Origin of the sequence: Lysinibacillus sp. K60 (assembly GCF_019731275.1) — a bacterium.
Classification (GTDB): Bacteria; Bacillota; Bacilli; order Bacillales_A; family Planococcaceae; genus Lysinibacillus; species Lysinibacillus capsici.
Map to the genome: position 1 here is coordinate 460,674 of NZ_JAASJR010000002.1, position 115,343 is coordinate 576,016.

Here is a 115,343-nt window from a genome sequence, read left to right on the forward strand (position 1 = left end):
CGCTTCGCCTTAGAATACTTACAGAGGAGAGTGACTATGCCAGCAAAATCAATCATGATTCAAGGAACAGCTTCCGATGTTGGAAAAAGTATGATTTGTACTGCACTATGTCGTATATTTTCAGATGATGGACTGAAGGTAGTCCCATTTAAATCACAAAATATGGCTCTTAATTCATTTGTTACAAAGGATGGCGGTGAAATCGGCCGCGCACAAGGGGTACAGGCAGAGGCAGCTCGTGTTGTTGCAACGACGGATATGAACCCTATCTTGCTGAAACCGAAGCAAGATATGATGTCAGAGGTTATCGTTCATGGTAAGCATTTTTTAAATATGGATGCCAAAAGCTACCGCAATAATTTTGTGCAAGAAGCGATGCCAATTGTAGAAAAATCAGTACGCACGCTACAACATACATATGATGTCATTGTCCTAGAGGGCGCTGGTAGCCCAGCAGAAATTAACTTAAAGGATCGCGATATTGCTAATATGCGAATGGCTCACTTAGCAGATGCAGCGGTAGTCCTTGTTGCTGATATTGATCGTGGCGGGGTCTTTGCCTCGATTGTTGGTACACTGGCATTGTTAGATGAGGAAGAACGAGCACGTGTGAAGGGATTAATTATCAATAAGTTTAGAGGCATGCGTGAATTACTGGATGATGGTTTGGCATGGGTGGAGCGCGAAACGGGTATTCCGGTACTTGGTGTGATTCCTTATGTCGATGTCAATATTGAAGCAGAGGATTCACTTGCATTATCGTCACTACGTTTTAAAAAACCAAAGCTAGGCGAATTTGCTGTAGATGTAGCCATGATTCGTTTACCACGTATTTCAAACTTCACCGATATTGATCCATTTTTCGATGAGCCAGAGGTGGGTGTCCGTTTAATTGGTCATGTCAATGAACTAGGTACACCAGATTTACTCATTCTGCCAGGAACGAAAAGTACAATGGATGATTTAGCTTGGCTAAAAGCACAGGGTTTCGATCAAGCCATCACACATTTACGTGCGTGCGGTACTAAAATTATTGGCATTTGTGGCGGTTTCCAAATGCTTGGTGAAACATTACTTGATCCAGAAGCAGTGGAGGGGAATGGTGAATCTGCAGATGGTCTTGGGCTATTACCGATGGAAACCACTTTTGTAGGCAATAAAAAAACGGTGCAAATGACAGGCGTAAGAGGGCAGGACACATTGACAGGCTATGAAATCCATCTAGGGCGTACGAAAATTTTACGTGATGCGGTATCACCGTTTTTACTGTTAGAGGATGGAAGAGAAGATGGTGCGGTTAGTCAAGATGAGCAAGTGATTGGCACGTATTTCCACGGCTTGTTCCATAATCGTACCTTTACCCGTCAACTCGTCAATGAAATACGAGTGAAAAAAGGGCTAACAGCTTTACCAAGTGATGTGAAAAGTGACGCGGAACGAAGAGAAGATGCCTATAATATGTTAGCCGACCACGTTCGAGCAAATCTTGATATGAAAAAAATATATGAAATATTATCTTTAGAGGTATCTATATGACGAGAAAAGGACCGTTAGCCATTAACTATGAGGCATTATGGCAGGAAGGCATGAAGGACTGGCATGGCAATATGCCTGAACGAATGGTGAATGATCAGCTAGAGGAGCAATTTTGGGCGCAATCCGTGGCACGTAAAAAAGTGGGACAAACAGATCCTTATGCTGCATTGATTTTTCAGGAGCTTCAAAAAAAGATTGAACCTCAGCATTCTGTATTAGAAATTGGTCCGGGGTGGGGCAATTATACATTTCCATTAGCTGATAAAGTAAGCAAGCTCACATGTGTGGATAGCTCTGAAAGCATTTTGCATTACTTACAACAATGTATGCCGCAGGAGAAGCACGTTTCCTATATTCATGCAAAGTGGGAAAGTTTAGAGCAAGATGAGATTGAACCACATGATATCGTCTTGGGCGTGAATTGTTTTTACCGAATGTATGAAATTAAAGCAGCTTTATATCACATGAATCGGCTGGCGAGGAAACGTGCCATCATTGGGATGACGACAGGGCCCATTCAGCCACACTATGAACAGTTATATGAAAAGTATGGTTATGACATTAAATTTCCCCGCAGAGATTATATCGAGTTTTTGAATCTCCTCTATGAAATGGATATCTACGCGGATTGTCAGATTATCCCGCTCGAACGTGTCTACGAATATGAAAGCTATGAGCAGCTTGTGACAACGCAGAGTAAAAAAATATTAACGACGAATTTCCAGCGAGCCCATGTAGAGGAATCACTACTACCTTTTATCGAAGAAAAGGATGGACGTTATTATTATCGTCATGATTTCCATGCGGCGCTTGTTTCATGGCAACCAAAATAATCAAGAAACCTTTGGAGAAACTGTACACCAAAGGTTTTTCTTATGGGAATGGATAAGGTACAATAAAACGATATAAAGAAGAAGTGAGGTGGCATATGTTGCAGCTACATTTTCTAGGGACAGGCGCAGGCATGCCTTCAAAAGAACGAAATACAAGTGCTCTGATGGTAAAGCTATTAGATGAAGTGAGTGAAATGTGGCTATTTGACTGTGGGGAGGCGACACAGCATCAAATCCTTCATACGTCGTTAAAGCCACGGAAAGTAACGAAAATTTTTATTACACATTTACATGGAGATCATATTTTTGGACTTCCAGGCTTTTTAAGCTCGCGTTCCTTTCAAGGTGGGGATGAGCCGCTAACGATCTTCGGGCCATCTGGCTTACAGCAGTGGATTGAACAAACATTGGCCCTATCAAAAACCCATTTAACATATCCTTTACGCTTTGTAGAGGTACAAGAAGGCATTATTTTTGAGGATGCTCATTTTACAATTCATGCTAAGGAATTACGCCATGTTGTACCTTGCTATGGGTATCGTATTGAACAAAAGGATTTACCAGGTGAATTATTAATTGACAAAGCACAGGCACTTGGTGTTCCAAAGGGACCTTTATTAGGGCAATTAAAAGATGGCCACGATATTGTACTTGAAAATGGTGATGTGGTACATGCGAAAGACGTGGTGGCACCAGCCAAAAAGGGCTTTACATTGTCGGTCTTAGGCGATACAAAATATTGTGAAGAAGCAATCCAATTATCAATGGGTGCTGATATCATTGTGCATGAAGCAACTTTTGATGGTACAACAACAGATTTAGCAGCAAGCTACGGTCATGCAACAAATGTGGAGGCTGCAAAAGTCGCACAGCAAGCTGGTGCACACTATTTATTATTAAATCATTTAAGCGCACGTTTTCTTCCATACGACTTACCTCAATTTTTAGCTGAAGCACAGGGGATTTTTCCGAATACATTCCTAACAGCTGATCAAGCCGTTTATACATGGCAACACAATAAATTATTCTGATATAATTATTAAATGGAAAACATCTATTAGGGGAGATTCCTTTAATAGATGTTTTTAGTTTATAGTCCTAAAGATGTGGAGATAATTTTGTTTAAATATTACTGTTTAATCATGAGAATTATGCTTTTTTGCATGCTTCTACTAGTACAAAATAGTTAGTTTTATCCTCCATGCTTATCTATTTCGAAATTTTTACAAATTAATGACAATTTGAACTTCTTCAAAACTTATTATTTTATATTTAATAAATTGTTAATGAAATATATGGAAGTGATATTGTATGATGAAGTGGAAATAATCGTAATTTTTAGGGGGATCTCATCATGAGAAAGTCAATGAAATGGAAAATGCTTCTGGAGATTATGGGCATTGTGGTGTTCATTATAGCGGCATTTTCTATTTATGTTTATCAAGCTACATATAAAAGTGAAAAAAGCAATGGAGAAGCAATCGCCAACTCCATAGTCATGGGATTGGAAGGAGCGATTCAATCTAGAGAAAAAGCAGAAGAAATTATGGAAAAAGAAATGATTGCCGAATCTGTAATGGCTTCTTACATCATTGACAAAGGTGCTACATATGAGGATTTAAAGGCCATTGCTGAGCGTGGTGGCATCGATGAGATTTGGAGTACAGATGATAAAGGGAATACAACGGTGACATCAGTAGCTCCAACTGTTGATTTTAACTTTGGCGCTGATCCAAACGGACAAGCTGCCGAATATATGCAACTCTTAGATGGAAGAGCGAAAGAAATTGTCCAAAAAGCACAAATTCGCGATGTCGATGATCAATTTTTCAAATTTGTCGGGGTAGGTAGCTGGAATCCAGCAACTCCACAAATTGTACAGGTGGCTCGCCATGGACAGCAGCTACTAGATTTAGAAGCAAGTATCGGCAGTGAATCCTATATCGATCAACTGGACAACTATTTATCCTCAACCGTATTATTCGCCGCTATTGTAGATGAAAAAGGTCAAACCATTGCCGCTACAGCAAAACAAAATTTAGCGGATATTGGTTTTGAGCCAGCCCAATTTTCAGCACAAAAGTCAACTGAATTTTCAGGGCGCTACGATGGTACTCGTGTCACGCAATATGTAAAGCCATTATCAAACGGTACATACTTAGCTATTATTGTATCCAATGCTATTCTCTCACAAATTTTGGTAGGCACAATTGTAGCTTCATTGATTGTTGTCTGTGTGATTTTCTTCACTACGGGCCTGTCTATTTCGAAGCAAGTATCGCGTATTTTAAGTGTGCGCAATTCCTTAGAGGAAATTAGTAAAGGTGAAGCAGATTTAACCAAGCGTATTCCAATCCTTGCAAAAGATGAGATTGGCCAATTAGTGACATCATTTAATGGGATGATGGATAATTTCCAACAAATTATGTGTGAAATCAAGCAAGGGGCCAATCAAATAAAAGAAGCTACCTATACCATTCAAGAAAATGCTCATGAAACACTTGAATCAGCCGCAATTATCCAAGGCGAATCTAGTCAGGTAGCGCAGGCCTCCTTTGCACAACAGAATAATACGGCAGACAGTGCGCATTCAATGGAGGAATTGGCACGCAGCATTCAATATATTTCGGAATCCATAGCAGAAATTTCTAGTATTTCGCGTAATACCGAGGAAAACGCAGATAATGGATTACAAATTATGCAGTCCTTACAAAAGCAACTGGTGACTATTCATGAGAAAACGAATTTTGCGGTGATTGGAACTCAGGAGCTTAAAAAACTATCTACAATGATTGGGGAATTTACCAATGTGATTACAGGAATTTCTGATCAAACGAATTTACTGGCATTAAATGCATCTATTGAAGCGGCGCGTGCTGGTGAAGCGGGTAAAGGCTTTGCCGTTGTAGCTGAAGAAGTTCGTAAATTAGCTGAAGATTCTAAGAGTGCGGCGGATAGAATCACCCAGGTGGTGATGAATGTCCAAAAGGAAACAGCCAATATTGTAGCAACCATCCAAGCGACAGCAGATGTCTTACATGCAGGACGTGCAATCGTACAAGAAGCACAGCAATCGTTTGAAGGAATTCATAATAATGTACAGGTCTTAGCAACACAAGTGGATTTAGTATCAAGCTCCACTGAGGAAATTGCTGCTAGTACAGAGGAAGTAACAGCTACCATGGAAGATGTTTCGCTCTTGGCTAAGCAGACATCGCAAAGTGTTGATGCCGTTGCTCAAAAGGCTAAACATCAAGCGGAAAATATGGAGAGCATGACCGCATTTATCGACCAATTGAATACAACAGCGGAAAACCTCCAACTATCAGCAGGCAAATATAAAGTATAAAAGGAAAAATATAGTACGATAAATCACTAGATTCCCGTATAATTGAAAAAAGGGGTGTGGTTTAAATGAATCAACAAAAGATGCCGCCAGCATTATTGCGATTAATCGTCATTTTTCCAAATGTGCTGAGCTATTTACTATTATTTGGTCTAATTATTTTTGTCATGACAAATTATGAAACATTAAAAGCAACAAATAATTTAACTGTGTGGATTATTTTTATTGTCGTGTTAGCACCCGCTGCTGCCTACACGACTTTCAGCATCGTAAAGAAAATCCGTGCAGGACATATGTAAGGATATTAACGACTTCCTATTCAACATAGTAGGAGGTCGTTTTACTTAAAAGAGAATAAAAAACATATAGAAAGAAAAACTATCGTAAACAGTGATGAAATGAAGAGGTGTGTATATCATATGGATCCAACAAATTGTGATTTTTCACCAATGAAAGAAACTTTAAAAGATGAGCTTCTCGAAGTGATCATGTCCTTACAACAGAGTGTGCAGGAAATGGATACAGATGCAAATTGTCTCCTCGGTAATTTTGAGAAAATTAAAGAGAAGTTTATGACAATTGAAATGAAAGCTGCAACGTTCTATTTAAATTGTTATCTTTCTCCGTTTACTGAAAAGTATCCAGAGCTATCACACAGTGTGCAAAATATGTCTTTGAGAAGGCATGGTGGTTTAATTGTTATTCAAAGACAGGATTCTTTAGAGAATCTAATTCAGCCTGGTATTCATATTGGTGCGGATTTAACCCATTCTTTATTAGAATCGATTTTCTTCCCTGGTAATCCACTTCATGATGGAGCGGTACTTGTCTATCAAAATCAAATTGAGTCAGCTGCCAATGTACTGCCATTGTCAGAGCGGTATACAGGGGAAAAGAAATTAGGAACAAGACATCGTGCAGCGCTGGGATTGAGTGAGCTAAGTGATGCACTTGTAATGGTTGTATCAGAAGAAACGGGTAGAATTTCTTTTGCTCTTAAGGGCAATTTATATCCTGTTACAACACCTGGCATCATATAGGGAGTCCCCCTATGTTAGAAAAATATCTCGAATTCAAGATATTTTTCTTGCGGAAGTATCACTTGCATGGTAAAGTGATAACTGAAGGGAGGGTGAAGTCATGAGAAATCATACACTAGGCACCTTAACATGGATTCGGATGATGCGCTTTACAGCGCAAAGTAATCAGTTATCGAATGAATTTTTAAAACGTTTCGACTTAACGACAGCACAATTTGATGTGTTAATCCAGATCAAAACATATGCCCCGATTACACAGTCTCAATTAGCAGAAAAAGTAACTGTAACACAAGGTGGCATGTCCCGCATGCTTGCCCGACTGGAAAAAGAGGGACTAATCGAGCGTAAACAAAATTGGAAGACGAAAACCATCTCATTGACATCAAAAGGGGAGCAAATGATTGATGCAGCAACACCTAGTCAACTTCACTTCCAGTCTTCATTTTTTGAAGAAGTATTAACAGCTGAGGAAATTAAATCTTTATATATTGCGATGACAAAGCTTGAAAAACATAGCCGAGAAAAAAAATTGCCGCCTGTGTAATTTTTTTTGTAAAATCACTTGCCTAGTCAAGTGAAAATAATGAGGAGGAACAATTAATGAACAAATTAAGCGGACACCATCATGTATCTATGTTAACGAAAAATGGTAAACAGAATAATCACTTCTACACTACCATTTTAGGGTTACGACGTGTGAAAAAAACGGTGAATCAAGACTCCCCTTCCATGTATCACTTATTTTATGGAGACTTAACAGGAGCAGCAGGTACAGAATTAACATTTTTTGAAATGCCTGTTGCAGGGCGTACAGTGCGAGGGACGAATGCTATTACTCGTATAGGCTTACTTGTACCTAGCTCCGAAAGCCTACTATATTGGAAAGAACGCTTTCAACAGCTAGAAGTAGAACATAGCGATATCACTACTTATGCAGGCAAAGAGGCTTTGTTTTTTGAAGATCATGAAGGTTTACGGATGGTATTGTTAAACCATCAAGGACAAGAAACGCCTGCTCAATGGCAACCATGGGATGGAAATGATATACCGGAGGAACATCGTATTTTAGGCATGGGAACGATTGAAATCACTGTGCGATCTTTACAAAGAACGGTCAATTTATTACAAGATTTATTTCACTATACAGTTATGGCAGAAAAGGACAAAGAAACGGTCCTACAATCAATAGAAGGGGAAGTGCATGGCGAGATTGTTGTCAAAGAAGTAGAAGGACCAAGCGAAAAACCTGGTAAAGGCAGTATTCACCATCTTGCGTTACGTGTAGCAACCGTTGAAGAATTACAGCAATGGGATACCAAGATTAAGGAGCTAGGATTGGAGAGTACTGGTGTGGTTGATCGTTATTATTTCCAAAGTCTTTATTTTAGAGATCGTAACGGTATTTTATTTGAAATGGCGACAGATGGGCCAGGGTTTACGGTAGATTCAGCAGTCGAAGAACTTGGCAAAGAATTAGACCTCCCACCATTTTTAGAAGAGAGACGTTCAGAAATTGAAGCTATTTTAGAACCGCTAGAATAAGGAGAGATAACACATGATGGAAAAATATCGTATTGATCAAGCACAAGGACTCGAATTCGGACTGTACTCTTTAGGTGATCATATCCCTAATCCACTAACGGGCGAGCGTATTTCTGCCCAACAACGCCTAAAAGAGCTTGTTGAAGCAAGTCAATTAGCAGAGCAAGCAGGAATTGATGTATTCGGCATAGGTGAAAGTCATCAGTCTTATTTTACAACACAGGCACATACGGTCGTGTTAGGTGCTATTGCACAAGCCACTTCGACTATTAAATTGTCTAGCTCCGCAACCGTATTAAGTGTTTCAGACCCTGTACGAGTATATGAGGATTTTGCCACAATTGATTTATTATCAGATGGTCGAGCAGAAATTGTAGCGGGACGTGGTTCACGTGTCGGTGCCTATCACTTACTAGGTGTAGATTTACAAGATTATGAAGAAATCTTTGAGGAAAAATTAGAGCTTCTTATGAAAATCAATGATGAGGAGCTAGTGACGTGGGAAGGGCAATTCAGAGCACCTCTCCATCATGCACAAATTTTACCGCAGCCAAAAAACGGCTCGTTGCCAATATGGCGTGCGGTGGGTGGACCACCTGCCAGCGCCATTAAAGCAGGATATATGGGCATTCCGATGATGCTTACAACATTAGGTGGACCTGCTATCAACTTTAAACCATCTGTGGATGCCTATCGCGAAGCGGCAGAGCGCAAAGGCTTTGATCCAAATGAATTACCTATTGCCACAACAAGCTTGTTTTATGTAGCAGACACAACAAAAGAGGCATTGCAGGGCATGTATCCACATTTAAACGGTGGTTTCCAAGCTATTCGTGGTGGGGGCTATCCAAAGCAACAATTTGCACAAGCGCCTGATACACGTGATGCTTTAATGGTGGGCAGTAAAGAGCAAATTATTGAAAAACTACTTTATCAATACGAACTATATGGCATGCAACGCTTTATGGCACAAATCGATTTTGGTGGCGTACCTTTCGAAAAATTGATGAAAAATATTGAAATCATCGGTAATGATATAATTCCAGCGATAAAAAAACACACAGCAAAATAAGGAGTGGCTCATTATGAAAATTGTCGCACTTGCGGGTTCTATTGTCGGCTCAAAAACAAGAACAGCTACGCAAAAAATTGTCGAGATGTTACAAGAAAAATACCCAGAAAATGAAGTAATCTTACTAGATCTTGCTGACTATCAACTAGTTTTTAGTGATGGACGTAATTACTTTGACTATGAAGGCGATACAAAATATGTGACAGAAACCCTGATGGCTGCAGATGCAATCGTTATTGGGACGCCAACATTCCAAGCATCTATACCAGCTACATTAAAAAATATCTTTGACCTTTTACCTGTCAATGCCTTCCGCGATAAAGTTGTCAGTGTCATTGTAACAGCGGGTACCTCCAAGCATTATTTAATGGTGGAACAGCAACTAAAGCCGATCCTTGCTTATATGAAAGCGCACATCGTTCCGGCCTATGTATTTATAGAAGAAAAGGATTTTTTACGTAAAGAAATTGTCAATGATGATGTCCTTTTTCGTTTAGAACGGTTAGCGGAGGATACCGTGATGGTTACAGATGCTTTTGCAGAAATTCGAGCCAAAAAAGATGCTGAATATGATTTTTAAAGATTAATAGAAGAAACGCTGTGAAGTAGTCTGACACAGCGTTTCTTTTTGTGTCAAGGCTAGCTATTTGACCATTTAAACCATCGTGCATGACCATCTGGTCGCGCCATTGTACGAATGGATTTTATAGTGCCTTGATCTATAAAATCTTGATGAAGTTTTGTATCAAATAAATTGTTATAGCAATGATAGAGAGGTCGCTCCATGCTAATTTCTTTTAATTGCTCTATTAATGTATGACGTAATTCAATTGGTATTTGATTTGCGACATGTGTATGGTATATCACTAACATTGCCTCTTGCTCTATTGTTCGACGGAGCTCTTTAATCAGTTGAATTGCATCTCCTTTCACCAATTGAATATCTAATTGATTGATGATGGGAAGAGCCTGATTGAATAACATTCTACGTTCATGATGTTCAGGCCAAATTAACGCTTGAAGCCATTGACTTTCTTCTTTATTTCCAAGATCAATCGGGTTTAGATCGATCCCTATTCTTTGACAAACAACAGGAGGTTCAGAAAGTGAGGTAGGCAAAGTTTCACCACGATTTTCCGAGAATAACATACTATCGTTTTTCGTATTAGTAATAACTAATTGCTGATTGTAGCAATAATTGTAGTGATCCATGCCAAGCTGAAGCCCAGCACTTGCGCCAATTTCAATAAAAGCTAATGGTTGTTGATGTTTGGCATAGATTTCAGTCATCATTGGGTAAAGATACGCACAGCGTCGAATTTCATTTGTTTGTACCAGCTTTTCTTGAAACAATGTCGTTAATTCATTTGTATGTGATAGTACAAATGCTTTAAAAATAGGGAACACCTCCTGTATTGGATGTGGGAAAGGTGCGAAAGATGCATAATAATTTGTCAAAGGATCATTAGATGTTGATAACAGATAATGAACTGCTGCCAACAATAAATTGGGCGCAGGCTGACCCTGTGGGATCAAGGAGGCAATGTCTAACAAATCTTCGTCATTGGCAATTTTATTTGCTAAATGTTCGTACAGCGGGCTTGAGCCTTGACATTCCTGTTGAGCAAACATCAGAAATTGACGACTTAATCTAATGTGCGGCATATGATTCTCTCCTTTTAAATACATAATCTAGTTCATCATCAGTCTATTCTTATTGTATAATTTAGTAAATTATATATATTTAATGAATTTAATTAAGAATATTAATCAATGAGGTGAGATTTTTGGAATATAAATGGTTACAATCTTTTATCGTCGCTGCCCAAACCAGTAATTTTCGTACAGCAGCGGAACAACTTCATTTATCTCAACCAAGTATTACGGTTCATATTCAGCAGTTAGAAGAATTTCTGCATGTACAATTATTTAAGCGCGAAAAAAATCGTGTGCAATTAACAGACACTGGAAGGCTCTTTCAAATAGAGGCACAGCAAATGGTTAGACAGTGGGAACAAAGCATTGAACGTATTCGATTAGCAAGTAAAGGTATTCAAGAAAAGGTCATTATTGCTATGACCCCGTTAATGGTTGAAACGATTCTGCCTCATGTTATCTATCAATTTATCAATGACAACCCTTCACTTGAGATATCGATTTTAGTAGAGGATTCAGCTAAAATAGAGGATTTAGTCAATCAGGATCAAGCTCATATTGGTATTTCATTATTACCAACACGTTATCGACATTGGCATCAAGAGCTGCTGATTGATAGTCCATTAGAGTTAGTAATTCCCTTAGATGCCTATGATGATGAAACAGGCACTTATATTGATTATGAGGAGTTATTTCAAGCGTATACTTTATTTACGAACCACCATCCAACGATTTGGGGAGAGCTAGTACGTAAATTAAGAGAAAAATATGTTTTAACGAAGCAAGTATCCATTTCTCAGTCCTATGTGGTGAAAAGGCTAATAAAGGATGGTTTAGGGATGTCGTTTTTACCTCGTATGATTGTAAGGAAAGAGCGCATGGAGGGGAGATTTAATATAGTTCCTTTTGAAGAGTTCCCATTACCAAGTGTACCAGTTTACTTCTTTTATAAGGAATCTACACAAGTCCCAGATGGGTTATTAGATTTATTACAAACAAGAAATTATTTATAATTCAGATGATGGTCAAAAATGAAGGGGGAATCTAATATCAACTTTTTAAAAGTATACTTAGAACAAATGCAGATGATTTATTACAAAACCATACTGGTAATTGTACAATGTTAAATGAATGAAAAACATTGGTGTTTACTTGGATATTGAACAAATCATTATTGAACTTAATACACTATAGTAAAACAAGCGCTAATATTGTTCCTTCAAAACCTTAACGGAGGAGGAGTAGGGAAAATGGTTATTGAAAATACGGTTTTAAAGTTGCTTAAGTATAGTGCGCCAAAACCGAAATTAGAAATTACATGGGAAAATGGAAAGACTAGTATATGTGAAATTGATACATTTTACGATTCCGATAATGGATTGGAACTAGACGATGTAAATTATAAAGAGTATCATGTGGCACTAGTTATAGATGTGTCTAATAATTATCAGTATGTTGAAATTGACACAGGAGAAAATAAACCTAAACTTATAAAGTTAGTGGATACAAGAGAAATAATTTTTAAAAGTGATAAATTTTCTTGCAACCAGAAGAGAATAAATATAATTACAAAGCTCAGATACTCAAATTGAAGTGCTCGAAGTAATAAAAATAGTATTAAGCGGCTTCAGACCTGAATTTTAGGGGACTCAAGTCGTTTAATCATTTCTGATAACGGTGATGATTATAAAAATGACATCAATTGCTTGTTTAAAGCTTCATAGTAATAATACTTATGTAAATAATACTTTTCAACTTCAACGTACCCCAAAATCCTTCAATCAGTCCGTTTTCAATACATCGACCAACACAAGACATTCTTTGTGTTATATTGGCTTTGTTTACGATTCGTTTAAATTCCTTCGAGGTATATTGAAAACCTCGATCACTATGTATTTTTGACAACTCGCCTGGCTGTAATGATTCATTTGCATTTTTTATTGTGTTGAAAACGAGGGAATTATTATTCGAATGACCCAATACATAACTTACAATTAAACCATCTTATAAATCGATAATTGTGCTTAAATAAGCTTTCTTTCAGTTTCCATACTTACACTCTGTGACATCTGTACACCATTTGTCATTTTGCTTTTCTGATGTAAATGCCCGATTCAATGAATACTCTGCCACATGATGAGCTGGTGATACGATAAGGCTTACGATTACGCCGAATAACAGATTTCAATCCGCTCAGTTGCATTAAACGATAGATACGTTTCTTGTTAACTATCCCTGGATTACTTTCTTTTCGCAGACGTTTGATTGCCAACGTTGTACGTCGATGGCCGTAAATATCCTCTACTTGTGGTAAAGAAGATGAATATCCTTTAAAATGGCTTCATTTTCAACTTCTCTTGTAGAATGCTTGCGACTCAACCTCTTCTAGAAATTCTAATAAACCTCCAAAACCATCTAGAGTATGTTTAACACTAAAGCTCTTACGATAGAGCTGACTTTTATCCAAAAGGCTTGAACCTTTAGAAACATCTAGACCAACGACTGGATTCTTATCGAAATCTCCTCCTCTAAGAAAATACTAAATTAGTCGGTAACCCCTAAAGCTGCTTGTAATATCATAAGTTCGTTTGTTAAACGGGATCAAGTCCCGCGGGCCAGACGTTTTACCCCGACTACCGTAATAATAAAACCTATAAGAAAATAGCCAGCCAGAAAAATCTAGCTAACCTTATATTACGATAGGGCCATTTAATTGAGGAAGGATATGGTAAAATGATATTAGCCCAACATACAAGGTGAAATAATATCGACAAGTAGGGGATGTTATTCATAATACCTTAAATATAAGGAGATCTAGATGGATAAGAGAATAAAAGAATTAATTGATTATACAAAAGAAAAATACTGCTTACACGCTTATTATTTACACACATTTGATATCAACCGAAGTACAACAATTTTCAAAGATACCGTTTATAGTCTAAGCATGGAATGGTTTCCAAATCATATTAAAAATTGGGATGATGAAACCTATAATCCAGAAGGTACAGCTTGTATTGAGATAGACATCCATTCAAGAAAGACTAAACATGTGATTTTTAGTGAGGGTATATCAATTGTTGATGGTATGACATTTGATTTGAATAACAGGCATGAAATCATCATGTGGATTGAAAAGGAAACTGGGTTGAATTACGGAAGACAGTTTGAGTTATGGAAGGAAGAAGAAAGTGAGCTTCATTTCAAGGAATTTATAGATGGGGTTGCAGTTTCTCCGTCTGGTCATATTACATTAAAACTGGATAAAGAAGGTAGGCTCACCTTATTTTCCGTATATGGACAGTTTCAATCAGATAAATTTGTAAAACAAGAAAAAAATTTTACTTTCCCTTGAACAAGTAGAAAAGTTAGCTAAGGAACAATTGAAGTTAGTTGAGTTTCCAGTCATTGAACAAAAAAAGCTCGTTCCTGCATTTGCAATCGAGGAGATTTATATTAAGAATAATTGTTTTTCTACCTTACCTTTTGAAATCTTTGTAGATGATAAATTTTCTTTGCAAATGGATAAAGTGATAGAATGGGATGATAATATTCAAAAAACTTTCCAAGGTAAAATACTATCACTCATTGAAAATGTCACACCTGATCAAGCGTTTCAGAGGGAACCACATCCAGATTTGCGACCAATCACAGAGGAAGAAATTAAAAAGTGTGTCAGTAACATTAAAAAATTTTTAAGTCAAGAATACACGAATGATTCGGGGAAATGGGCATTAAAGTCGCTATATCGAGATAAGGGATACATCCATGCAATATTAAAAGCAAAGGAACAGAAAGAGCGTGTATTTAAAAGAAAAGTGAAGCTGTTCATCGACGCAGAGACTTATAAAGTATTAAATTACATGGATAATAAGCCGTTTTTAAAAATGTATATGGAACTAGATGAAGCAGAGGAAATAAAGATTTCAAAAGAGGATGCATTTGAGAAATTAAAAGACTTCATTGAATTGACACCATATTATGTATATGATTTTGAGCAGGGTTACTATATATTATGCGGAAAGTTAGATTGTCAATATGCAGTAAAGGCGAATAATGGAGAAGTTGTTAAACTAAATGAAATGTAATGTAAATAATATTGCTTCATTTAAAATATTGAGACTGCACACTATTCTTTTCTAATTCAACAATCGGGTGCATATCTTTTCTTTGAACTGAACCCCGAATAGTGGACACTTAAAAAAAGTGGACCGATTCGAGGTTCAGTTCATTGTGAGTACCTGGTCATTTTTTGTTTCTACAAAATTCACTTACCAAACACAAATTTCATCCAATTCCTCTATTGAATATGGACGCTTGGTTTTATTTTTAATTATGTATAATGAGTTGGTTTTTTCTTGTTATCTAAATAACGCTCTCTAGAATGTTGTGTGAAGTCATTAAACAATTTTGAAAGTGAAGTAGAGTCAAGACTAGATTGTATAACCTCAAATAATTGTGGGTCATATGAAATAATTTTATCTTTATATGAACCTAAAATAATGATTTTCAGTAATCCGATATCACCCAGACGTTTATAATGCTCACTTGTAATAATGATTTCTTGTTCTGGGTGCAATTTTAACCATCTTCTTACGCGGAATTTATTCATATTTACCTCTCCTATACTTTAAAAGTTAAACATTATTTGATAGAAATTTGGTGTTTCTCATTAAGTAGGGTTGTACCGTTTACTTTAACAACAATATTTAGACATAGTAATCCACCAATTTTTACTTTTACTTTAGATATGGTTCCATTAGCTTCTGTAATTTCACCTTTCAATTTTACAAAGGGGTAGACTTGTTTGAACATATTGTCCCTATTTTTTTTATCTATTACCTCATTATTAATATAAAGAACTTCTTCTGTCATTGCATTTACAATTCGAATGATATGCCCTTTATACTCTAACTGCCATACTTTAAATACTTTTTTTCTAAATCCTCGGTTGTGTTTTTCCATTCTTCTTTTAGTTCTTCACGAAAATTTTTAAACAAGTTATTTCCTTCAAAAAAATTAATGATTAATTAATAGGGTAGCGTCCATCTATTTAATATTATGAATTAATGTAATTTTATAGGAAATACTTATAATTGTATATACAAAAAATAGACAGCTGTGTTAGTTTTCTGTTTATCTATCTAAATCCATGTACAACAAAATAGCTTCAAGGAACAAAAATACTTAAATTGTCACCAAATAAGAAATATGCGCGTTACCTTAATCGATAATGAGTTTTTTTAATATAATATAACTATTGCTTTGTCAACAAATGTTTAAGTACAAATTGTTAATTTAAGATTTTTGAATCATTAGTAATGAGTTTTTTTCTTTTGGTTTAAAAGTACAAATAATACTGTCAGAGAAACTATCATTAATTGTTACATCACAACTGGAAATGGGATCGAGTAGTTTTTGTAAGCTTACGATAAATTGTTGATCAGTAGTGTTAGAATACATATCTTTTTGTATGAAATTAATTATTTCTGCTTTAGTATCTTCGTCAGTTGCAATACGACCAACTGTTTCGTGATTATTTTGGATTAATATTCTTTCAATTTCTTCTTGAGTATGATCCCTTTCTGCTGCTTCTTTAGTCATTTCATCACTCCTTAAGAATGTGTATACCTAATAACACCTAATATTGTATTGGTAAATAATTGAAGTGTAGAGAGGTATCCGATTTTGAGGTACGCTAGTCAAGGGCTAAAAACCAAGTTAGAGGAATTACTTATTTGCCATATGAACAAATGACCAGATGTTCATTAATTTGAGCCTGAGAATTTTTAATATATATAATGAGTTGGCTTTTTTTATTACTTAAATACTGTTCTCTCATTTTTTGAGTGTAATCCTCTACTACTTTTGAGTCACTGCGTATGAAGCAATATTGATAGAATGAATGTCAATCGTTTTCCAAATGAAAATAAGAGGTGGAGTAGGTTCTATTGCTATCTAACTAGCTAAATGGGCTGGGTTAACGGTTATAGGTAAAGCTTCGAGAATAGAGTCATGTATTTTGGCAACGGGAGCTAGGTGCAGACTATATTATAATTCATTATGAGAAATTTGCTTCAAAGCTTAATAGAATAGGTTTTGAAGCAGTCGATTATATTATGTGTTTGAAATCGACAAAAGAAAATTGGACTAATATGGCAGAGGCTATCGCTCTACAAGGAACAATTTGTTCTAGTGTGTAAACTAATGAACCACTTGATTTGACAATATTAAATAATAAAGCTAACAATAGAGCCACATCAAATCTCTTTGAAAGTTTTTAATGCAGATGGTTAAGGGTAAATAGAGGATAGAACTGGTTCTTCTGTAGCTAACGAAGCCGTATACTTCCACAAGGAGAAATGTATATAGGAACTTCTATTGGTTCCCAACGTTTTAAAATGAAAGAGAACGTGTAGGAAACTTGAGATATAAGTGTGTGAAAAAAGTATGGAGACGGGTGTTAGTTAAAGAAACTGATATTGTTAAGGGCGATATAGAATCCCTACTAAAGTAATTATAGTGTAGTTTTCTTCAATGTAAATGATGGGAGAGATGGGAATGGAAAATGAATGGGACAAAGCTATAGATTCTCTTTCAAAAATAAACGTTTTTTCAAATCCAAATAACGAGCCGGTAACCATAAGTGGTGAAGCTGATGATTTGAAGTGTATAGGTGTTGGGACAGATGCGGCTGTTTTTCAAGCTCTTTCCGCTCCAGCGTATGCATTTAAAGTATTTGCCAAAGACAAAGTACACAAAGTAAAAATTGAAGCAAATGTTTATGAAATATTAGGAGATTCACCTTTCTTTTCAACATGCTTTGCTTCATATGACGAATACCTTGTTTTAAGTTACGAAGAAGGAAAAACGCTCTTTGATTGCATTCTCCAAGGTATTCACATTCCAAAACAGGTTATAAATGAAGTGGAGGATGCAAGAGAATATGTTCGGAAGAAGGGCCTTAACCCTCGTGATATTCATTTAAAAAATATTTTGCTCCAAAATGGAAGGGCGAAAATAATTGATGTCTCTGAGTACACACTTCAGGGTAATGATTATCGATGGGAGCATTTAAAAAAAGGATACGAGCAATATTATCATGTAATAGATGGGAACTCTGTGCCGTTTTGGTTAGTAGAAACAATTCGAAAATGGTATAACCAGCGTGGAAAGAATACTTCATATGAAGAGTTTACAAAAAATATTTTAAAATTTTTGTTAAAAAATAATTGAACTTACAGGAGCTACCTTTTACGAGATGATTTCATATTGGTCAGTTTAATAGAATTAAAGAAAACAGACAACAAAATTTCATTGACTGTTTTAAAAATTACTTATTCACTTATAATAGTAGGTTTATCAAATGAAACAATATCAATAATATGGTCTAAACAAACAATCTGATAATGGAATAGCTCCTTGTAGGAACAGATATGGAGAGCTATAGTTCCTTTACTTATGAAATCTAAATAAGTTGATTTTGTAAAAAGACGTACTGAGTTACCCAAGAAATCATCTTCTTGATTTACAAAATGAAATGATTCGTCAAAAACAGTATAGGCTACATATGAATCGAATTCTATATGTATGACCGGTAATGTCTTATCAATTTCAATAGGATGGACATCATTTATAGTATATTCCTCAAAACTTATATCATCACTTTCGGAGCTAACGGAAGCTCTAGAAATAGAAACTCGCAAAGAGTTTGTCCCTGGCTCTACTATATTAGCTAAAAACAAATAACCTTTCCATTGCATTAAATCTTCATAGTTCATACAAATCACCCTTCCACATTATCACTAGAGATTATGGTCATTTTATAGTTAGAATTTCAAAATGTCAATTTGGGATTGGTTGAATTAGAATAAAAATTTATTGTTTTTCAATAAAAAATAATTGACTTAGAATATATTTTGGATTTATGATTGTTACGGTAAGTTGTAGTAAGATGCAGTGGAGGAATTAAACCTTTTTACATTGAATGGAGGAAATAGGTTATGAAAAAATATATTTTTGCATCAATGCCAATCATATTAGGCGTACTTAGTTTTTTAATCTTTATGGTGAAAGGGAGTAATGTAGCACCTGATGGTACATTAGAAGAACCATTCTTTCTTATTCCAATAGGATTTTTATTGTTATTTATTGGATTTATATGTGTAGTAGGGGTAGCATTAATTTCGATTAATAAAAAGACACAATACGTTAAGTAATAGATAAAACAACCAGGTCAACATAAGAGACCTGGTTGTTTTTAATATTTATTTTACTCAAAGAAAATATTATTTTTTTAAATTATACTGCTCTCCCCAATCTCTCATAAGTTTTATGATTGGTTCAAGTGTTCGACCGAATTCAGTTAGTGAATATTCTACTTTGGGCGGTACTTCTTTAAAGATTTCTCTATGGATTATTCCATCCTTCTCTAATTCACGGAGTTGTAACGTTAACATTCTTTGAGTAATATCGGGCATTAAACGTCTAAATTCATTGAAACGCTTCGTTCCTGACATAAGATGATATAAAATAACGCCTTTCCATTTACCACCAATTACTGCAAGTGTTGCTTCAACGGGACACCCATAGGCATCAGGACAAGCTGAATAAGGGTTAATTTGATTGCTATCTGTCATTAAAATTCCTCCAGATTATTTATTTAGTATAAAAATTGATACTATACAACAAAAATGTGCGTACTTACATAAAATATATCATCATATTATTATAGCTGACATAAGGAAATAAAATATAAAGGCAAAAGGAGCAATTTTAATTATGGAAAAAATGAAAGCTGTAGGTTTACATCACTACTTACCTGTTGATCATCCAGAGAGTTTAGTAGATTTACAAATTGTAAAGCCAAGTGTCAAAGATAGGGATTTATTAATTAAGGTAAAGGCCGTTTCAGTAAATCCTGTAGATTATAAAGTAAGATCACCCAAAGAAAAGTTTGAGGACATTCCTAAGATTTTAGGATGGGATGTGGCAGGCATTGTTGAAGAGGTTGGTCCATTATGTACATTGTTTAAACCAGGTGATGAGGTATATTATGCAGGCGATATAACACGCCAAGGTTGTAATAGTGAATTTCACCTTGTTGATGAAAGAATTGTTGGTCATAAGCCGAAATCTTTAAACTTTGCAGAAGCTGCTGCATTGCCATTGACTTCAATCACTGCATATGAGTCCATATTTGACAGAATGAAAGTTAGTAGTTTTTCAAACGAAAATAACAATAAAACAATATTAATTATTGGTGCAGCGGGGGGAGTAGGTTCTGTCGCAATCCAACTAGCTAAATGGGCTGGGCTAACGGTTATCGCTACAGCTTCTAGGCAAGAATCACGCGATTGGGCAACTGACCTAGGGGCAGACTATATAATAAATCACTATGAGGAATTTATTCCACAGCTTAAAAAAATCGGTTTTGAAGCAGTAGATTATATTTTATGTTTGAATTCGACACAAGCATATTGGACTAAAATGGCAGAGGCTATCGCTCCACAAGGAACAATTTGTTCTATAGTAGAAACAGACGAGCCTATTAATTTGACATTACTTAAAAATAAAAGCGCTACATTTGTGTGGGAGTTTATGTTTACACGATCTATGTATCAGACTGAAGATTTGATTGAACAACATAAATTATTAAATAGAATAGCTATTTTAGTTGATAGCAATATTATAAAAACTACAATTTCTAAAATCTTATATCCAATTAATGCAGAAAATCTGAGAAAGGCACACTCAATTCTTGAAAGCGGAAAGACCATTGGGAAAATAGTACTTGAAGGTTTTGAATGATAAGTTTGTGACTGCCTTTTTTTCAGGGCAGTCATTTTCGTTTAATGGCTGTACATTAATTTTATAAGAAAAACTTATGTTAAAGATTAATAATATTTTATGAAAGTTATTTTGCTTAACGCTACAGTTTTCATGAAGTTTATGGAATTGTGGTATGATTATTTTTAGAGAGTAGGGGGGCAATAAACATGGTATTTTCTCTTTTTAAAAAAAAGAAGGAGCCACAGCAGCTAAAAAATAGAGTGGAGTTTTGTATCACTAATTTATCACTTGGTGCGGCAGATGCGTACGATGTATTAGTAGAGCGGGATGATATTGAGATAGAGGAATCTGGTTGTACATCCCATTGTGAAATCTGTGAGCAGGGTATTTTTGCAATAGTAAATGGAGAAGTCGTGACAGCAGATGACGTGGAGACATTGGTACAGGCTATTGATGAAGAATTAAAACAAAATCCATTATTCTAATGAAAAAAAACAGCTTGCTGGATCACAAGCTGTTTTTTGATGGAAATGAATTTACCAACCACGAACGTATTGTACAGGAGGTTGCACGTCTTCTCTTAGCTCTTTTGCTGCATGTAGTGCCCAGTAAGGATCTCGTAATAAAACACGCGCTAAGAATATTAAATCTGCACGATTATTTTGGAGTATCTCTTCGGCTTGAATGGCTGTTGTAATAAGACCAACAGCACCAGTAGGAATATCGGCCCCATGCTTAATTGCTTCTGCATGTGGTACCTGATAGCCTGGAAAGACATTGATGGCTGCTGGTACAACGCCCCCTGTTGATACATCAACTAAATCAACACCTTGAGATTTCATCCAGCGGCTAAAAACAATAAAGTCATCCATTGTTGTACCATCTTCCGCATAATCTTCCGCAGAGACACGTACCAATAAAGGTCCGTTCCATACACTGCGAACAGCATCGATGACTTGACGTAGAATGCGATATCGATTTTCCTGTGAGCCCCCATATTGGTCTTGACGTTTATTCGTAGCAGGTGATAAAAACTCGCTAATTAAATAGCCATGTGCGCCATGAATTTCTAGTACATCAAAGCCAGCCTTTGCGGCACGAACAGCTGCTTGTTTAAATGCCTCGATGACATAGAGAATGTCCTCTTCCGTCATTTCTGTTGGCGTTTTATAGTCTGAGCTAAAGGCAATAGCTGATGGAGCAAAAATTTCGCCATCTACTGTTGCTTTGCGACCAGCATGTGCAAGCTGGATGCCTGTTTTAGCGCCGTACGCTTTCATCCCTTCAACTAATTGACTTAATCCTTCAATATGTGCATCATCCCAAATCCCTAAATCCTTATTTGAGATACGACCTTCTGGCACAACACCAGTAGCTTCTAAAATGATTAAGCCTACTTGACCAGCTGCACGTGTTGCATAATGGACGAAATGAAAGGGTGTTACCATGCCATCGTCTTGTGCTGAGTACATGCACATAGGGGCCATCACAACACGGTTTTTTAAGGTGATAGATTGCAATGTATAGGGTTCGAATAATTTACTCAAAATAAAGCCTCCTAATTCCTAGTGATACACTCTATTTTGCACATAATGCTACCCATTTGCAAGTGAACGAGATCGTGCCTCGGCTTCTTTAATGCAGGCTTCGATGGCTTCATTAAATTGATATTGCTCTAATGCCTGTATACCTGCCTCCGTCGTGCCCCCTGGACTCGTCACCTTTTTGCGTAAGACATCGGGTTCATCTAATGACTGCTTGAGCATCTCAGCTGTCCCCGCAAGTGTTTGAGTCATCAGTAAGCGCACTGTATCTTTCGATAAGCCTACCTTCGTCCCTACTCGTTCAAAAGCTTCCATTAAATAATAGATATAAGCAGGGCCACTACCTGAAAGGGCTGTGACAGCATGTAACTGATCCTCATCGACTTCAATAACGGAGCCAACAGCCTCTAATAACTGGAGGAAAAGGAGACGCTGGTCTGCAGACACCTCGTTATTGAATGCAATGCCACTTGCTGACATACCGATTGTAGCGGAAGTATTCGGCATCACCCTTGCTACTGGGCGACTTCCTAAAAATTCTGTAATCGTATTAATCGCAATGCCTGCTAAAATAGATAGTACAGCAGTGCTCGCTGTAAGTTTAGGCTTTAAATCACACATAGCAGCAATAGCATCTTTCGGCTTCATCGCTAAGATAATCAGATCTGCCTGTTGAAAAATCGCATGATCAAATACACAATGGACACCATATGTTTCATGTAAGAAATGTAATCGTTCTTTGTCAGAGCGATTGGTGACATAAATTTCCTGTGGTGTGAACACCTTTTGTTTAATCCAGCCTTGCATCAATGCTTCCGCCATTGAGCCTGCACCGATAAATAAAATTTTTTTCATGAACAAAACCTCCAGTTCAAAATAAAAAAGCGCTCTCGTCCTTATCTAGAAGGACGAAAACGCTCTCGTTTCCGCGGTACCACCTTTGTTTGCCAATTGTTGGCACAACTCTTAGCCCTCTTATCGCAAGGGAAACGGTTATGTTTGCATAACTGCTCAGAAGTAGGTTCGGTAATGGGAGTGGGTGATGTTACTCTCAGCAAATGTAACACTCTCTAACACCTTCACCAGTTACGTACTCGTCTTCTTCAACGCACATAAATAATTAGATTATTCAAAATTATAGTGAGGAATAGGCAACCTGTCAACAGGAGGATGACGAAAACAGAAAAAACTTGTAAAATAGAATGAATCAGTATTCACAAGTGCGTGAAAAGGGGGAGACAACTTTGTCTATATACAAAATAGAAATACCAACACCCTATGCAGTAGGAGATGTCAATGCATTTATTGTAAAAGGCGATGCACTTAGCATTTTTGATGTTGGCCCAAAAACAATGGAAGCCTATGATGCTTTAAAATGGGGGATTCGAGCAGCAGGCTTTGACATGCAAGATATTGAACAGGTTGTGTTAACCCATCATCATCCAGATCATGCGGGATGGGTCGATGCTTTTCCACATGCAGAAATTTTAGGGCATGCCTATAATGACAAATGGCTTCGTCATGATGAAGACTTTTTACGCTATCATGAACAATTTTACAGTGAACGTTTATTGGAGCATGGGGTACCACAAGAATATATTGCAAAAAGTGTCCATGTTCGTCGTGAATTGGAGCTTGTAGGGGAACGGCCATTAACGCAAATTTTGGCAGATGGAGATGAAGTGCCTGGGCATCCAGGATTAAAGGCAATCGAAACATTAGGTCACGCACAAAGTCATTTCATTTTTTGGGATGAAAAAACTCATCATGTGATTGGTGGAGATTTATTGCTTGAAAAAATAACGCCCAATCCATTAATAGAGCCACCATTGGATCGTACCGTAGGACGTACAAAATCTTTATTACAATATAATGCATCCCTTGAAATTCTACGTCAATTACCTGTCAAAATGATGCATACAGGGCATGGAGCAGAGCTAGAGGATATTCCGTTGTTAATTGATAAACGATTAGAGCGACAGCACCAGCAATCAATGAAGGTTTTTGAATTATTAGGCGATGATCAATTAACAGTTGTCCAAGTAACAAAACGCTTGTATCCGGCTATCTTCCAGCATCAGCTTGGTTTAACTTTATCTAAAACACTTGGTCATTTAGATTATCTAGAGGCCAATGGGTATATTACGTCAACGAAGACAGAAGCAGGTATCTATTTATTTCAAAGGAAGTAGGTTTATACATGAAACATCCTAACAAAACAATCTTTGTGACAGGAGCTACAAGTGGGGTTGGCTTAAAAATAACTGAATTACTAGTAGCTCAAGGGCATACCGTTTATGCCACAGGTCGCAATGCCATTGCACTAAAGGTGCTAGAGCGTTTAGGTGCTCAAGTGATCCAAGCGGATTTAACCAATCTACATACACTTGATGATGTTTGTGCGCAGCTACCACCGATTGATGTAGCGATTCTTTCAGCAGGTGTAGGGAAGTTTGCTGTAGCCCCTGCTTTACAGGATGAGGATATTGCGCAAATGATCGAATTAAATGTTAGTGTACCGATTTATCTTGCCAAACGATTAGCCTCTAAGATGATAGAGCGCAAACAGGGCCATTTAATATTCATTGGTTCTCAGGCTGGGAAGGTGGCCACACCAAAAGCGAGTGTCTATGCTGCGACAAAACATGCTATTGTCGGTTTTACCAATGGATTGCGTATGGAATTGGCTCCGTACAATGTAAAAGTGACAGCCATCCATCCTGGTCCCATTGATACACCATTTTTAGATAAAGCCAATGAAACAAGTGGCTACCGAGAATCCTTAGGGCGCTTTTTATTGTCAGCGGAGGAAGTAGCTCAAGAGACAGTGAAAACGATTGATCGTCCTGTTCGTGAAATTAATCTACCTAGAATTATGGGATTATCGAGTAAATTGTATGCATTAGCCCCAGCGACCATAGAATGGTTGGGCAAATCATTTTTTCATAAGAAATAACAATATTTGAAACTGTAAACATGCTTCACGTGCATGTCTACGGTTTTTTCATATTTACATATATTTATAGCTATAGTAGTAAAGAGGAAGAGTTGAAAAGGAGACTTAGATGTATACAATTGGTCAAGTTGCAAAATTTTTAGGAGTTTCTAGAGATACCTTAAAATTTTATGAAGAAAAAGGATTAGTAAAGCCCCAGCAAAATAGTGAGAATGGGTATAGAACATACAATCATTTTGATATATATGATATCACAACAATCAATTTTTATAGAGAAATTGATTTTGAAATCAAAAAGATTCAGGAATTGAGAAAAGGCAAGAGTATAGATGACATCCAATCAATGTTAGGAGAAAAGGAACAAGAAGTATTAGAGGAGATAGCTTATAAAAAGCTCCAGCTTGTAAAAGAGGGTGGGAAAAACATCAAAAGGCCACGAATGTTGTGAAATTAACGTTTCGTGGCTGAATATTAGCTATATAGCTTTATATGTAGGAAACGCAAACACTTGATACATCTATATTTACGCGAATATGGCTTACCATTCAGTGTGCATGAAATCGTGTATATTTCGTGACATTGTAACTCCGTATTTTTCTAGCACTACCCCAATTAGATTATGTACTTGTCCCACCAGATGAAGTGCCACGACCTCAAGATCCTCTACATCGTCTATCATTGCTCCTGCGCTTGATCTACTTGAGGGAGCTGGTTGAATTACACATAGAATTATTTTTACACCAAAACGTTCAGGCTGTCCTAATGTCCCATAATAAGATCTCCTTTTTAACTCCAGAGACATTGCATAAATATTTGATCCTCTATGTGTTTCTTTACAATCAAAAGGATATAGATTTTAATAAAGTACTAAGTATGCCACTATATTTAATAAACTTCGAAGTCCCAGCATATTACCCACATGTTCGATTTTTTGCTATTTCGACGTAAATGTAGTTTGAAATAAAGAATGTTTATACATACTGCAGTCAGTAACACAGCTAAAAAACGCTGTGAACTCATTTCATGAACTATTTTATTCCTTATTCATATACAAATTATTTATTACTTCATTAATATCTTTAACTAAATTTTCATTAATACTATAGGTTGTATGTGTATCACTGGCATCCATTATTACACCAGAATCATTATTAATCCAAAGATAAAATGTTTTCTTACCTAGTTTAACTTTATAGTTAGGACTAGCCATATCTTTGATACCTTGGTTTTTACTTGCACTATTAAAAGCAGTTGAAAAAAGTTCTATATCTTCTAATTCTGTAATTTTCTTCATGGAATCCTTTTTAATTTCAGAAAAATTTACAGATTCATAAATTTTAATAGTTTCATTTTTATTGCTTGAACATCCACTAATTAACGATATTGATAGTATAGTAATAAAATATAAGATTAAATATTTCTTCATTTTACGCCTCCTATGGATGAAAACAAATAAACAACAAAATTTATTCGAAATATGATTTTATTAAGTGAAAACAAGGTCATCATTATACTGATGACCTTGTTTTTAAATTTTAAAGAAGAAATTAATTAATTAATTTTGTATTACTAATTGATAAATTAAGTCCATCGATATCTATATAATATAAGTTACTCTTTTCATCAAAATAATAATTTATAGGTATGTCGATATAATTATTTGTCAATTTATTTACCTTTGGTATTGCCTGGATTTTAGCTTCTGGAATATCAAATTTAACTTCAGCTTTTTCTGTTATTTCAAAACCTTCAATTGTTAGAATGCTTTTAACAGCAACATCAAGGAATTCATTTTCGGAAAAATTATCTAAATTTATCTTTCCGTTATTTCTACTAATTATACTTAATTCATTTAAGCCATTATTTTTTGATAAATATACGATATATTTTTCTCCTTTTTGTAAAGCAGTATATTCCTCTACATGAAGATATTCATTTTGTGCAGTAATAGCTGCTGACTCATTAAATTTAATATTTGAACCTAAATCTAAATCATTTTTATAGTACTCAAGTACTTCAACTTCTCTTGTTGCATAATAATTGAAGGAGAGTTTTCTTCATAAACTACTGTACTATTACTCTAGATAATTCATCTTTCACTTGAACTAATGCAATTACATCAGCAATATCAACTATTTCATCGTATTCAAAAACCTCATGGCTACCTTGTAATGGAATATCTATTGGTTTATTACTAGAATTTATATAATTAAATCCCACTATAAAGAACACAGAAAAGAATAAAATTATACTTAGAGTTTTTAATTTTTTCATTCTTATTTACCCCATTTCTGCTGTAAACTAAGTCTATCATATAGTTGTATAGAATAATCCGTTTTAACACCTTGTACCATAATAGAAAGTGTTGATTCTCCCGGCGGGTGAGCCATACTCAAAGCATGCCCCATTTCATGTGTAGCTGTAGCAGTTCGCTTAGTATCTGTATCTAAAAGAGTAGTTTTATATTGATAAACCATTGCTTTTACCCAAGTATCAGATAAAGTTGCAGAAGTTGCAGATGTACCAGTCCATGTCTTGTAGGGATACATAACCCCTAAATCCCCAGATAACGGTGCGTTAATAGAATTAAAATGTGTTACTACTTGTGCAGTAGAGCCATATTGATTTGACCCGCTAGAATATGTATAAGAAGCTTTCGAGGAAGCTCCGTTCCACTGGCTAGCTGCAGTAGTTGCTATTGAAGATGAGCCAGAGCCAACACCCCAAGTTAAGTGCCCCGATACAAATCCGCCACTCCATTCCGCTGCTTGCGTGTGGCTTGATAGATTTAATACACTAAAAGCCACTAAAAGAAAAAATAAAATACTAATATTTTTTAATTTTGACATAAAATACCTCCCGTTCCTTTTTTTAATATTAAAACTATGATTTCTTTATGGCAACCATATATAAGTTATCTTTAATTTACTCACTACTTCGATTATTGTGTTTCTAGCGTACTGAAAGTATTGCATTGAAAATATTTCCTGTTTTATGAAAACTACTTTTGTGTTCTGATATTGTATTGATTTTTATCTATCCCAAGATTAGGCTATCCGACTTGGCTATTTGATATCGTACGCTGTCTATCGGCTTGGTCATCCACCTTTGCCTTTGCGCTACTTTTTCCAAGAATCTATCCTGAGCAACGTTTTATACACTTTGTCAAACAAAAATTCAAAAACAAATTGTCACTTTCAGTAATTGTTTTAATCGTGATGATACAAACAGCTATCTTTCTCATGATTTTGTTTCATATCATGAATAATTATGAAGAAACCTCTATTTTTACGCTGTCTTCATGGGGCATGCTCAGTTTTTATTTTGTTAAAACGCTTTTGTCAGGACCATTAGGCGAGGAGTTAGGATGGAGGGGTTTTGCACTGCTGGAGCTTCAAAAGAAGTATTCGCCATTAATAGCTTCTATTATCATAGGCTTTTGGTGGGGAATGTGGCATTTACCGATATGGCTTACAACAGGGTTTATGGGAATAGATTTGGTCAAATATAGCTTCTTCTTTATGCTATCGATTATAGCTACGACCATCATCATGACAGTATTTTATACGATCAATCAGAATTTAATGATTCCTATTATTATTCATCAGCTCTTTAATTTTTTTATCGGTTCCATCAACGGAAACCTAATTGATTTAATCATGTATAATGCCATTTTATATTCGGCGGTGGCCGTTCTACTTATTTTGATTAATCCTAAAAAAGTATTGTATAAGATAAATCAGCCAAGTAACTAGAAAGAATCCAGTTTGTATAATGGATTCTTTTTTTCGTCCGTTGCTAAATTTATATAGTATACATTTATATAGATAGTAAAAAAACATTTTTTCGAGTGAATTGCCATGGATTTCTTGTCAACCTTATACAAGGAACGACTTACTTTTGACAATAAAAATAAAAGTCTATGAATTTATAAAAATACACTTGTATTTATTTTTATAACATGATACTATTCGTGTATAAACTTTTAAATGAATGTATAAAAATACATATCGATAGAGCAATGGAGGCGCATTTTTAATGGCAAATAAAAAAGTAGTATTAGCTTATTCAGGTGGACTTGATACTTCGGTAGCAATTCCATGGTTAAAAGAACAAGGTTGGGACGTAATTGCAGTATGTCTTGACGTTGGCGAAGGGAAAGATCTTGAATTCGTAAAAAATAAAGCTCTTCAAGTAGGAGCGATTGAATCTTATATGGTGGATGCGAAAGACGAATTTGCTGAAGGGTATGCACTAATTTCTTTACAAGCACATACTTGGTATGAGCAAAAGTATCCATTAGTATCAGCGCTTTCCCGCCCACTTATCTCGAAAAAACTAGTAGAGATTGCGAATCAAGTAGGCGCAGATGCTGTTGCGCACGGTTGCACAGGTAAAGGGAATGACCAAGTTCGTTTTGAAGTATCGATAAAAGCATTAAATCCAGACTTAGAGGTATTAGCACCAGTACGTGAGTGGGGCTGGAGCCGTGATGAGGAAATCGAATATGCAATGAAGCATAATGTACCGATTCCTGCAACATTGGATTCACCATTCTCAATCGACCAAAACCTATGGGGCCGTGCGAATGAAGCTGGCATCATGGAAGACCCATGGGTGTCGCCACCAGAGGAAGCTTACGGCTTAACTGTTTCTGTTGAAAATGCACCGAATGAAGCAGAGTATGTGGAAATCGAGTTTGTAGCTGGTAAACCAGTAGCATTAAACGGAAAAGAAATGAAGCTTGCTGATTTAATTCAAGAATTAAATGCAGTAGCAGGTGCTCATGGAGTAGGACGTATCGATCACGTTGAAAATCGTTTAGTTGGTATAAAATCTCGTGAGGTTTATGAAATTCCAGGTGCAAAAGTGCTGTTAACAGCGCATAAAGAGCTTGAGGACTTAACGCTTGTAAAAGAATTAGCACACTTCAAGCCAGTTATTGAGAAAAAACTTTCTGAATTAATTTACGACGGTCTATGGTTCTCACCATTACGTGATGCTCTTGAAGCATTCCTTGCCCAAACACAACAATATGTGAATGGTACAGTACGTGTGAAACTATTTAAAGGGCATGCGATTGTAGAAGGACGTAAATCACCAAATTCATTATACAGTGAAAAGCTAGCAACATACTCGAAGGAAGATCAATTCAATCACGCTTCCGCTGTAGGCTTTATCGAGTTATGGGGTCTACCAACTGTAGTGAACTCATCTGTGAATAAAAAGTAATGTTGAACAAGCAAGGTGTGGTGAGGCATTTGTGCTTATACTACACCTTTTGATAAGTAATCGAGGAAAAGGTGAGCTGACATGACAAAACTTTGGGGTGGACGTTTCCAAAAATCAGCAGAAGCATGGGTAGACGAATTTGGCGCATCCATTGGCTTTGACCAGCAACTTGTGCTAGAGGACCTTGAAGGTAGTGTTGCACATGTCACAATGCTTGGTGCCACAGGAATTTTACCAGCAGCTGATGTAGAGGCCATACTAGGTGGTCTTGCCCAATTAAAAGATAAGGCAATTGCGGGTGAGCTTGAATTTAGCGTTGCCAATGAAGATATACACTTAAATTTAGAAAAAAAGTTAATTGATTTAATAGGTCCTGTCGGTGGCAAACTACATACAGGACGTAGCCGAAATGACCAAGTAGCAACGGATATGCATCTTTTCTTGAAAAAGCGTGTGCAGGAAGCAATTGATTTAATTGTGACGTTCCAACAAACGCTTCTAGACAAAGCACAAGAGCATATTGAAACGATTGCACCAGGTTATACGCATCTACAACGTGCACAGCCAATATCCTTTGCACACCATTTAATGGCTTATTTTTGGATGCTAGAGCGTGATAAACAACGTTTTACAGAATCCATAAAACGTATTGATATTTTACCTTTAGGTGCTGGGGCAATGGCAGGGACAACTTTCCCGATTGACCGTTTAAAATCAGCAGAGCTATTAGGTTTTAGCGAGGTTTATGCAAACTCCATGGATGCGGTAAGTGATCGTGATTTTATCGTGGAATTTTTAAGTCATTCCTCCTTACTTATGGCACATTTATCACGCTTTGCTGAGGAAATTATTATCTGGTCTACAGATGAATTTAAATTTATCGAACTGGATGATGCCTTCTCAACAGGTTCTTCGATTATGCCACAAAAGAAAAACCCAGATATGGCAGAGCTTATTCGTGGTAAAACAGGGCGTGTTTATGGGAATCTAATGGGCCTATTAACGGTGTTAAAGGGCACACCATTAACGTATAACAAAGATATGCAGGAGGACAAAGAGGGTATGTTCGACACTGTTCATACGATTCTTGGTTCACTTAAAATCTTTGAAGGTATGGTGCGTACAATGACTGTCAACACGGAACGCTTACATCAGGCTGTTCACGCTGATTTTTCAAATGCAACGGAGCTAGCAGATTACCTTGCTACAAAGGGGATGCCATTCCGTGAGGCACATGAGGTGACTGGTAAGCTTGTCTTTACATGTATTCAAAAGGGTATTTATTTATTAGACTTGCCATTGGAAGAAATGCAGCAAGAAAGTACGTTAATTGAAGCGGATATTTACGATGTACTAGCGCCAGAAGCTGCTGTTCGCCGCCGCCATTCCTTAGGTGGTACTGGCTTTGAACAAGTAAAAATCCAAATTGAAAAAGCGAAAGCCTGTCTTGTAGCCATTTAATTTTTGCGTGCATGTCCTTGTGACTTTTTGCATAGATATTCATTAAAGCTGTCCTGTGAGGCACTATGAAAACCTTTATCCTTTTTCACTGAGCCAGAGGGTGACGTGAAGAAGAGAACCTTACATATGTGAAGGACAATCCCCAATTCTGGAGACGCGGAATTGGGGTTTTTGTATAAGTAAATGTAGGAGGGATGAAGAAATGAATGAACGTTTTACAAAGGGGCTCGAAACAATTAAACAATATGTGACAGAGGAAGAAGCAGCACGGATGATTAAATCTGATGCATTAGCCGATATCGCACCCGATTTACGCAAAATGATTATTGAATTTGCTTACGGTGATGTCTATGCACGGCCTGGGCTGGATGCAAAGAGTCGAGCACTCGTCGTGATAACAGCGGTAGTTACACAAGGTGCTGCACCACAAACCAAAACGCATATTCAGCGTGGATTACATGCAGGCTTGACACAGACAGAAGTGGTCGAGGCACTTTTACAATTAGCACCCTACATCGGTTTTCCAAGAGTGCAAAATGCTTTAACGATAGCCCAACAAGTCTTTGCAGAAAAAAGCTAAAGCATGTATAAAAAATAGAAGAAGGCTCATAATAAGAGAGGAACCACTTATTAATCTAATCTGATGGGGAGGATGCAGAATGAGTAGTAATAGTCAAACACCCAAAGACCAAGAATCTCAGGAAAGTCCGCCACAACTGTTGAAGGTTGAAGCTTCATAAATCTTAAGCCTAAAGGTGAAACAGACTATTCTGTTTTGCTATAGATTAAGAAGAAGTGTAAACTATACCAGTTAAAAATCAAATAGAAGCAATAAGTGTCCATGGATCCAGAATTATTCTGGGTCCTTTTTGTTTCTTATGGGGTCTAAAGTACTCAAGATATCCGCTCTAAATGAAGTTCAAAGCGCTCCTAAGGAAGGAGAACCCGCTCTAAATGGAGTTAAAGCGCTCCTAAGGAAGGGGGATCCGCTCTAAATGGAGTTCAAAGTGCTCATAGGGGAGGAGAACCCACTCTAAATGAAGTTCAAAGCACTACCAAGGGAAGGCTCTCGCTCTTATTGTGAAAAAACCTCTACTCAACACCATAAAAATTCCTTCATTTGACATTAGAGAAAATCTGTATTACTCTATACATAACAGATTTCTGTTTGGTTACAAGCAATACAGATTGGGGGAGTTTTATGCAAATACAATTAGATCCAAACAGTGAATTGCAGCTATATAAACAATTGGCCAATCAAATAATAGAATGCATTGCGCAAGGCGAGCTGAAAAATGGTGATACTTTACCGTCTGTACGTTCGATGGCTACAGATCTAGGCATTAACGTTAGCACGGTCAGTAAAAGTTATCATGAACTTGAAGAGAAGGGCTTAATTGAATTGAAGCCGAAAGCAAAAGCGGTCATTATTGGTGGTCAAAAGAGAGAGCTGGAAGAAACGGAGTTTGAAAAAGTCGAAAATGCCTTGAAGCCTATCATGGCGGAGGCTTTTGCGCGTGGCCTCGAAAAAGAGCAAATGACAAGTTTGTTCCAGCGAATTTTAAAACAATGGAAGTAGGGGTAGTATGCTTATAATTGTAGGCATCTTTATCATTGTCGGAATTATGGAAACGATGACCCCACATTTAACAAGAAAAACACTTGTTTTTGGTGTTTCCATACCCGAACCATATGTCAAACATCCACAATTAAAGCTGTGGAAGAAGCATTATAGCCAAATCATCGCAGGAATTACCGGCTTATTTTTAGTAGGTCAAATCGCTCTCTATCTTTCACCTATACAAGAGGAGAAGGTATCTTTAATTTCCTTTATCCTTTTGTATGTCATGCTCCTTTTGTCATCAGGTCTTTACATGAGTTATCATGTTAAAACGAAAAAATTAAAGGTGCAGGAGCAGTGGGAGACACAAATAAAAACAGTATATGTGACAGATTTGTCTATCCGTCAGAAAGAGGAAGCATTATCACCTATATTTTTTAGTGTACCCATCATCATCACACTTGCTTTAATTGCTTTTACGTACATGAACTATGAGACAATCCCAGAGGTTTTTGCTACACATTGGAATGGAGCAGGAGAGGTCGATGGTTGGACTCAAAAATCGCGGCTCTCAGTCATCAGTATGCCACTTATATTATTGGCAATACAAACTAGTTTTTTCATGATGAGTCAAGGCATGAAAAGTGCCAAAATCCAATTAAGTGCACAGGCCAAAGAAGCATCCATTCATCGGGAGTTAACTCAGCGTAAATACGGAAGCTGGTACCTGGCAGCCATGAATTTTAGTATGACAATTCTATTTGTTGTTTTACACTATACAACTGTTATTTTACAAGACCAAACGGCTCCCTACTTCTTCCCACTTTTTCTTGTCTTTAATGTCGTTACGTTGGGTGGTTTACTAGTGTTCATTTGGAAGCTCAGTAAAAGTAATGAACGTTTTGATGAGGTACATACAAATGAAACAGCTGCCACAGATGATCAATACTGGAAATGGGGTATTTTTTATTGCAATAAAAATGATCCATCCTTATTAGTGCCTAAAAAGTTTGGAATCGGTTGGACTGTTAATTTCGCGAACAAATGGTGTTACATCTTAATAGCTATTACTTTACTGCCAATTTTATTGGTGATTTTCATATAGAAAGGAAGATTAGATGAAAAAATGGTTATGGATTTGCTGTATAATTTTACTTTTAGCTGCCTGTGGGCAAAAAGAGGTCACTGCACAACATCAAGGAACAAAGGGGACAAATGCAATGAATGAACAGTTTATTGGAAAATGGGAAGGAACTATTGAAACGCCAAATGGACCATTACCGATTATTATCGATTTAAAGAAGGAAAGTGGTACATTATCCGTGCCAGCACAGGGCTTATCTAATTTTCCATTTCAAAGTGTGACGTATACAGGTGATAAAGTAAAAGTGTCCATAAATTTAAACGGCTCGGCTATTGCCATTAATGGCACAATCAAAAATGAACAAATAGAGGCTACATTTCAACAAAATGGTGCGAAATTTCCTTTAATACTAAAGGCTTATAAAGAGCAACCTGTTACCTATGACACATTAAAAATTCCCGTTCAAAACGGCAACTTAACGGTAGCTGTAGAAAAGGCTTCTACATCTCCATCACCAGTGGCACTGATAATAGCAGGATCGGGGCCAACTGATAAAGATGGTAATTCTGCTTTGGCTGGAAAAAATAATAGCTTGAAAATGTTGGCGGAAGGTTTAGCACAACAGGGCATTGCGACGGTGCGTTATGATAAGCGAGGACTAGGTGACAATCAAGCGCTCTTAACAAAGGAAGAGGATGGAACGTTTGACCAATACGTTGATGATGCTGTACAAATTATCCAAACATTGATGGCTGATAAAGCCTACACAAGTGTACATGTGATTGGCCATAGCGAAGGCTCACTCATTGGTTTGCTCGCGACTCAAAAGACAGGCGTAGCATCCTTTGTGTCCATTGCCGGTGCAGGTAGATCGTTAGATGAAGTGCTTTTAGAGCAATTAAAAGGTCAATTAGCACCAAAGCTTTTCAATGAATCCACGAATATTTTGACAGCTTTAAAGCAAGGGAAGCAAGTGAAAAATATTTCACCAGAGCTACAAGCCCTTTTCCGTCCATCTGTACAGCCTTTTCTGATTTCCTTGCTAAAATATCAACCTGCTAATGAGCTTGCAAAAGTAAAAAGCCGTGTATTGCTAGTACAAGGAACAACAGATTTACAAGTGAAGGAAGCCGATGCTGAGGCATTGAAGAAAGGCAAACAAGAGGCAAAATTACTTTATCTAGCGGGTATGAATCACGTATTGAAAAAGGCACCAGCCGATCGTGCCAAAAACTTAGCAACCTATGCAGACCCTTCACTGCCACTGCATGAAGAATTACTACCAGCAATTGAGCAATTTATTAAAAATGAAAAGTAGGATGATAAACCTTGGGAGTAATTGTCTATTTAATTATCATGCTGCCGTTTCTCATCTTCGCCATTGTTCTATCGCAAGGTAAAGGAGCTTTTCTACTTGCTGGCTTTCATACGATGGCACAGGAGGAAAAAGAACATTATGATGAAAAGGCACTGGCAAGATTTATGGGAAAAATGATGTATGGCTACTGTTTTTGTGTCCTTTTATGGATACTAAACGAATTATTCCATACACAATGGTTATTTCATGTAGGTCTTGTACTTTTTGTCGCCCTTACGATATTTTTATTGATCTATGTAAACACAGGTAATCGTTAAAAAAAATAGCATGTAAGACAAAGTAGAACCATTTTAGAATGGTTCTCTTTTTTTGTAAGCGCTTTACAAAAATTCTTTAAAATCTAAATATTTGGAAAACCGTAATTTTAGTGTCACGAATATGCTCGTTCATACGTTGTTTTTCTTCTTTTCTGTAAAAATAGAATTTTAAGAATAATTAGTATTATTATAGATGACATTAAAAAATTACTAAGTTAGGAGAATTCTTTGATATGTCGCAAATGTTAGCACTGACGATAGTACTTGCTATTCTTTACATCGGAGATATCGTAGCAACAAGAACGAAGGCGTGGATTCCATCTGTGTTCGTCTGTGCGGTATTATTTTTAATTGGCTATTGGACATTCTTCCCGAAAGATATTGTTAGTATTGCCGGGATTGGTCCAGTCGTTGCCACGATGTTAATGTATTTATTAATTACGAATATGGGTACACTTCTGTCCCTTAAGGAATTGAAAAACCAGTGGAAAGCCATCGTTATTTCTTTAGCTGGTATTGTAGGCATCATCGCCATATTATTTACAATTGGTGCCTTGCTATTTGATTTAAAAACGATGATTGTTGCAGTTCCACCATTAGTCGGTGGTGTTGTGGCAGCGCTAGTGATGTCAGAAGGCGCTTCTGCAGCTGGCTTAGAGGATTTAGCCGTCTTTGCCATTGTGATTTACGTCATTCAAGGTTTTGCAGGATATCCCATCACGTCCATTGTATTGAAGCGTGAAGCAAAACGTTTATTAAAAGAACACCATCAAGGGAATATACAATCGGTAACACTGGTAGAGGAAGATGTTGAACAGTCATCTGAGCAACCAAAATTATTTAGGAAAATTCCTACCAAGTACAATACAGAATACTTTAAATTTTTCCGTTTAGCGCTTGTTGGATTATTAGCGTATGGTACATCTACAGCATTAGCACCTGTTGTGACAGTCAATGCATTAGTGCTATGCCTAGTGTTTGGTGTCCTTGCATCGACATTTGGTTTTTTAGAAAGACAACCATTGCAAAAAGCAAATGGCTTCGGTTTTGCCATTATGGGGTTAATGCTCTTTATATTTGATGGCTTAAAACAGGCTTCCCCTGAAATGCTGATGCGTATTATAGTGCCATTAGTAGTGTCTATTGTCTTAGCAGTCATTGGTATGTATATTTTCTCTTTCATCGCAGGAAAAGTGTTAAAGGTCAGCCCGAATTTAGCGTTTGCTGTATCCTTAACAGCGCTCTATGGGTTCCCAGCAGATTATATTTTAACGAATGAAGTAGTGAAATCGTCCACAACCGACGAAAAAGAACGTGAAATACTGTTAAGCCATATGTTGCCACCGATGCTTGTAGGAGGCTTCATTAGTGTAACGATAACATCTGTTATTTTAGCAGGTATTTTCGTAAGTTGGTTATAAACAAGGAGAGAGTAATCATGAACAATATCAAACGCATTATCGCGGAATTAAATAGTGAGCTTGTGACGATTCGTCAAAAATTGCACAGTGAGCCAGAGCTTTCTTGGGAAGAATATGAAACAACGAATTATGTAGCAGCGTATTTAGAGAACCTTGGTATTCCGTATAGACGAACAGAGCCAACAGGCATTATTGCGGAGTTAAAAGGGGGCAGGGAAGGAAAAACCATTGCCTTACGTGCGGATATGGATGCATTGTCAGTTTATGAAATACGAGAAGATATTCCGTATCGCTCTAAAACAGATGGTAAGATGCATGCCTGTGGTCATGATGCGCATACAGCCATGTTGCTGATTGCAGCTAAGACATTACATACGGTACAAGAAGAAATTGAGGGAACAGTTCGTTTTATTTTCCAGCCAGCGGAAGAAGTTGCTACGGGTGCAAAAGCGATGGTAGAGCAAGGAGCAATGAAAGGTGTAGATAACGTCTTTGGTATTCATATTTGGTCGCAAATTAACACAGGAAAAATTCAGTGCAATAAAGGTCCTGCCTTTGCCTCTGCTGATATTTTCAAAGTGCGCTTTAAAGGGCAGGGCGGGCATGCCGCAGTACCACATGATGCCATTGATGCCGTGATGATTGCTTCAACGTTTGCTTTGAATGTCCAAACAGTTGTGGCACGTACCGTCAATCCACTTCAACCTGCCGTTCTTACAATTGGAAAAATGGAGGTTGGCACACGCTTTAATGTAATTGCTGAAAATGCCATTTTAGAAGGGACTGTGCGCTGTTTTGATAAAGAGGTCCGTTCACATATCGAAGCGCAAATTCGTCATTATGCTGAGCAGATTGCCTCACTTTATGGGGGCACAGCAGAGGTTGTTTATGAATATGGTACACAAGCCGTCAACAATGATGTGGCGAGTGCCAGCTTAGTCGAGCGCCTTGCAGCTGAACATTTTGGGGCGGAAGCTTATCATGTTGATGATCCGACAATGGGTGGAGAAGACTTTAGCTTTTACTTAGATGAAGTACCTGGCTGCTTTGCTCTAGTAGGCTCAGGCAATACAGTAAAGGATACACGCTGGGCACATCATAATGGCCATTTTAATATCGATGAAGATGGTTTGCGCGTTGGAGCCGAATTATATGTACAATATGCGTTAACTTGGTTAAGCGAAAACAAATAAAGAGAAGTGGACATGCTTCTTATGAAATTAGTATAAATTCACCTTAGCTGGTCATAATAAAGAAGATTTCACTTATGAAATCTATAATGATGAGGAGGATGAAAAATGAGTAGGTTCGAACAACTAGACCCCAAATCTCAAAAAATCCACCGCAACTGGTCAAGGATTAAGCGATCAAAATCGCAAGTAAATGGTGAAACGGAGATTACTCTCCATAACCGTCTCTTGCGAAGTGAAGCAAAGGCCCGTCAGTTTTAATCATGCTAGAAAAGTAAGTGTCATCAAGCCCAGAAAAAATTCTGGGTTTTTCTTTATGACTAAGAAAGATGTATTATATTGTAAGGAAGTAATTTCTAACAGAAAAGGAGAGGAAAGCTATGATTAATCCTATTCCCATTTATCTACAGCAATTTGCAGGAAACGTCCAATTTATAGATGAAGTTGAATCACAGTTTCAGCTTCATTCTAGTGCAGGCAATGAACAATTTGAAATTTGGTATTACGGTGATTTGCTAATCATTGAAGGGGAGGAAATGCCTTTTATTACAGGCTCCACCGCTAGAATCGTTGCTAAAGATCCTTTATCCGCAGAGGGAATTTTGCTCTTTGATGCGACTCTACATGGTTATAATGCGCTATTTTGTGAGGCGTATACAGAGGATCACCGTGACAAACGTCCACTAGAAAAATATAATTTACCCGAAACAGAAGTCGTATTATCATTTTTCTATAACATCGACTATGACGAAGAAATAGACGACTATGAGGTAGATGAACAAGAAAATGTTCGACTTATCAATGGAGAAACCACTAACTGGGAAACGATTAAAAGAAATGGCTATGATGCATTTACTTTTTATATCAAAAAAGAAGATGGAACTCTTTTAGCATTTGCTGAAGAAGAACTAGCCTAATAAGAAAGGATTTTCGCGAAATGCAACTGATACAATTTACACAAGATTTAGCAAACCCCATTCATCAATACCAATCCATCGATACATTCTATAGAAAAATTACGAAAACAGAAGTGCCTACGACGATCGGTTTCATCTATATTGAGTCAGGTGGAGTGGTTGGTATGCATGAAGCCCCTGTTCCACAGCTATTTATCGTTATTAATGGGGAAGGATGGATAAGAGGTGAAGATGGTGAAAAAATCACCATAAAAACAGGACAGGGAGTGCTATGGCATCAAGGACAGGCACATGAATCTGGTAGTATAACTGGCTTAACAGCACTTGTTATCCAAGCGGAGCAGATAAATCTTACATAAATAAAAGTGTAACGGTAGTTGCAAGAACCGTTACACTTTTTCATATTGTTTAACCAATTTAACTGTCTTAAGTAGATGACCATCAAATTGTTCATCAAATTCTTCTATTGCTACAAATCCCTTTGCTTGATAAAAATGCATTCCAAGTTTATTTTCTTTCTCTACACAAACAAATAAAGACGATAGATTTGGTAGCATGCGTAGTCCTTCCTGTAAAAGTGCGGTACCCACGCCCTTACCATGCATATCAGGATGTAAATAAATCGCATGTAGCTCTGCCTCACCTTGTGTTACATTTGAAAAATTAGCAAAGCCTACTAGCCATTCGTCAAAAATTGCAACAAGAAACGGACTGTTGATAAGACGTTCAATTAATCGTTCTCGACTATAAGCTAGTTGTAAAAAACGATCTTGAATGTCACGTGGAATGATTCCTTCGTATGTATGATGCCAGCTTATTCTAGCAATTTCTTGTACAAAAGTAATGTCATTTTCTTGCATCTGTCGTATAATAAGTGTCAACACTTTTCACCTGCTATTCCAATTTTTCTCTTTATTGTAACATTCAATCATTCAAAGGGGGTCACTTTCATGCAAGTAATTGAAAAAGCATTTGGCTATATCACGCGAACGCATGAGGATCAATTACAGGTACTCGTATTTGAACAGAATTCAGTTGGGGCAGGTATCCAGGTGCCCAAAGGTACGGTAGAGGAAGGGGAAACACCTTTAGACGCTGTGAAACGTGAAATGCTAGAAGAAACAGGTCTAACCACACTTGTCGTTCAAGCGTTAATAGCACAGGACTATTTTAATCATCCATCAGGTGTTTTACAAAAACGGTATTTTTATCATTTAACATCCGATGAAACACGGGATGCATGGCAGCATCATCCAACAGGCTTGAACGAAGGGGATTTACTCTTTTCATTCTATTGGATTTCAGCTGAGCAAGATGCCCTGTTAGCAAAGGGGCATGGGGATTATTTATACCGATTGTTAGCAAAGGTGAAAAATTGAACCTATCATCAATAAAACCGCGTCAACTGGACGCGGTTTTTATGTTGATTCGATTAAGCCCTGGCAGCAATCTCTAGGGCTTGTGCAAAATCAGCAATTAAGTCATCAACATGCTCAAGTCCTACAGAAAAACGTAGAAGGCCATCTGTGATGCCTCGTTTAGCACGCTCTTCAGGCTCCATAGCAGCATGACTCATTTTTGCAGGGTAAGAAAGAATAGATTCTACTCCTCCAAGAGAGACCGCAAATACTGGAATTGTCATCGCCTCAACCAATGCCTTTGCAGCTGCATAGCTTGGTAGTCGGAAGGATAAAACGGCCCCAGGACTTGTGCTTTGACGTTGATGAATAGCGTAGCCAGGATGTGAAGCAAGCCCTGGATAGTAGACCTGCTCAACTAGTGGATTACTAGCCAAATAAACAGCAATTTTTTGTGCAGATTCAGCAGAACGACTAAAACGTACATCTGTTGTTTTGATGTTTTGTAGAAGTGTGAATGAATCCTGTACACCTAAAATATTACCGAATGAATTTTGGATAAAGTAGAGATCCTGACCTAGCTTTTCATCGGCAGTAACCGTTAAGCCAGCAATAATATCAGAATGTCCAGATAAAAACTTTGTTGCACTATGAATAACGACATCTACACCAAGTTCTAGTGGGCGTTGGTGTAAAGGTGTCATAAAAGTATTATCCAAGAATGTAAGGCAGTGGTGTTGCTTGGCAAGCGCCACTATACCACGTATATCTGTAATGCCTAACGTTGGATTTGATGGTGTTTCCATATAAAGTAGTTTTGTAGCTGGCGTGATTGCTGCTTCTACAGCTGCTAGATCCGTAAAATCTACAAATGTATGGGAAATCCCAAAGCGTGGCAACACCTTTGTTACAAAACGATAGGTTCCACCATAAACATCCTCAGTCATGACGATATGATCTCCCTGCGATAACAGCATTAATGCTGCTGATACGGCAGCGATTCCAGATGAAAATGCATGGGCACGAACACCACCCTCAAGCTCTGCTACAGCTTTTTCTAATGCATCTCTTGTAGGGTTGCCTGAACGAGCATAATCATATTCTCCGAATTCATCTATACTTTCTTGATGGAAAGTAGAGGACAGATACATCGGGACATTAACAGCCCCTTTTTTATCACCATAGCCATCACGAACACCTGCGTGAATGAGGCTTGTTTCAATACGTTGCTTCATCCATTACGCCTCTTTTCTAAGGATATCAAATACTTGTCGTAAGTCTGCAATTAAATCTTCTGCTTCCTCAATGCCAACAGAGAAGCGTAATAAACGATCACAAACGCCACGCTCCACACGTTCTTCATAAGGCATATCTGCATGTGTTTGTGTAGCAGGATACGTAATAAAGCTTTCAACACCGCCAAGACTTTCAGCAAAAGTAATTAACTTTAAGTTACGAAGGAATGGGTCAATCCACTCAGGCTTTTGCAAGCGGAATGACAGCATGCCACCTTTTCCAGTATAAAGGACATCTGTCACTAACTCTTCTTCCTCTAAGTAAGCAGCAATCGCCTTCGCATTGGCATCATGTTGCTTTAAACGTAGATGCATTGTTTTTAGACCACGAATAAGTAACCATGAATCCATAGCTCCTAGCACCATGCCACTACCATTATGAATAAAGCCAATACGTTCAGCTAATTCTGTTCCTTTAGCAACCACTAGCCCAGCTAAAACATCATTATGACCACCAATATACTTCGTTGCAGAATGAAGCACAATATCTGCGCCTAATTCAATAGGGCGTTGGAAGTATGGCGTATAAAATGTATTATCCACAATTAACCATGCCCCATGCTTATGTGCTAACTCCGCATACACTTGTAAATCAAATTCCTGCATAAGTGGATTTGTTGGTGTTTCAATAAATATTGCACGTGTATTTTCATTCATTAATGCTTCCACCTGTTCAACTGATTCAAATTTTGAATAAACAGGCTTGATATTATAAGTATCTTGGAAGAAGTTAAATAGTCTATATGTACCGCCATATAAATCATCTGGCACGACTAATTCATCGCCTGGTTTAAATAGGGATAATACCAATTGAATGGCAGCCATCCCGGAACTACAGGCAAAGCCCATATCGCCACCCTCTAAATCAGCAATTCCTGCTTCTAAAAGAGCACGTGTTGGATTTTTTGTACGTGTATAGTCAAAACCTGTAGATTCACCAATCCCAGTATGTTTATAAGCAGTCGATAAATGAATGGGCGGACTCACAGCTCCTGTTGCTGGGTCACTTAAATTACCAAGTTGTACAAGCTTTGTTTCAATACTTCTGTTTAATGTCATGACGTCACTCTTTTCTTCAATATTATTAAAAGCAACAACTTTCGCTTTCAATTTAATAGTATTCTCAATAATTGTTACCAATTTAACATGGATACTAAAGAAGAACAAGGTGATTTCTGAAAATTAGCTAGATTATTTATAGTTAAACACGTAGGAATAGTAGGAGATTCCGGAATAAAGATAGAGCTGAAGAAGTGGAGGATAATTTCAAGTTAGCGGATACAAGATAGAAAGTAGCGGATAGAACGTGAAAAGTGATGGATAGAGCGGACAAAGTGAGGGATAGGTTCTGAAGTAGCGGATACAACGTGAAAAGTGGTGGATAGAGCGGACAAAGTGAGGGATAGGTTCTGAAATAGCGGATAGAGCACAAAAAGTAAAGGATACAAAATAAAAACATCTGCCTCCTTTAAATGGAGAGACAGATGCTTTAACAACATGTTAGGCTTGTTCTTTTTTCAGTAAGTCGCGAATTTCTTTGAGAAGCTCTTCTTTGGCATCGAGTTCAGGTGCTGGTTCTTCCACGACTGCTTCTTCTTTTTTACGTGTAAGCTTAGTCATAATTCGTAAGGCCATAAAAATGGCAAATGCTATGATTAAAAAATCAATGATGGATTGTAGAAATACACCAAAATTGATTTGAGCTTCACCTGAGCCAAAAACAAAACTCTTTGTTAAATCAATACCACCCGTTAAAACACCGACCAATGGCATGATGATATTTTCAACTAAGGAGGTAACAATTTTACCGAAAGCACCACCAATGACTACTGCTACTGCTAGATCGACAATATTGCCTTTCATCGCAAATTCTTTAAAGTCTTTCCACAAAATAAATTCCTCCCTATTAATATCCAATAAACGAATCAATCTGTATTTTACTATATTTTTACTAAACCTTTCAACTGCTTTCATAGTGGAAATTGGAAGACAGACTTCGATCTTTCAAAATTAAAAGATATACTGCACATTACGGAAAATTTGGTAATATAGAAAAAGAATACTAGATTAGGTGTGACGTATGGCAAAGAAAAAGAATAACAAACCCATGTTATCACCCGCGACAAAATTGGGTATGATAGCATTATTGATTCCAATTGCAATTACTGTGTATGTCCTCACATTTTTTGCTTGGAAGGAGCTTCAAACATTACCGATATTCGAAAAGCTTGTCCAGCAAAAGGCAATTGAGGAGATTCAACAGCATTTCGATATGAAAATTCCTGAGCAATACATTCCCGTTTATGTAGCTGCAGAAGAAAAATATGGGGTACCATGGACATTACTTGCTGCGCATCATCGTATTGAAACGCGTTTTTCTACGGTAAAATCAATGGTATCATCTGCTGGGGCAGAGGGGCATATGCAATTCATGCCCTGTACATTCGTCGGCTGGCAACATCCCACATGCGCAGGTTTAGGAAAAGGAAACATCACGAAAAATGAATTGATGAATCCTGAGACAATTGCTAAATACGGAGGATATGGCGTAGACGCAAATGGGGATGGAATAGCAGATCCTTATGATATTGAGGATGCAGTATTTAGTGCTGCGAATTACTTATCTAAATACGGTGCTGCGACAGGGAATATTAAGAAAGCTGTTTATCAATACAACCATAGCGAGAAATATGTCGAGGATGTGTTATATTACTACCAGTTGTATGATGATTTTCACGATGAACTCCAAGCAGCTGTTCTTTTACATGAAGAAAAATAAAGAGCCATCACACTGGATGGCTCTTCATTACATATTTAAGTTGCTTTACGCATACCTTTTAAAATAAGGCTGACGATAAAGATCAACACGATGGCACCGATCAGTGCTGGGAACACGTAGAAATCACTTACTCTCCAGCCCCAGTTCCCTAAAACCATACTACCAATCCAAGAACCGACAATACCTGCAATAATATTCCCGATGATGCCGCCTGGTACATCTTTACCTAAAATGACGCCAGCTAACCAACCAAGAATTCCTCCAATAATTAAATACCAAATGAAACTAATCATTACTTTCATCTCCTTAAATTTAAGATATAATGGCGATTACTTAGTTATACCCTGAATGGAGTAGATTAAACACTGTGATTTGTTTAGTAATTATTACATGTTGTAAATAAGGCTGTAGACAAGTGAATGCAGCTCCTTTGCTGTGCTCACTTTATTGCTAATCCAACTGCATAAATTACCGTGAAAATGTCCACATTAACGACAATTACTTCTATATTGTACATACACCGATTATCGCTTACTTCTATAGTATGTTCATGCATTCAATTCGTACCAGAAAGGCATACAACGCCCAATCGCCAGAAACAATAAAAAACAGCCATTTAACTAAATTATTTACTACAATAGCCTTTTCATTCGTGAAAAAATACATTATTTATTGAAACAGAATGTCAATTCCCTGTACAATTCCTTATTTCCTGGGAGAATTTTTTATGTAGAAAAAGAAAAATGGGTAAATTTCCACTTTTTAATAGTTTGAAAATTCTGTATAAAGGGATTATAATGTAGAAAAGGAGCGTGGTCGTATGAATATGGCTGTTATGAAACGTTTAAATCGTCAAGGCTTTTTAATTGCTGGTTTGCATTTATTAGTGATGCTAAATCTTGCAGCTGATTTCTTATACGCATCGTAACCAATTTAATAGAAAGGTGAATGAAATGTTTATCCTATATTAAAACAACCGTGTAGTCTTATTGTAAAACAGGCGCACGGTTGTTTTATTTTGTTTAATTAACTGAAAAAAGGAATTAATCTGTTAAGTGTCAAATACATAGTACAGACAAGGGAGTGATGAAATGACGTTCAGATTCGATCAAGCATTTTGTGATTTGGAAAGGCCATTTGCATGGTTAGACTTAGATGCACTAGATAAAAATATACAAATGGTTCAAGATGCTTGTGGTGGAAAACAAATTCGTATTGCAACAAAATCGATTCGTTCTATTGAGGTCCTTCGTTATATACAGAAAAAACTTGTGAATGTTGTGGGATTAATGACATTTACTGCAACAGAGACCCTTTTTTTATTAGAGCAGCAGTTTGATGACTTATTGCTTGGCTATCCAGTAATGGAGGAAGCAACGATTCGTCGATTGTTGCATTTTGTAAAGGAAGGAAAAATCGTCACCTTTATGGTAGACAGACCAGAACATATCCAACTATTGGCGAAATTGGGACAAGAGATTGGCGTACGTGTACAGGTTTGCATTGATCTTAATGTTTCAAATGATTTTAAAGTATTGTATTTTGGAACAAAACGTTCGTCATTGTCTTCTCTTGAAACGTTGACACCTTTTTTACAAACCATTCAAAACACCCCTGTAATTGAAGTGGTAGGAGCGATGGGCTATGAGGCTCAAATAGCAGGGGTTGGCAATCGTCCAGCAAATGCTGTAAAAGGTAGAGTCATAGAAGCCATGCAAATACAAGCCAAAAAGCAAGTAACGCAGTTTCGTCGATTAGCGGTCGCCCATATCAAGGCCTATTTTCCAAATCTGCGCTTTGTTAATGGTGGGGGATCAGGAAGTATGACGTACACCAATCAACAGAAGGAAGTAACGGAAATTACAGTTGGCTCGGCTTTTTATGCACCTGCATTGTTCGATCAATTTACACATTTACAGCTAGAAAAGGCTGCTGGATTTGCCTTACGTGTAACAAGAATGCCTGAAAAAAATATCGTTGTTTGTCATGGGGGAGGCTATACGGCTTCAGGAGCAATTGGGATGGATCGTTTGCCTGTATTCTATGACCCTACCACTTTTGCATATCTTAGCCTAGAAGGCGCAGGGGAAGTGCAAACACCCATAAAGGTCAAAGAGAAAAGTATCAATATTGGCGATACTATTTATTTTCGACATGCGAAGGCTGGAGAGCTTTGTGAGCGTTTTCAGATCCTGCATGCTATTCGTGGGGACAAGTATGCAGGACATTACACAACATACAGGGGGGATGGACAATGTTTTCTATAGAAAAATGGCGGAATGGTGAAAAGTGGACAAACTGGGCTGGTAATGTTATTTCCTATCCGAATGAAATGTATTTACCACACTCCATTGATGAAGTTTCAGCAATTGTGAAGCATGCGTGTCAATCAGGAAAGACAATCCGTGTCACAGGTGCTGCTCATTCTTTTAGCGCTGTGGCTATGCCTGAGCATATAGCAATTTCCTTACATAATCTGCGTGGATTAATCGCTGTGAATGAGGAAAGGCAGGAGGCAACATTATGGGCAGGGACCTACCTATATGAAATTGGTCCAATGCTAGCGAAACATGGTTTTGCGTTAATCAATATGGGCGATATACAGGAGCAAACCATTGCAGGGGCAGTGTCAACTGGCACACATGGCACAGGGGTTACACTTGGTTCTCTATCGTCAGCTGTCCAGGCATGGGGATTTGTAGATGGTACTGGTACTTATCAGGAACATAGGAGAGGGATGGATGATTTATCTGAAGCGCTGCATGTATCTCTTGGGATGCTAGGTGTTCTGGTCAAAGTAACGATTAAGGTCATACCACTATATGGTTTGCATTATGTGGGGGCAAGAGAAACATTGACAAATGGTCTCTCGTTATTTGCTGAGGATATTCGTCAACATCGTCATGTGGAGTGGTTTTATTTTCCTGGTAGTGAAACAATTCAAGTAAAACGGATGAATGCGGTCGCGCCTGTCTTTCAAAGCGAATGGAATAAAAAAATAGAAAGGTTAAAGCTACAAATAGTAGAAAATGGGGCTTTTTTTGCGATGTCAGCGCTTTGTAAGTGGAAACCAGGTTTAAGTGGTACCATGAGCAAGATAGCGGCTGCCAATGTGGTAGAAAGTGAAAAAGTAGGGATTAGCTATGAAATTTATCCTTCACCTCGTAGCGTGAAGTTCCAAGAGAGTGAATATGCCATCCCGCTATCACAGTTTGAAGCTTGTTTGGAGGAAATCCATGCAACGTTTAAAAAAGGGACTTTTAATGTGCATTTTCCTTTAGAGTGTCGAACAACTGCAGGCGAAGCAGGTTTTTTAAGTCCAACACAAGGGCGTGAGTCAGCTTTTATAGCCTTTCATATGTATAAGGGAATGGCAGAAGAACCTTATTTTAAATGGGTGCATACATTGATGCAAAAATATGAAGGTCGTCCTCACTGGGGAAAACAACATCATTTAACAGCGCAAACGGTCTATGCGTTGTATCCAGAGATTGAAAAGTTTTTAAGTATTCGACACCAATATGATCCTGAACAAGTATTTTTTACAGGATACTTAAAAAAGTTGTTTCTATTGTAAGCGTTATCTCGAGGATTGGATGATTTAGCTTATTCAAATATATGGGAATTATTTATTTACTCATTTTTGTTTATTATTAAAAAATTAAAATTTGAACGAAATGTCAAAATTTTTATCAAAGCGAGATAAAACTGATGCTTAATCAGCATGTAAACGATTTCAATTTTGACAGATTTTTTGAATTGTTTAAACAATTCAAAAAATACTGTTGACGAGACCTTTTTTTCGTACTATGATAACAACAATCTTTACAGCAGTAATCGTCTAAGAGACCATTACTCTATAAACAAAAAATAAAAAGACAGAACATTTTGTCTATAGCAACGAACATAGTATGGATAGCAATGAGGGGCGTTTAAAATGAGAAGTGACATGATTAAAGTAGGCGTAGATCGAGCGCCACATCGAAGTCTTTTATATGCAACAGGCAAAGTAAAAGCAAAAGATCTAGGCAAACCATTTATTGGGGTTTGTAACTCTTATATCGACATAATACCAGGTCACGTTCATTTACGTACGTTCGCTGATGTAGTGAAAGAAGCTATTATAGAAGCGGGTGGTATTCCATTCGAATTTAATACAATTGGCGTCGATGATGGTATTGCAATGGGGCATATAGGTATGCGTTATTCCTTACCGAGTCGTGAGATTATAGCAGACTCTGCTGAAACTGTTATTAATGCACATTGGTTTGATGGCGTATTTTATATTCCAAACTGTGACAAAATTACACCAGGAATGCTTATGGCAGCAGTTCGTACGAATGTACCATCTATCTTTGTTTCAGGTGGTCCAATGGAGGCGGGAACTTCTGCAGCAGGAAAACAGCTTTCCTTAACATCTGTGTTTGAAGGTGTAGGAGCCCACAAATCAGGAAAAATGTCTGCGGAAGAGCTGTTGGATATTGAGAATAATGCTTGTCCAACATGTGGCTCATGCTCAGGCATGTTTACAGCAAATTCGATGAACTGCTTAATGGAAATGCTTGGTGTTGCTTTACCTGGAAATGGTACAATCGTTGCCACTTCTGAAGAGCGTCACAAGCTGATTAAAGAAGCAGCTAAACAATTAATTCGCATGATCAAGGAAGACGTTAAACCTCGCGATATTATTACAAAAGAGGCAATTGATGATGCGTTTGCTCTTGATATGGCAATGGGAGGCTCCACAAATACAGTTCTTCATACATTAGCAATTGCCAATGAAGCCGAGATAGATTACAACATTGAAGATATTAATAAAGTAGCAGAAAGAGTGCCTTATTTAGCAAAAATCATGCCTGCTTCAGATATTTCAATGGATGATATTAATAAAGCAGGTGGCGTAAGTGCCATTATTAATGAATTAACATCTATTCCAGGTGCTATTCATCCAGACCGTCCAACCGTAGCAGGCGTTACAATGGGTGAGCTTGTCAAAGATTATCACATCACGAATGATCAAGTCATTCGAACAAAAGACAATCCATATAGTGCTGTAGGTGGATTATCAGTTTTATTCGGTAACATCGCACCAGATGGCTCTGTTATTAAAGTAGGGGCAGTTGATCCTTCTATCAAAGTATTCAAGGGCGAGGCTATCGTCTTTGATTCACAAGAAGCAGCACAAGAAAACATTGATAATGGAACGGTGAAAGAGGGCCATGTAGTTGTCATTCGCTATGAAGGACCTAAGGGTGGCCCAGGGATGCCAGAAATGCTCGCACCAACATCTGCCATTCAAGGTCGAGGCCTGGGTACAAAGGTTGCCTTAATTACAGATGGTCGTTTCTCCGGGGCATCTCGTGGTATTTCAATTGGCCATATTTCACCAGAAGCTGCTGAAGGCGGTCCAATCGCTTTAGTAGAAAACGGAGATATTATCGAAATTGATCTACCAAATCGTACGATTAATTTACAAGTTTCAGATGAAGTTTTAGCTGAACGTCGTGCAAAATTACCAGCCTTTGAGCCAAAAATCAAACGCGGTTGGTTAGCAAGATATTCAAAATTAGTGACGAGCGCTTCTACTGGAGGCGTAATGAAAATTTAACAACTAGATAAATAAAAACGTTGATGAGGTTAAAGGTTCTAGAGCCTTGTATCTACCAGAGAGCCGGTCGTGCTGGAAGCCGGCGATACAACTAGATCCGACATCCCCTCGGAGTGGGCTATTAAACGTGTTTACACCATTAGATAGCTCCGGGCATAGTCGAAAGTGCTCGTTATTAATGAATAAATGTTTTATGACACTATATTGGATGCGATGTCTGTCGCATTGGTGCATAAATGCAGTCATTTATTCGCGAGGTAGCAATTATTTGCTATAAAAAAGGGTGGTACCATGGAAAGTCTTTTTCATCCCTACGTAAGGTAGTTCTTTGCGTGTGGAGAAAAAGGCTTTTTATTATTTTCACGATGCAATTGAACAACCTCTCAACGAAAAGGATGAGAGGAATAGTCAATCCAGCTATTGACACTTCACTAATCTACAACACTGATGTGTGAGTTTGAAAGAAATGAAGGAGGCATAATTTGATGAGTGCGAATGTTTCAATCAATGAACAAGAACAATTAGCGACAACAGCAACAGCTGAACAAACCTATCAAGCGAAGGACGGTGCAGATGTATTAGTGCAGGCATTGCACGATCAAGGGGTTGAAATTGTCTTTGGCTATCCTGGAGGAGCCGTATTACAAATTTACGATGCGATGTATAAAAACCCTATTCGCCATATTTTAACAAGACATGAACAGGGTGCTATTCATGCGGCGGAAGGCTATGCTCGTGTTTCAGGTAAAACAGGCGTTGTTATTGCCACAAGTGGACCTGGTGCAACAAACCTTGTAACAGGTATTGCGGATGCCATGATCGATTCTATTCCATTGGTTGTTTTTACAGGACAGGTTGCGACATCTGTGATTGGAACAGATGCTTTCCAAGAAGCGGATATTATGGGGATTACAACACCGATTACAAAGCACAACTATCAGGTGCAGGATGTCAATGATATCCCCCGCATTGTGAAGGAAGCTTTCCATATCGCTAGCACAGGTCGTAAGGGGCCAGTTGTCGTGGATTTCCCAAAAAACGTTTCCCAAATGTTGTTTGATGTAGAGAATCCACCGCAAGCACCTGATGAAATTTATTTACCAGGTTATCAGCCAACATATAAACCAAATTATTTACAAATCCAAAAGGCGATTCAAGCCATTTCATTGGCAAAAAACCCAATCATCTTAGCAGGTGCAGGTGTTCTTTTTGCGGATGCACGTGAGGAATTAACGACTTTCGCAGAAAAATATCGTATTCCAGTAACGAACACATTGCTAGGCTTGGGCTCCATCCATGGTGAACATGACTTATTCCTTGGAATGGCTGGGATGCATGGAACAGCTACAGCAAATACAGCGATCACAAAATCGGATTTATTACTCAATATTGGGGCACGATTTGATGATCGTCTAACAGGTAATCTAGCTACATTTGCACCAAATGCAACGATTATCCATATCGATATTGATCCTGCTGAAATTGGCAAGAATGTACCGACAGATATTCCAATTGTTGCTGATGCCAAAGAGGCTTTAAAAGCACTGTTGAAAAAGGATTTCCAAGGTCCTGATACAGATGATTGGTTAGCTTATCTAAGGAATCATGCGATGGAATATCCATTATGGTATTGCAAGGATACAAATACGCAAGAAATCCTACCACAAGAGGCATTGCAATTAGTGCACAAGATTACTGAAGGGAATGCCATTGTGACGACAGATGTTGGGCAGCATCAAATGTGGGCAGCGCAATATTATCATTTAAATAATGATCATGCATGGGTAACGTCTGGTGGACTTGGTACGATGGGCTTCGGCTTCCCGGCCGCAATTGGCGCCCAATTTGCGAAGCCAGACAAAAAAGTTATTTCGATTGTAGGAGATGCAGGATTCCAAATGACGGCACAGGAGCTATCCATCCTACAGGAATTTAACTTACCAGTAAAAATAGTGATTTTGAATAATAGCTGTCTAGGCATGGTGCGTCAATGGCAACAAACATTCTATGAAGAGCGCTATTCATCATCACTTATGCCGATCCAACCAGATTTTGTTAAGTTAGCTGATGCTTATAACATTAAAGGCTATCGAATTAACACAATCGATGAAGCAGAGTCTATTTTCCGTGAGGCACTGCTGTCTGATGAGCCAGTATTAATTGACTGTCGAGTGAAACAGCTTGAATGTGTTTACCCAATGGTAGCACCTGGCAAAGGCTTACATGAAATGATTGGGGTGAAAAAGAATTGAAGCGAGTAATTACCGTAACTGTGATTAACCAAAGTGGTGTATTAAACCGTTTGACAGGTTTATTGATGAAGCGTCAGTTCAATATTGAATCGATTACAGTAGGTCATACGGAGCAACCAAATTTTTCAAAGATGACCTTCGTTGTCAACGTAGAGGACGAACGCAAAATTGAACAGCTAGTGAAACAGTTATCCAAGCAAATTGATGTGTTAAAGGTCAATGACATTACCGATAAATCGATTGTTCTACGAGAGCTAGCACTAGTAAAGGTGATTTCCCCACCAAATTTACGTTTGGAAATGAATTCAATTGTTGAACCGTTCCGCGCCCAAATTATAGATACAGCTAAAAATGTTGTGACGTATCAAGTAGTAGGGCATCCAGAGAAGATTGATGCCTTTATCGAACTCATTCGACCATATGGCATTAAAGAACTTACACGTACAGGAGCAACTGCCTCCGTTCGTGAAACACAAAAAGTCTCAAACCCGCAGCTCTCTATTTTAAAATAGTTTGCATATAAAAATGAATAGCTTGATAGACAGCGTAAGTTATCTAAAGCTATAAAAAAAACAAAACATATTCTAGGAGGAAATTAACTATGGCTACAATGTACTATGAGCAAAATATCAACGAGGACGTATTAAAAGGAAAGAAAATCGCAATTATCGGTTACGGTTCACAAGGTCATGCACATGCTTTAAACCTTAAAGAATCAGGTTTTGATGTGGTAGTAGGGGTTCGTCCAGGTGGATCTTTCGATGCGGCAAAAGCAGATGGTATTGACGTGAAAACAGTGGCTGAAGCAGCACAAGAAGCAGATGTTATCCAAATTCTATTACCAGATGAGCGTCAAAAAGCAGTTTATGAAGCAGAAATTGCGCCACATTTACAAGCTGGTAAAGCATTGATGTTTGCACACGGCTTCAACATTCATTTCGGTCAAATTACACCACCAGCAGATGTTGACGTATTTTTAGTAGCACCAAAAGGACCAGGACATCTAGTTCGTCGTCAATTCCAAGAAGGTGCTGGTGTACCAGGACTATTCGCTATTCATCAAGATGCTACAGGTCAAGCAAAAGATTTAGCGCTTGCGTATGGTAAAGGAATCGGTGCTGCACGTGGTGGACTTCTTGAAACAACATTCAAAGAAGAAACAGAGACAGACTTGTTTGGTGAACAAGCGGTACTTTGTGGTGGGGCAACACAGCTAGTAAGAGCAGGATTCGAAACATTAGTAGAGGCTGGTTATCAACCAGAATTAGCTTACTTTGAAACACTACATGAGCTTAAATTAATTGTTGACCTAATGTTTGAGGGCGGTATGGCAACAATGCGCTACTCAGTTTCAGATACAGCAGAGTGGGGAGATTATGTTGCAGGACCACGCATCATCGATGGGTCTGTAAAAGCTCGTATGAAGGATGTATTAACAGATATCCAAGATGGTACATTTGCTCGTCGTTGGATTCAAGAAAATGAAAATGGTCGTCCAGAATATACAAAATTCAAAGAAGCTGGTGCGAACCATCAAATCGAAGAAGTGGGCGCGAAACTACGTGCTATGATGCCATTCATCAACGAAGGTAAAGAAAAAGTTGTGAGAGAAGTGGCGACAAGTGCGAAAAATTGATATTTTCGATACTACGCTTCGCGATGGTGAACAATCTGCTGGGATCAACTTAAACACAGCCGAGAAGATTGAAATTGCCAAACAATTAGAGCGCCTTGGTGTGACAATTATAGAAGCAGGATTTCCTGCTTCGTCACCCGGTGACTTTGATGCGGTCCATCGCATTGCAGGTACAGTAAAAAATTCCATTGTGACGGGGCTAGCTCGCTGTATCCAAAAGGATATTGATGCTACATGGGAAGCGATAAAAGTAGCACAACAGCCACATATTCATATTTTTCTAGCCACATCACCTATTCATATGGAATACAAATTAAAAAAATCTCCTGATCAAGTGGTGGAGCAAGCGGTAGAGGCTGTTAAATACGCTAAAAAGTTCTTCCCACTTGTACAATGGTCTGCTGAGGATGCATTCCGCTCTGATCGAGAATTTTTAGTGCGAATTATGAACGAAGTGGTTGCTGCTGGTGCAACAACGATTAATGTTCCAGACACTGTAGGGTATGCATCCCCACAAGAATATGGTGCATTATTTAAGTTCCTACTGGAAAATGTCAAAGGTGCTGACAAAGTGAAATTCTCTGCCCATTGTCATGATGATTTAGGGATGGCAACAGCTAATACGATTGCCGCAATAGAAAATGGTGCTGCACAAGTCGAAGGAACGATCAATGGTATCGGCGAACGCGCAGGTAATGTGGCACTCGAGGAAATTGCTGTAGCACTTCATATTCGCAAGGACATTTATCAGGTGCAAACAGGCATTCAGTTGCAAGAAATTAAACGTACGTCTCAATTAGTCAGTAAATTGACAAATGTTGTGATTCAGCCAAATAAAGCGATTGTAGGAAGAAATGCATTCGCACACGAATCGGGCATCCATCAAGACGGTGTCTTAAAAAATCCAGAAACCTATGAAATTATTTCACCTGCTTTAATCGGCGAAGGTGAAATACCATTAGTTCTCGGGAAACATTCTGGTCGTGCAGCCTTCCGTGATCGTGCGGAAACAATGGGCTTCCATCTTTCTGATGAAAAGTTGAACAAAGCATTTGTGGAATTTAAAAAATTGGCTGATCGTAAAAAAGAAATTACAGAGGAAGATTTACTCACTCTTCTTACTGAGCAACAAGTTCAAGTAGAAGATGTACCACTCTTTGATTTGAAAATGGTGCAGGTGCAATATGGTACTGAAAATATTCCTACAGCGACAGCTATTGTGCTTACACCTGAGGGACTAGAGAAAACCGTTGTAGCTACTGGCTCTGGTTCAGTAGAAGCCATTTTTAATACACTGGAGCAACTTGTACCTGGAGCTGTGCATGTCATTGATTACCGTGTGACATCGGTTGGCAAAGGACGAGATGCACTGGGTGAAGCGGTTATAAATATTCGCTATGATGAGGTTTCGACTACAGGCCGTAATTCCTCTCAAGATGTTTTAGAAGCATCGGCAAAAGCTTATTTAAATGCTATTAACCGTCATTTAATTCAAGCATGCCTTCGCGCACATCCTGTATAGGTTTCTAAGGTAGTGAATTGTATGAAGTACCATTCACAAGTCGGATGCAATGATGTCATGGCGTATTGTATCAATTAACCCAAAATTACGCTTAGACGTAATGACTACGCTCACCTCGATAAAAGGTAGGTGAGCGTCTTTACTAAATTAGCGAATACGCTATACAAAGAAAGGTGTTTTGACGATGGAGAGAAAAATTACAGTACTTCCCGGTGATGGAATTGGGCCAGAGGTTGTTGCTTCTGCTGTACGTGTATTACAAGTGATTGGTAAACGATTTAATCATACATTTCATTTAGGATATGCAACAATTGGTGGTGCTGCAATCGATCAGCACAACAATCCATTACCGGATGAAACGATCGAGATGTGTGAAAATAGTGATGCGATTTTATTAGGAGCTGTAGGTGGTCCAAAGTGGGATCAAAACCCTCCTGAATTACGCCCAGAGAAAGGGTTACTGCGAATTCGGAAACACTTCGATTTATTTGCCAATCTACGTCCAGTAAAGGCGTTCCCGAGTTTACTAGATGCTTCACCATTAAAGCGTGAAGTGGCTGAGAACGTTGATTTAATGATTGTACGTGAACTAACAGGCGGCGTATACTTCGGGGAACCACGTATGCGTACTGAAAATGGCGCAATTGATACAACCGTTTACTCTAAAGCAGAGGTAGAGCGTATCGTTGAAAATGCCTTTGAACTAGCACGTTTACGTGGTGGCAAATTATGCTCTGTTGACAAGGCGAATGTGCTTGAAACAAGTCGCTTATGGCGTGAAGTTGTAGAAGCAAAGAAAAAAGAGTATCCAGATGTAATCGTAGAACATAACCTAGTAGACTCTGTTGCAATGAAACTTATTACAAATCCTGGACACTATGATGTAGTCGTTACTGAAAATATGTTTGGTGATATTTTAAGTGATGAAGCATCTGTTATTACTGGTTCTCTAGGTGTTTTACCATCCGCATCCATTCGTGGTGATAATTTTGGCTTATATGAACCAGTACATGGCTCCGCACCAGAAATTGCAGGGCAAGGTGTAGCAAATCCCGCTGCAACCATTTTATCCGTAGCGATGATGCTGCAATATTCATTCGGCTTAAAAGAAGAAGCAGCAGAAATTGAACGCGCTGTAAGTGCAGTATTTGATGATGGCTACTTTACAGCAGATCTTGCTCGCGACGGCAGTCGCGTTTTATCGACTAATGAATGGACAGATAAGGTAATTAACGAAATTGATACTAGCTTTGTATCACAAAGTATTATGACAACATATATTTAAAGAAATAGGTGAAGACAATGGGTAAAAATATAATTGAAAAGATTTGGGATAAACATGTTGTTTATCAGGAAGAGGGCAAACCGGACCTGTTATATATTGATCTTCATTTAATTCATGAAGTAACATCTCCGCAAGCTTTTGAAGGGTTACGTATGAACGGACGTAAAGTGCGTCGTCCTGATTTAAGCTTTGCCACAATGGATCATAACGTACCAACAAAAAATTTACCAACTATCCAGGATCCCATTGCACGCAATCAAATCGAAACATTAGCTAAAAATGCTGAGGAATTTGGTGTTGAGTTAGCAGGCATGGGTCACCCTGACCAAGGGATTGTCCATGTTATTGGGCCAGAGCTTGGATTAACACAGCCTGGTAAAACGATTGTTTGTGGTGATTCTCATACATCGACTCACGGTGCCTTTGGGGCCATTGCATTTGGTATTGGGACATCAGAGGTGGAGCATGTATTATCGACGCAAACGCTATGGCAAAATAAGCCGAAAACGATGGAGATTCGTGTCGAAGGGGAGCTACCAGTTGGGGTAGCGGCAAAGGATATTATCTTAGCCATCATTGCCAAGTTCGGTATTGGTGTCGGTACAGGACATATTGTGGAATTCACTGGAGAGGCTATCCACAAACTATCTATGGAAGAACGCATGACCATTTGTAATATGTCAATTGAGGCAGGCGCAAAAGCTGGGCTTATCTCACCTGACCAAACAACAGTCGATTATATTCGTGGACGCAAATATGCACCGCAGGGAGAAAAATTGGAAGAAGCAGCCGCTTACTGGTTAAGTCTTGCTTCAGACGAAGATGCAACGTACGATACGGTTCGTATTATAAAAGCTGAAGAAATTGAACCAATCATTACGTGGGGAACAAACCCATCAATGGGTACTGGTGTTTCTGGGCATGTTCCAACACAAGCAGATTATGAGGATGAATCTGACAAGGCGGCACTTCAAAAAGCACTTGCCTATATGGGCTTAGAGGAAGGACAGCCATTAACATCCATTGACATCCAGCATGTCTTCATTGGCTCCTGCACAAACTCACGCATTAGTGATTTGCGTGCAGCTGCTGATGTTATCAAAGGGCGTAAGGTGCATGACAAAGTTACAGCCATCGTTGTCCCAGGCTCACATACAACGAAAAAACAAGCAGAGGCAGAAGGTTTAGATAAAATATTTATAGATGCAGGCTTTGAATGGCGAGAGTCTGGTTGCTCGATGTGTCTTGCGATGAATGATGATGTCGTACCAGCTGGAGAACGCTGTGCCTCTACCTCAAACCGCAACTTTGAAGGACGTCAGGGCGCTGGAGCTCGTACACATTTAGTGTCCCCACCAATGGCAGCAGCCGCTGCGATTGCAGGTCACTTTGTCGATGTACGTGAATTTGTGAAGGAAACGGTGTAAGTCTTGCTTTACTCGAAAGGGATGATTGAAAAATGGAACCAATTAATATCGTAAATAGTGTCATCACACCACTTGATAGAAAAAATGTTGATACCGATCAAATTATTTCAAAAGAATTTCTAAAACGTATTGAGCGCACAGGTTTTGGACAGTTTTTATTTTACCATTGGCGTTTCGATGCACAAGGGAATGAAATAGCTGACTTTGTATTAAATAAACCTGAATTTAAAGAATCTAAAATTCTAGTGGCGCAAGATAATTTCGGCTGTGGCTCCTCTCGTGAACATGCACCATGGGCAATTTTAGATTACGGTTTTAACGTTGTCATTGCACCTTCTTTTGCAGATATTTTTCATAATAACTGCTTCAAAAACGGTATCTTACCGATTAAGCTAACAGAATCGGAATGTGATGCTATTTTAGCAAAAGGGTTAGCAAAGCCCTATAGTATGGAAGTAAATCTTGTAGAGCAAACCGTAACAGGGGAAGATGGTACAGTCTATCATTTTACAATTGACCCATACTATAAAGAAACGTTACTGAATGGCTGGGATGAAATCGCCTTAACCTTTAAATATGAGGACCACATTGCCGCATATGAGGCGAAGCGAGTAGCCTATTAATTGATATGACTGAAGACAAATTGGATGTTGTCTTCAGTTTTTTTTTGTGTAGTTCATTTCCCATAAGAAATTCTTTATAATAAAGAAAGCATCGACAATATTATCATAGTAAAAAAGATTTCGAATGTTACAAGAGCTAGTCCAGCCTGCTTTTGGAAACGTTTGTGGCTTATCTCAAGCATTGCTCAGTATGAAGTATAGGAAGATAATCCGAGTAGTTCACGAAACAAGATCGATTAGCTTTCGAAATATTACTGTTTATAAGGTCGTGTTTGAACTTGATAGGTATCTAGTAGATTTGTGAGTTTATACGAAATTTATACTGTTAAGCTACTGAAATGATACTGCTCATTTCAGTTGTTTTTTGTTTGATCAAAAGATGAAAGGTAGGAATTCAATGATTACAGTTATAGGAAGTTTAAATATGGATTTAGTTGTACAAATGAATGCTTTTCCAAAGCAGGGGGAAACCATTCTAGGTAACTCGTTTCAAACAGTTCCAGGAGGAAAAGGGGCTAATCAAGCAGTTGCCGCAGCTCGTCTTGGCAGTGAGGTGGCGATGGTTGGCTGTTTAGGGAATGATCATTTTGGTGAGACATTACATGCCGTTTTACAGCAAGAGCAGATTCAGACAAACGCCATTGTAAAAAGCACCACTGCTCCTACAGGCATTGCTAATATACTTATTTACAAGAACGATAATCGAATTGTTGTCGTACCGGGAGCTAATTATGACTTAAGCATATCCCATCTTGAAGCTTCAAAAGAGGTGATACAAAAAAGTCACTTGGTAATTATACAGCTTGAAATCCCTAAAGAGACGACAGCCCATGCCATTCATTTATGTAAAGAAGCGGGTGTTCCAATACTGTTGAACCCTGCTCCAGCAGCCAATTTTGATGTGCAGTGGATGGAGGATATTACCTATTTAACACCCAACGAGACAGAATGTGCTGAAATTTTTAACGAGCCAGTGGAACAAGTTTTAGAAAAATATCCTAATAAATTAATCGTGACATTAGGAAGTGACGGTGCACGTTATTTCGATGGCTCCTATCCAATTCATGTTCCAGGTTATATGACAACAGTCGTGGATACAACGGGGGCTGGTGATACCTTTAATGGGGCTTTAGCCCATGCTTTAGTAGAAGGGCAATCGTTGGATGAGGCTGTATATTTTGCTAATATCGCTGCTTCCTTATCTGTAGAGAAATTAGGTGCTCAAGGTGGAATGCCAACACTTGGAGCTGTTTATGCTCGTATGGCAGGTTTGGAGGAATAGGTCAAATGTCAGCTACTCAGCAACCTTGGATAGAAATCTCCAAGCCTTATACTTCTAAATTCATAGTCTGGACTATACCCTTTAGTCTGTGTAGCAATCATATATGAGGCAGACAGGAAATGGGTGTAAGGATGAATTCCTATTTGTGGTATAAACGTATAAGTATATTGTCCTCTTTTCATCAATCCATGTATTAGAAAAGCCATAGTTTCATTTATAATGGTCTTATAGATACATACGAAAAGAGGTTTTGAGGATGACGAACATTGACAATACGCCAATCGAAAATGCCACCTCAGCGAATAATATTTTGCCGCAATTTGTTGACCAACTACGACACTTGTACGGCATCATCGTCCAAAATACATATGTGAAAGATACAGCAAAACATTTAAATCGAATCATTCAAGATGCCAATAACCAGACCATGATTTTAATAGTTGGAAAAGAGCGGGTGGGCAAAACAACACTTGTGAATGGCCTTCTAGGACGCGAAATATTATCGGTAGATGATCAGCATCCAACAAGTGTAAATACGTTTATACGATACGGCGAGCAAGAAGAGATTAAAGCTTATTTTTTAGATGGTGTTGTCGCTGTATTTGATCTCAGTAAATTAGAACTACTAACAACTGGCGATACGTTTGCTTCCCAGATTTTACGTGAACATTTAGATTACCTAGAAGTCTATTTGAAAAATGATTTGTTAAAATCCGTGACAATCATTGATTCTGTGTCATTAGAAGCAGGCGGGGGAGAAATGGCTTATTTTTCAGAGGCGCTTATGAACCGTGTTGATGAAATTTTCTGGGTGTTACGCGCTGGTTCAATGGCAATGGATGCTGAACTTCTATTGATTGAAACGTTAAAAAATAAAGGTGTTGAACCTTTATGTGTCATCAATGGCATCGATGATGAGGAATATCCCACAGCATTTATGGAATCTGAACAACAACGTATTGGTCATTTGATGAGTGATTTTATAGGGATTTCAGCCATTAATGCACTAGTAGCCAAACAAACAGACAATCATGAGCTTTGGCAAAAAAGTCAGTATGATCAATTAATTGCTCACATTCATCGTGTGGCTGAAAATAGTGATAAAAAAACATATGCCATCCTAATTCGCTTCTTACAATGGCTTGAACGATTCCGCTTCGAATTGACTGTAATTCCACAACGAGATCCATTTCAATCTGCTGTAGAGAATATTGAAAAATACGCAGGCGATACCCAATATGAATATTCTCGCTATCAACGTGACTTAGCAATTGTCAAAGAATATGAGCAAGAATATGAACAGGTAGCGAACACGTTTAAACAGGTTCAAACACTGTATCAACTATTACAAACGATAGCGCAACATGATTATTTACAAGATTCCAAGGTGGAAGAATTTACCGAAATTGCTGTGCACTATCAACAAATGTTGCGTGAATACCGCAACATGCACAGTGAGTATTTACGCGAATATGAGCGTTTAGATGCACAACATAAAAAAATTCATGGTAAAGGTCTTATGAAAGCTTTCTTTGGCCAACATACGCAAAATGAATTTTTCAAAGAGCGTGTTCAAAAACTAAATGAGCAGCAAGAGGTTTGTGTCGCCCAATATGCCAAGGTACAACAAGCAGAGGTTTCAATGCTACAGGCGATTCGAGATACACAGCCTTTTTTGATTGATTTAGTGAAAGAACGCATGAGCCGTATTGAACAAAAAGTACAGAAACTAAATCAACAGCGTGCAAATGATAAGCGTCAGTTAAAGCGCTATGCTGAAAAATTAAATGAATTTTCTTGCTTAATCGAAGCACAGGGTTATATAAAAGAGCATCTTCAACCATTTTTAATGAATGAGCAAATGCCGTTGAAATCGAAGGATATTGCCATGCTTGAGGAAACTGTTCAGGCTATTTTAGCCATTGATTTATCAAACAATGGCTTACTGGCACGAAGTCAAATGAATAATAAAATGGAAAGTATTGCAATACCTTTTGTGGTGCAAGAAAAATATCCCCTGCAAATGCTTGCCTTAAGGGAAGAAGATGTAAAATCAAATGATATACCCGAAATACCCAAAAAATTAGTTGTCCAATATGAAGATTAGGTTTTCACCAAACGTTCTAAAAGTAGCATGCTTTTAGAACGTTTTCTTTATGACATGAAACAAATCATTCCAGTTTTACGTATAAGTAGTAAGGAGGGATACAATTGATTGAAATAAATGGACGCTTTACGAATGCTAAAATTTTTGCGCAAACAGCATTACAAACAGCTGTTGATCAGATTCAAGAATTAACAGATCAGGCTTTCATGGCAGGCACTAAAGTACGTATTATGCCAGATTATCATGCGGGTAAGGGATGTGTCATTGGCACGACCATCCAATTGCAAGACCGTGTTGTACCAAATCTTGTAGGCATTGATGTGGGGTGTGGTGTATTTGTAGCACAATTAGACGTAACGACCGTTGATTTTGCTCAACTCGATGCCATCATTCGCACATATGTACCAAGTGGGCAGGATATTCATAAAGAAGTATCGCCAAGCCGACATTTTGTCGAGTTTGAAGGGAAACAATTTCGAGCAAGCGGCTTGAAAGACGACTATACGAACTTGTCATTAGGTACACTTGGGGGAGGCAACCATTTTATTGAACTTGCCAAAGATGAAGATGATCAGCACTATTTGCTCATCCATACGGGGTCACGATATGTAGGGGCAAAGGTTGCTAATTGGCATCAAAAAAGAGCTTATGATAATTTACGTCGAGAAGATTTGACAGAGAAAATAGAAGCATTGAAACAGCAAGGACGACATCAAGAGATCCAATCCATGATACAAGCCCATAAAGAACAAACACCGTTCGTTCCAAAAGACTTGTCATATTTAGAGGGGGAAGCTTTCCATGATTATATCCATGATATGAAGATTGCACAGCAATTTGCACGGATGAATCGTTGGACCATTGCAGAAACCATTGCTAAACAGATGGATTGGCATTTTACGGATACGTTTGATACGATTCATAACTATATCGATACAGAAACGATGACGCTTCGCAAAGGGGCTGTTCGTGCAAATAAAGGTGAAAAGCTAGTTATTCCAATGAATATGCGGGATGGATCTCTGATTTGTATAGGGAAAGGCAATGCAGAATGGAATTATTCAGCCCCTCATGGAGCGGGACGTATGTTTTCACGACGCGCAGCGAAAAAAGCTTTGAATATGGCCGATTTTAAAGATACGATGCAGGGGATTTGGACAACATCAGTCAATGAAGAAACCTTGGATGAGGCGCCAATGGCCTATAAGCCGATGACCGAAATTACTTCTGCGATTGTGGAAACTGTAGATATTGTCAAAGTGATTAAACCTGTCTATAACTTTAAAGCGAGTGAAGCTGCAAAGCCATTTGAGCGAAAGGGTTAAGGGAGAGAAGGAATCATCACTATAATCATTATTCTATAAATGGTATAATATAGCTTCACAATGATGAAATGGGTGGTTTTTTTGGTTTCTTCAAAAGATGTGGCGAAGCATGCTGGTGTCTCACAAACAACTGTATCTAGAGTATTGAATACACCAGAGCTTGTAAAGCCAAAAACAATTAAAAAAGTAATGCAGGCGATAGAGGAGCTTAACTATGTGCCAAATGATATAGCAAGATCGCTTGTTCAGAAAAAAACAGGCATTATTACATTGATTTCGGGGCCCCTACACAACCCTTTTTTTGTTGATACAACTACAGCTATCGTGAATTATGTTAATGCACGTGGCTATAAAGTGAATGTCTATTTTGGCACAGAGGATAATCTAAATTCAATCTACAATGCAGTTTTAGAAACGAAAGCAGACGCAATTATTTTGTCTTCTATGCTGTATCAGGATGATTTATTTTATAAACTAGAGAAACTAGCTATTCCATTTATTATGTTTAACCGTAAGCATAAAGAGAATAGACATTTTGTGGAAATTGATAATGTTCAAGCAGGTTACCTTGCGACCAATCATGTCCTATCATTAGGGCATGACTCTTTATGTTGGATAGGGGGGCCACATCAAATGAGCACCTTCCATGGACGCTATCTGGGATTTGAACAAGCTTTACAGGATTATGGGCTAGATGCAAAATTAGTGCCTACTTTTTTAACGAACACCAATAAAATAGATATTGAACGAGCGTTTACAGAACTTTTACAACTCGAAAAAAGACCAACAGCTATTTGTGCTGCTACCGATGCCATTGCCATTGAAATATTGAATCTTTGTTTAGAGAGAGGTTTTCAGGTCCCGAGAGATTTTAATATCATTGGTATTGATAATGTAGAACTTAGTAAACATCACTCTATTGCCTTAACAACAGTAGGTTTAACATCAGAAGAGAACTTAGGTTTTATTGCTATCGAAAAATTATTTGAGGTAATGGAGAAAAAAAATACTTGCATTAGACAAACAGAGTCTGTTAAGATTTTCCCAAGAAATACAACGTGTAAAATAAACTGATAGACCATCAGTTTATTTTTTACACCAAAATGGTTACGTATTCATTTCTTTATTTTCTGAAATGAATACGTAACCATAAAAAGAAAGGAGTGAATTACGATTGAAAAAGGGCTTATGGATCAATGGAGAATGGAAGATGACTGCTGAATGGATGGAGATCCAAGCTCCCTATTCGCAAGAGGTATTGGCACACTTTGCGATGGCCACTGAAAAAGATGTACAGGAGGCCATTGAAAGTGCGCATGCTGCAGCTCCTCAAATGGCGGCATTAACTGCTTTTCAACGAGCAGAGATATTAGAGCAGTTATCCACCCTTTTTGCAGAAAATAGAGATGAAGCAGCAAGTATCATTGCAATGGAATCAGCCAAACCGTTAAAGTATGCTTACGCTGAAATTGATCGCACAGTTGAAACCTATAAATTTGCGGCAGAAGAAGCAAAGCGACTTACTGGTGAAATGGTTCCAATGGATGCATCAAAAAATGGAGAGGGGCGCCTTGCTTATACATTAAGAGAGCCAATCGGTGTTGTGGCAGCGATTACACCATTTAACTTTCCGCAAAATCTAGTAGCACACAAAGTTGGGCCAGCATTAGCTGCAGGCAATACCATTGTATTGAAACCTGCCACACAAACAGCACTATCAGCCCATTTTTTGGCAAAATTATTGACGCAAACAAATTTACCAGCAGGTGCCTTTAATCTTGTAACTGGACAAGGTAAATTAGTAGGCGATGCATTTTTAGCACATCCCAATGTTAAGATGATAACGTTTACAGGAAGTCCAGCTGTAGGGATTTCTCTACGCAATCGTGCAGGCTTGAAGAAAGTAACCTTAGAATTAGGTTCCAATGCAGGAGTAATTATAGACGAAGGGGTACAGCTTGAGCGTATTATGGATCGCATTGTGATGGGGGCCTTTTCCAACCAAGGTCAAGTCTGCATTTCTTTACAACGTATCTATGTCATGGAAAGTATGGTGGAGGAATTTTTAATACGGCTGAAGGAAAAAATAGAGCAGCTTACAATTGGTGATCCAATGGATAATCAAACAGATCTTGCTATGATGATTTCACAAGCTGAACAACAGCGTGCTTATCAATGGATTGAAGAGGCAGTAGCTGAAGGGGCACAAGTAATTACAGGTGGTCACATTGACAATCATATTTTATTGCCCACTGTTTTATATAATGTTCAACCACAGAGTCGTGTATCCTGTGAAGAAATTTTTGCACCTGTTGTTATCGTCAATACGGTATCCACCATTGATGAAGGGATAGCGGCTATCAATGATTCTCACTATGGCCTACAGGCAGGCATCTTTACTCCTTCTATTCAGACAGCTTTTCAGGCTACAAAAGCATTGCACGTTGGTGGGGTCATCATTAATGATGTACCTACTTATCGAGTAGATCACATGCCATATGGTGGTGTAAAGGAAAGCGGCACAGGCCGTGAAGGCATTAAATATGCGTTAGAAGAAATGACGGAAATGAAGCTAGTAATTTGGAATAACCAATAATCACGAATGGAGATGGGAAAATGAAAATGATTAAACAACATCCAAAATTGTATGTGATGGACAATGGTACGATGCGAATGGATAAAAATTATATGATTGCGATGCACAATCCCGCAACCATCGATCATCCAAACCAGCCAAATGAATTTGTTGAATTCCCTGTTTATACAGTACTGATTGATCATCCAGAAGGCAAAATTCTATTTGATACAGCATGCAATCCAAACTCGATGGGTCCAGAGGGGCGATGGGGTGAATTTACGCAAAAAGCATTTCCTATTAATATGCCAGAAGAATGCTATTTACATCATCGTCTAGAAGAATTAAATGTTCGTCCAGAGGATATCAAATATGTTGTTGCTTCCCATTTGCATCTCGACCATGCAGGGTGCTTAGAACTCTTTACAAATGCGACAATTATTGTACAGGAAGATGAGTTTAATGGCACATTACAAACATATGCTAGAAACGTGAAAGACGGTGCCTATGTTTGGGGTGACATTGATATGTGGATAAAAAACAATCTACAATGGCGCTTAATCAAGCGTGGCGAGGATCATGTAAAACTAGCTGAAGGGATACAAGTATTAAATTTTGGTAGTGGTCATGCTTGGGGAATGCTAGGTTTGCATATTCAAATGCCTGACACAGGTGGTATTATCTTGGCTTCAGATGCTATTTATACGGCAGAAAGCTTTGGCCCTCCTGTCAAGCCACCAGGCATTATCTATGATTCTGTAGGTTATAATACGACTGTGGAACGGATTCGAAGACTAGCACATGAAACAAATTCACAAGTATGGTTTGGCCATGATCCTATTCAATTTAAATCATTTAGAAAATCGACGGAAGGCTATTATGAATAGATAGGAGTAGAGAAGCCATGCATAAATTAACCTTTACGCCTGCTAGCTATACTGGCTGGGGCTGTTTGAGTCAGCTTCTGCTAGAGGTAAAGAAGTTTAACGCTCACAATATTTTGATCGTGACAGATCCATTATTAAACGAAATAGGTCTAACGGACAATGTCGAAAAGCCTTTGATTGAGAAAGGCTATACAACAACCATTTATACTGATATTGCACCAGAGCCTCCGCTTGCAATTGGCGAAAAACTAGTTGATTTTACGAGAAAGCATCCATTTGATTTGGTGATTGGTGTAGGTGGGGGCAGTGCACTAGATTTAGCGAAGCTTGCCGCCGTATTAGCAAAACATGATGGAAAAGTTGCAGATTATTTAAACCTGACAGGAACGAAGACATTAGATAATAAAGGGTTACCTAAAATCTTAATTCCTACCACTTCTGGGACAGGCTCGGAGGTAACAAATATTTCTGTGCTATCACTGGATACAACCAAGGATGTCGTGACACATGATTATTTATTAGCGGATGTAGCGATTGTAGATCCTGCCTTAACGATTTCCTTACCATCGAAGGTGACAGCGGCGACTGGGGTAGACGCGTTAACTCATGCGATAGAAGCCTACGTATCAGTAAATGCGAATGCAGTAACGGATGCACTTGCACTACAAGCTATCCGATTAATTAGCCAGTCAATCCGAACAGCTGTCCATAATGGGCAAGATAAGCAAGCGCGCACAGATATGAGTTATGGCAGCTATTTAGCAGGGTTAGCCTTTTTCAATGCTGGTGTAGCAGGCGTCCATGCTTTAGCCTATCCCCTGGGAGGTCAGTTCCATATAGCTCATGGTGATTCCAATGCAGTACTATTACCATATGTCATGGGTTATATTCGTCAAAGCTGTGAAAAACGAATGAAAGATATTTTAGATGCCATGGGGATATCATCTTCCTATTTATCGCAAGAAGAGGCTTCTTATAAATGTGTTGACGCCTTACAACAACTCGTTCAAGATGTGAAAATTCCCTCAACATTACAAGGATTCAATATCCCTGCCTCAGCACTTGAACAGCTAACAGAGGATGCTACAAAACAAACGCGTATTTTAGCGCGAAGTCCAATGCCATTAGAGCGTGAAGATATCTATCAAATCTATCAAGCTGCCTTTGATGGTGTGGTAAGAGAACCATAAAGAATCTGAGAAACGTTGATTATTCAACGTTTCTCTTTTATTACATCTTTTGAAAATCCCACACATCGTAATGTGGTTTCCAAAAGATAGATACCTAAAAAAATCTGCTCTAATGGCAGATTTTTTTATAAGAAATATTATGCTTCTGTATCTGGTGTAAATGTACGTGTAGCCAATTCTGCATCTAGCATAAAGATTGCGTTTGAGTCAGTTTCGATACGCTCGATTTTACGAATTAATGTATCAAATGTAGATTCTTCTTCTACTTGCTCGTCGATGAACCATTTTAAGAAGGCCATTGTCGCATGCTCACGTTCATCTAAAGCAATGTCTGATAAATTGTAAATACGGCGTGTTACTTCTTTTTCGTGTGAGAGAGCTGTTTTAAAGGCATCTAAAATGGATTCGAAATGATTGCCTGGGCTTTCAAAACCTTGAATTGTTGCGCGGTAGCCCATATCACTTAAGAAATTATAAAATTTCATGGCATGGAAGCGTTCTTCTTCTGCTTGTACTAAAAAGAAGTTAGCGAAGCCATCATAATCTTGATCAGTGCAATAGGCTGCCATTGCCATATAGGCATGCGCAGAGTAGAATTCAAAATTCATTTGTTCATTAAGAGCTGTGTGTAGTTTTTCAGATAACATAAAAGTTTTCCTCCTTTTGCAGTAAATGACTTCTTTATTAGTATACAGTGTTGAGGCAGTAACATACAAAAAATTTAATTTTTAAAGCAATTCATGCAAAAGTTAATTGATATTCGTTCTCAATTAGAAAATCTCTTCTTTTATACTTTTAAGAAAATAAAAAAAATCGCCTCGATCGTAATCGAAGCGATTTTTTCATTATTATTGTTCTTGTTTCTTTTGATTTTTCACACCGATTAGGTAGCCACCTAATGCGATAGCAATTAAGACAATCCAGAAAATAGCTTTCCAAATAGTGGAGTGGGGGAATTCGTGTGGAATCACACCCAATTTTTCATGTGCTAATGTTAATACAGCTAATTTTACACCAACCCAGCCGACAATTAGGAAAGCAGCTGTTTCAAGTGATGGGAATTTGTCGAGAACCTTTACAAACCAACGAGCTGCGAAACGCATCATGATGACACCAATAATACCACCTAAGAACATCACTGCGAACTGACCTGCGTTAATCCCGCCAATATCAAAATCACCGATATGTGGAAGTGTGACAGCAATGGCAACCGCTGCAAGAATAGAATCCACAGCAAATGCGATATCAGCAAGTTCTACTTTTACAACCGTCATCCAGAAGCCAGATTGTTTTTTCGGCTCTTGAATTTCTTCGGAGTTTTGGGATGCTTTCCGCGAATCATAAATATGCTTAATAGACATAAACAGTAGATAAGCTGCACCTATTGCTTGAATTTGCCAGAAATTAACGAGCGTTGTAATAAGGAATAATGCGGCAAAACGGAAAACAAATGCTCCCACTAATCCATACAATAAAGCTTTTTGTTGTTGTGCCTTTGGTAAATGCTTAACCATAACAGCCATTACGACGGCGTTGTCTGCTGCTAACAAACCTTCTAGTACAATTAATACGACAAGTACCCATGCGTATTCTAAAAATATTGCCTCCAAATTTATTGCCTCCTTTAATTGTTGAACAGAAATGAATGGCTTGCTAACTTATTCTTTCCCTATTTTAAGCAAAAGAAAAAGACCCCTGCCTAAAAAATAGGCAAAGGTCTTGCTAAGCAATTAACTGTTCGTTGCACAGAAAGTTTTCTGTGTGACAAGAAATGCCATCACACCCGATGGTAATATACCATGTAATGACGAATGTGAATCAGATGCTTCGATCGCATCTGCTAGCTACTCCCCTTTGACAATAAAGTCAAAAGCTATTCAATTCTTACTAACATAGTAACATGCAACAATATAAAAGTAAATAAAAATATACTGCTATGGAGAAAAAATACTTTTCCGTTACGTTTGCACAAATGGTACTATAAAAAGATAGGCAAAATTTTTACAACTTAGAGAGGAGACAAACATGTATAGAAAATTTTTTTCCTACTACAAGCCACATAAACGATTGTTTGTCATCGATTTTTCGAGTGCCATTATTGTAGCAATCTTAGAGCTTGCGTTTCCATTGGCTGTTCAATGGTTTATCGATGAGTTATTGCCAACAGGAGATTGGGGCATGATCGTGAAAATAAGTGTCCTATTACTGCTTGTTTATGCCATTAGTACATTATTGAACTTTATCGTTAACTATTTAGGACATAAACTAGGCATAAATATCGAAACGGATATGCGTCAGGAATTATTTACGCATGTACAAAGGCAATCATTCCGATTCTTTGATAATACGAAAACAGGTCATATTATGAGTCGCATTACCAATGATTTGTTTGATATAGGTGAGTTTGCCCATCATGGACCAGAGGATCTCTTTATTGCGATCATGACCTTTGTTGGGGCCTTTGCCATTATGTTTAATGTGAATCCAACACTCGCTTTGATTGCAGCCATTATGGTGCCATTTTTAACATGGCTTGTGACATTTAGTAATATAAAAATGAACAATGCTTGGAAAACGATGTATGGCAAAATTGCTGATGTGAACGGACGTGTAGAGGATAGTGTGTCCGGTGTCCGTGTTGTGAAATCCTTTACAAATGAAGAATTTGAAATTAAACGCTTTAAGGAGCAAAATGGATTTTTCCGTACGGCTAAATTATATGCCTATAAAATTATGGCAGGGACACACTCCAGTATTTACATGATGACGCGCCTCCTTACATTAATGGTGTTAGTGGTCGGCGCTTGGCTAAGCTTTAATGGGAAATTATCTTATGGGGAGCTAGTGAGCTTTGTTTTATATACGAATGTTCTGATTAAACCAATTGATAAAATTAGTGCTTTATTAGAGCTTTATCCGAAAGGAATGGCTGGCTTTAAGCGTTTCCGTGAATTAATTGAACAGGAGCCAGAAATTCAAGATCGTGAGGATGCAAAGGTTATTAAACATTTAGATGGAAATATTGCCTTCAATCATGTTCATTTTAATTATGATGCATCCAAACAGGTTTTACATGATATATCATTTGATGTAAAAGCTGGCCAAACTATTGCCTTTGTAGGTCCTTCGGGTGCTGGCAAAACTACAATCTGCTCATTGATTCCTCGATTTTATGAGGTGACAAAGGGCGCTATTACGATTGATGGTATCGATATACGTAATATGACACAAGCTTCATTACGTGCTCAAATCGGTATCGTACAGCAGGACGTCTTTTTATTTACAGGTACGATTCGTGAAAACATTGCCTATGGAAAATTAGATGCAAGTGAAGCGGAAATTCGAGAGGCAGCGAAAAAAGCCCATCTAGAGGCATTTATTGCAGAGCTGCCCGATGGCTATGATACACAAATAGGTGAACGTGGCTTAAAATTATCAGGTGGACAAAAGCAACGACTCGCGATTGCTCGTATGTTCCTAAAGAACCCGCCTATCTTGATTTTAGACGAGGCAACCTCTGCCTTAGATACAGAAACAGAAATGATTATTCAGCAATCGTTAACAGAGCTTGCTGAAAATCGTACAACACTAGTTATTGCCCATCGACTGGCAACTATTCGCAATGCTGATCGTGTATTAGTTGTGACACCGAAGGGCATTGAAGAGGATGGCACCTATGATGAGCTAGTGGCACAAAATGGGATTTTTGCAAAGCTTCATCATATTCAATTTCGCAAGGGACAAACAGAACAAAGCGTTCAGAAAGATTTTGTGGAATTGACGTAAATGAAGGAAAGGGAGATTGTTTTTTTAAACAATTTCCCTTTTTTAGTTGCTTCTCTTATTACTTGTACTGCTCATGTTGTATCTAAAGCACACTAATATGCATAATAAAGGTTTATGTAGAAAGAGGGAATCCATTGAAAGGTAATACCATCGAATAATCAAAGGGTATCAGGTCAAATTATTGATATGGATAATGGAACATTTATTTCTGAATACATAGAAGGAATGTTTAGCAAGTTTATCGAATAGAACTACAGTTCACTATAAAGGTCATAAAATAGAGGTGAAGCAATGGGTAACGATAGAATCATCGGTCAAACGAAAAGTGTAGGTTTTCAAATCGGGGTTAGAAGGACGTTTCCAATTTCCCAGGAGCAAGCATGGGCATTGCTCACGACAACAGAAGGGGTACGTACATGGCTAGGTGAAGGCACTTCAGTTATATTTGAGCCTGGGCATAAATACCATTCAAAGACAGGGTCAGGCGAAATCAGGATTGTTAAACCGTTAGAGCAGCTTCGATTAACTTGGCAAAAGGAAGAGTGGTCAAAACCATCTACTGTACAAATCCGTATTTTACCAAAAGATCGTAATAAAACAACCATTAGCTTTCATCAGGAACATCTTTCTGATCAGACAGTACGAGAAGAAATGAAAGGTCATTGGGAAAGTGTACTGGACGTTATAACAAAAAGAGTCCAAAATCGTTGAGCAAATAAAGATAGCATCCCTTCACAATCGATAGGGATGCTATTTGTTTTTATTTGGAGAATCCTTGTTTTCATGTCCTTTTGAAGTTCGTGTATAATCCTGTGGAGCAAGTGCTTTGTTACGTTCTGTATAGCCCTTAGGTGATAATCGAAAGATGGATTTTTTAATGGTTGCCCAATTTAGATCTGTTGCCAGGTTCATGTAAGAGTAGCCGTAAATTCGAATATTACTTACGTAAAGCAGTGTTAGGTATAAAGAAACAAAGAAGCCAAATAATCCGAAAAAGGCACTAGCAAAGATAAAGGCAACGCGTAATATGCTAACAGAAGTTACAAGCGACTGATTCACTAATGTAAAGGAGGCAATGGTAGAAATAGCGATGACAACGATCATTTCAGGACTGGTTACACCTGCTCGAATGGCTGCATCCCCGATAATTAATCCACCTACAACACTGATGGTCCCACCGATAACGGAAGGGAGACGCAAGCCTGCTTCACGAAACAATTCAAACATCAGCAACATCAGCAACATTTCAAGCGAAGAGGGGAGCGGTAAGCCCGCCTTCGCTTGCACAACGGTTGCGAGTAGTTGGAGCGGCAATTGGTTTTGGTGATAGGTTGTCAAGGCTAGCCAGAATGCAGGAAGTAGTAATCCGATTAAAATACCAAATATTCTCAATAATCGTTCGAGTGAACTGAAAATAATAGGATATTCATTGTCCTCAGCTGATTTTAGTAAGAGAAACAAATTGACAGGGGTAATGATGGCATAGGCGACACCATCTACAAAAATAATAAAACGTCCTCTTGCTAAGGCCTGTACCGCATAATCAGGTCGTCCTGTATAATCAAACTTCGGAAAAAGCTTGGAATTTTTATTGACCCGTTCCATCAATAAATCGCCACTAAATACAATATCTGTATCAACGGCAGCAAGCTGCTTTTTGATTCCATGTAAAATATCCATATCCACAATATCATCAAAATAAAGAATGGCTACCGTAGTTTTTGATCGCTTCCCAAGCTCCACTTTTTCCACACAAAATGAGTTGGTCGGCAAGCGTTTTCTTACTAGTGCGATATTGACGCGTATATCTTCAATGAAATTATCTCTGGGCCCTTTAACAAGAACCTCCATGCGTGTTTCTTCAGGCTGGCGATTCGGCTTGTGGGCAATATTGCTTGCATATAAAAGATTGCCTTCATCAAAATACAACAACAAGAAGCCACTATAGACAAAAGTTATCAGCTGTTCCTTGTCTTGTACTTTTTGAATACTTGGAACATGAAGATGCCTTGCGATATTCTCTTCAAAGGGGACCTCATCCAAATGATCATATAAATACTGAATACGTTGAATAATCACTTCATTAAGCATTTGTTGATCAATCATAGCATCACACGTAATAAAGTGTACTTTCTGCTGATTAAACATATATTCCTGAAATTGAATATCTGCCGATTTTTGAAATAATTTTCTGAGCGTACTAAGATCTAGCGCCTGTTCTTGCTGAGGCATTATGATTCACCACTTTTCATATCTTGTTTTTCAGTTTTCCCCTTTTTAGAAGATTTATCCGACAAGAAAGCTACGACTACGAAAAATATTGAGAGTAAAAAGAAAAAAATAAAAGTGGCTGTAAGAATATAATGTCCTTTTACTTTTAAAAATAGGCTTTCATTTAGCATAATTAATGGTAAACAAAGAATAAAGAAGGGAGGAGCAAGCATTTGCCATATACGCTTCGGATCTCCTGTCATCTTCAATAAATCTGCCACAATGTACAAAAGGAAACTAACTCGAATAAAGGTTCCTGTCAGCCATTGATAAATGGAGAAAAAGTCAAGATGCTCGATATAGCGACCGATTGTCACTAATCCCCATTCCTCGTAGGCAGGGTAGCGTTGCTTAGCTGCTTCATTCGGTCCAAATTCTGTAATGGCCCCAATTAATGGTCCTAATGTCAGTCCTACTAAAATGGCCAGCATAATAGCAAAATGGTACCAGCGAATACGTTCCTTAAATTGATGCTGTAAAAATAGCAACATTAAAAGCTCAATAAACCCGGATGCAGGGAAAATCATGCCTCGCAATACAGGCTGGAATCCATGTTCAAAAAATGGACGCAATAATTCATAATCTTTCACCTGCATGTTCGTAAAGGCAACGAAAAAGCCGAAGATAACTACACCGAATAATACAAAAACGTTTAAAATGACAATTGTCTGTAAGCTAGTCGCCACAAGAAGAATACACAGAATGGTATAGATAAATAATAAGATGATCACAGGTGTTTGAGGTAAAAATGTAGTATTAACCCATTGCAGTGTTTCAATCATTGTAAAAGCTGCGATAATCATTAAAAAAATAGCAACTGTATAAATTACAATAGTAGAGCCAATTTTCCCGATTTTTGAATCAAGCCAATCTCGGATGGGCTCCTGATTAGATTTTGATTGAATATATACTAATAAAAATAGCCAAAAGAAAACAATTCCCCCAGCAAACAATACTGACAGCCAGCCATCTCTTTTGGCCACATCTAGTAGCGGAGGAATAATGGTTACATGATTTTTTAAGCCAATAACAGTCATTGATAGGAAGATGACATGTAAAATACTGATTGATCCTACACTTTTCATGTTGAAAACCCTCTAACATAGATTGATACATATTAGCTTTGACAAAAAAAGTCGGCTTTATAAGCAGAAAATGGTATGGTTTCATGAAAAAAATGAGGTATTGGATGACACCATCATCCAATACCTCGTCATAGGAAAAGTAAGCTAAATTAATGAATATATTTTGTGCTTACAAGATCTTCTTTTAAGACATCTGTTGGGATTTCAAACTCTACAACGCCCATATAGCCAGGTGCCACTTCATATTTATCAAAGGAAATCACAAGCTTGCCTTTATCAGAAATGTAGAATTGCTGATCAGGTTTAATGGCTGTAAATTCCTCCATTAACTCTTCATCGGCAAGGCCAGCACCCTTTACCCAGTAAACTTTATCTTGATTCGATTCAGCTATTTGTGTACGCATTTGTTCTTTAATATTTTCACTAATTGTTTCAATATAGTGCTGATCTTTAAAGAGCATTGGTAAAGTAATTAAAATTTCGTTTTCTTTATCGATCGTATCGTATTCCATCACCGTTGAAGAAGAAGCAACGGTATTCACTACATAACGGCCAATCGACAAAATTTGTTCGTTATCAGTTTTGATTTCGTAGCCACTATCAATACCTAAATGACCACCGCCATTTAATTTTAAATCGCCCACTTCTGCCATAAATTTATCGTAAAGTGTCTTACCTTCTGCACGATATTTTTCATTTAATGTATTCGCCAGATCTTGATTTTCTAAGTTTTCAATAGAAGGTACTTTAATATTGGCATCATAAGTATCTTCAGCCACTTCATATTCTGTCCAAGTCAATACTTTTATCACACTCCCAACCACGGGAATTTCTGAGAGTGTGCGTGCCATTGCAGGACTTACATTTAAACCAGCAGTAAACAGCATGGCTGCAGCGGCTGATCCAAGGACCCATTGAGGTGTACGATTTTTTTTCTTTTTTTGACCTTGCTTAAGTGCTTTTTCAACCACGAAGTCTAGCTCTTTTGGAATCGGGACTTTCATATATTGTTTTTCTAACTCCTGTAATTTTTTATCCATGTGCAGTTTCTCCCTTCACATCTTCCAATTGGATTTTCAATAGTTTTAATGCTTTATAAAGACGCGATTTGGCTGTACTCAACTTAATGTCGAGGATGTTCGCCACGTCAGCGAGTTTTAAATCCTCGAAATAATGGAGAATGACAACCTCTCGATACATTTGCGGGAGTTCATCCAACGCATGCTCCAAGTCAACATTCTCATAAACATCCTCTTGAGCAGGTGTTAAATATTGTAATGTATCATCATCTGTCACTTGTAAGCGTTTATGCTTACGTAAAAAATCTATGGCTGTACGGACAACTATTTTATAAAACCAGCTTTTCATATAGGTCACATTTTCAAGTCGATCTAATGAAAGCATGGCTTTTTGGATACTGTCTTGTACAACATCTAGTGCGTCCTGTTCATTTTTTGTATAGCTATACGCGAGCAAATAAAAACGCTCTTTTTGTTCTCGAATGAATTGGACAAACACCTCTTCATGTTGAAATGCATTTCTTGTTCTCATGTCCAAAGAAGCTCCTTTTTTAACATTGTCAAATTGTATACATTTACTAGACGTACGAGGAGAGGGAAAAAGTTGATGCCATGAAAAAAACTTACCCCAATTGAGATAAGTTTGATCCTTCTATAGTATTGGCATACGTTAGTATAACGGCTGATCATGAAAAATAGTCATATGTATTTTTCAAGAGTAATAGAATGGTCACAACGATAAATAATTTACGTACATAGCCACTGCCGCGTTTAATGGCAAATTTTGAACCAACAATAGCTCCTGCAATTTGCGCAAGACCCATAGGTAGTCCGTAGGCATAATTTATTTGTCCTAAGTATATAAACATAAGGAGGGCAGCTACATTACTGCCGAAATTTAAAAATTTGGCGTTTCCTGCTGATTGTAAAAAATCAAAGCCAACTAGGAGAAAAGCAAAGAGTAGAAACGAGCCTGTCCCAGGACCTAAAAAGCCATCATAAAAGCCAATAAGTGTAATCACAAAAACAAAAATAATAGAACGCTTTGGGGTTAATTGTTTATAGGTGGTCATACTGCCCCAGTCTTTTTTAAAGATGGTATAGATAGCAACGGCTGCAAGCATAATCAGCATTAATGGCTTCAGTACACTTGGGTCCATTAAGTGGACAATCCAAGCACCCAGCATAGAGCCAAAAAAGACGAAGGGGAAAAGCTTATAGACGGCTTTTATATCTAGTTTACCAGAGCGATAAAATGTCACTGTGCTAGTAAGGGAACCCATTGTACCTGCCAATTTATTGGTTGCTACTGCAGCAGAGGGAGGAAGACCAACGAACATAAGAGCTGGTAATGAGATAAGCCCACCTCCTCCAACCACTGAATCAATAAAGGCTGCTAAAAAACCGAAGAGGATTAAAATTAATAAAATATTTACATCTAAATCAAAAGGCACAAAAGGTCATCTCTTTTCTATCATAATAATCTGATAGTAGCGAACTGAGGATAGGCTGTAAATACTCTAGCTGCTATTTTTTAATAGAAATAAATGAAGTGATCCGATAGGAAATGACGATAATTTCTACATAACACAAAAAAATTCTACTTGGAGTCATTATTTTGATGTATTATGTAGTTGATGGTGTTTTTACGTAAAGGGGACGTGATGACATGAGTTTAGGAAATCATATACGTGTATTTCTCTGTGTTGTGTTTATGGGAGTACTTGTAGGGTATGTCTTTAATGCAAAAAAAGATATAACAGATCATGAGTATATTGATACTGTAAAGGAAGGCTATTTGGAGAATTTTTCAGATGTCACAGTTCGAAATGCGTTTAATTACGCTTTTTTTGAACCTTACTGGCGCTATTATGAAGCGAAAACTGGGGAGCAAGTTGTAGAATTGTCAGGTGATATTACGTTTCAAGACGAAAAAGGACATGCTATTCTCCAATTTGTCGTGAACGAACAAACGCAGCAATTTTCCCTAGAGGCAATGAAATTTAAAGATGTCGTATTAAACCAGCAACAACAGCAAAAGCTTGTTGGCATGGTCTATCACACTTGGGAAAAGAAACAACTAGCTTATGAGTAAGGTTTTTTATTTTGTAAATCATCCAAACTGTATTACAGTAAAAGGGGGAGCTAGAGACAGAGAGGATGTTTTACATGAGATTAAGTATTTTAGATCAAATGCCGATTCCAAAAGGTCATTCTGCAGAAGAGGCCTTCCAACGTACAGAACAGCTGGCATTGCTAGGTGAAGAGCTTGGCTATCACCGTATGTGGCTTGCTGAACATCATAATAGTCAGTCATTGGCGAGTTCAGCTCCTGAAGTAACTGCTGCTTTTTTAGCTGCTAAAACACAGCGGCTTCGCATTGGTACGGGTGGCGTCATGATGATGCATTATTCACCCTATAAGCTAGCAGAGGTCTTTAAAACATTATCGGGGCTGGCACCCAATCGTATTGATTTTGGTGTGGGGAGAGCTCCTGGTGGTGATCATGCCGCTATCTATGCATTGGCAGAGGGAAGACGACAACGCTTCACGGAACAGTACGATAAGCTAGAAATCATATTAAAACTAATGAATAATCAAAAAACAGGTGAACATGTCTATGATCAAGTCGTTGCAGCTCCTGCTCATATTTCATTACCAGAGGCTTGGTTACTAGGTTCTAGTGGTCAGAGTGCCATGCAGGCTGGCCAGCTGGGAGTAGGCTATTCGTATGCACAATTTTTCACGGGCAATATATCAAAGGATATCTTTGATGCCTATAAAGCCTATTTTACGCCTTCTTATTATATGGATAAACCACAAATCATTGTGACATATGCAGCAACAGTTGCCCCCACCTTAGAAGAAGCGGAATATTTAGCTAAACCGATTGATATTTCTCGTCTTCAATTAATGAAAGGGCAAATCATTCAAACAATGTCACCCGAAGAAGCGAAGGATTATCCATTAACTGAAATGGATAAATTGACGATTGACAATAATCGCAAGGCGAATCTTGTCGGGACACCCCAAGACATTGCTTCTTTTTTAAGTGCTGAGCAAGAACGCTATGGCTTTGATGAAGTAATGCTAAATTGCAATCAATATGAATTAGAAAGTCGTTTAAATACCTATAGATTCCTAGCAAAGGAATTAATTAGATAAGGGGAAAGCCATATTCATCTGAATATGGCTTTTATGTATTTAGAATAACGGCTTTACAATTAGAAAAACCCGGAAATTTATTTCCGGGTCTGATTACCACTTACATTTTCTGCTCCATGACACACTGCCTCGCTTCCGCATAGGATCTTAAGATATTCCTAAGAAATCTGTACTTTAGCTTATTCAGTTTTGATGGTCCTTCTGAGTTATCGATCAATCGCACTCATCGGGTTAACCCTCCTAGTCATTGGATTTGAAGTGAAATCTTTAATAGTATAGCTCAACTATAATTTCTTATACCTCTTGTGAGCATAAAATTTATTTTTTTGTGCTAAAGAAAACATACATTCCTAACCAGTTAACAATTAGCATGATTATTGAGAAGAAAAAAACACTCGTCTGTTTGAAGAAAAGCATATTTGCATCCCAGATTGTACATGCTACTTGTCCAACTGGTTGTGATTTTAATTATTGATAGTTATTTCCATAAATATGGTTGACTTAAAATGTGTATTAAGCATATAATACATTGCAAGAAGTGTATTAACTGTTTAATACATTTTTTTAACGACAGTGTATTAAGTACTTAATACGCAGAGGTGTTAGCGAGAAAAAAATATGTCCATGTTTATTGATAGGGGCAACCCATCATTATGCATACTGTGTATTAAGTGGTTAATACGCGAAATTAATTTTTTGAGGAGTTGAGTTATTTGACTATAAATTTTAATAATCGGGACCCGGTGTATGTCCAAGTTATTCGGCATTTGAAAGAACAAATTGCCAAGGGGTTTTATGAGCCCGGTCAGGAGATCCCATCCAGAAGGGAATTAGCCAATCAGTTAAAGATTAACCCAAATACTGCGCAACGAGCTTATAAGGAAATGGAGGAACAAGGATTGATTTTTACAGAGGGGAATATGCCTAGCTGCATTACAAAAGATGAAGCGGTCCTTAAAAATGTCCGTGAGGAATTGATTATCGAAGCGGTTGACTTATTTTTAGGCTCTATTAAATCTATCGATGTGCCGTTAGCAGAAGTGTTGGAACTCGTAAAGAAAAAACATGATGCCGAAAGCGGAGAAGCGGAGGAATCGAAATGATTGAAGTAAATAATGTTAACAAGAAATACGGCAGGAAACAGGTTTTAAAAGACTTTTCTTTTACTGCAGAAAAAGGGGAGATTACTTGTTTAATAGGAATAAATGGTGTAGGTAAGACGACAATCATGAAAGCTATTATGGCGCTCACACCAATTAATAGTGGTGAAATTTTAATTGATGGAGAAAAAATCACAAAAGAAAGCTTTGAAAAAATAACCTTCATCCCAGACACAATAACGATGTTGCCACAAATGAAAATCAGTGAAGCTTGTGCGTTCATGGCTGATTTTTATAAAAGCTGGAATCCTCAGAGAGCAGAAGAATTACGACAATTTTTTAAACTTGATCCGAATGAACGAATTGCTAACTTATCGAAAGGAAATACAGCAAAAGTGAATATGCTACTGGGTTTGTCACTGGATGTCGATTATTTACTGATGGATGAACCATTCTCTGGCATTGATATTTTCTCTCGTGAGCAGATTGCAGAGGTGTTTACAAGCCATTTAATTGAAGAACGTGGTGTCATTATAACAACGCATGAAATTAGTGATATTGAGCATTTGATTGATAAAGCAGTCCTTATTGATGACGGTGCAGTATTGAGAGAATTTAGCGTGGAGGAAGTACGTGAAAATGAAGGGAAATCAGTGGTTGATGTGATGAGGGAGGTATATCGAGCATGAAAAACTATTTAAAACTTGTTAATTTTGAAGTAAATCGATTTTTTAAATTGTATTTGATTTTAATAGGCTTGACCATGCTCAGCCAGCTTATAGGAGCGGGAATTATCTCACAAACCTATATGAAAAATGCTAAACAGTTGATGGCAGAAAACCAGTTATCCAGGAACCAGTATGTGGAGCAATACGGGACTTTTTCTTTCGATCGATTCACTGATTCAGAATGGTTTCTGCTGCCAATCTTTTTTTGTATCGCCATGTTGATGATTTATGTTTTCTTTATTTGGTATCGAGATTGGTTTGGTAAAAATACATTTATTTACAGATTATTCATGTTACCAACTGAAAGAATCGCCATTTATTTTGCGAAATTAACGACGATTATGCTTTTAGTTCTTGGCTTGATTGCTTTGCAAATCTTGCTAATTTTGATGGAAAAACAAATAGTGAATAAGATTATACCAATCGATCTCCAATCAAATTTCTCAATTTATACTAGTTCTACTTTAAATATGTGGAGGTGGCTGTATCCGACTAGCTTTACAGAGTTTATCCTGGTTTATGCACTTGGGTTACTTTTCGTGGCAGTAATATTTACCGCGATTTTAATTGAGCGAAGTTATGGTTTAAAAGGGATTTTTTACGCTATTTTTTATGGCTTACTGTCACTTGGGGTATTTTTTGCTCCAATCCTATTAGTTAATGTTTATACAAATTACTTTTACCCACTTGAAATTTTCTTAATGGTACTGGTAACTAGCATGATCGTTTTAGGCAGTGCCATTTGGATTGCGAATCATTTATTAAAATATAAAATCAGGGTCTAGAGGAGGTATAACAATGAAAAAATATTGGAAAACAATCAGTATTAGTTTCTTCATCGTGGTGTTTATCAGTTCTTACTATATCCAAAAAACAGCAATGGCTTCGAAAAATGACAGATCCTATAAAATTGAAACGATCAGCGGAAATAAGGAAGAAATCGAAAATCTTATTCTTCAAACAAGTTATCAGAGTAATGATCTTTATCATATGTTGTACATATCAAAGGATGGTTCCACGAATCCCAATAATCAGTCTTTTTTTGGCGATTTAATTGCCCCAAATGAACCTATGAATCTTCGAAAATATATTGAGGAACACCGTAATTTTATGCGTGGGAAAGAATTTGATCCAAGAAAATATTTTGAAGACAAATCACGTTTGATTTACACAACGTTTTTAGATGATGGCGGAAAAGAAGCTAGCAATGTCGTAACGCTTCAAATTGATACACTTGATAAAAATACAAATGACAGTTCTTCCTTTAAAATCGATATACCAGTCAAAGCTAGCTATGATTGGATTAATGTGAATGACGTCTACGTAGGAGATGGAAAGATAAATATTTTAACAACAAACTATTTATCAGCCAACTATCTTATAAAAGCTAGGGAAGAGTTGCATGTCTATTCGATTGATGAGAACAAGAAGGAATTAGTAAAGGACGCCATCCTTGCAGAGTTAGTGTCAGAAGAAAGAGGCACTTCCAGTATCCGTATTTTTAATGAATACAATACTACTACTCAAAACGAAAATTATTATTTATATATGGTAGAAAAATACAGTGATCGAAAAGAAGATACTGAGCTAGAAGTTATCTCTAGTCAAATATATCTCTATAATAATGCCAAGAATGAAGCAGAGGAATGGACTATGCCAGAAGAATTAAAACCCTATCGGAAGTCAATGCTGATTCATAAAGAAACGATATACATTCCTGTTTATTCAGCCAATGGTTTAACGCTGAATCGTTATCATATTGAAAAGAAAAAGTGGGAAGAGCCCTTAACCCTTCAATATTCAAGCATTGCGAATGAGAAAGATGCTCCATATTTACGTATAGCAGAGGGGAAATTTTATTTAGTATATCGTGTTTCTGATGGACAGTGGTTGTCTATCGTTGATTTACGTACAGGTGGATTGATTTATGAAGGGAAAATCATTTCCGAAGACAAGAAAAATCAAGAGGTGGATTCTTCACTTACGATCGAACAATTATATACGATGCATTAAAGAACAGATAAGGCCAACTTACAATTTATAACGCCATATGTAAAAGCAACTCCATGTTGATCAGTCTTTGTTCAACATGGAGTTGCTCTCTTTATCGATGAACTTATACACGAGCAGAGCCACTCACAAACGCGGCATCTTGATAATACATATTTTTTACAAGTACATTTGGCCCTAAGCATTTGACTGCTGGACAATGGCAGTTAAGCGATTTTGCCAAGTCGGTTGCCATCCATTTATCAAAGATCAATGGTAGTTCGTCATGTACAATATTGCCGAGGGCTGGTGTGTCACCAAAGTCGGTAACGATCACATCGCCTGTAAAGATATTGATATTCAATCGTGAACGACCGTCTGGGTCATTACGCATTGTGACATTCTTCTCAGTACGGAGACGTTGTAACAGCTTTTGATCCTCTTCGTTCATGCTACATGGGTAGAATGGTAGTGTACCAAATAACATCCATGTATTGTCATCACGGATATCTAGCAGGTGATGAATGGCTTCACGTGTTTCCTCTAGTGATAAAGAAGTAAGTGCACTTGCAAAGTCGGATGGATACATTGGATGCACCTCATGACGTGCACATTTCATCTCATGGATGATTTGGTGATGAATATGTTCTAAGTATGGTAAAGTTTTTTTGTTTAACATTGTTTCTGCTGATACCATTACACCATGTTCAGCTAGCATTTTTGAGTTATCAATCATGCGTTGGAATAAGGCTGCACGTTGGTCGTATGTTGGTTTGCGTTCCATCATTGCAAAGCCCGTTTCGACGAATTCATCGATTGTTCCCCAGTTATGTGAAATATGAAGGACATCAAGATAAGGTGCAATCAGTAAATAACGTGCTGGTTCCAATGTTAGGTTGGAGTTAATTTGTGTCCGTACACCACGTTCATGCGCATATTTTAAAAGTGGCAACACATAATTCTGGACGGACTTTTTACTCATCATAGGTTCTCCACCAGTAATGCTGAGCGTTTTTAAATGGGGTATTTCATCTAATCGTTTTAGAATTAATTCAATTGGTAATGCCTCAGGGTCTTTATTTTGTAATGTATAGCCTACTGCACAGTGTGCGCAGCGCATATTACAAAGTGTTGTTGTTGTAAATTCAATATTTGAGAGTGTCATTTGTCCATGTTGTTCTACATCTAAATAGGCTTCCCAAGGATCATAGACAGGTGTTATTTTTTGTAAGGTCGTCATCTTTCGTACATCTTCCTTTCTAGCAATCTATTGTCTCATATTCAACGATAATTTCAAATATGAAATTGCAGAACGGACTATTTTATGGCTAGACGAACTTTTTTTCCAATATAGAAAAAGTTCCCTCGTTTCAATTTACGGATAAGCATGTGTATAAAGCGCATACATGTTCTAATATTCTGTCATAGGACATTTTACTGTTATTTTTCATAAAAAACGTTATCATGATATAGAGTAAATAGTCACAATGCATCAAAGAAAGTGGGAATGAACATGACGAAATATGAGATCTTATTGTTTGACGTAGATGATACATTACTAGATTTTGATTTAGCTGAAAATGCAGCACTAGACCGCATGTTTAGAGAGGAAAAGATAGCCACTACGCCCGAGATGATTGCGCGCTACAAAGAAATTAATGAATCGATGTGGCGAGCTTTTGAGCGTGGGGAAGTGACAAAAAATACACTACATAATACAAGATTTGCGGTTGCTTTAAAGGAATTTGGGATGGAGGTCGATGGCGTCTACTTTGAATCACTATTCCAGAAATACTTACAGGAAGCACACCATTATGTAGAAGGGGCTTATGAAGTTATCGCTCAACTAGCCGATCACTATCATTTGTATGTCGTATCAAATGGCGTAACATTGACACAGAATAAACGACTAGTGGATGCCGATTTAGCACAATATTTTAAAGGCATCTTTATCTCCGAGCAAACGGGCTATCAAAAACCAATGCCTGCCTTTTTTGATTACGTATTTGAGCGGATTGAGCATTTTGATAAAGCTAAAACGCTTATAATCGGCGATTCTTTGACATCAGACATTAAAGGCGGCTTGCTGTCAGGCATTGATACATGCTGGTTTAACATCCGCAATATTGAAAATACGAGTGGTATTGAACCGCATTATGAAATTAAAAAATTGCATGAGTTACATGAGCTATTGCATACAAAAATAGCACTATATTAAGACAGAAGGCACTTCCTTTGTTCCATGGACAGAGGAGGTGTTTTTTTATGTTTTTTGTGGCTAATAAAATTTATTTTTGAATATCTACTTTACAAAAAGTCATGAATCATTTAAAATTCGATTTTGAATGATAATAGTAATCATTACTGTTTAGGTAAAGGGGAAAGTATATTGAAAAAAATAATGAGTTTACTAGTTCTATTGATTGTGAGTGCATGTATGCTTGTGGCATGCGGACACTCGGATAACAAGGCAAAAAAAGAAAAGGCAAAAGGTGAAAATGAGCATGTTTTAACCATTTCTTGGCCCAAGGATATTGGAGAAGTAAATCCACACTTGTATGCGCCAAATGAAATGTTTGCTCAGGCAATGTTATACGATCCGCTTGTACGCTATGGAAATGATGGGCAAATAGAGCCAGGATTAGCAACAGCATGGGAAATGTCCGAAGACGGTAAGAGCTACATATTTACATTACGAGACAATGTCTTGTATTCAGACGGCTCTCAGCTTACGGCAGACAATGTTAAACGTAATATCGAAACCGTAGTGGAGAATATTGCACCGCATAGTTGGCTAGAAGTGGTGGCAATCATTGATCGGGTAGAAGTTTTAGATAAGCTGAAATTAAAGATTCATTTAAAAGAGCCTTATTATCCATTTTTACAGGAGTTAACGTTGATTCGTCCATTACGTATGTTAGGGGATAGTGGCTTCCCAGCAAGTGGGTCAACCAAAGATGGCATTGAAAAAGCAGTTGGAACAGGTCCTTGGATTTTAACTGATTACAAGCAAGACAATTTTGCTGAGTTTTCACGTAATGAGCATTATTGGGGAGAGAGACCTAAGCTAGAAAAGGTCATCGTCAAAATTATTCCTGATTCACAAGCACGTATGATGGCACTTGAAAAAGGAGATATTGATTTAATTTTCGGAAGTGGTCAATTAGCTCCTGAGGAACTCCGAGCTTTGGAGAAAAATCCGCACTATCAAACGATAATTTCTGAACCTTCCTCTACTAGAATACTATCTTTCAATTCAGACTATGGTGTGACGCAAGATAAAGATGTCAGACTTGCTTTGCAGTATGCTTTTGATCGACAAACAATTATTGAACATGTATTAAATGGCATTGAGCAAGAGGCCAAGTCTTTATTTGCTCCAGGATTTCCGTATAGTGATATTCCATTTGAGTCTTACAGCTATGATTTAGAAAAAGCCCAGCAACTATTGGATAAAGCAGGCTGGATCTTCGAGGAAGGGGCTCCGTTTCGATCCAAAGACGGTCAAGCACTGACCATAACGATTCCGTATAACAGTAATGACCAAGTGCATAAATCTATTTTTGAATATCTACAGGGCGCATGGCGTGAATTAGGCGTAGATGTCAAATTGATTGGAGAAGAAGATCAACTTTTCCGAACGCGAAGTAAAACAGGTGATTTCAATGTCATTATGAATGATACGTGGGGGGCACCTTATGATCCCCATATGTATTTACGGATGATGACGGGGGAAAAGCAAATTGGCTATTATGCGTTAAAAGGCATGGCACAATCAGAACAATTAGCAGCGAATATTGCGAAAGTGATTCGCTCAACTGATGAATCAGAGAGACGTAGTTTGTATGAAGCTATTTTACAAACCATTCATGAAGAGGCGATTTTCATGCCATTATCTTATCGGACAAATTATTTGGTGGCCAATCAACGTCTAACCAATTTATCGTTTTCTATGCAGCAATTTGAAGTGCCACTCAATCAATATGAGGTGAAATAATCAAAATGTTTGCATTCTTTGTTAAACGGCTAGCCAGTATGTTACTGGCATTGCTTGGTATAACCATCATCGCCTTTGGATTAATCCGTTTCATTCCTGTTGATCCTGTTGAAGCATATTTTACAATCAATCAAATTCCAGCTACTGAAGAGGCCATGACAAGTATGCGTGAAGAAATGGGTCTCGATCAACCATTATGGATACAATATATTGATTGGCTCAGCCATGCATTGCAATTAGATTTCGGAACATCCTTTGTGTCGAAAAAGGCCGTGGCAACAGAACTGTTTCAACGATTTGAGACAACATTGCTTTTAGCAATAACAGCATTGGTCATAATTATTGTCATTAGCTTTGCTATTGGCATTTGGTCTGCAAGTAAAAACAGTGGGTGGCTCGATTGGTTTACACGTACAGCTATCTTTACAATCGCCTCTATGCCAAGTTTTTGGCTTGCCTTTCTCTTCATTTACACAGTGGCTTTGAAATGGGGCGTCTTACCACTTATGGGGTGGGGAAGTTTTGCTCATGTCATTTTACCATCGATAACACTGGCTTTAGGATTTATACCTTATTATATTAGGCTCATCCGATCAAGCATGAGAGAAGAAATGAAGAAACCGCATGTTCTCTTTGCCCGTGCAAGAGGGGTAAAAGAAACGGTTATTTTGCGTACACATATTTTCAAAGGCATTTTACCACAACTTATCACATCCCTTGCCATGACCTGTGGTGGTCTATTAGGGGGTGCAGCGATTATTGAGAATGTTTTTGCCATTTCTGGCGTGGGACACTTTATTGTGGAGGCCATGTTAGCAAGGGACTACGCTGTACTACAAGCTTTTATTGTCATCATTGGGGGATTATATATCACCATCAATTTTATAGCAGATATACTTTGTGCGGTTGTTGATCCACGTGTCAGGCTGAAAGGAGGCGCTCTATAATGAAAAAAAATCTGCCACTCATCATCAGTAGCTTGCTCGTACTCGTGCTGGTGGTGATGGCTCTATTTGCTCCTTGGTTAGCGCCTCATGATCCTTATACAACAGATATAGCCAATAAATTACAAGGATTTTCTATGCATTACCCCTTAGGTACAGATCACCTAGGGCGCTGTGTGCTATCTCGTTTATTGTATGGTACACGCACCTCTCTGCTGCTAGCCTCTGGCGTACTATTCATTACCTTAATCATTAGCATCATCTTAGGGTGTCTGGCGGGGTATATCGGTGGGCTGGTTGATCTAGTATTAATGCGTATTTGTGATGTTCTTCTATCCATTCCTGATTTTATTTTTGCCCTTGTCATTGTAGGTGCGTTAGGTGGCGGCATTAAAAATATGTTTGTGGCAATTATTTTTGTGTCGTGGGTAGGTTTTGCGCGTATTATTCGCAATATGGTGCGTTCTTTAAAAGAAAGCACTTATGTACAATATGCACGGCTGACAGGTGTACCGAAACGAAAAATTATTAGGAGGCATATATTGCCGTTTGTCTTTCCACAAATATTTTTGTTAAAACTAATCGGGCTTGGCTCAACGATTCTTTTAATTTCGGAGCTGTCGTTTTTAGGGTTAGGTGTTACGGCACCGATGGCAGAATGGGGCATGATGATTAAAGATAGTAAAACCTATTTAATGAGTGAACCAACGCTTATGTTTATACCAGGTATCATGATCTCATTAACCGTTCTTATTTTTAATTGGTTTGGGGATGCCCTTCGTACGGCTATGGATGCCAAAGTATAAGAAGAAGAGGTGACAATATGTTAGAGATAAGGGATTTGTCAATTACGCTTCAAACAGCGCAGGGACCTAAAAAAGTTGTGCAGCATGTTGATTTCCAGATTCCAACTGGTACAACGCTTGGCATTGTCGGGGAAAGCGGTAGCGGTAAAACGATGCTGTGCTATGCTATCTTGCAACTGTTTCGGGAGTCCCGAAACTATGAGGGAGACATTTTATTAGAAGGGCGTTCCTTACTGGGAATGGATGAACAGCAGTTGCGAGGTCTTCGGGGCAATGACGTGGCATGTATATTGCAGAATCCTATGGCTATGTTTAATCCTATTATAACAATAGGAGAGCATATGATTGAAACATTACAAGCACACCGATCGCTCAGTAAAAAACAAGCATTGCACATAGCAACTGAGCAACTTGCTTTTTTTCAATTGAGCGATTCAAGACTGTTAAAAAAATATCCTCACGAGTTAAGCGGGGGCATGCTTCAACGTGTCATGATTGCCCTGGCTATGAGTCTTCGTCCGAAACTTTTACTTGCAGATGAGCCAACGACAGCCCTTGATACGATGACACAGCTCAAGATTTTAGAGGAATTGTCTCATTGTCAGCAACAATATCAGACAACGATGCTGATTGTGTCACATGATCTTGGCGTCATCGCTCGAATGGCAGATCAAATTGTAGTTATGCGAAGAGGGAAAATCATGGAATACGGCCCAGCCGAACGGCTATTACAAAACCCTGTTCATTCCTATACAAGAGCATTGGTCGCAGCCAAAAGGAAGGGTGATCAGCTCGAAAAACTTGTGGATAGCTGGTCAGGTGATACAAACGGAATCCTATATGAACTAGACACGAACTATTGGGTACGACAGGAGGAAAGTCGATGTTAGAAATCCAGCAAGTATCTAAAACCTATCGAAAAAAGAGATGGTTTGGGGAATATGTAACGATAGAAGCTGTGAAAAATATATCATTCAACTTGGAGCAAGGCGTTTGCTTAGCCATTGTCGGGGAGAGCGGTAGTGGCAAAACCACACTAGGAAAGCTGATAATAGGTATGGAAAAGCCGGATAGCGGCACCATACAATTCGATCATATAAACCTAGCAACGACATGCAAAGAAGAGAAGAAGCAATTACAAAAAAATATTCAAATCGTTTTTCAAGATTGCCATAGTGCTGTTAATCCGAAAATGAAGATTCGAGACATCATTGCAGAGCCAATGAAATGTCATTTACAGTTGACGAAACAACAGCGGCTAGAAAAAATAGAGGAACTTTTAGTACAGGTGGGACTATCGGAGCGAGATGCTCAAAAATACCCTCATCAATTAAGTGGTGGTCAGTTACAGCGGGTGACCATAGCAAGGGCGATAGCAACAGACCCTAAGCTCATTATCTTGGATGAATCCATTAATAGTTTAGATATATTGGTACAAATCAGTATTCTAAAACTATTGAAACAATTGCAACAGGAAAGGGGCCTCAGTTACTTATTTATTACCCACGATTTACACGCAGTTAGTTTGTTTGCAGATGAAGTAGCTGTTGTAGACCAGGGGGAAGTGGTGGAATTTCTTCATGATGTGTCTCAAATTCCATATATGACCCATCCGATCAGCCAGCGCTTATTAGCCTCTAGATTACCTATAAGCCGTCAAGAAATTTCTTCGTTGCAAGGGGAGCAAGTATCATGAAACTTCAGCCTTTATCCCTTCGCATGATGCAATTATATGGGCTTGCGGTTATTTTTTTTACCGCCAATGCCATGTTGACAGTTATTTTTCCATTAGAAGCAGCGGATGGAGGGTACTTGGAGGGCGAAATTGGTGCCATGATGGCCATGTATATGCTTGTTTGTATGCTATTAAGACCTTTTGCTGGCCAAATGGTCGCCAAGCATAGCCCTTATACCATTATGCAATGGCTGTTAATTGGCCATGCACTTGCACTGCTTATCTATGTAATATTTGGTATTGATAGTGTCTTTTTAGTACGAGCCCTACAGGGTATCATCACCGCTTTCTTTTCTATGGCGATGCAGTTAGGTATTACAGATGTTTTACACGATCATGATCGAGGGCAAGGCATGTCGATGTATTCCTTATCCAGTGTTGTACCTGGTTTATATGGACCTGCAGTAGCGCTACTCTTGTGGACGCAATTTGATAGACAGCATTTATTGATCTTTGTGGTTTTGTTGGCTCTTCTGCCACTACTGTTTTTTATTGGCTCCCCTTTACCAAAAGCAAAGGAAGACACAGAAGTTGTGACAACAAGAGAGCTGATAGCCGCCATGAAGGGGGCAAAACAACACAAGGGGCTAATCCTATCAGCAATCGTTATGGTTCTTGGTGCTGCTATTTTTGGCGCCATCACCACGTTTTTACCATTGTTTATGCTGACTGAGGGAGTGGGGAATCCAGCTATTTATTTAACGTTACAGGCATTGGTCGTGGTGGGTAGTCGCTTTGTATTGCGACGCTCTATTCCTTCAGATGGTCAATGGCATCCGAAATTTATTGCCTGTGTGCTTTTCAGCTCCATATTGGGCACAACGCTGCTTGCTGTTTTACCTGAAATAGGTTCTTTTGTCTATATTTCCGCTGTTTTCAATGGCCTTGCCTCAGCGATGCTATATCCGACAATTACTACATATATGTCGTTTGTTGTACCAAAAGAATCGAGAAATGTTTTGCTAGGTTTATTTTTAGCTACCTATGATTTAGGCTTTGGGTTGGGTGGATTTTTGATGGGCTTTATTGTGCAATTTACGTCCTATATGGTCATGTTTATGGTTTGTACGGTTTTAGCGATTATCGCACTCTGTGTTGTATTGCGTAACGGTAATCCCGAGAGGCAAATTATCACTACCATACTGACAAAATAATCGCGTGCTTGCTATGTATAAAATATAATAGAAAAGGCAAAACCTTTTATGAGACTAGTTTCCATGAAAGGGGAAATATTCGATGAATATGGTTTTAACTGCCAGTAAACGTCAAAAGGGACGACAATCTTCTTTAACACAGCTTCGACAAAATGGGCGCATTCCAGGTGTGGTTTACGGCTTTCAAATGGAATCAACGGCGATTATGTTAGATGCGAGAGCCTTTGCAAAAATGTTAGCTACACAAGGTACGAAAAGTGTTTTCCAATTAGATGTTGAAGGAAAACGCATTAATGCAGTTTTAACAGAGGTACAACGTTGTGCATTAAAAGGGAATGTTAAGCATGTGGATTTTAAATCCATCAATATGTCAGAGGAGCTAGAAGTGGATATTCCAGTGACTGTAGTTGGGGATGCAGTGGGAGTTGCTGATGGCGGATTCCTGCTCCAGCCTAATCGTGAAGTGCGTATTAAAGTGAAGCCAACTGACATTCCAGAAACCATTGAAATAGATGTTACAAATGTTGCAATTGGGACTTCTCTATACGTCGGAGATATTCGTCAACAGTTCTCGTTTGAAATTTTACAAGAGGATGACTACACACTTGTGACGATTACACCACCAGCTGCTGAAAACGTACAAGAAGATGATACAGTGGACGATACGCCAGAAGTGATGGAAGCAACAGGACAAAATACTGCTGAACCAGAAGCATAAAGGAAAGAGGAGCCTCCTTACACTACGTAAGAGGCTTCTTGCTATTTGCTATAAAAATTGCTGTATGGATTTACGATAACGATAATACAGCGTGATATATATACTACAAGTTGCTAAAAATAGCCATGGTGGAATAAAGCGCATGATGGCGAAGGGTGTTTCAAATAAGAAAGCAAAAAGGAAAACAGAACCTTCTTTATCCCATAAACCAGGGGTATAATATGCGCTTTTTATACTGAAAAAGGGAGCGACGCCATCGTTGCCATAGAAAATCATTAAGAAGATAAATGAGAGTATTGCCCAATTGCTTGCATGTTTCATTAAACGTTTATATTTCGCAATGTGGGAATCATGATCTGAAAATAATTCATCATTACCATCTTTACTTTTTGTCCAATAATAGGTGCCATCATATGATTTTTCTTTTACTATACGCCAGCCAAAATCCTCATGTAATTGCTTATAGGTAGCTTTATTTTCTTTGCGAAGCTCCTGCTGACAATCAATCCGAATAACTTGTTCAAGATCTTCAGTAGGCTGAAATGTATAAATACCTGCTGAGTTTATATTGGAGCATAGCCAACCCTTAGCTAACATTTCATTTAACCAGCGCTCTTCCTTTTCGATATCAAAAAAGACTTTAAATTTTATCATGTTTGCCAGCTCCCTCATATAAAGCTAAAATGTGCTGCAATCTTTGCTGCTCTGCCGCTAATATTTCTAGACCCTCTTCGGTCGTTTGATAAACCTTGCGTCTTGAATCCTGGGTTTCAACAGGTGTAATCCAATGATATTTCAATAAATTTTCAATGGCTCCATACATAGTACCAGCAGCAATCCTTACTGTACCAGCACTCATTTCCTCAATTTTTTGCATCATCGCATAACCATGCAGTGGTTCACGTAAGGCAAGTAAAATGTAATGCATGGTTTCAGATAAAGGTAATAATTTATGTTTTTTCACATCTTCACCTCAAATATACAGTCAGACTATATAGTTTGATTATATATAGTTGAACTGTATATTTCAACTGTAAAAAAAGACAATGCAAAAACTGCATTGTCATTAAAGTTTAGACAACAGCGCTTTTCACGCCTGTCCATCGCATAAATAATTTTTCGTTATAGGATAAGGCAAATTGTACGATTGGTCCAAGTCCAAATGCCATAAATACCGTACCGATACCAATAGGACCACCAAGTAGGAAGCCAATAATTGCAACCGTTACTTCCATTGTTGTACGAGAGCGAGTCACACTCCAGCCAAGCTTATGGACCATCATCAGCATGAGTGTATCACGCGGTCCAATACCTAAGTTCGCCACCATATACATCCCACAGCCCCAGCCAAGTAAAACTAACCCTGTTAGGTAAGATATAAGTTGCATCCAAAAACCATCAATATCAGGTAACCAATAGTTAAAAATATCAATAAAAATGCCTGCCAAAAACATATCGATAAACGTTCCAGGTAAAGGGAATTTTTTTGTAATCAGCATATCAAATGCTAAAATAGCAAGTCCCAAAATAATGGACCATGAACCGATTGATAAGCCTACTGTTTTTGTTAAGCCAATATGTAGTACATCCCATGAGCCCACTCCAAAAAGTTGGCCTTTAATTGTTAAGGTGATACCAAAAGAAAGCACGATAATGCCTGTTATGAAAAACAAACAGCGCGTAAGAAAAGCTTGTTTCATTTTTAACCCTCATTCATTCGAAAATTCCTGTTGTCCATCCAGTTATTATAACAATAGATTTTCATTATGTCCGAAGATTGTCATTTCGCATTTTTCAAAAAAATACGGTTTAGCTTTCTTGGGAAAGGGCAAAATAGGTATATAGATGAAAGGATGGGATACTATGACTTCTGTACGTGATGAAATTTTAGAAGTATTAAATCGAGAAAAGATTGGAACAATGGCAACTGTAGAAAATGGCAAGCCTTACTCACGATACATGACGTTCCAGCATGAAGATTTTGTATTGTATACAGTGACGAATAAACATTCAGAAAAAATGGAAGAGCTACGCAAAAACCCATATACCCATATTTTATATGGCTACGAAAATGGTGGTTTTGGTGATACGTATGTGGAAATAGAAGGAAAACTTACAGAAGTACATGAAGAAGGGATAAAAAATAAACTAGCTGAATTTTTTACGAGTATCTTTATTGGCAATCAGGATGAAATGGTGACATTAAAGATTGAGCCTATTCGTATGCGCTTAATGAATAAAAAAGGGCAGCCACCTAAAGAGCTAGAATTTTCAAACGACCATTGACAATGGTCGTTTTTTACTCATGTAGCGATAAATAGTTGCAATGGTTAGCATCTTTTTGGCATGATAGTTCTTAAAAGAAAAAGGAGTATAGGTTATGGCGATAAAATTACAGCAGCTAACACAAAATGTATTATCCTCTCAAGGAAAATTAGAGGCAGATTTTATACTGAGAAATGCGCAAATTGCGGATGTTTTTTCGTTAACATGGCAAAAAGCAGATATCGTCGTGAAAAATGGTATGATTGTTGCTCTAGATCGCACGAATAAGTTTCACGCTAAACAGGAAGAGGATGCGGCAGGAGGCTATGTCATTCCTGGTTTAATTGATGGGCATATACATATTGAGTCTTCTATGTTGACACCAGGGGAATTTAGTCGCGTTTTACTTCCTCATGGTATTACAACAGTGATGACAGATCCTCATGAGATTGCCAATGTCGCAGGAGCGGAAGGCATTCAATTTATGCTCGATGATGCACAAAATGCAGATATGGATATTTTTGTCATGCTGCCATCAAGTGTACCAGGTACACAGTTTGAAAATGCAGGCGCTACACTAACGGCTAAGGATTTGGCGCCATTTTTACAACATGAACAGGTTCGGGGATTAGCTGAGGTCATGGATTTCCCAGCGGTATTAAATGGGCAAGAGGACATGCTTCAGAAAATTTTATTATCAAAGGAAGCAAATTTAGTCATTGATGGGCATTGTGCAGGCTTACAAAGCGAGCAAATTACAGGCTATCGAGCTGCGGGTATTCACACAGATCATGAATGTGTAACGGCTGAGGAAGCCATTGACCGTGTAGAGCAGGGGATGTATGTACTGATCCGAGAAGGCTCAGCCGCTAAAAACTTACGTGACTTATTGCCAGCTGTCCAGTCACATAATGCTCGGCGCTTTGGTTTCTGTACAGATGATAAATATGTGGATGAATTAATCGACGAAGGCAGCATCAATTATGATATCGCCATGGCAATAGCTGAAGGGATGCCACCATTGCAAGCAATCCAGTTAGCTACCGTTAACACCGCAGAATGCTATCGTTTATTGGATCGAGGTATACTCGCACCAGGCTATAAGGCAGATTTTGTGTTAGTAGAGAATTTGTCAACAATGCAGGCAAAGGCCGTATGGAAAAATGGGCGGAAAGTGGCTGAAGATGGTAGAATGCTGACTAATCGTCAAGTGCCAGTTGTGCCTGCTCATATCCATCAATCTGTCCATTTACCAACCATTACAAAGGATAGGCTACAACTAGCATTCACAAAGGGTACAAAGGCGAATGTAATGGAGATTGTGCCAAATCAGCTAATTACCAATCATGTAATAATGGATGTACCTATAAAGGATGGTGTTTTCGTCCCTTCTGTAGAACAAGATCTACTGAAATTAGCCGTCATCGAACGTCATCATCAGTTACACACGACAGGTTTAGGAATCGTCAAAGGCTTTGGCTTACAAAAAGGGGCAGTTGCCACAACAGTAGCTCATGATTCACATAATGCCCTTGTTGTAGGAACAAATGATGAGGATATGGTCCTGGCGCTTACACGCATTCAGGAAATTCAAGGAGGCTTTGTCATTGTAGCGGATGGCCATATTCTAGCGGAGATGCCATTAACCATTGGAGGCTTGATGACAGATGTACCAGCTCAGCAAGCAAAGGAGCAGCTAGCAGGCTTGCACAGTGCATTAAAGACGCTTAATCCAACATTAGATTTCCATTTTCTACTGACGTTTTCTTTTGTGGCATTACCAGTTATTCCTGCTTTAAAGCTAACAGATACAGGATTATTTGATGTGACAACCTTCCAGCATATCTCAGTAGAAGCATAGATAAAAAAACGACCTACTAGCTTTCAATAAGCTTTTAGGTCGTTTTCTTATATTGCTTATTTAGTGCTAGCTCTCATTCACCATCATTTACGAACTATAAACATGCTTAAAAGTCATTGTAATATGGAATTAGTCGTAAAATTAAGGATTGTGTGTTGATTATTTCAACCTCTTATTTGTAAGATATTTTCGTCTAAACATCCCTACTAAAAATACATACATTAATATATAAAAGGGGGTGAGATTGACAATGAAAAATAATGATCGATTTATGAAAGTAGTTAGTATTCCTACGCCTTTATATGAATCATTATTAGGTCAATATTTTGTTGGGCAAACCGAATTAATTACCTTACAAAAAGGAAGAAATGCGTGGGGAAGCTTAAGTAATCCTAAATATTCTAATGTGGATTTGTTTGTAAATGCGTTTACCATTACTAATTATTCTAAGCAACCTATTCTAGCTGAAATTTGGTTTAATGCAATACCTCCTGGGGATTCAATGATTTCTAAAAATGTAACGCCTACTAATACAGCCATTTATCCACCACCAAATCCAGACGTTAAAATTGAATTTGCTGAACTTGTTGAAGGGCACCCATATAAAGGAGTAAATGCGTTTAAACGAATTGTTCCACCACAAAGTACTTTAGTAAGCGATGAAGATGGAAAATTTATTTTTCCATCTGGTGAATCATTTGTAATTTTTTTAGTTACACAGGACAATGAATGTATAGAGGCTGAGATAGCATTTGGGTGGTTTGAAAAAATGAAAAAATACCATTAAATAATAAGGAGATTGTTAGTAGAATATAATTTATAGTGATATTAATTAGTTAGAAAAAAGAAGCTAAAGCTCTCAAATATCTATTGAGAACTTTAGCTGCTGTATTATTGACTAGTTAAAGCATTTTTTCGAATCTATCAATGGCTTTATTAAATTCATTGTGAGTTTCTGTTACAACTTTCTTCAAATCATGTGTAATATTATCGACCTTTTCCGTATCACTTTCTATAGTCATTACATTATATTCGATATTTCGAAGTGCATTATCAACATTCAGTGCTAATTTTCGTACCTCTTCTGCTACGACTTTAAATCCGCGACCTTTTTCACCAACACGTGCAGCCTCTATTGCGGCATTCAGTGCTAGGACATTTGTTTGTTTAGCGATAGTATGAATCACTTTTACAGTATCTCTAATTGCGTCAACTTCTTTGGCAAGTGATGCTACAGCTTTTATGTTTTCTTCTGAATTGGATACAACAATTTCTACTAACTCCTGAGGCATACTTTTTAGTTTAGCAATAATCTCTAAAGTATTGAATTCTCGATTTGTAATATCTGTTGAAATTTTTAATATGGAACTTACCTTATTATTGTCATTGAAAATGGGGAGGTAAGTTGCTTCAAGCCATATAGAATCGTTCATTTTACTTATTCTTTCAATTTTTCCTTCATATTTTTCTCCATTTAATAAACCTTGCCATAGGAGATGATAGTCTGGGCTTTGTATAAAATCCGGTTTACAAAACTTTTCATGACCCATCCCAATAACTTCATCCACCTGATATCCTAGAACCTCTGCAAATTTTTTATTAGCCCAAATCACTTTTCTATTCAAGTTAAACTCTACGAGGGCTAAATTTTTTTTCATTGAATCTACAATTGCATTTTCATTCATATGTTTTGTCTGAATATTCATATTTTCAAATCCTTATATTAGGTAGCTAAGCTAAATTTAATTCATACTTAATGATTATTAGATATGCAACATTACTTTTTCACTAGGTTTGTTATTGAGTTCCGTATTAAAGAGATCTATTTTAGGTAAAGGTTTCACTGCTAATTGTGCTAGACCATGCTTTTGTAGAATTCCATTAGAAGTAATACGGGCAGACTCCAAGATAATCGGTAAACCACTTCCTGGATGTGTACCACCGCCAACTAACCAGCTATTTTTTAATTCTTCAAATTTATTGTGAGGGCGGAATGTCAGCATCTGTGTAAGCTGATGACCTAGGTTAAAAGTTGCTCCTTTATATACACCTAAATTCTCTTCCCAATTTTTCGGTGAAATTATGTGTTCTTCTTCAATGTATTGCTCTAGATTTTCAATGCCAAGTTTGTCCTCAATTAACCCAATTAGCATGTTACGATAATCTTGTTCACAGGTATCCCACTCAATATGACTGAAATTATTAGGTACTGGTGCTAATACATATAGCGTTGATTTCCCTTGTGGGGCAACTGTCGGATCTGTTACAACTGCATTTTGAATGTAGATAGATGGATCATCCGACAACAATTTATGGTTAGTAATTTCTTCAACATTTTTTCGGTAATTTTTTGCAAACCAGATCGTATGATGGGGCAAATCAAATTTTTTATTGACACCTAGATAAAGCATAAAAGTAGAGCAAGAGTATTTTTTCTTCTCTAACTTTTCTTTAGTGTATTTTTTAAGAACACCAGGCTCGACTAAATGAGTCATCGCATGACCAAAATCACTATTTATTATTACTTCATTAGATGCTATTTTTTCGCCATTATCTAAAATGACACCCTTTACCTTTCGACCATCCAACCAGAGCTTTGAAACGCCACAGTTCGTGTAGATCTCTCCACCATTTTCTCGTACAACCTTTGCCATTGCCTGTGTTAACTTATTAATGCCACCTGTAATGTGATAAACACCATAAGCATGCTCAATAAAAGATAGAATGGAAAATGCACCAGGACTTTCCCACGGAGACATGCCTAGGTATTTTGCTTGGAAAGTAAAGGCAAGTTGTAATTCCTCTTGCTTGTAAAATCGTGAAAGCGTATCGATTAAAGATCTACCGATTTCAAGCTCACCCAATGCCTTTAAAACTTTTGGTTGTAGTAAATCTGTATAACGGTTCATGCTTGCTTGCAATACAGGTACTAACGCTTCTAATTTGTGATTAGTTTCCTTCATATATTTTTCAAAAGATCCCTCATTGCCTGGAAATAGTTCATTTATTTGACGAATCATTTCCTCACGATCACGAGTCATTTTAATGCGTTTATCGTGAAAAATTAATTCATACATTGGATCGAGGTTTACTAGATCTATATAATTATGTATATTTTTACCGGCAAGCTCGAATATTTCTTCAATAATATAAAACATATTTAAAAATGTGGGGCCCATATCAAATTTATATTCTCCTAGCTTTATTTCACTTGTTCTACCACCAATATAGGGTTGTTTCTCGTAAACTTTGACATTAAATCCTTTAGCGCTAAGCAGCATTGCCGACGCTAAACCACCTGGACCAGCTCCTATAACAATAATCTCCTTTTTCATTGTAAAAAACCTCCGTATCTGCTATTTAGTCTTTTAACACTACCTGTATTGAGTCATGATTTATAAATAGATAAAAATATTTATTGGTTGTACAAAAGTTATACAGTGATTATACAATTAGTGTACAAAAATGTGCAAACTATATATTCTTGAAATTTAAAAAATTATTTTATGGCTATTGGTGCAAAAAAAAATCATAGACAAAAGCATGTGTAACCAATGCTTTCATCCATGATATTCTCGTTGTTGTAATAACAATGCCTTATTTAAACAGGGATAGCAGTATTAATAAACTTTTTAACGTTTGTTTATAGTACTAGTTTTAACCAAAAACGTTAAACTCCTACTAAAAATAAAGTTATTTAGAGTGAGAGTTTATAAGTTATTTATAACTTCATCAATAGTACTGGCAATAGCAATTGAATGTAAGGAATGTGTTTTTAAATACTCTTCAGAGCCAGCACCCCCCATATAAAATCGAATAGAAGGATGTTTTGCAGCGAAGTCATCTAATTGCTGAATGCTAGTAGGGTATAACTCAAATGGCCTTGTAGTCATAGCAGATAATAGAACCACCTTTGGTTTAAAATGTATGATTAAAGATTCAATTGCCCCAACAGCTGGAGAACTGCCAACAAGGAATGATCGCCAACCAGTCATCATTGCTTGCAACAATAAAATGTGAAGTTGAACTTCATGATGCTCCCCTGGTAAGCATGCGCCCATTATAAGTGGTGCATCCTCTTTAGAGTGATAATTCCGTCTTAATTGTACTAAATAATCTCTAACAATCATCGTAGTCACAGATTCTTGATACTCGGTCCATTCCTGTTTTTCCCACAATCTTCCTACCTCTTGTAAGAAAGGAATAATCACATGTGATAGAAATTTTGCTAATCCTAATGAATGATTTGCTTGTTGCAGGAGTCGATTAAGTTCTACTTCATTGCAAAGTCTTCCTTCTTCCAATAAAAGATTACAGAAATGATCTACATTGTCGCTTATGGTCAACACTGTGGGGGTAACTGCCTCTAAAACATTTTGATTGCTAAGTACAATTGTCACTGCTTGTTTTATAGAATAGCCTTGGTTCGAAAGGCTAAGTACTTTTAAATATAGCTGCACATCCTCTTCACTATAAACACGGTGTCCATTTTCTAATCTTTTGGGATGAACAAGTTGGTAGCGCTCTTCCCATTTACGTATCACTTGTTTGGATAGCCCTGTGATTTCAGATACCTGTGTAATATTATATTGCCAATCTGTTGGTGTCATTATTTCCCTGCCTTTCTATAGCTAGTAACATTCATGATTGTGAGTATTTGTGTACCGTAGTGCTCTCCGAAACCTTACAACTTTTCATATTATAATATAGATATTTAAAAGTTGTACAACAATTGTATAACTATAGTGGTTGAATATTGAATAACAGGGAAATAAGGGTGGGGAATTTAATGAGACAATTTGTTGGTTTTTTCTTCCATGCCATAATGAATAGGCTATACGATTTTATAGATAAGCTAATGGCTTTAAATAATTTATTAATGTTATGTAAGCGGAGTAATTATAAGTTGGAATGGGTAATGAATATATTGAATTAGATGATGTATATGAGGGGGAAAGAACATGAAATGGATTGCACTCATAAGTTATTTCGCCATGGTTATTATTAATGGACTAGCTAGCACGGTGGGGATTAATGGGAAAAAGACAGGTGAAATTTCTAATCAGGTAGATGTATTGTTTATTCCAGCAGGCTATGTTTTTAGTATTTGGGGCTTGATTTATTTTTTATTATTCATTTGGCTTGTACAACAATTTCGGTCTTCCACTACTAATCGTATAAATAGCAATCTGGGTCTCTTTGTAATTACTGCATTTTTAAATATCGCATGGTTGTTGAGCTGGCATTATGAATTGTTTATAACGTCCATTGTTATTATGGTCGGCTTATTGGTTCATATAATTTTTCTGTATGTAAGTTACCCGAAAGAGGATAATCGTTTTTCAGGGAGACTTCCGTTTTCTGTATATTTAGGGTGGATTAGTGTGGCGTTGATGGCTAATATTAGCTTTGTGCTTAAATATTATGAGTGGGATGGGTTTGGGCTCTCAGAGGAAATATGGGCACAGTTATTACTTATTCTTGCGACTGTGCTAGCTGCTTTTATACGTGTTTATAAGCAAGATGTATTTTTTCCATTAGTAATTATCTGGGCTTTTATAGGAATCGCTATCAAGAATGGAGAAGATGCAGGGAGTATTTTCTATATGCCATTTATATATAGTTTGTTCCTGGTAATTTGGATTTTCATTGGAAGGCCTAAAAGAATATAGTTAAAGTATCTATAATATTTGATAGAAAGCGTGCTTTGAAAAGAAAATTTATTTATAAAGAAACCCAAACTAATGAAGTGTTATGAGCTTCTGTGTAGTTTGGGTTTTTTGTAAAGATAGGTGACCTTTCATCCAATTCTTCTTATCCAATGATTAAAATGTATTCACTTTTTTGAATGTAGAAATAATGGAAATATAAAGGGAATAAGCTCTTTTTGTCGAATCTTCTTATGATGAAAGGAGTAATCAAGTTTTGCTTGTCACAAATTATTTTTATGATCTACCAGAAGAGACTAAAGAGTCTATTTATTTATATGAATATAATCTTATATTGAGTAAAGAAGTTGAAATCATTCAATTACATCGAAAACGGTCAATTGTTTATGAAATGAAAAACAAAGGAATTATATTGAAAAAATTTTTATCTGAAGGAAAAGGGGATAACGATATTTACGCATTGTTGGAGTTAAACAGTAGTCCTTATTTTCCTAAAATTTATGCATATAAAAAAAGAGAGTTTTTATTTGTAGAAAAAGTGAATGGTAAAACTTTATCACAGGTTTTAAAAGAAGGCATAACTAACAACGAATTAAAAGAAATTGTTTTGAAAATGATTGAAGCAAAAAAAGATATGATGAATGTAGACAGATACGATTTTGATTTTAAATTTGAACATATATACTGGGATACGGAAAATAGCACTTTGAAATGGATTGATTTGGGTGCTTGTGTAAAAAACCCAATAGGATATTCTGAAGAAGAAAAAAAGAAACGAATTGAATATTGCATTAACCAAGTCAAACAACAATTTGCTAAATATGGGTATAGTTTGTTGGATAATTTAGAGGGGTTATAACTAACTATTGATTTCATTTTGTATCCTAGTTTAATTGAACATATTAAGTATGCATGCAATTGTAATCGGATTTTTCGATTTATTTTATCGAAATAATCATCTTTATCGATTTGTGAAATCATAATAAGCTATTGATATACGGGGACACTAGTTAAAACTTTAAGGAAGTAGGGATACTAAATGTCAATAGCAGTTATTTACGGTGGAAATCGTCCTGATGGGAATGTAGAGACATTAACAAAATTAGTTATTCAAGGCCTAATGGTAGAAGAAATTTATTTAAAGGATTATTTAATTCAGCCGATCATTGATAAGCGTCATACTGAGGAGGGCTTTTCTAATATCAACGATGATTATAACGCCATCATTGACCGCATACTTCCGCATGACATTCTTATTTTTTCTACGCCTATTTATTGGTATAGCATGACAGGAATAATGAAGAATTTTATTGATCGATGGTCGCAAACTTTAAGGGATCCAGATTATCCTGATTTTAAGGCCCTGATGTCTTCTAAAAAAGCATATGTCATTGCAGTTGGTGGAGATGAGCCCTATATAAAAGGGTTACCCATGATTCAGCAATTTCAATATATATTTGACTTTATTGGGACAAAATTTGAAGCTTATATTGTAGGAGAAGGAAACAAACCAGGCGACATTCTACAAGATTTAAAAGTGTTATCTGCAGCTAATCTTCTAAAAAATGAATTAGCAGGGAACGAGTAATTGATAGCCGGATAAAAAGACTTATTTGGAATCTATTATGATCCAAATAAGTTTTTTTATTTAAATTTTAATGGCAACAGGCTTGGCTCCATCGTTTCACGATTGCTTTGTTCGCAAGCCTGTGTCCCTGTCACTTAGCTACTAACTAGTGTAAACTGAAATTCACTATCGATAAAGATGAATGTTTCGGTAAAATTGAATAAAAGGGGTTTGAGTGAATGGATATGAAGCAACTTCAGACGTTTTTAACAGCAGCTGAGACCTTAAGCTTTACTCAGACAGCACAGCTTCTTGACTACGCTCAATCAAGTATCACTGCCCAAATTAAAACATTAGAGCAGGAATTGGGTGTTATTCTTTTTGAGCGCCTAGGAAAACGTATTGTCCTAACAGAAGAAGGTAACCGTCTACAACAGTATGCCAAAAAAATGCTAGAGCTAGATCGTGATTTGAAAAAAGCTATGTCCACTGAGCCCGAACAAATCGTCTTAAAAATTGGGGCTCAAGAAAGTCAGTGTGTCTATCGACTACCAAGTATTTTACAGCAATTTCAACAAGCACACCCGCAAGTGAAAATCATTTTCAAGCCTGTGCATACAACAGCTATTGCAAAGGATTTATTACAAGCTGGTAAACTTGATATTGCATTGATAACGGACACTTATCAGGAAACTGCCATGCTCAAGCGAGAGCGATTGATTCAGGAACAGCTTGTTTTTGTGAGTGCCCCCAAAGAAATTAGTCAGCCTCTATCGGCTCAACAAATTTCAACTGAAACGATGCTGTTAACAGAAACAGGGTGCTCCTATCGTAATCATTTAGAGGCACAGCTACAGCAAGAGGGTGTCAAGCCCTTACAAATGATTGAATTCGCCAGTATTGAAGCGATCAAGCAATGTGTGATGGCAGGGTTAGGTATTACATTTTTACCTAAAATGGTTGTAGAGAAGGAGCTGGAAAGTGGGCAATTAATGGAAGTACCGTCCACAGTTGATTTAGCGCCGATTTATACAGATATTGCATGGCATAAAGATAAGCATATGCATCCCTGTCTCGAAGATTTTATTGCCATCGCCAAACATAGCTATGAAGCTTTTAAGGATGAAAAAAGAGCCTGAATGAATCAGACTCTGTTACAAATTATTGCTGCTTGAGGGTACCCGAAAAATTGGTGCCTTCATTACGTTCAGCACGACAATCAATCTCGGACACCTTTAGGGCATTATTGGATAAACGTTCAAACTCGACGACACAACGATTGCCATTCGAGGATGTATTCATGAGGGCTTTCATGTTGCTTGTAATTGTGGCTGTGCCATTTACACTACCTGAAGCGGAGCCATCATTCGCCGTTAAAGCAATAGAAAAGCTCTTGTTTGTGGCATTGGAGATTATAGCATCACGGCGGTTAAACTCATTTGTACCCTTACCCCATTTATAGTAATAGGTATACACACCTTCCCATGCGCTTTTACTAGGAGTAGCCTGTTGTAATGATTTGTCGAGCTGATTTTGAGCATTTTTTGCCCTACTATTTAAAGATACGTTGTTGGCATTCTCATGAATTGCTTGTGCATCCGCTGAAATTTCATAATAATTTCGTTCGTCCATACGATAGAGCATCGTGACAACTTGCGCACGGGTCATGTTGTTTGTCACGCCATAAAACTTTTGTAAATTTCGCTCTTCGTACTGTGGATTTAGCCCGGAAGAAATATAGGTATCAAGTAAAAATTGAATAGATTGATTTAAGCCCTTCTTACCGCTAGCTAAATGAGCAATAGCCTGTGCCACTACACCGCGCTTCACAGTAGCCGCTCGGATTCGGTTGTCGAAATAGCCATTTAAAGGCACCCCATAGCTTGCGAGCTGGTTATAGAATTCATCCGACCAGTTTGCCGAAGGAGTTTGCTTTTTTAATTCGTCGATGGGCGTTTCGAGCTCATAAAAATTGGCTAATAGTTTTGCTAATTGCTGTTCCGTAATGGAAGCATTCGGTTTAAATGTACCGTCTGTAAAGCCGTTAACAATATCATATTCTTCTGCCCATAAAATAGCTTCATAGGCATAATGATCCTTTGATACGTCCCGAAAGCCAGCAGCTTGTACATTGCCTGCACTAGCTATTATCAGAATAGAAAATAATAATGTACCTATTACTTTTTTCATTTGTTGTCTTCATCCTTTCTTGCTCGCTTTAGTAATAGTTTGCAGGAAATGGATAAAAACTGCAAATTTTTCTAGTGAAAAAATAATCGCTGCCCTTTGTTGGGTAGCGATTATTTTAAACGTCGTTATTGGGCTGTGTAGCCACCATCTACTGTTAATGTGTTCCCTGTCATAAACGTTGAATCTTCACATGCCATAAATAAAACAGCTTTCGCCATTTCCTCTGGTTGTCCTAGTCGTTGCATAGGTGTGATCTGACGTAATGGCTCCTTACTTTCTTCCGGGATAATTGGTGTATCAATAAAGCCTGGACATAGGGCATTGACACGAATCCCCCGCGTAGCAAATTCCAATGCTAATGAACGTGTTAAATTAATCACGCCACCTTTTGCTGCATTATAAGCAGCTGATCCTGGCGAGCCAACCCAACCATACATTGAAGCTGTATTAACGATTGTTCCACCATTCGCTTTTAGCATTTCTTTGATGGCAGCCTGTGCCATTAAAAATACACCATCTAAGTCTACATTTACAGTTTGACGCCATTCCGCATAAGGAAGCTCCTCAGTTGGCGTAACACGTCCAATTCCTGCATTATTAAAAAGGACATCGACTTTGCCAAATGCCTCAATAGTTGTTTGATAAATAGCTGCTACTTCCTGTTCATCCGTTACGTTTGCTTTGATAAACATGGCTTCTGCTCCTGTTGCCTGTAGTTCAGCTGCAAATGCTTGGCCTTTTTCCTCGTTTAGGTCCACAAGCACCACTTTTGCTCCCTCTGCTACAAATAATTGGGCTGTTGCAGCACCGATACCAGAAGCACCACCTGTAATAATTGCGACTTTATCTTGTAATTTCCCCATACATGACACTCCCTTAAACAATCTTTTTTCTTGCACACTGTGTAAATCACGGTGTACTTTTATTGTAAAACGCCTGAAAACGGAAACAATCATTAATGTCGTAGTAAATATCTAACTAGTAGACATATGTGCCTGAAATGTCTAAAAGGGGGAAGTAAAATTGCCAAAATGGACACAAAGACAAGAAAGAACCCGCCGTCATTTTTATGAAGCGTTTGTCGAGTTAATGAAACAGCATGGTTTTCAAGCCATTACAGTGAAAGATATTGTAGAACGAGCGGGCTATAACCGTAGTACCTTTTATGTGCATTTTCAAGATAAATTTGAACTAGCAGAGAATTTACTAGAACAAATGCTGAGTGGTCTGGAAGTGGCAGTAGGTGAACCCTATCTATATGGTGAAAAGGTATATACGACAAAATTGAAAGCACCATCCTTTAATATTATTCATTACATTTATAAGCACCGTCAGTTTTTCGAGCTGCTGAATGTGGAAGATACGATTCCTGGGTTGCACACCCGTATGCCCTTAACGATTACAAAAATTTATCAAGAGCAATTTAAATTTGAGACAATCAATCAGCAGCCTGTCAACATGAACATGTTCAAGCATTATACTTCCTACGGCTTTTATGGATTGATGATGCAATGGATTGCAAGCGGTTATGAAAAATCAGAAGAAGCTTTAATCAAGGACATTATTGAATTAACGAAAACACATATTTATGCATTTGAATTTATAGGAAAGCCGCTGGAAAAAGAAGAATGAAAGTATATTAAAATAAATATATGTATTTTTATAAAAGAATCTCTAATGTCTGCATTAGGGATTTTTTTGTTTGGGCTAAACTAATTTTTGTGTAAGAAAAAAATTTTTTAAAAGAAATTTTCATAAAGTAGTTGAATTTTATTTGTATTAAGCATATATTTTTCCTAAGGGAAACAAAATATCTCCAAAGAAAGAAGAGTGCGTGAATGAAAGATTTAGGTGATTTCAAGCTGACGATTCTTCCAATGGCCATTTTAATTATTTTAGCAATCGTATGGAAACTGACCGATTCAGTAGGCGCAGGTATGATGTTAATACTTTTCTGGATGAGCTGGCGCCAGCTTATCAGGAAAATGAATATAAATTAAGGTATTGTATGGAAAAAGTTAGGAGATTGAAGTTGAATACTACTAGGGGCGGGCATGACAAACAATTTACGGCTTGTCCGCCGATTGGTTACTTCGTTGTTTAGGCACTTTTTTCAAACAATTGCTTAAAAAAGAGAAAGTCGAGGTAGGAAAATGAAACAATGGTTAGGTGTGATGGTATTATCACTCTCATTTCTATTATTAGGCTGTTCAGCAGAAACAGAGGGTGAAAAAGAAGGTATTGTGGTTGCAACCACTGGACAAATTGCAGATGCGATAAAAGAAATCAGTGGTGATCATTTACAGGTATCAGCATTAATGGGTCCAGGTGTAGATCCCCATCTCTACAAGGCGACTCAAAGTGATTTATCAAAATTGGATAAAGCAGAAGTCATTTTTTATAATGGCTTACATTTAGAAGGACAAATGCTCGATATATTTGAACAAATGGCGAAGGATAAAACGGTCTTGGCAGTGGGCGAGACATTAGATGAAAAACAACTGCTTGCCAGTGATACGGATGCCATGCTCCATGATCCACATATTTGGTTTGATATTGAGCTTTGGAAAGGTGTTGTCAAGGCAATCAGTACGCAGCTTCAGGAAGAATACCCTGAATTTAAAGCAGATTTTCAAACAAATGAAGCAGCTTACTTGAAAAAGCTGGATGATTTACAAAGCTACGCAGAAAAGCGGGTGAATGAAATACCACAGCAACAAAGAATATTAGTAACCGCTCATGATGCATTCAATTATTTTGGCAGAAGTCAGGCATTTGAAGTACGTGGCTTGCAAGGGCTGAGTACGGATTCAGAGTATGGAGTGAAAGATGTTCAGGAGATGGTTGATTTCTTAGTAGAAAATAAGATTAAGGCTCTTTTTATAGAATCCAGTGTGTCCGATAAGGCGATGAAAGCTGTTATTGAAGGGGCTAAGGAGAAAGGCCACGACATTGTCATCGGTGGAGAATTATTCTCCGATGCTATGGGAGCTGAAGGAACAACAGAAGGTACGTATGTAGGTATGTATCAACATAACATCGACACGATCGTCGATGCATTAAAGTAGGTGAAGAATATGTATGCATTAACAGTGGAAAATCTATCGGTGGCGTATGATAAAAAAACAGTATTAGAAAATGCCTGTGTAACAGTGCCTACAGGTCATCTAGCTGCCATTATTGGCCCAAATGGTGCAGGGAAATCCACATTTTTAAAGGCCATTTTAAATCAGCTTCCCAATAAAGTAGGAAAGGTAGAAATTTTAGGGAAGGTGTTTGAACCAAAGAGTTTAGTAGTAGGCTATGTTCCTCAGCGTAATGCGGTGGATTGGGATTTCCCAACAAATGCGTTGGATGTGGTGCTCATGGGGCGTTATGGCCATACAGGTTTATTTAAAAGACCGTCTAGGCAGGATAAAATTGTTGCTCGACAAGCTTTAGCAAGTGTTGGGATGCAGGATTTTGCAGAGCGTTCCATCGGGCAGCTTTCAGGAGGTCAGCAACAGCGTGTATTCCTGGCTAGAGCCCTTGCACAAAATGCAGATATCTATTTTTTAGATGAACCATTTGCAGGAGTAGATGCTGCGACAGAAAAAACGATTATTGATATTTTAAAGGATTTAAAGGCACAGGGAAAAAGTATTTTTGTTGTGCATCACGATCTTCAAACCGTTAAAGAATATTTTGACTATACGATTCTATTAAACAAAACGATTTTAGCATCAGGCGCAACAGAAGATGTTTTTACACCAGAGCAATTACAAAAAACATATGGTGGTAAACTTTTCATGATGCAGCATGTGTAAGGAGGGACATAATGTTAAGCGGTAACTTATTGTGGGTACTGAGTGGAACGATGTTACTTGGCATTGCAGCAGGTATCACAGGCACGTTCTCCTTCTTACAAAAACAAAGTCTAGTTGGGGATGCTGCTGCGCATGCAGCATTACCAGGCATTGCCCTTGCGTTCCTGCTAACAGGTCAAAAGGAATTGCCGATTTTAATGCTAGGAGCAGGCATTACATCTGCATTATCTGTGTATTGTATTCAATGGATTGTGTCATTTTCAAAAATGAAGGCTGACGCTGCCATTGGATTAGTCCTCACTGTATTTTTTGGTGTGGGTGTTGTATTTTTAACAGTGGTCAACCGTAGCCCACTGGGGAATCAGAGCGGTCTGAATAATTTTATCTTCGGTAAAGCAGCGACGATGACCAAGGCAGATTTAATGTGGCTCTTTATTAGTGCAACCATCATTATTGTAGTTAGTCTCTTGCTTTATAAGGAATGGAAGCTACTGATCTTTGATCCTGTTTATGCAAAAGGGATTGGCTTACCGATAGAGGCTTTAAAGGCAACATTAACGGTTTTAATTGTTATGACAATTGTTACAGGTATACAAGCTGTTGGCGTTATTTTAATGTCAGCTCTATTAATTATTCCTGCTGCCAGTGCCAAGCTATGGACAAAAAAATTGAGCACAATGCTCATTTTAAGTGCTGCGATTGGAGGTATCGCTGGCATAACAGGAACCTTTATTAGTGCAATTCGAACAGGGTTATCGACGGGTCCGATAATTGTCTTAGTGGCAGCAGGTATATTCTTTATTTCGTATTTTATAAGTCCAACTGGTCAAATTAGTAAATATCGTAGGAAAATGCAATTTCGAAAGCAGGGTGATGTAAGATGATTGAATTTTGGGTTGTATTCACGGGACTGTTAGTTGGGATAACTTGTGGAATTGCAGGTGTCTTCCTCATCTTGCGTAGAATGTCCATGATTGCAGATGCGATCAGTCATACAGTGCTCTTTGGCATTGTGATGGCTTACCTTATTACCCAAACGTTGAATGGTTTTTGGATGTTGGTAGGTGCTGCGTTTGCAGGAATTTTAACAGCCTATCTTGTGCAATTATTACATTCTTCTGGTATTCAAGAAGACGCAGCGATAGGCGTAGTGTTTACATCTCTGTTTGCAGCAGGTGTTCTCCTTATCACCTTATTTGCAGGCAATGTGCACTTAGATGTTGAGCATGTTTTAATGGGAGAAATTGCTTTTGTTCCTTGGGATAAATGGACATTGCTTGGGCTAGCAATGCCTAAGGCAGTATGGATGCTCTTGCTCGTCCTCGTCATTAATATTGGGTTCCTACTTCTTTTCTTTAAAGAAATGAAGCTTGCGACGTTTGACCCTGTTTATGCAGCAACCATTGGAATTCCCGTTGTCTTTCTTCATTATGGCTTTATGACATCGATTTCGTTTACAACAGTGGCAGCTTTTGATAGTGTAGGGGCCATTTTAGTGGTTGCCATGTTAATTGGACCAGCTGCAACTTCCTATTTAATCAGCAAGACGATTAAGCAAATGTTTGTCTATAGTATGCTCTTTGGAGCTGCTGCTTCCGTCATTGGCTATTATTTAGCGAAATTCTGGGATACCTCTATAGCAGGTATGATGGCGACAACAGTCGGCTTCATTTTTTGCATGACGTTCATCTGTCAAAAAATCGTTGAGCGTAGAAAGAAAGCACTTGTTCATAAACTAGAAACCTCTTAACGAAAAACATCGTTTGATACGCTCATCAAACGATGTTTTTTCTATTGGGGGCAAGTTCAAACTTTTGAATGAGTACTCCTTCTAGGAAAAATAGTATACTCGTTAAGATAAACTAGAAAGAGAAAGTGTAGCATAGCATCTAGCAAATTTTTCTATATTTTTATGTACGAATATTTAAAATTTTGTTACGATAAATTTTATGATAGCAACAAGGAGAACAGCATGTGGAGAAATCGAAACGTATGGATTATTTTATTAGGTGAATTTGTCGTAGGTCTCGGCTTATGGGCTGGCATTATTGGCAATTTAGCCTTTATGCAAGAGGTAGTACCTTCTGACTTTCACAAATCATTAATTATTTCTTGTGGTATTTTAGCAGGCTTAGTCGTTGGTCCAATGGCAGGGCGTATCATTGACCAATCGAAGAAAAAAACGGTTGTCCAGTTGGCGAGTATCGGACGCATCATCAGTGTTTTATTTATGTTTATCGCACTTTATACTAATTCTGTCATTTGGATGATTCTATTTTTAATCACACTGCAAATAGCAGCAGCATTTTATATGCCTGCCTTGCAATCTATTATTCCCATGATTGCGAAGGAACAGGATTTAATTACATTAAATGCTTGGCAAATGAATGCGAGAACCATTTCAAGGATCGTCGGTACAGCCGCTGCCGGATTTATGCTCAGTTTTTTTGAGTTAAAATGGTTATATATTATTTCATTTATTGTCTATTTAGGTATGTTTGTCATTACTAGTCTATTGCAATTGGATGAAGCATCTACTGAAACGATGACAAACAAAGAAAAAGGGAATTTTAAAGAAGTGTTACCGATGGTCAAAGAGCATCCAGTCGTCTTGATGACCCTTGTCTTAATGTTAATACCTACATTATTTTTAGGCTCTTTTAATTTAGTAATTATGAAAATAGCTGAAATTCATCAATCTACCACAATTTCAGGATTATTGTATACGGTGGAAGGTCTCGGATTTATGCTTGGTGCAGCTGGTTTAAAAATGATTGCTGACCGTGTACAAATGGGTACTCTGCTTTTTTCATTAGCCTTTATTATCGGCTCAATGGAGCTACTATTATTACTGGCAGATATTCCATTTTTCGCTTTAGTGGCATTTGGCGTTTTTGGCTTTTCAGTTGGCTGTTTTTTCCCAACAACAATGGTAATCTTCCAAAAGCAAGTACCCAAACAGTTCCATGGACGCTTTTTCTCATTCCGCAACATGATTGATTCAGTCGTCTTTCAAGTCGTGCTTTTATCGACAGGCATGATGCTAGATTTAATTGGTTTAAGTGGTATGGGACTTGTTTTCGGAATCATAAGCTTAAGTTTAACCACTACTTTCTTATTTTACGCTAAGAAAAAGAAAGTCGTTATGCATGCACATTCAATCAATTAAAAAGGTAGAACATGTTTCTTTGGAAGCATGTTTTATTTGTGCATAAAAATGTAGATGTGTATCAATCGATTGACAATGGTAAAATAAAACATTATCATTCAACTATTCAATAAATTAATTGAATAGTTGTAAGGGGGTTAGTATTAATGAATGAGCGTAATTTAAAGGATTTGTTATATCAAGAATTCGCTAGGATAGGAAAAAGTTTATCTAGTCCTAAGCGATTGGAGATTCTTGATATACTTTCTCAAGGTCCGAAGTCTGTTGAGGCATTAGCCAAGAACACCGACATGTCAGTTGCGAATGTATCTCAACATTTACAAACACTTTTGAACGCCCGATTAGTAAAATTCACAAAAGAAGGTAATTTTGTTATTTATGAATTAGCAGATGATGTGATTTCTGATTTTTTAACGACATTACATGCATTATCTGAAAAGCAATTGATTCAGGTTCAGCAAATAAAAGAAGCATTTTTTAATGAGCACCTTGGTATAGAGGGAGTAACACTTACCGAGCTTATTACTCGAATGGAAAAGGGGGAGGTTTTATTACTAGATGTTCGTCCAAAAGAAGAGTTTGAAAAAGCACATATTCCTGGAGCTGTTTCGATTCCAATTGAAGAGTTAGAGGAACAACTATCTTCATTGCCAACCCATTTTGACATTGTGGCTTATTGTAGAGGCCCCTACTGCTTATTGTCAGCACAAGCTGTAAAAATGTTGAAAGCAAAAGGCATGAATGCTTTTCGATTAGAAGAGGGCGTTTTAGAATGGCAAAGTTTAACTGAAAATAAATGAAGTGTTTGTAGCTCTGATAAAGATTAATGGAAAGAAGGTTGAAAAATGGTTGAAAAATCTCAAGAGTCAATTGCGTCCTATATTGAGTCACCAGAAAAACTAAAAAACCTATATAGGCGTGTATTGATAGTTGTTAGCTTATCCCAAATTTTTGGTGGAGCTGGACTTGCAGCGGGTATTACTGTAGGCGCTCTACTGGCACAACAAATGCTTGGAACGGATGCCTATGCGGGTGTACCCTCTGCATTATTTACATTAGGCTCTGCGGTTGCAGCTTTCATTGTAGGAAAACTATCACAACGTTATGGTCGCCGCATAGGCTTATCAACGGGTTTTATAGTGGGTGGACTCGGTGCAATAGGTGTAGTCCTTGCTACTTTAATAAATAGTATTGTGTTATTGTTTGCCTCTTTATTAATCTATGGAGCTGGTACGGCAACTAATTTACAGGCACGCTATGCCGGGACAGATTTAGCCAATAATAAGCAACGTGCTACAGCAATCAGTACAACCATGCTTATGACCACGTTTGGTGCTGTTTTAGGTCCAA

The 115,343-nt window shown here is 37.8% G+C and carries 118 protein-coding genes, 2 pseudogenes and 1 other annotated feature (1 of these 121 only partly in view); of the genes and pseudogenes, 85 read left to right on the forward strand and 35 right to left on the reverse strand.

What is annotated here, in order from left to right:
- Positions 1–36: 36 nt before the first annotated feature.
- From HCH28_RS06050 to HCH28_RS06095, 10 genes are all read left to right on the forward strand, one after another.
- Positions 37–1,536, forward strand: coding sequence for a cobyric acid synthase (locus HCH28_RS06050; RefSeq protein ID WP_221680222.1), 1,500 nt, complete (start codon positions 37–39; stop codon positions 1,534–1,536).
- Positions 1,533–2,369 carry a class I SAM-dependent methyltransferase gene (locus tag HCH28_RS06055; protein WP_221680223.1) on the forward strand — a complete coding sequence of 279 codons (837 nt, stop codon included), beginning with the start codon at positions 1,533–1,535 and terminating at the stop codon, positions 2,367–2,369. Before HCH28_RS06050 ends, HCH28_RS06055 begins: the two co-directional genes overlap by 4 nt.
- A 98-nt stretch (positions 2,370–2,467) precedes the next feature.
- A complete protein-coding gene (gene rnz, locus HCH28_RS06060) occupies positions 2,468–3,400 on the forward strand; it encodes a ribonuclease Z (RefSeq protein WP_221680224.1) in 933 nt (310 codons plus the stop codon).
- 323 nt (positions 3,401–3,723) lie between these two features.
- Positions 3,724–5,718 carry a methyl-accepting chemotaxis protein gene (locus HCH28_RS06065; RefSeq protein WP_221680225.1) on the forward strand — a complete coding sequence of 665 codons (1,995 nt, stop codon included), beginning with the start codon at positions 3,724–3,726 and terminating at the stop codon, positions 5,716–5,718.
- 65 nt (positions 5,719–5,783) lie between these two features.
- Positions 5,784–6,014 carry a hypothetical protein gene (locus HCH28_RS06070; RefSeq protein ID WP_009370265.1) on the forward strand — a complete coding sequence of 77 codons (231 nt, stop codon included), beginning with the start codon at positions 5,784–5,786 and terminating at the stop codon, positions 6,012–6,014.
- Positions 6,015–6,134: 120 nt separating this feature from the next.
- Complete coding sequence (gene cdaS / locus HCH28_RS06075; protein ID WP_004231336.1) at positions 6,135–6,755, forward strand: sporulation-specific diadenylate cyclase CdaS; 621 nt, start codon at positions 6,135–6,137, stop codon at positions 6,753–6,755.
- A 100-nt stretch (positions 6,756–6,855) separates the two neighbouring features.
- The gene (locus HCH28_RS06080) at positions 6,856–7,299 is read left to right on the forward strand and encodes a MarR family winged helix-turn-helix transcriptional regulator (RefSeq protein ID WP_221680226.1); all 444 of its coding nucleotides are present in this window, start codon (positions 6,856–6,858) and stop codon (positions 7,297–7,299) included.
- A gap of 56 nt (positions 7,300–7,355) precedes the next feature.
- A complete protein-coding gene (locus HCH28_RS06085; protein ID WP_221680227.1) occupies positions 7,356–8,297 on the forward strand; it encodes a ring-cleaving dioxygenase in 942 nt (313 codons plus the stop codon).
- Between the two features lie 16 nt (positions 8,298–8,313).
- Entirely contained in the window at positions 8,314–9,369 is a 1,056-nt protein-coding gene (locus tag HCH28_RS06090) for an LLM class flavin-dependent oxidoreductase (RefSeq protein ID WP_036218710.1), read from the forward strand.
- A gap of 13 nt (positions 9,370–9,382) precedes the next feature.
- Positions 9,383–9,949, forward strand: coding sequence for an NADPH-dependent FMN reductase (locus HCH28_RS06095; RefSeq protein WP_221680228.1), 567 nt, complete (start codon positions 9,383–9,385; stop codon positions 9,947–9,949).
- A gap of 59 nt (positions 9,950–10,008) precedes the next feature.
- On the opposite strand, the gene HCH28_RS06100 is transcribed toward HCH28_RS06095, so the two are convergent.
- Positions 10,009–11,034, reverse strand: a complete 1,026-nt coding sequence (locus HCH28_RS06100) for a DUF2332 domain-containing protein (RefSeq protein WP_221680229.1) — start codon at positions 11,032–11,034, stop codon at positions 10,009–10,011.
- A 122-nt stretch (positions 11,035–11,156) separates the two neighbouring features.
- On the opposite strand from HCH28_RS06100, the gene HCH28_RS06105 reads away from it, so the two are divergent.
- Positions 11,157–12,038: a LysR family transcriptional regulator gene (locus HCH28_RS06105; RefSeq protein ID WP_221680230.1), complete on the forward strand. Its 882-nt coding sequence runs from the start codon at positions 11,157–11,159 to the stop codon at positions 12,036–12,038.
- Positions 12,039–12,275: 237 nt separating this feature from the next.
- The gene (locus HCH28_RS06110; protein ID WP_221680231.1) at positions 12,276–12,617 is read left to right on the forward strand and encodes a hypothetical protein; all 342 of its coding nucleotides are present in this window, start codon (positions 12,276–12,278) and stop codon (positions 12,615–12,617) included.
- Positions 12,618–12,735: 118 nt separating this feature from the next.
- Here the strand turns inward: HCH28_RS06110 and HCH28_RS25395 are convergent, their stop codons facing one another.
- Positions 12,736–13,020 carry a DDE-type integrase/transposase/recombinase gene (locus tag HCH28_RS25395; RefSeq protein WP_369354206.1) on the reverse strand — a complete coding sequence of 95 codons (285 nt, stop codon included), beginning with the start codon at positions 13,018–13,020 and terminating at the stop codon, positions 12,736–12,738.
- Positions 13,021–13,108: 88 nt separating this feature from the next.
- Positions 13,109–13,321, reverse strand: a complete 213-nt coding sequence (locus HCH28_RS25400; protein WP_369354207.1) for an IS3 family transposase — start codon at positions 13,319–13,321, stop codon at positions 13,109–13,111.
- Positions 13,322–13,843: 522 nt separating this feature from the next.
- Between HCH28_RS25400 and HCH28_RS24935 the strand changes: the two genes are divergently transcribed.
- The gene (locus HCH28_RS24935; protein ID WP_255600756.1) at positions 13,844–14,380 is read left to right on the forward strand and encodes a hypothetical protein; all 537 of its coding nucleotides are present in this window, start codon (positions 13,844–13,846) and stop codon (positions 14,378–14,380) included.
- Between the two features lie 28 nt (positions 14,381–14,408).
- Entirely contained in the window at positions 14,409–15,113 is a 705-nt protein-coding gene (locus HCH28_RS24940) for a hypothetical protein (RefSeq protein WP_255600758.1), read from the forward strand.
- Positions 15,114–15,358: 245 nt separating this feature from the next.
- Here HCH28_RS24940 and HCH28_RS06130 read toward each other — a convergent pair whose 3' ends face one another.
- From HCH28_RS06130 to HCH28_RS06140, 3 genes are all read right to left on the reverse strand, one after another.
- Positions 15,359–15,637, reverse strand: coding sequence for a hypothetical protein (locus HCH28_RS06130; RefSeq protein WP_221680234.1), 279 nt, complete (start codon positions 15,635–15,637; stop codon positions 15,359–15,361).
- Positions 15,638–15,669: 32 nt separating this feature from the next.
- Positions 15,670–15,990 carry a hypothetical protein gene (locus tag HCH28_RS06135; RefSeq protein WP_255600759.1) on the reverse strand — a complete coding sequence of 107 codons (321 nt, stop codon included), beginning with the start codon at positions 15,988–15,990 and terminating at the stop codon, positions 15,670–15,672.
- A gap of 333 nt (positions 15,991–16,323) precedes the next feature.
- Positions 16,324–16,629 (reverse strand): hypothetical protein, encoded by a 306-nt coding sequence (locus HCH28_RS06140; protein ID WP_221680235.1) that lies wholly within the window; start codon positions 16,627–16,629, stop codon positions 16,324–16,326.
- Between the two features lie 957 nt (positions 16,630–17,586).
- Between HCH28_RS06140 and HCH28_RS06145 the strand changes: the two genes are divergently transcribed.
- The gene (locus HCH28_RS06145) at positions 17,587–18,261 is read left to right on the forward strand and encodes a serine/threonine protein kinase (RefSeq protein WP_221680236.1); all 675 of its coding nucleotides are present in this window, start codon (positions 17,587–17,589) and stop codon (positions 18,259–18,261) included.
- 101 nt (positions 18,262–18,362) lie between these two features.
- On the opposite strand, the gene HCH28_RS06150 is transcribed toward HCH28_RS06145, so the two are convergent.
- Positions 18,363–18,806, reverse strand: a complete 444-nt coding sequence (locus HCH28_RS06150; protein WP_221680237.1) for a hypothetical protein — start codon at positions 18,804–18,806, stop codon at positions 18,363–18,365.
- A 222-nt stretch (positions 18,807–19,028) separates the two neighbouring features.
- Here HCH28_RS06150 and HCH28_RS06155 point away from each other — a divergent pair, with 222 nt between their 5' ends.
- On the forward strand, positions 19,029–19,244 hold the full coding sequence (locus HCH28_RS06155) for a DUF3955 domain-containing protein (RefSeq protein WP_221680238.1): 216 nt from the start codon (positions 19,029–19,031) through the stop codon (positions 19,242–19,244).
- Between the two features lie 69 nt (positions 19,245–19,313).
- Here the strand turns inward: HCH28_RS06155 and HCH28_RS06160 are convergent, their stop codons facing one another.
- A complete protein-coding gene (locus HCH28_RS06160) occupies positions 19,314–19,664 on the reverse strand; it encodes a winged helix-turn-helix transcriptional regulator (protein ID WP_008174966.1) in 351 nt (116 codons plus the stop codon).
- 142 nt (positions 19,665–19,806) lie between these two features.
- Between HCH28_RS06160 and HCH28_RS06165 the strand changes: the two genes are divergently transcribed.
- Entirely contained in the window at positions 19,807–20,835 is a 1,029-nt protein-coding gene (locus HCH28_RS06165) for a zinc-binding alcohol dehydrogenase family protein (RefSeq protein ID WP_370635325.1), read from the forward strand.
- 188 nt (positions 20,836–21,023) lie between these two features.
- On the forward strand, positions 21,024–21,302 hold the full coding sequence (locus tag HCH28_RS06170) for a YuzB family protein (RefSeq protein WP_221680239.1): 279 nt from the start codon (positions 21,024–21,026) through the stop codon (positions 21,300–21,302).
- 51 nt (positions 21,303–21,353) lie between these two features.
- On the opposite strand, the gene namA is transcribed toward HCH28_RS06170, so the two are convergent.
- Positions 21,354–22,364, reverse strand: coding sequence for an NADPH dehydrogenase NamA (gene namA, locus HCH28_RS06175; protein ID WP_221680240.1), 1,011 nt, complete (start codon positions 22,362–22,364; stop codon positions 21,354–21,356).
- 48 nt (positions 22,365–22,412) lie between these two features.
- Positions 22,413–23,216, reverse strand: a complete 804-nt coding sequence (proC, locus tag HCH28_RS06180) for a pyrroline-5-carboxylate reductase (protein ID WP_221680241.1) — start codon at positions 23,214–23,216, stop codon at positions 22,413–22,415.
- A gap of 46 nt (positions 23,217–23,262) precedes the next feature.
- Positions 23,263–23,477 (reverse strand) — a binding site (T-box leader).
- An 86-nt stretch (positions 23,478–23,563) separates the two neighbouring features.
- Here proC and HCH28_RS06185 point away from each other — a divergent pair.
- The 3 genes and pseudogenes from HCH28_RS06185 to HCH28_RS06195 form a co-directional block, all read left to right on the forward strand.
- Positions 23,564–24,553, forward strand: a complete 990-nt coding sequence (locus tag HCH28_RS06185; protein ID WP_202341127.1) for an MBL fold metallo-hydrolase — start codon at positions 23,564–23,566, stop codon at positions 24,551–24,553.
- 8 nt (positions 24,554–24,561) lie between these two features.
- On the forward strand, positions 24,562–25,317 hold the full coding sequence (locus HCH28_RS06190) for an SDR family NAD(P)-dependent oxidoreductase (RefSeq protein ID WP_221680242.1): 756 nt from the start codon (positions 24,562–24,564) through the stop codon (positions 25,315–25,317).
- Positions 25,318–25,426: 109 nt separating this feature from the next.
- A pseudogene (locus HCH28_RS06195) lies at positions 25,427–25,726 on the forward strand (MerR family transcriptional regulator); the annotation flags it as partial.
- Between the two features lie 129 nt (positions 25,727–25,855).
- On the opposite strand, the gene HCH28_RS06200 reads toward HCH28_RS06195, so the two are convergent.
- The 4 genes from HCH28_RS06200 to HCH28_RS06215 all read right to left on the reverse strand — a co-directional run bounded on the left by HCH28_RS06200 (position 25,856) and on the right by HCH28_RS06215 (position 28,166).
- Complete coding sequence (locus tag HCH28_RS06200) at positions 25,856–25,996, reverse strand: hypothetical protein (protein WP_221680243.1); 141 nt, start codon at positions 25,994–25,996, stop codon at positions 25,856–25,858.
- 354 nt (positions 25,997–26,350) lie between these two features.
- Positions 26,351–26,743, reverse strand: coding sequence for a YhfM domain-containing protein (locus HCH28_RS06205; protein ID WP_221680244.1), 393 nt, complete (start codon positions 26,741–26,743; stop codon positions 26,351–26,353).
- Between the two features lie 638 nt (positions 26,744–27,381).
- Complete coding sequence (locus HCH28_RS06210) at positions 27,382–27,591, reverse strand: hypothetical protein (protein ID WP_221680245.1); 210 nt, start codon at positions 27,589–27,591, stop codon at positions 27,382–27,384.
- Between the two features lie 2 nt (positions 27,592–27,593).
- Positions 27,594–28,166: a hypothetical protein gene (locus tag HCH28_RS06215; RefSeq protein WP_221680246.1), complete on the reverse strand. Its 573-nt coding sequence runs from the start codon at positions 28,164–28,166 to the stop codon at positions 27,594–27,596.
- Between the two features lie 186 nt (positions 28,167–28,352).
- On the opposite strand from HCH28_RS06215, the pseudogene HCH28_RS06220 reads away from it, so the two are divergent.
- The 13 genes and pseudogenes from HCH28_RS06220 to HCH28_RS06280 form a co-directional block, all read left to right on the forward strand.
- Positions 28,353–29,072 (forward strand): annotated as a pseudogene (locus HCH28_RS06220) (CPBP family intramembrane glutamic endopeptidase); the annotation flags it as partial.
- 283 nt (positions 29,073–29,355) lie between these two features.
- A complete protein-coding gene (locus tag HCH28_RS06225; RefSeq protein WP_004231366.1) occupies positions 29,356–30,549 on the forward strand; it encodes an argininosuccinate synthase in 1,194 nt (397 codons plus the stop codon).
- Between the two features lie 81 nt (positions 30,550–30,630).
- Positions 30,631–32,010: an argininosuccinate lyase gene (argH, locus tag HCH28_RS06230; protein WP_221680247.1), complete on the forward strand. Its 1,380-nt coding sequence runs from the start codon at positions 30,631–30,633 to the stop codon at positions 32,008–32,010.
- Positions 32,011–32,212: 202 nt separating this feature from the next.
- The gene (locus HCH28_RS06235; RefSeq protein WP_221680248.1) at positions 32,213–32,590 is read left to right on the forward strand and encodes a carboxymuconolactone decarboxylase family protein; all 378 of its coding nucleotides are present in this window, start codon (positions 32,213–32,215) and stop codon (positions 32,588–32,590) included.
- A 621-nt stretch (positions 32,591–33,211) separates the two neighbouring features.
- Positions 33,212–33,589: a GntR family transcriptional regulator gene (locus HCH28_RS06240; protein WP_221680249.1), complete on the forward strand. Its 378-nt coding sequence runs from the start codon at positions 33,212–33,214 to the stop codon at positions 33,587–33,589.
- 7 nt (positions 33,590–33,596) lie between these two features.
- Positions 33,597–34,676, forward strand: a complete 1,080-nt coding sequence (locus tag HCH28_RS06245) for a DUF1648 domain-containing protein (protein ID WP_221680250.1) — start codon at positions 33,597–33,599, stop codon at positions 34,674–34,676.
- A 13-nt stretch (positions 34,677–34,689) separates the two neighbouring features.
- Entirely contained in the window at positions 34,690–35,973 is a 1,284-nt protein-coding gene (locus HCH28_RS06250) for an alpha/beta hydrolase (protein WP_221680251.1), read from the forward strand.
- Between the two features lie 11 nt (positions 35,974–35,984).
- Positions 35,985–36,290 carry a DUF3784 domain-containing protein gene (locus HCH28_RS06255; RefSeq protein ID WP_221680252.1) on the forward strand — a complete coding sequence of 102 codons (306 nt, stop codon included), beginning with the start codon at positions 35,985–35,987 and terminating at the stop codon, positions 36,288–36,290.
- A gap of 233 nt (positions 36,291–36,523) precedes the next feature.
- Positions 36,524–37,711, forward strand: a complete 1,188-nt coding sequence (locus HCH28_RS06260) for a hypothetical protein (RefSeq protein ID WP_221680253.1) — start codon at positions 36,524–36,526, stop codon at positions 37,709–37,711.
- Between the two features lie 17 nt (positions 37,712–37,728).
- Positions 37,729–38,904: a M20 metallopeptidase family protein gene (locus HCH28_RS06265; RefSeq protein ID WP_221680254.1), complete on the forward strand. Its 1,176-nt coding sequence runs from the start codon at positions 37,729–37,731 to the stop codon at positions 38,902–38,904.
- A 105-nt stretch (positions 38,905–39,009) separates the two neighbouring features.
- Positions 39,010–39,162 (forward strand): YpzG family protein, encoded by a 153-nt coding sequence (locus tag HCH28_RS06270; protein ID WP_004231380.1) that lies wholly within the window; start codon positions 39,010–39,012, stop codon positions 39,160–39,162.
- A gap of 119 nt (positions 39,163–39,281) precedes the next feature.
- Entirely contained in the window at positions 39,282–39,818 is a 537-nt protein-coding gene (locus HCH28_RS06275) for a hypothetical protein (protein WP_221680255.1), read from the forward strand.
- 20 nt (positions 39,819–39,838) lie between these two features.
- Positions 39,839–40,177 carry a cupin domain-containing protein gene (locus HCH28_RS06280; protein WP_004231385.1) on the forward strand — a complete coding sequence of 113 codons (339 nt, stop codon included), beginning with the start codon at positions 39,839–39,841 and terminating at the stop codon, positions 40,175–40,177.
- 30 nt (positions 40,178–40,207) lie between these two features.
- On the opposite strand, the gene HCH28_RS06285 is transcribed toward HCH28_RS06280, so the two are convergent.
- A complete protein-coding gene (locus HCH28_RS06285) occupies positions 40,208–40,699 on the reverse strand; it encodes a GNAT family N-acetyltransferase (RefSeq protein ID WP_004231387.1) in 492 nt (163 codons plus the stop codon).
- A 69-nt stretch (positions 40,700–40,768) separates the two neighbouring features.
- Between HCH28_RS06285 and HCH28_RS06290 the strand changes: the two genes are divergently transcribed.
- On the forward strand, positions 40,769–41,197 hold the full coding sequence (locus tag HCH28_RS06290) for an NUDIX hydrolase (RefSeq protein WP_221680256.1): 429 nt from the start codon (positions 40,769–40,771) through the stop codon (positions 41,195–41,197).
- A gap of 53 nt (positions 41,198–41,250) precedes the next feature.
- On the opposite strand, the gene HCH28_RS06295 is transcribed toward HCH28_RS06290, so the two are convergent.
- From HCH28_RS06295 to mscL, 3 genes are all read right to left on the reverse strand, one after another.
- Complete coding sequence (locus tag HCH28_RS06295) at positions 41,251–42,411, reverse strand: aminotransferase class I/II-fold pyridoxal phosphate-dependent enzyme (protein WP_221680257.1); 1,161 nt, start codon at positions 42,409–42,411, stop codon at positions 41,251–41,253.
- Positions 42,412–42,414: 3 nt separating this feature from the next.
- Positions 42,415–43,530: a methionine biosynthesis PLP-dependent protein gene (locus tag HCH28_RS06300; protein ID WP_026023403.1), complete on the reverse strand. Its 1,116-nt coding sequence runs from the start codon at positions 43,528–43,530 to the stop codon at positions 42,415–42,417.
- A 441-nt stretch (positions 43,531–43,971) separates the two neighbouring features.
- Positions 43,972–44,361, reverse strand: a complete 390-nt coding sequence (mscL, locus tag HCH28_RS06305; protein ID WP_009370295.1) for a large conductance mechanosensitive channel protein MscL — start codon at positions 44,359–44,361, stop codon at positions 43,972–43,974.
- A 190-nt stretch (positions 44,362–44,551) separates the two neighbouring features.
- Between mscL and HCH28_RS06310 the strand changes: the two genes are divergently transcribed.
- On the forward strand, positions 44,552–45,250 hold the full coding sequence (locus HCH28_RS06310) for a lytic transglycosylase domain-containing protein (RefSeq protein ID WP_004231399.1): 699 nt from the start codon (positions 44,552–44,554) through the stop codon (positions 45,248–45,250).
- A 35-nt stretch (positions 45,251–45,285) separates the two neighbouring features.
- On the opposite strand, the gene HCH28_RS06315 is transcribed toward HCH28_RS06310, so the two are convergent.
- Positions 45,286–45,543, reverse strand: coding sequence for a GlsB/YeaQ/YmgE family stress response membrane protein (locus tag HCH28_RS06315; RefSeq protein WP_004231402.1), 258 nt, complete (start codon positions 45,541–45,543; stop codon positions 45,286–45,288).
- A 798-nt stretch (positions 45,544–46,341) separates the two neighbouring features.
- On the opposite strand from HCH28_RS06315, the gene HCH28_RS06320 reads away from it, so the two are divergent.
- From HCH28_RS06320 to HCH28_RS06400, 17 genes are all read left to right on the forward strand, one after another.
- Positions 46,342–47,517: an amino acid deaminase/aldolase gene (locus HCH28_RS06320; RefSeq protein WP_221680258.1), complete on the forward strand. Its 1,176-nt coding sequence runs from the start codon at positions 46,342–46,344 to the stop codon at positions 47,515–47,517.
- A complete protein-coding gene (locus tag HCH28_RS06325) occupies positions 47,505–48,827 on the forward strand; it encodes a D-arabinono-1,4-lactone oxidase (protein WP_221680259.1) in 1,323 nt (440 codons plus the stop codon). The genes HCH28_RS06320 and HCH28_RS06325 overlap by 13 nt, the downstream gene beginning before the upstream one ends.
- Before the next feature lie 360 nt (positions 48,828–49,187).
- Entirely contained in the window at positions 49,188–50,858 is a 1,671-nt protein-coding gene (gene ilvD / locus HCH28_RS06330) for a dihydroxy-acid dehydratase (RefSeq protein WP_221680260.1), read from the forward strand.
- A 485-nt stretch (positions 50,859–51,343) separates the two neighbouring features.
- On the forward strand, positions 51,344–53,110 hold the full coding sequence (gene ilvB, locus HCH28_RS06335; protein ID WP_202341117.1) for a biosynthetic-type acetolactate synthase large subunit: 1,767 nt from the start codon (positions 51,344–51,346) through the stop codon (positions 53,108–53,110).
- Positions 53,107–53,622: an acetolactate synthase small subunit gene (gene ilvN, locus HCH28_RS06340; protein WP_004231416.1), complete on the forward strand. Its 516-nt coding sequence runs from the start codon at positions 53,107–53,109 to the stop codon at positions 53,620–53,622. The genes ilvB and ilvN overlap by 4 nt, the downstream gene beginning before the upstream one ends.
- Before the next feature lie 89 nt (positions 53,623–53,711).
- Positions 53,712–54,746 (forward strand): ketol-acid reductoisomerase, encoded by a 1,035-nt coding sequence (gene ilvC / locus HCH28_RS06345; protein ID WP_221680261.1) that lies wholly within the window; start codon positions 53,712–53,714, stop codon positions 54,744–54,746.
- A complete protein-coding gene (locus tag HCH28_RS06350; RefSeq protein ID WP_221680262.1) occupies positions 54,733–56,268 on the forward strand; it encodes a 2-isopropylmalate synthase in 1,536 nt (511 codons plus the stop codon). The genes ilvC and HCH28_RS06350 overlap by 14 nt, the downstream gene beginning before the upstream one ends.
- 184 nt (positions 56,269–56,452) lie before the next feature.
- Entirely contained in the window at positions 56,453–57,553 is a 1,101-nt protein-coding gene (leuB, locus tag HCH28_RS06355; RefSeq protein ID WP_205444110.1) for a 3-isopropylmalate dehydrogenase, read from the forward strand.
- Between the two features lie 17 nt (positions 57,554–57,570).
- Complete coding sequence (gene leuC, locus HCH28_RS06360; RefSeq protein WP_221680263.1) at positions 57,571–58,980, forward strand: 3-isopropylmalate dehydratase large subunit; 1,410 nt, start codon at positions 57,571–57,573, stop codon at positions 58,978–58,980.
- A 32-nt stretch (positions 58,981–59,012) separates the two neighbouring features.
- Positions 59,013–59,603, forward strand: a complete 591-nt coding sequence (gene leuD / locus HCH28_RS06365; protein ID WP_004231426.1) for a 3-isopropylmalate dehydratase small subunit — start codon at positions 59,013–59,015, stop codon at positions 59,601–59,603.
- 397 nt (positions 59,604–60,000) lie between these two features.
- Positions 60,001–60,885: a ribokinase gene (rbsK, locus tag HCH28_RS06370; RefSeq protein ID WP_221680264.1), complete on the forward strand. Its 885-nt coding sequence runs from the start codon at positions 60,001–60,003 to the stop codon at positions 60,883–60,885.
- A gap of 256 nt (positions 60,886–61,141) precedes the next feature.
- Positions 61,142–62,992: a dynamin family protein gene (locus HCH28_RS06375; protein ID WP_221680265.1), complete on the forward strand. Its 1,851-nt coding sequence runs from the start codon at positions 61,142–61,144 to the stop codon at positions 62,990–62,992.
- Between the two features lie 104 nt (positions 62,993–63,096).
- A complete protein-coding gene (locus tag HCH28_RS06380; protein ID WP_221680266.1) occupies positions 63,097–64,317 on the forward strand; it encodes an RtcB family protein in 1,221 nt (406 codons plus the stop codon).
- Between the two features lie 72 nt (positions 64,318–64,389).
- Positions 64,390–65,391, forward strand: coding sequence for a LacI family DNA-binding transcriptional regulator (locus HCH28_RS06385; RefSeq protein WP_263081901.1), 1,002 nt, complete (start codon positions 64,390–64,392; stop codon positions 65,389–65,391).
- Between the two features lie 100 nt (positions 65,392–65,491).
- A complete protein-coding gene (locus tag HCH28_RS06390; protein ID WP_221680268.1) occupies positions 65,492–66,913 on the forward strand; it encodes an aldehyde dehydrogenase family protein in 1,422 nt (473 codons plus the stop codon).
- 20 nt (positions 66,914–66,933) lie between these two features.
- Positions 66,934–67,779, forward strand: coding sequence for an AhlS family quorum-quenching N-acyl homoserine lactonase (ahlS, locus tag HCH28_RS06395; protein WP_004231440.1), 846 nt, complete (start codon positions 66,934–66,936; stop codon positions 67,777–67,779).
- Between the two features lie 17 nt (positions 67,780–67,796).
- Positions 67,797–68,969 (forward strand): iron-containing alcohol dehydrogenase, encoded by a 1,173-nt coding sequence (locus tag HCH28_RS06400; RefSeq protein WP_221680269.1) that lies wholly within the window; start codon positions 67,797–67,799, stop codon positions 68,967–68,969.
- 137 nt (positions 68,970–69,106) lie between these two features.
- Here HCH28_RS06400 and HCH28_RS06405 read toward each other — a convergent pair whose 3' ends face one another.
- Positions 69,107–69,616, reverse strand: coding sequence for a ferritin (locus HCH28_RS06405; RefSeq protein WP_048392396.1), 510 nt, complete (start codon positions 69,614–69,616; stop codon positions 69,107–69,109).
- A 201-nt stretch (positions 69,617–69,817) separates the two neighbouring features.
- The gene (locus HCH28_RS06410; protein WP_004230735.1) at positions 69,818–70,579 is read right to left on the reverse strand and encodes a TerC family protein; all 762 of its coding nucleotides are present in this window, start codon (positions 70,577–70,579) and stop codon (positions 69,818–69,820) included.
- Positions 70,580–70,994: 415 nt separating this feature from the next.
- On the opposite strand from HCH28_RS06410, the gene HCH28_RS06415 reads away from it, so the two are divergent.
- A complete protein-coding gene (locus HCH28_RS06415) occupies positions 70,995–72,755 on the forward strand; it encodes an ABC transporter ATP-binding protein (protein ID WP_221680270.1) in 1,761 nt (586 codons plus the stop codon).
- Between the two features lie 291 nt (positions 72,756–73,046).
- Positions 73,047–73,466, forward strand: coding sequence for an SRPBCC family protein (locus HCH28_RS06420; protein WP_221680271.1), 420 nt, complete (start codon positions 73,047–73,049; stop codon positions 73,464–73,466).
- A 39-nt stretch (positions 73,467–73,505) separates the two neighbouring features.
- On the opposite strand, the gene HCH28_RS06425 is transcribed toward HCH28_RS06420, so the two are convergent.
- The 5 genes from HCH28_RS06425 to HCH28_RS06445 form a co-directional block, all read right to left on the reverse strand.
- Positions 73,506–74,987 (reverse strand): spore germination protein, encoded by a 1,482-nt coding sequence (locus HCH28_RS06425; protein ID WP_221680272.1) that lies wholly within the window; start codon positions 74,985–74,987, stop codon positions 73,506–73,508.
- Positions 74,987–76,111, reverse strand: a complete 1,125-nt coding sequence (locus HCH28_RS06430) for a GerAB/ArcD/ProY family transporter (RefSeq protein ID WP_221680273.1) — start codon at positions 76,109–76,111, stop codon at positions 74,987–74,989. The genes HCH28_RS06425 and HCH28_RS06430 overlap by 1 nt, the downstream gene beginning before the upstream one ends.
- Positions 76,112–76,260: 149 nt before the next feature.
- Entirely contained in the window at positions 76,261–77,151 is an 891-nt protein-coding gene (gene rsiV / locus HCH28_RS06435; protein ID WP_221680274.1) for an anti-sigma-V factor RsiV, read from the reverse strand.
- Positions 77,144–77,662, reverse strand: a complete 519-nt coding sequence (locus HCH28_RS06440; RefSeq protein ID WP_004230723.1) for an RNA polymerase sigma factor SigV — start codon at positions 77,660–77,662, stop codon at positions 77,144–77,146. Before HCH28_RS06440 ends, rsiV begins: the two co-directional genes overlap by 8 nt.
- A gap of 154 nt (positions 77,663–77,816) precedes the next feature.
- The gene (locus HCH28_RS06445) at positions 77,817–78,584 is read right to left on the reverse strand and encodes a sulfite exporter TauE/SafE family protein (RefSeq protein ID WP_221680275.1); all 768 of its coding nucleotides are present in this window, start codon (positions 78,582–78,584) and stop codon (positions 77,817–77,819) included.
- A 215-nt stretch (positions 78,585–78,799) separates the two neighbouring features.
- Between HCH28_RS06445 and HCH28_RS06450 the strand changes: the two genes are divergently transcribed.
- The 6 genes from HCH28_RS06450 (at position 78,800) to HCH28_RS06475 (ending at position 84,136) form a co-directional block, all read left to right on the forward strand.
- A complete protein-coding gene (locus tag HCH28_RS06450; RefSeq protein WP_036077327.1) occupies positions 78,800–79,225 on the forward strand; it encodes a hypothetical protein in 426 nt (141 codons plus the stop codon).
- Between the two features lie 74 nt (positions 79,226–79,299).
- A complete protein-coding gene (locus tag HCH28_RS06455) occupies positions 79,300–80,295 on the forward strand; it encodes an LLM class flavin-dependent oxidoreductase (RefSeq protein ID WP_221680276.1) in 996 nt (331 codons plus the stop codon).
- Between the two features lie 713 nt (positions 80,296–81,008).
- Positions 81,009–81,398, forward strand: a complete 390-nt coding sequence (locus HCH28_RS06460) for a GntR family transcriptional regulator (RefSeq protein WP_004230719.1) — start codon at positions 81,009–81,011, stop codon at positions 81,396–81,398.
- The gene (locus tag HCH28_RS06465) at positions 81,395–82,084 is read left to right on the forward strand and encodes an ABC transporter ATP-binding protein (protein ID WP_221680277.1); all 690 of its coding nucleotides are present in this window, start codon (positions 81,395–81,397) and stop codon (positions 82,082–82,084) included. The genes HCH28_RS06460 and HCH28_RS06465 overlap by 4 nt, the downstream gene beginning before the upstream one ends.
- Entirely contained in the window at positions 82,081–82,908 is an 828-nt protein-coding gene (locus tag HCH28_RS06470) for a hypothetical protein (protein WP_221680278.1), read from the forward strand. Before HCH28_RS06465 ends, HCH28_RS06470 begins: the two co-directional genes overlap by 4 nt.
- A gap of 13 nt (positions 82,909–82,921) precedes the next feature.
- On the forward strand, positions 82,922–84,136 hold the full coding sequence (locus HCH28_RS06475) for a hypothetical protein (protein WP_221680279.1): 1,215 nt from the start codon (positions 82,922–82,924) through the stop codon (positions 84,134–84,136).
- Between the two features lie 103 nt (positions 84,137–84,239).
- Here the strand turns inward: HCH28_RS06475 and yfkAB are convergent, their stop codons facing one another.
- Positions 84,240–85,352: a radical SAM/CxCxxxxC motif protein YfkAB gene (yfkAB, locus tag HCH28_RS06480; RefSeq protein WP_221680280.1), complete on the reverse strand. Its 1,113-nt coding sequence runs from the start codon at positions 85,350–85,352 to the stop codon at positions 84,240–84,242.
- Between the two features lie 273 nt (positions 85,353–85,625).
- Between yfkAB and HCH28_RS06485 the strand changes: the two genes are divergently transcribed.
- The 8 genes from HCH28_RS06485 to HCH28_RS06520 all read left to right on the forward strand — a co-directional run bounded on the left by HCH28_RS06485 (position 85,626) and on the right by HCH28_RS06520 (position 93,466).
- A complete protein-coding gene (locus HCH28_RS06485; protein WP_221680281.1) occupies positions 85,626–86,330 on the forward strand; it encodes a YjjG family noncanonical pyrimidine nucleotidase in 705 nt (234 codons plus the stop codon).
- 171 nt (positions 86,331–86,501) lie between these two features.
- Entirely contained in the window at positions 86,502–88,109 is a 1,608-nt protein-coding gene (gene nikA / locus HCH28_RS06490) for a nickel ABC transporter substrate-binding protein (RefSeq protein ID WP_221680282.1), read from the forward strand.
- Between the two features lie 5 nt (positions 88,110–88,114).
- A complete protein-coding gene (locus tag HCH28_RS06495) occupies positions 88,115–89,056 on the forward strand; it encodes an ABC transporter permease (RefSeq protein ID WP_004230709.1) in 942 nt (313 codons plus the stop codon).
- Positions 89,056–89,859: an ABC transporter permease gene (locus HCH28_RS06500; RefSeq protein WP_221680283.1), complete on the forward strand. Its 804-nt coding sequence runs from the start codon at positions 89,056–89,058 to the stop codon at positions 89,857–89,859. Before HCH28_RS06495 ends, HCH28_RS06500 begins: the two co-directional genes overlap by 1 nt.
- A 17-nt stretch (positions 89,860–89,876) precedes the next feature.
- Positions 89,877–90,749, forward strand: a complete 873-nt coding sequence (locus tag HCH28_RS06505) for an ABC transporter ATP-binding protein (RefSeq protein WP_221680284.1) — start codon at positions 89,877–89,879, stop codon at positions 90,747–90,749.
- Positions 90,743–91,555 carry an ABC transporter ATP-binding protein gene (locus tag HCH28_RS06510; RefSeq protein ID WP_221680285.1) on the forward strand — a complete coding sequence of 271 codons (813 nt, stop codon included), beginning with the start codon at positions 90,743–90,745 and terminating at the stop codon, positions 91,553–91,555. Before HCH28_RS06505 ends, HCH28_RS06510 begins: the two co-directional genes overlap by 7 nt.
- Entirely contained in the window at positions 91,552–92,748 is a 1,197-nt protein-coding gene (gene cntE / locus HCH28_RS06515; protein WP_221680286.1) for a staphylopine family metallophore export MFS transporter CntE, read from the forward strand. The genes HCH28_RS06510 and cntE overlap by 4 nt, the downstream gene beginning before the upstream one ends.
- Positions 92,749–92,830: 82 nt before the next feature.
- Positions 92,831–93,466, forward strand: coding sequence for a 50S ribosomal protein L25/general stress protein Ctc (locus tag HCH28_RS06520; RefSeq protein WP_221680287.1), 636 nt, complete (start codon positions 92,831–92,833; stop codon positions 93,464–93,466).
- A 48-nt stretch (positions 93,467–93,514) separates the two neighbouring features.
- Here the strand turns inward: HCH28_RS06520 and HCH28_RS06525 are convergent, their stop codons facing one another.
- The 3 genes from HCH28_RS06525 to HCH28_RS06535 all read right to left on the reverse strand — a co-directional run bounded on the left by HCH28_RS06525 (position 93,515) and on the right by HCH28_RS06535 (position 95,166).
- Complete coding sequence (locus tag HCH28_RS06525) at positions 93,515–94,120, reverse strand: DUF2812 domain-containing protein (RefSeq protein WP_221680288.1); 606 nt, start codon at positions 94,118–94,120, stop codon at positions 93,515–93,517.
- The gene (locus HCH28_RS06530; RefSeq protein WP_036218718.1) at positions 94,107–94,394 is read right to left on the reverse strand and encodes a PadR family transcriptional regulator; all 288 of its coding nucleotides are present in this window, start codon (positions 94,392–94,394) and stop codon (positions 94,107–94,109) included. Before HCH28_RS06530 ends, HCH28_RS06525 begins: the two co-directional genes overlap by 14 nt.
- A gap of 145 nt (positions 94,395–94,539) precedes the next feature.
- Complete coding sequence (locus HCH28_RS06535; protein WP_205444071.1) at positions 94,540–95,166, reverse strand: YczE/YyaS/YitT family protein; 627 nt, start codon at positions 95,164–95,166, stop codon at positions 94,540–94,542.
- A 163-nt stretch (positions 95,167–95,329) separates the two neighbouring features.
- Between HCH28_RS06535 and HCH28_RS06540 the strand changes: the two genes are divergently transcribed.
- The 3 genes from HCH28_RS06540 to HCH28_RS06550 all read left to right on the forward strand — a co-directional run bounded on the left by HCH28_RS06540 (position 95,330) and on the right by HCH28_RS06550 (position 98,379).
- Positions 95,330–95,752, forward strand: a complete 423-nt coding sequence (locus HCH28_RS06540; protein ID WP_048392416.1) for a pyridoxamine 5'-phosphate oxidase family protein — start codon at positions 95,330–95,332, stop codon at positions 95,750–95,752.
- 94 nt (positions 95,753–95,846) lie between these two features.
- Positions 95,847–97,592, forward strand: a complete 1,746-nt coding sequence (ade, locus tag HCH28_RS06545) for an adenine deaminase (RefSeq protein ID WP_221680289.1) — start codon at positions 95,847–95,849, stop codon at positions 97,590–97,592.
- Between the two features lie 250 nt (positions 97,593–97,842).
- Positions 97,843–98,379, forward strand: a complete 537-nt coding sequence (locus tag HCH28_RS06550; RefSeq protein ID WP_221680290.1) for a DUF6143 family protein — start codon at positions 97,843–97,845, stop codon at positions 98,377–98,379.
- A 115-nt stretch (positions 98,380–98,494) separates the two neighbouring features.
- On the opposite strand, the gene HCH28_RS25305 is transcribed toward HCH28_RS06550, so the two are convergent.
- The 3 genes from HCH28_RS25305 to HCH28_RS06565 form a co-directional block, all read right to left on the reverse strand.
- Entirely contained in the window at positions 98,495–99,298 is an 804-nt protein-coding gene (locus HCH28_RS25305; protein WP_004230681.1) for a methyl-accepting chemotaxis protein, read from the reverse strand.
- Positions 99,299–99,355: 57 nt separating this feature from the next.
- Positions 99,356–100,927, reverse strand: a complete 1,572-nt coding sequence (locus HCH28_RS06560) for a phytoene desaturase family protein (protein WP_221680291.1) — start codon at positions 100,925–100,927, stop codon at positions 99,356–99,358.
- Positions 100,928–101,302: 375 nt separating this feature from the next.
- Positions 101,303–102,202 (reverse strand): MerR family transcriptional regulator, encoded by a 900-nt coding sequence (locus tag HCH28_RS06565; protein WP_221680292.1) that lies wholly within the window; start codon positions 102,200–102,202, stop codon positions 101,303–101,305.
- 351 nt (positions 102,203–102,553) lie between these two features.
- On the opposite strand from HCH28_RS06565, the gene HCH28_RS06570 reads away from it, so the two are divergent.
- The 4 genes from HCH28_RS06570 to HCH28_RS06585 all read left to right on the forward strand — a co-directional run bounded on the left by HCH28_RS06570 (position 102,554) and on the right by HCH28_RS06585 (position 105,967).
- Complete coding sequence (locus HCH28_RS06570; RefSeq protein WP_221680293.1) at positions 102,554–103,264, forward strand: TspO/MBR family protein; 711 nt, start codon at positions 102,554–102,556, stop codon at positions 103,262–103,264.
- 253 nt (positions 103,265–103,517) lie between these two features.
- On the forward strand, positions 103,518–104,120 hold the full coding sequence (locus HCH28_RS06575) for a hypothetical protein (RefSeq protein ID WP_054550453.1): 603 nt from the start codon (positions 103,518–103,520) through the stop codon (positions 104,118–104,120).
- A gap of 180 nt (positions 104,121–104,300) precedes the next feature.
- Entirely contained in the window at positions 104,301–104,849 is a 549-nt protein-coding gene (locus HCH28_RS06580; protein WP_221680294.1) for a flavodoxin family protein, read from the forward strand.
- A 218-nt stretch (positions 104,850–105,067) separates the two neighbouring features.
- Entirely contained in the window at positions 105,068–105,967 is a 900-nt protein-coding gene (locus tag HCH28_RS06585) for a LysR family transcriptional regulator (RefSeq protein WP_221680295.1), read from the forward strand.
- 22 nt (positions 105,968–105,989) lie between these two features.
- Here HCH28_RS06585 and HCH28_RS06590 read toward each other — a convergent pair whose 3' ends face one another.
- Entirely contained in the window at positions 105,990–107,018 is a 1,029-nt protein-coding gene (locus tag HCH28_RS06590) for an S-layer homology domain-containing protein (protein WP_221680296.1), read from the reverse strand.
- 125 nt (positions 107,019–107,143) lie between these two features.
- On the reverse strand, positions 107,144–107,881 hold the full coding sequence (locus HCH28_RS06595) for an SDR family NAD(P)-dependent oxidoreductase (protein WP_221680297.1): 738 nt from the start codon (positions 107,879–107,881) through the stop codon (positions 107,144–107,146).
- Positions 107,882–108,041: 160 nt separating this feature from the next.
- Here HCH28_RS06595 and HCH28_RS06600 point away from each other — a divergent pair, with 160 nt between their 5' ends.
- The 9 genes from HCH28_RS06600 to HCH28_RS06640 all read left to right on the forward strand — a co-directional run.
- The gene (locus tag HCH28_RS06600; protein WP_221680298.1) at positions 108,042–108,650 is read left to right on the forward strand and encodes a TetR/AcrR family transcriptional regulator; all 609 of its coding nucleotides are present in this window, start codon (positions 108,042–108,044) and stop codon (positions 108,648–108,650) included.
- A 206-nt stretch (positions 108,651–108,856) separates the two neighbouring features.
- A complete protein-coding gene (locus tag HCH28_RS06605; protein WP_004230657.1) occupies positions 108,857–109,018 on the forward strand; it encodes a hypothetical protein in 162 nt (53 codons plus the stop codon).
- A 153-nt stretch (positions 109,019–109,171) separates the two neighbouring features.
- A complete protein-coding gene (locus HCH28_RS06610) occupies positions 109,172–110,086 on the forward strand; it encodes a metal ABC transporter solute-binding protein, Zn/Mn family (protein ID WP_221680299.1) in 915 nt (304 codons plus the stop codon).
- A 9-nt stretch (positions 110,087–110,095) separates the two neighbouring features.
- On the forward strand, positions 110,096–110,824 hold the full coding sequence (locus tag HCH28_RS06615; protein WP_004230653.1) for a metal ABC transporter ATP-binding protein: 729 nt from the start codon (positions 110,096–110,098) through the stop codon (positions 110,822–110,824).
- 11 nt (positions 110,825–110,835) lie between these two features.
- A complete protein-coding gene (locus HCH28_RS06620) occupies positions 110,836–111,708 on the forward strand; it encodes a metal ABC transporter permease (protein WP_004230651.1) in 873 nt (290 codons plus the stop codon).
- A complete protein-coding gene (locus HCH28_RS06625; RefSeq protein WP_221680300.1) occupies positions 111,705–112,574 on the forward strand; it encodes a metal ABC transporter permease in 870 nt (289 codons plus the stop codon). Before HCH28_RS06620 ends, HCH28_RS06625 begins: the two co-directional genes overlap by 4 nt.
- A gap of 222 nt (positions 112,575–112,796) precedes the next feature.
- Positions 112,797–113,993, forward strand: coding sequence for an MFS transporter (locus HCH28_RS06630; protein ID WP_221680301.1), 1,197 nt, complete (start codon positions 112,797–112,799; stop codon positions 113,991–113,993).
- Positions 113,994–114,139: 146 nt separating this feature from the next.
- Positions 114,140–114,793, forward strand: a complete 654-nt coding sequence (locus HCH28_RS06635) for an ArsR/SmtB family transcription factor (RefSeq protein ID WP_221680302.1) — start codon at positions 114,140–114,142, stop codon at positions 114,791–114,793.
- Between the two features lie 45 nt (positions 114,794–114,838).
- Positions 114,839–115,343: the 5' portion of an MFS transporter gene (locus HCH28_RS06640; RefSeq protein WP_221680303.1), read on the forward strand. The gene runs 761 nt beyond the window's last position; 505 of the gene's 1,266 nt are visible here — the first part of the coding sequence; its start codon is at positions 114,839–114,841; its stop codon lies beyond the right edge, outside the window.

Bases quoted from the DNA above. Each gene is read 5' to 3' on its own strand.
- HCH28_RS06070 (WP_009370265.1), top strand. From the start codon at position 5,784: ATGAATCAACAAAAGATGCCGCCAGCATTATTGCGATTAATCGTCATT.
- HCH28_RS06520 (WP_221680287.1), top strand. From the start codon at position 92,831: ATGAATATGGTTTTAACTGCCAGTAAACGTCAAAAGGGACGACAATCT.
- HCH28_RS06185 (WP_202341127.1), top strand. From the start codon at position 23,564: ATGAATCAGTATTCACAAGTGCGTGAAAAGGGGGAGACAACTTTGTCT.
- HCH28_RS06205 (WP_221680244.1), bottom strand. From the start codon at position 26,743: ATGAAGAAATATTTAATCTTATATTTTATTACTATACTATCAATATCG.
- HCH28_RS06280 (WP_004231385.1), top strand. From the start codon at position 39,839: ATGCAACTGATACAATTTACACAAGATTTAGCAAACCCCATTCATCAA.
- HCH28_RS06450 (WP_036077327.1), top strand. From the start codon at position 78,800: ATGAGTTTAGGAAATCATATACGTGTATTTCTCTGTGTTGTGTTTATG.
- HCH28_RS24935 (WP_255600756.1), top strand. From the start codon at position 13,844: ATGGATAAGAGAATAAAAGAATTAATTGATTATACAAAAGAAAAATAC.
- HCH28_RS06495 (WP_004230709.1), top strand. From the start codon at position 88,115: ATGTTTGCATTCTTTGTTAAACGGCTAGCCAGTATGTTACTGGCATTG.
- HCH28_RS06225 (WP_004231366.1), top strand. From the start codon at position 29,356: ATGGCAAATAAAAAAGTAGTATTAGCTTATTCAGGTGGACTTGATACT.
- HCH28_RS06455 (WP_221680276.1), top strand. From the start codon at position 79,300: ATGAGATTAAGTATTTTAGATCAAATGCCGATTCCAAAAGGTCATTCT.
- HCH28_RS06500 (WP_221680283.1), top strand. From the start codon at position 89,056: ATGAAAAAAAATCTGCCACTCATCATCAGTAGCTTGCTCGTACTCGTG.
- HCH28_RS06310 (WP_004231399.1), top strand. From the start codon at position 44,552: ATGGCAAAGAAAAAGAATAACAAACCCATGTTATCACCCGCGACAAAA.
- HCH28_RS06250 (WP_221680251.1), top strand. From the start codon at position 34,690: ATGAAAAAATGGTTATGGATTTGCTGTATAATTTTACTTTTAGCTGCC.
- cntE (WP_221680286.1), top strand. From the start codon at position 91,552: ATGAAACTTCAGCCTTTATCCCTTCGCATGATGCAATTATATGGGCTT.
- HCH28_RS06065 (WP_221680225.1), top strand. From the start codon at position 3,724: ATGAGAAAGTCAATGAAATGGAAAATGCTTCTGGAGATTATGGGCATT.
- cdaS (WP_004231336.1), top strand. From the start codon at position 6,135: ATGGATCCAACAAATTGTGATTTTTCACCAATGAAAGAAACTTTAAAA.
- HCH28_RS06405 (WP_048392396.1), bottom strand. From the start codon at position 69,616: ATGTTATCTGAAAAACTACACACAGCTCTTAATGAACAAATGAATTTT.
- HCH28_RS06050 (WP_221680222.1), top strand. From the start codon at position 37: ATGCCAGCAAAATCAATCATGATTCAAGGAACAGCTTCCGATGTTGGA.
- HCH28_RS06300 (WP_026023403.1), bottom strand. From the start codon at position 43,530: ATGACATTAAACAGAAGTATTGAAACAAAGCTTGTACAACTTGGTAAT.
- HCH28_RS06635 (WP_221680302.1), top strand. From the start codon at position 114,140: ATGAATGAGCGTAATTTAAAGGATTTGTTATATCAAGAATTCGCTAGG.
- HCH28_RS06245 (WP_221680250.1), top strand. From the start codon at position 33,597: ATGCTTATAATTGTAGGCATCTTTATCATTGTCGGAATTATGGAAACG.
- ilvD (WP_221680260.1), top strand. From the start codon at position 49,188: ATGAGAAGTGACATGATTAAAGTAGGCGTAGATCGAGCGCCACATCGA.
- HCH28_RS06155 (WP_221680238.1), top strand. From the start codon at position 19,029: ATGAAAAAATATATTTTTGCATCAATGCCAATCATATTAGGCGTACTT.
- HCH28_RS06210 (WP_221680245.1), bottom strand. From the start codon at position 27,591: ATGAAAAAATTAAAAACTCTAAGTATAATTTTATTCTTTTCTGTGTTC.
- HCH28_RS06290 (WP_221680256.1), top strand. From the start codon at position 40,769: ATGCAAGTAATTGAAAAAGCATTTGGCTATATCACGCGAACGCATGAG.
- HCH28_RS06625 (WP_221680300.1), top strand. From the start codon at position 111,705: ATGATTGAATTTTGGGTTGTATTCACGGGACTGTTAGTTGGGATAACT.
- HCH28_RS06440 (WP_004230723.1), bottom strand. From the start codon at position 77,662: ATGAGAACAAGAAATGCATTTCAACATGAAGAGGTGTTTGTCCAATTC.
- HCH28_RS06610 (WP_221680299.1), top strand. From the start codon at position 109,172: ATGAAACAATGGTTAGGTGTGATGGTATTATCACTCTCATTTCTATTA.
- HCH28_RS06465 (WP_221680277.1), top strand. From the start codon at position 81,395: ATGATTGAAGTAAATAATGTTAACAAGAAATACGGCAGGAAACAGGTT.
- argH (WP_221680247.1), top strand. From the start codon at position 30,631: ATGACAAAACTTTGGGGTGGACGTTTCCAAAAATCAGCAGAAGCATGG.
- HCH28_RS06530 (WP_036218718.1), bottom strand. From the start codon at position 94,394: ATGCATTACATTTTACTTGCCTTACGTGAACCACTGCATGGTTATGCG.
- HCH28_RS06140 (WP_221680235.1), bottom strand. From the start codon at position 16,629: ATGACTAAAGAAGCAGCAGAAAGGGATCATACTCAAGAAGAAATTGAA.
- HCH28_RS06130 (WP_221680234.1), bottom strand. From the start codon at position 15,637: ATGAATAAATTCCGCGTAAGAAGATGGTTAAAATTGCACCCAGAACAA.
- HCH28_RS06505 (WP_221680284.1), top strand. From the start codon at position 89,877: ATGTTAGAGATAAGGGATTTGTCAATTACGCTTCAAACAGCGCAGGGA.
- HCH28_RS06090 (WP_036218710.1), top strand. From the start codon at position 8,314: ATGGAAAAATATCGTATTGATCAAGCACAAGGACTCGAATTCGGACTG.
- rbsK (WP_221680264.1), top strand. From the start codon at position 60,001: ATGATTACAGTTATAGGAAGTTTAAATATGGATTTAGTTGTACAAATG.
- HCH28_RS06135 (WP_255600759.1), bottom strand. From the start codon at position 15,990: ATGGAAAAACACAACCGAGGATTTAGAAAAAAAGTATTTAAAGTATGG.
- HCH28_RS06270 (WP_004231380.1), top strand. From the start codon at position 39,010: ATGAGTAGGTTCGAACAACTAGACCCCAAATCTCAAAAAATCCACCGC.
- HCH28_RS06275 (WP_221680255.1), top strand. From the start codon at position 39,282: ATGATTAATCCTATTCCCATTTATCTACAGCAATTTGCAGGAAACGTC.
- ahlS (WP_004231440.1), top strand. From the start codon at position 66,934: ATGAAAATGATTAAACAACATCCAAAATTGTATGTGATGGACAATGGT.
- HCH28_RS06190 (WP_221680242.1), top strand. From the start codon at position 24,562: ATGAAACATCCTAACAAAACAATCTTTGTGACAGGAGCTACAAGTGGG.
- HCH28_RS06110 (WP_221680231.1), top strand. From the start codon at position 12,276: ATGGTTATTGAAAATACGGTTTTAAAGTTGCTTAAGTATAGTGCGCCA.
- HCH28_RS06565 (WP_221680292.1), bottom strand. From the start codon at position 102,202: ATGACACCAACAGATTGGCAATATAATATTACACAGGTATCTGAAATC.
- HCH28_RS06475 (WP_221680279.1), top strand. From the start codon at position 82,922: ATGAAAAAATATTGGAAAACAATCAGTATTAGTTTCTTCATCGTGGTG.
- HCH28_RS06430 (WP_221680273.1), bottom strand. From the start codon at position 76,111: ATGAAAAGTGTAGGATCAATCAGTATTTTACATGTCATCTTCCTATCA.
- HCH28_RS06295 (WP_221680257.1), bottom strand. From the start codon at position 42,411: ATGAAGCAACGTATTGAAACAAGCCTCATTCACGCAGGTGTTCGTGAT.
- HCH28_RS06485 (WP_221680281.1), top strand. From the start codon at position 85,626: ATGACGAAATATGAGATCTTATTGTTTGACGTAGATGATACATTACTA.
- ilvB (WP_202341117.1), top strand. From the start codon at position 51,344: ATGAGTGCGAATGTTTCAATCAATGAACAAGAACAATTAGCGACAACA.
- HCH28_RS06525 (WP_221680288.1), bottom strand. From the start codon at position 94,120: ATGATAAAATTTAAAGTCTTTTTTGATATCGAAAAGGAAGAGCGCTGG.
- HCH28_RS06315 (WP_004231402.1), bottom strand. From the start codon at position 45,543: ATGATTAGTTTCATTTGGTATTTAATTATTGGAGGAATTCTTGGTTGG.
- HCH28_RS06630 (WP_221680301.1), top strand. From the start codon at position 112,797: ATGTGGAGAAATCGAAACGTATGGATTATTTTATTAGGTGAATTTGTC.
- HCH28_RS06400 (WP_221680269.1), top strand. From the start codon at position 67,797: ATGCATAAATTAACCTTTACGCCTGCTAGCTATACTGGCTGGGGCTGT.
- HCH28_RS25305 (WP_004230681.1), bottom strand. From the start codon at position 99,298: ATGAATATTCAGACAAAACATATGAATGAAAATGCAATTGTAGATTCA.
- HCH28_RS06590 (WP_221680296.1), bottom strand. From the start codon at position 107,018: ATGAAAAAAGTAATAGGTACATTATTATTTTCTATTCTGATAATAGCT.
- rsiV (WP_221680274.1), bottom strand. From the start codon at position 77,151: ATGGATAAAAAATTACAGGAGTTAGAAAAACAATATATGAAAGTCCCG.
- HCH28_RS06620 (WP_004230651.1), top strand. From the start codon at position 110,836: ATGTTAAGCGGTAACTTATTGTGGGTACTGAGTGGAACGATGTTACTT.
- HCH28_RS06085 (WP_221680227.1), top strand. From the start codon at position 7,356: ATGAACAAATTAAGCGGACACCATCATGTATCTATGTTAACGAAAAAT.
- proC (WP_221680241.1), bottom strand. From the start codon at position 23,216: ATGAAAAAAATTTTATTTATCGGTGCAGGCTCAATGGCGGAAGCATTG.
- HCH28_RS06375 (WP_221680265.1), top strand. From the start codon at position 61,142: ATGACGAACATTGACAATACGCCAATCGAAAATGCCACCTCAGCGAAT.
- HCH28_RS06585 (WP_221680295.1), top strand. From the start codon at position 105,068: ATGGATATGAAGCAACTTCAGACGTTTTTAACAGCAGCTGAGACCTTA.
- HCH28_RS06580 (WP_221680294.1), top strand. From the start codon at position 104,301: ATGTCAATAGCAGTTATTTACGGTGGAAATCGTCCTGATGGGAATGTA.
- leuC (WP_221680263.1), top strand. From the start codon at position 57,571: ATGGGTAAAAATATAATTGAAAAGATTTGGGATAAACATGTTGTTTAT.
- HCH28_RS06235 (WP_221680248.1), top strand. From the start codon at position 32,213: ATGAATGAACGTTTTACAAAGGGGCTCGAAACAATTAAACAATATGTG.
- HCH28_RS06095 (WP_221680228.1), top strand. From the start codon at position 9,383: ATGAAAATTGTCGCACTTGCGGGTTCTATTGTCGGCTCAAAAACAAGA.
- HCH28_RS06320 (WP_221680258.1), top strand. From the start codon at position 46,342: ATGACGTTCAGATTCGATCAAGCATTTTGTGATTTGGAAAGGCCATTT.
- HCH28_RS06200 (WP_221680243.1), bottom strand. From the start codon at position 25,996: ATGATAGACGATGTAGAGGATCTTGAGGTCGTGGCACTTCATCTGGTG.
- HCH28_RS06420 (WP_221680271.1), top strand. From the start codon at position 73,047: ATGGGTAACGATAGAATCATCGGTCAAACGAAAAGTGTAGGTTTTCAA.
- HCH28_RS06540 (WP_048392416.1), top strand. From the start codon at position 95,330: ATGACTTCTGTACGTGATGAAATTTTAGAAGTATTAAATCGAGAAAAG.
- HCH28_RS06550 (WP_221680290.1), top strand. From the start codon at position 97,843: ATGAAAAATAATGATCGATTTATGAAAGTAGTTAGTATTCCTACGCCT.
- HCH28_RS06080 (WP_221680226.1), top strand. From the start codon at position 6,856: ATGAGAAATCATACACTAGGCACCTTAACATGGATTCGGATGATGCGC.
- HCH28_RS06470 (WP_221680278.1), top strand. From the start codon at position 82,081: ATGAAAAACTATTTAAAACTTGTTAATTTTGAAGTAAATCGATTTTTT.
- HCH28_RS06240 (WP_221680249.1), top strand. From the start codon at position 33,212: ATGCAAATACAATTAGATCCAAACAGTGAATTGCAGCTATATAAACAA.
- HCH28_RS06425 (WP_221680272.1), bottom strand. From the start codon at position 74,987: ATGCCTCAGCAAGAACAGGCGCTAGATCTTAGTACGCTCAGAAAATTA.
- HCH28_RS06595 (WP_221680297.1), bottom strand. From the start codon at position 107,881: ATGGGGAAATTACAAGATAAAGTCGCAATTATTACAGGTGGTGCTTCT.
- HCH28_RS06560 (WP_221680291.1), bottom strand. From the start codon at position 100,927: ATGAAAAAGGAGATTATTGTTATAGGAGCTGGTCCAGGTGGTTTAGCG.
- HCH28_RS06510 (WP_221680285.1), top strand. From the start codon at position 90,743: ATGTTAGAAATCCAGCAAGTATCTAAAACCTATCGAAAAAAGAGATGG.
- HCH28_RS06100 (WP_221680229.1), bottom strand. From the start codon at position 11,034: ATGCCGCACATTAGATTAAGTCGTCAATTTCTGATGTTTGCTCAACAG.
- HCH28_RS06570 (WP_221680293.1), top strand. From the start codon at position 102,554: ATGAAATGGATTGCACTCATAAGTTATTTCGCCATGGTTATTATTAAT.
- HCH28_RS06260 (WP_221680253.1), top strand. From the start codon at position 36,524: ATGTCGCAAATGTTAGCACTGACGATAGTACTTGCTATTCTTTACATC.
- HCH28_RS06265 (WP_221680254.1), top strand. From the start codon at position 37,729: ATGAACAATATCAAACGCATTATCGCGGAATTAAATAGTGAGCTTGTG.
- HCH28_RS06165 (WP_370635325.1), top strand. From the start codon at position 19,807: ATGGAAAAAATGAAAGCTGTAGGTTTACATCACTACTTACCTGTTGAT.
- yfkAB (WP_221680280.1), bottom strand. From the start codon at position 85,352: ATGACGACCTTACAAAAAATAACACCTGTCTATGATCCTTGGGAAGCC.
- leuB (WP_205444110.1), top strand. From the start codon at position 56,453: ATGGAGAGAAAAATTACAGTACTTCCCGGTGATGGAATTGGGCCAGAG.
- HCH28_RS06160 (WP_008174966.1), bottom strand. From the start codon at position 19,664: ATGACAGATAGCAATCAAATTAACCCTTATTCAGCTTGTCCTGATGCC.
- HCH28_RS06145 (WP_221680236.1), top strand. From the start codon at position 17,587: ATGGAAAATGAATGGGACAAAGCTATAGATTCTCTTTCAAAAATAAAC.
- HCH28_RS06615 (WP_004230653.1), top strand. From the start codon at position 110,096: ATGTATGCATTAACAGTGGAAAATCTATCGGTGGCGTATGATAAAAAA.
- HCH28_RS06605 (WP_004230657.1), top strand. From the start codon at position 108,857: ATGAAAGATTTAGGTGATTTCAAGCTGACGATTCTTCCAATGGCCATT.
- HCH28_RS06170 (WP_221680239.1), top strand. From the start codon at position 21,024: ATGGTATTTTCTCTTTTTAAAAAAAAGAAGGAGCCACAGCAGCTAAAA.
- HCH28_RS06325 (WP_221680259.1), top strand. From the start codon at position 47,505: ATGTTTTCTATAGAAAAATGGCGGAATGGTGAAAAGTGGACAAACTGG.
- HCH28_RS06150 (WP_221680237.1), bottom strand. From the start codon at position 18,806: ATGAACTATGAAGATTTAATGCAATGGAAAGGTTATTTGTTTTTAGCT.
- HCH28_RS06415 (WP_221680270.1), top strand. From the start codon at position 70,995: ATGTATAGAAAATTTTTTTCCTACTACAAGCCACATAAACGATTGTTT.
- ilvC (WP_221680261.1), top strand. From the start codon at position 53,712: ATGGCTACAATGTACTATGAGCAAAATATCAACGAGGACGTATTAAAA.
- leuD (WP_004231426.1), top strand. From the start codon at position 59,013: ATGGAACCAATTAATATCGTAAATAGTGTCATCACACCACTTGATAGA.
- HCH28_RS06535 (WP_205444071.1), bottom strand. From the start codon at position 95,166: ATGAAACAAGCTTTTCTTACGCGCTGTTTGTTTTTCATAACAGGCATT.
- HCH28_RS06215 (WP_221680246.1), bottom strand. From the start codon at position 28,166: ATGTCAAAATTAAAAAATATTAGTATTTTATTTTTTCTTTTAGTGGCT.
- HCH28_RS06055 (WP_221680223.1), top strand. From the start codon at position 1,533: ATGACGAGAAAAGGACCGTTAGCCATTAACTATGAGGCATTATGGCAG.
- ade (WP_221680289.1), top strand. From the start codon at position 95,847: ATGGCGATAAAATTACAGCAGCTAACACAAAATGTATTATCCTCTCAA.